This is a genomic window from Micromonospora echinaurantiaca (assembly GCF_900090235.1).
Lineage (GTDB): Bacteria > Actinomycetota > Actinomycetes > Mycobacteriales > Micromonosporaceae > Micromonospora > Micromonospora echinaurantiaca.
Genome location: NZ_LT607750.1, coordinates 4,229,593 through 4,344,935 on the forward strand (window position 1 = coordinate 4,229,593; position 115,343 = coordinate 4,344,935).

General features: G+C 73.8%; 98 protein-coding genes, 2 pseudogenes and 1 riboswitch (1 of these 101 running past the window's edge). Of the genes and pseudogenes, 50 read left to right on the top strand and 50 right to left on the bottom strand.

Translation table 11 applies throughout. The features are described from left to right. The 6 genes from GA0070609_RS19015 to GA0070609_RS19040 all read right to left on the bottom strand — a co-directional run. On the bottom strand, positions 1–212 hold the start of the coding sequence (locus tag GA0070609_RS19015; RefSeq protein WP_088995035.1) for a DegT/DnrJ/EryC1/StrS family aminotransferase. 901 nt of this gene lie to the left of the window's left edge; the window shows 212 of its 1,113 coding nt (coding positions 1–212); the start codon lies at positions 210–212; the stop codon falls past the left edge of the window. 240 nt (positions 213–452) lie between these two features. Beyond that, positions 453–1,199, bottom strand: a complete 747-nt coding sequence (locus GA0070609_RS19020; protein WP_088995036.1) for an alpha/beta fold hydrolase — start codon at positions 1,197–1,199, stop codon at positions 453–455. Positions 1,200–1,317: 118 nt separating this feature from the next. After that, positions 1,318–2,145, bottom strand: a complete 828-nt coding sequence (locus GA0070609_RS19025) for a C39 family peptidase (protein WP_088995037.1) — start codon at positions 2,143–2,145, stop codon at positions 1,318–1,320. A 237-nt stretch (positions 2,146–2,382) separates the two neighbouring features. Continuing rightward, positions 2,383–2,524, bottom strand: a riboswitch (cyclic di-AMP (ydaO/yuaA leader). Between the two features lie 287 nt (positions 2,525–2,811). Next, complete coding sequence (locus GA0070609_RS19030) at positions 2,812–3,576, bottom strand: hypothetical protein (RefSeq protein ID WP_172899367.1); 765 nt, start codon at positions 3,574–3,576, stop codon at positions 2,812–2,814. Between the two features lie 118 nt (positions 3,577–3,694). Further along, positions 3,695–4,042: a hypothetical protein gene (locus tag GA0070609_RS19035; RefSeq protein WP_088995039.1), complete on the bottom strand. Its 348-nt coding sequence runs from the start codon at positions 4,040–4,042 to the stop codon at positions 3,695–3,697. A 93-nt stretch (positions 4,043–4,135) separates the two neighbouring features. Beyond that, positions 4,136–5,347, bottom strand: coding sequence for an acyltransferase family protein (locus GA0070609_RS19040; protein WP_088995040.1), 1,212 nt, complete (start codon positions 5,345–5,347; stop codon positions 4,136–4,138). Positions 5,348–5,665: 318 nt separating this feature from the next. Between GA0070609_RS19040 and GA0070609_RS19045 the strand changes: the two genes are divergently transcribed. The 3 genes from GA0070609_RS19045 (at position 5,666) to pseI (ending at position 9,385) form a co-directional block, all read left to right on the top strand. After that, positions 5,666–6,991, top strand: coding sequence for a polysaccharide pyruvyl transferase family protein (locus GA0070609_RS19045; protein WP_088995041.1), 1,326 nt, complete (start codon positions 5,666–5,668; stop codon positions 6,989–6,991). Between the two features lie 89 nt (positions 6,992–7,080). Next, positions 7,081–8,202 carry a glycosyltransferase family 2 protein gene (locus GA0070609_RS19050; RefSeq protein WP_088995042.1) on the top strand — a complete coding sequence of 374 codons (1,122 nt, stop codon included), beginning with the start codon at positions 7,081–7,083 and terminating at the stop codon, positions 8,200–8,202. Between the two features lie 130 nt (positions 8,203–8,332). Beyond that, a complete protein-coding gene (pseI, locus tag GA0070609_RS19055) occupies positions 8,333–9,385 on the top strand; it encodes a pseudaminic acid synthase (protein WP_088995043.1) in 1,053 nt (350 codons plus the stop codon). A 125-nt stretch (positions 9,386–9,510) separates the two neighbouring features. On the opposite strand, the gene GA0070609_RS19060 is transcribed toward pseI, so the two are convergent. The 4 genes from GA0070609_RS19060 to GA0070609_RS19075 are packed head-to-tail and all read right to left on the bottom strand — an operon-like array spanning position 9,511 to position 12,397. Further along, positions 9,511–9,987, bottom strand: a complete 477-nt coding sequence (locus GA0070609_RS19060) for a hypothetical protein (protein ID WP_231928336.1) — start codon at positions 9,985–9,987, stop codon at positions 9,511–9,513. After that, on the bottom strand, positions 9,971–10,726 hold the full coding sequence (locus tag GA0070609_RS19065) for an SDR family NAD(P)-dependent oxidoreductase (RefSeq protein WP_088995044.1): 756 nt from the start codon (positions 10,724–10,726) through the stop codon (positions 9,971–9,973). Before GA0070609_RS19065 ends, GA0070609_RS19060 begins: the two co-directional genes overlap by 17 nt. After that, on the bottom strand, positions 10,719–12,149 hold the full coding sequence (locus tag GA0070609_RS19070) for an AMP-binding protein (protein ID WP_231928337.1): 1,431 nt from the start codon (positions 12,147–12,149) through the stop codon (positions 10,719–10,721). The genes GA0070609_RS19065 and GA0070609_RS19070 overlap by 8 nt, the downstream gene beginning before the upstream one ends. Beyond that, complete coding sequence (locus GA0070609_RS19075) at positions 12,146–12,397, bottom strand: acyl carrier protein (protein WP_088995045.1); 252 nt, start codon at positions 12,395–12,397, stop codon at positions 12,146–12,148. Before GA0070609_RS19075 ends, GA0070609_RS19070 begins: the two co-directional genes overlap by 4 nt. A gap of 100 nt (positions 12,398–12,497) precedes the next feature. Between GA0070609_RS19075 and GA0070609_RS19080 the strand changes: the two genes are divergently transcribed. Then, a complete protein-coding gene (locus tag GA0070609_RS19080) occupies positions 12,498–13,007 on the top strand; it encodes a GNAT family N-acetyltransferase (RefSeq protein WP_088995046.1) in 510 nt (169 codons plus the stop codon). A 124-nt stretch (positions 13,008–13,131) separates the two neighbouring features. Here GA0070609_RS19080 and GA0070609_RS19085 read toward each other — a convergent pair whose 3' ends face one another. Further along, positions 13,132–14,904, bottom strand: a complete 1,773-nt coding sequence (locus tag GA0070609_RS19085) for a hypothetical protein (protein WP_088995047.1) — start codon at positions 14,902–14,904, stop codon at positions 13,132–13,134. Positions 14,905–15,271: 367 nt separating this feature from the next. On the opposite strand from GA0070609_RS19085, the gene pseB reads away from it, so the two are divergent. From pseB to GA0070609_RS19120, 7 genes are all read left to right on the top strand, one after another. Then, the gene (gene pseB / locus GA0070609_RS19090; protein ID WP_088995048.1) at positions 15,272–16,255 is read left to right on the top strand and encodes a UDP-N-acetylglucosamine 4,6-dehydratase (inverting); all 984 of its coding nucleotides are present in this window, start codon (positions 15,272–15,274) and stop codon (positions 16,253–16,255) included. Positions 16,256–16,260: 5 nt separating this feature from the next. Next, on the top strand, positions 16,261–17,409 hold the full coding sequence (locus tag GA0070609_RS19095) for a DegT/DnrJ/EryC1/StrS family aminotransferase (RefSeq protein WP_088997828.1): 1,149 nt from the start codon (positions 16,261–16,263) through the stop codon (positions 17,407–17,409). A 10-nt stretch (positions 17,410–17,419) separates the two neighbouring features. Continuing rightward, positions 17,420–18,256: a hypothetical protein gene (locus GA0070609_RS19100; RefSeq protein ID WP_088995049.1), complete on the top strand. Its 837-nt coding sequence runs from the start codon at positions 17,420–17,422 to the stop codon at positions 18,254–18,256. Beyond that, positions 18,253–20,067, top strand: a complete 1,815-nt coding sequence (locus GA0070609_RS19105; protein WP_408630604.1) for a class I SAM-dependent methyltransferase — start codon at positions 18,253–18,255, stop codon at positions 20,065–20,067. The genes GA0070609_RS19100 and GA0070609_RS19105 overlap by 4 nt, the downstream gene beginning before the upstream one ends. A 152-nt stretch (positions 20,068–20,219) precedes the next feature. After that, positions 20,220–20,942 carry a glycosyltransferase family protein gene (locus GA0070609_RS19110; protein WP_269459299.1) on the top strand — a complete coding sequence of 241 codons (723 nt, stop codon included), beginning with the start codon at positions 20,220–20,222 and terminating at the stop codon, positions 20,940–20,942. Beyond that, complete coding sequence (locus GA0070609_RS19115; RefSeq protein WP_088995050.1) at positions 20,939–22,000, top strand: PseG/SpsG family protein; 1,062 nt, start codon at positions 20,939–20,941, stop codon at positions 21,998–22,000. Before GA0070609_RS19110 ends, GA0070609_RS19115 begins: the two co-directional genes overlap by 4 nt. 37 nt (positions 22,001–22,037) lie before the next feature. Further along, on the top strand, positions 22,038–22,673 hold the full coding sequence (locus GA0070609_RS19120) for an alpha-ketoglutarate-dependent dioxygenase AlkB (protein WP_088995051.1): 636 nt from the start codon (positions 22,038–22,040) through the stop codon (positions 22,671–22,673). Between the two features lie 36 nt (positions 22,674–22,709). Here the strand turns inward: GA0070609_RS19120 and GA0070609_RS19125 are convergent, their stop codons facing one another. Then, positions 22,710–23,228 (bottom strand): TrmH family RNA methyltransferase, encoded by a 519-nt coding sequence (locus tag GA0070609_RS19125; protein ID WP_088995052.1) that lies wholly within the window; start codon positions 23,226–23,228, stop codon positions 22,710–22,712. Positions 23,229–23,472: 244 nt separating this feature from the next. On the opposite strand from GA0070609_RS19125, the gene GA0070609_RS19130 reads away from it, so the two are divergent. Then, positions 23,473–24,819: a uracil-xanthine permease family protein gene (locus GA0070609_RS19130; protein WP_088995053.1), complete on the top strand. Its 1,347-nt coding sequence runs from the start codon at positions 23,473–23,475 to the stop codon at positions 24,817–24,819. Positions 24,820–24,946: 127 nt separating this feature from the next. Here the strand turns inward: GA0070609_RS19130 and GA0070609_RS19135 are convergent, their stop codons facing one another. The 3 genes from GA0070609_RS19135 to GA0070609_RS19145 all read right to left on the bottom strand — a co-directional run bounded on the left by GA0070609_RS19135 (position 24,947) and on the right by GA0070609_RS19145 (position 30,722). Then, positions 24,947–27,436, bottom strand: coding sequence for a DNA gyrase/topoisomerase IV subunit A (locus tag GA0070609_RS19135; protein ID WP_088995054.1), 2,490 nt, complete (start codon positions 27,434–27,436; stop codon positions 24,947–24,949). 32 nt (positions 27,437–27,468) lie between these two features. Beyond that, the gene (locus GA0070609_RS19140; protein WP_088997831.1) at positions 27,469–29,526 is read right to left on the bottom strand and encodes a DNA gyrase/topoisomerase IV subunit B; all 2,058 of its coding nucleotides are present in this window, start codon (positions 29,524–29,526) and stop codon (positions 27,469–27,471) included. Positions 29,527–29,993: 467 nt separating this feature from the next. Then, the gene (locus GA0070609_RS19145) at positions 29,994–30,722 is read right to left on the bottom strand and encodes a nucleoside/nucleotide kinase family protein (RefSeq protein WP_088995055.1); all 729 of its coding nucleotides are present in this window, start codon (positions 30,720–30,722) and stop codon (positions 29,994–29,996) included. A 99-nt stretch (positions 30,723–30,821) separates the two neighbouring features. Here GA0070609_RS19145 and GA0070609_RS19150 point away from each other — a divergent pair, with 99 nt between their 5' ends. After that, the gene (locus GA0070609_RS19150) at positions 30,822–32,081 is read left to right on the top strand and encodes an SGNH/GDSL hydrolase family protein (RefSeq protein WP_088995056.1); all 1,260 of its coding nucleotides are present in this window, start codon (positions 30,822–30,824) and stop codon (positions 32,079–32,081) included. A 215-nt stretch (positions 32,082–32,296) separates the two neighbouring features. Here the strand turns inward: GA0070609_RS19150 and GA0070609_RS19155 are convergent, their stop codons facing one another. Beyond that, positions 32,297–32,830: an RrF2 family transcriptional regulator gene (locus GA0070609_RS19155; RefSeq protein ID WP_088995057.1), complete on the bottom strand. Its 534-nt coding sequence runs from the start codon at positions 32,828–32,830 to the stop codon at positions 32,297–32,299. Between the two features lie 102 nt (positions 32,831–32,932). Between GA0070609_RS19155 and GA0070609_RS19160 the strand changes: the two genes are divergently transcribed. The 11 genes from GA0070609_RS19160 (at position 32,933) to GA0070609_RS19210 (ending at position 45,729) form a co-directional block, all read left to right on the top strand. Beyond that, positions 32,933–34,213: a globin domain-containing protein gene (locus GA0070609_RS19160; RefSeq protein ID WP_408630673.1), complete on the top strand. Its 1,281-nt coding sequence runs from the start codon at positions 32,933–32,935 to the stop codon at positions 34,211–34,213. Between the two features lie 160 nt (positions 34,214–34,373). Next, positions 34,374–36,026: a carbamoyltransferase family protein gene (locus tag GA0070609_RS19165; RefSeq protein WP_088995059.1), complete on the top strand. Its 1,653-nt coding sequence runs from the start codon at positions 34,374–34,376 to the stop codon at positions 36,024–36,026. Beyond that, on the top strand, positions 36,023–37,024 hold the full coding sequence (locus GA0070609_RS19170) for a glycosyltransferase family 2 protein (protein ID WP_088995060.1): 1,002 nt from the start codon (positions 36,023–36,025) through the stop codon (positions 37,022–37,024). The genes GA0070609_RS19165 and GA0070609_RS19170 overlap by 4 nt, the downstream gene beginning before the upstream one ends. 35 nt (positions 37,025–37,059) lie before the next feature. After that, on the top strand, positions 37,060–38,715 hold the full coding sequence (locus GA0070609_RS19175) for an HAD-IIIA family hydrolase (protein ID WP_231928895.1): 1,656 nt from the start codon (positions 37,060–37,062) through the stop codon (positions 38,713–38,715). Between the two features lie 56 nt (positions 38,716–38,771). Further along, positions 38,772–39,758, top strand: coding sequence for a glycosyltransferase (locus tag GA0070609_RS19180; protein ID WP_088995062.1), 987 nt, complete (start codon positions 38,772–38,774; stop codon positions 39,756–39,758). After that, positions 39,743–40,960, top strand: a complete 1,218-nt coding sequence (locus tag GA0070609_RS19185; protein WP_088995063.1) for a glycosyltransferase — start codon at positions 39,743–39,745, stop codon at positions 40,958–40,960. The genes GA0070609_RS19180 and GA0070609_RS19185 overlap by 16 nt, the downstream gene beginning before the upstream one ends. Beyond that, positions 40,960–41,757 carry a D-sedoheptulose-7-phosphate isomerase gene (locus GA0070609_RS19190; RefSeq protein ID WP_088995064.1) on the top strand — a complete coding sequence of 266 codons (798 nt, stop codon included), beginning with the start codon at positions 40,960–40,962 and terminating at the stop codon, positions 41,755–41,757. Before GA0070609_RS19185 ends, GA0070609_RS19190 begins: the two co-directional genes overlap by 1 nt. Continuing rightward, positions 41,754–43,163: a PfkB family carbohydrate kinase gene (locus GA0070609_RS19195; protein ID WP_088995065.1), complete on the top strand. Its 1,410-nt coding sequence runs from the start codon at positions 41,754–41,756 to the stop codon at positions 43,161–43,163. The genes GA0070609_RS19190 and GA0070609_RS19195 overlap by 4 nt, the downstream gene beginning before the upstream one ends. After that, positions 43,160–43,855, top strand: a complete 696-nt coding sequence (locus GA0070609_RS19200; RefSeq protein WP_408630605.1) for an SDR family oxidoreductase — start codon at positions 43,160–43,162, stop codon at positions 43,853–43,855. The genes GA0070609_RS19195 and GA0070609_RS19200 overlap by 4 nt, the downstream gene beginning before the upstream one ends. Continuing rightward, positions 43,852–44,856, top strand: a complete 1,005-nt coding sequence (locus GA0070609_RS19205) for a glycosyltransferase family 9 protein (RefSeq protein ID WP_088995067.1) — start codon at positions 43,852–43,854, stop codon at positions 44,854–44,856. The genes GA0070609_RS19200 and GA0070609_RS19205 overlap by 4 nt, the downstream gene beginning before the upstream one ends. Positions 44,857–44,865: 9 nt before the next feature. Further along, positions 44,866–45,729 (top strand): alpha/beta hydrolase family protein, encoded by an 864-nt coding sequence (locus tag GA0070609_RS19210; RefSeq protein ID WP_088995068.1) that lies wholly within the window; start codon positions 44,866–44,868, stop codon positions 45,727–45,729. A 106-nt stretch (positions 45,730–45,835) separates the two neighbouring features. Here GA0070609_RS19210 and GA0070609_RS33655 read toward each other — a convergent pair whose 3' ends face one another. Then, positions 45,836–46,006 (bottom strand): hypothetical protein, encoded by a 171-nt coding sequence (locus GA0070609_RS33655; protein WP_172899368.1) that lies wholly within the window; start codon positions 46,004–46,006, stop codon positions 45,836–45,838. Between the two features lie 243 nt (positions 46,007–46,249). On the opposite strand from GA0070609_RS33655, the gene GA0070609_RS19215 reads away from it, so the two are divergent. Then, positions 46,250–46,879, top strand: coding sequence for a hypothetical protein (locus tag GA0070609_RS19215; protein WP_088995069.1), 630 nt, complete (start codon positions 46,250–46,252; stop codon positions 46,877–46,879). 168 nt (positions 46,880–47,047) lie between these two features. Continuing rightward, on the top strand, positions 47,048–47,410 hold the full coding sequence (locus tag GA0070609_RS19220; protein ID WP_088997832.1) for a hypothetical protein: 363 nt from the start codon (positions 47,048–47,050) through the stop codon (positions 47,408–47,410). Between the two features lie 43 nt (positions 47,411–47,453). On the opposite strand, the gene GA0070609_RS19225 is transcribed toward GA0070609_RS19220, so the two are convergent. Both GA0070609_RS19225 and GA0070609_RS19230 read right to left on the bottom strand, forming a co-directional pair. Continuing rightward, positions 47,454–47,645: a hypothetical protein gene (locus tag GA0070609_RS19225; RefSeq protein ID WP_157748243.1), complete on the bottom strand. Its 192-nt coding sequence runs from the start codon at positions 47,643–47,645 to the stop codon at positions 47,454–47,456. 111 nt (positions 47,646–47,756) lie between these two features. Further along, a complete protein-coding gene (locus GA0070609_RS19230; protein ID WP_088997834.1) occupies positions 47,757–48,668 on the bottom strand; it encodes a DUF72 domain-containing protein in 912 nt (303 codons plus the stop codon). 119 nt (positions 48,669–48,787) lie between these two features. On the opposite strand from GA0070609_RS19230, the gene GA0070609_RS19235 reads away from it, so the two are divergent. The 3 genes from GA0070609_RS19235 to GA0070609_RS19245 all read left to right on the top strand — a co-directional run bounded on the left by GA0070609_RS19235 (position 48,788) and on the right by GA0070609_RS19245 (position 51,161). Beyond that, a complete protein-coding gene (locus tag GA0070609_RS19235; protein ID WP_088995070.1) occupies positions 48,788–49,294 on the top strand; it encodes a DinB family protein in 507 nt (168 codons plus the stop codon). Positions 49,295–49,584: 290 nt separating this feature from the next. Continuing rightward, positions 49,585–50,367 carry a hypothetical protein gene (locus GA0070609_RS19240; RefSeq protein ID WP_157748244.1) on the top strand — a complete coding sequence of 261 codons (783 nt, stop codon included), beginning with the start codon at positions 49,585–49,587 and terminating at the stop codon, positions 50,365–50,367. 77 nt (positions 50,368–50,444) lie between these two features. Further along, positions 50,445–51,161, top strand: coding sequence for a Pr6Pr family membrane protein (locus GA0070609_RS19245; RefSeq protein WP_172899369.1), 717 nt, complete (start codon positions 50,445–50,447; stop codon positions 51,159–51,161). Here the strand turns inward: GA0070609_RS19245 and GA0070609_RS19250 are convergent. Together GA0070609_RS19250 and GA0070609_RS19255 are read right to left on the bottom strand one after the other, a co-directional pair. Next, entirely contained in the window at positions 51,133–53,190 is a 2,058-nt protein-coding gene (locus tag GA0070609_RS19250; protein WP_088995072.1) for an amylo-alpha-1,6-glucosidase, read from the bottom strand. The genes GA0070609_RS19245 and GA0070609_RS19250 overlap by 29 nt on opposite strands. Continuing rightward, positions 53,187–53,564 carry an SCP2 sterol-binding domain-containing protein gene (locus GA0070609_RS19255; RefSeq protein WP_088995073.1) on the bottom strand — a complete coding sequence of 126 codons (378 nt, stop codon included), beginning with the start codon at positions 53,562–53,564 and terminating at the stop codon, positions 53,187–53,189. The genes GA0070609_RS19250 and GA0070609_RS19255 overlap by 4 nt, the downstream gene beginning before the upstream one ends. Positions 53,565–53,744: 180 nt before the next feature. On the opposite strand from GA0070609_RS19255, the gene GA0070609_RS19260 reads away from it, so the two are divergent. Beyond that, entirely contained in the window at positions 53,745–54,791 is a 1,047-nt protein-coding gene (locus GA0070609_RS19260) for an NAD(P)-dependent alcohol dehydrogenase (RefSeq protein WP_088995074.1), read from the top strand. A 1-nt stretch (position 54,792) separates the two neighbouring features. Here the strand turns inward: GA0070609_RS19260 and GA0070609_RS19265 are convergent, their stop codons facing one another. Continuing rightward, positions 54,793–55,311, bottom strand: a complete 519-nt coding sequence (locus GA0070609_RS19265; protein ID WP_088995075.1) for a mycothiol transferase — start codon at positions 55,309–55,311, stop codon at positions 54,793–54,795. A 78-nt stretch (positions 55,312–55,389) separates the two neighbouring features. On the opposite strand from GA0070609_RS19265, the gene GA0070609_RS19270 reads away from it, so the two are divergent. Beyond that, on the top strand, positions 55,390–55,905 hold the full coding sequence (locus GA0070609_RS19270; protein ID WP_088995076.1) for a 2'-5' RNA ligase family protein: 516 nt from the start codon (positions 55,390–55,392) through the stop codon (positions 55,903–55,905). 120 nt (positions 55,906–56,025) lie between these two features. On the opposite strand, the gene GA0070609_RS19275 is transcribed toward GA0070609_RS19270, so the two are convergent. The 3 genes from GA0070609_RS19275 to GA0070609_RS19285 all read right to left on the bottom strand — a co-directional run bounded on the left by GA0070609_RS19275 (position 56,026) and on the right by GA0070609_RS19285 (position 57,857). Then, positions 56,026–56,931 (bottom strand): siderophore-interacting protein, encoded by a 906-nt coding sequence (locus GA0070609_RS19275; protein ID WP_088995077.1) that lies wholly within the window; start codon positions 56,929–56,931, stop codon positions 56,026–56,028. Between the two features lie 78 nt (positions 56,932–57,009). After that, the gene (locus GA0070609_RS19280; protein WP_393350303.1) at positions 57,010–57,360 is read right to left on the bottom strand and encodes a hypothetical protein; all 351 of its coding nucleotides are present in this window, start codon (positions 57,358–57,360) and stop codon (positions 57,010–57,012) included. Between the two features lie 44 nt (positions 57,361–57,404). Then, on the bottom strand, positions 57,405–57,857 hold the full coding sequence (locus GA0070609_RS19285) for a hypothetical protein (protein WP_088995079.1): 453 nt from the start codon (positions 57,855–57,857) through the stop codon (positions 57,405–57,407). 397 nt (positions 57,858–58,254) lie between these two features. Between GA0070609_RS19285 and GA0070609_RS19290 the strand changes: the two genes are divergently transcribed. Together GA0070609_RS19290 and GA0070609_RS19295 are read left to right on the top strand one after the other, a co-directional pair. Beyond that, a complete protein-coding gene (locus GA0070609_RS19290; RefSeq protein WP_088995080.1) occupies positions 58,255–58,869 on the top strand; it encodes a TetR/AcrR family transcriptional regulator in 615 nt (204 codons plus the stop codon). A gap of 69 nt (positions 58,870–58,938) precedes the next feature. Continuing rightward, complete coding sequence (locus tag GA0070609_RS19295; protein WP_088995081.1) at positions 58,939–60,519, top strand: MDR family MFS transporter; 1,581 nt, start codon at positions 58,939–58,941, stop codon at positions 60,517–60,519. 45 nt (positions 60,520–60,564) lie between these two features. Here the strand turns inward: GA0070609_RS19295 and GA0070609_RS19300 are convergent, their stop codons facing one another. Continuing rightward, positions 60,565–62,844: an LLM class flavin-dependent oxidoreductase gene (locus GA0070609_RS19300; RefSeq protein ID WP_088995082.1), complete on the bottom strand. Its 2,280-nt coding sequence runs from the start codon at positions 62,842–62,844 to the stop codon at positions 60,565–60,567. 111 nt (positions 62,845–62,955) lie between these two features. On the opposite strand from GA0070609_RS19300, the gene GA0070609_RS19305 reads away from it, so the two are divergent. Continuing rightward, complete coding sequence (locus GA0070609_RS19305; RefSeq protein WP_088995083.1) at positions 62,956–63,483, top strand: MarR family winged helix-turn-helix transcriptional regulator; 528 nt, start codon at positions 62,956–62,958, stop codon at positions 63,481–63,483. 49 nt (positions 63,484–63,532) lie between these two features. Here the strand turns inward: GA0070609_RS19305 and GA0070609_RS19310 are convergent, their stop codons facing one another. After that, on the bottom strand, positions 63,533–64,177 hold the full coding sequence (locus GA0070609_RS19310) for a LuxR C-terminal-related transcriptional regulator (RefSeq protein ID WP_088995084.1): 645 nt from the start codon (positions 64,175–64,177) through the stop codon (positions 63,533–63,535). Beyond that, entirely contained in the window at positions 64,129–65,433 is a 1,305-nt protein-coding gene (locus GA0070609_RS19315) for a sensor histidine kinase (protein WP_231928338.1), read from the bottom strand. Before GA0070609_RS19315 ends, GA0070609_RS19310 begins: the two co-directional genes overlap by 49 nt. Positions 65,434–65,574: 141 nt before the next feature. Between GA0070609_RS19315 and GA0070609_RS19320 the strand changes: the two genes are divergently transcribed. The 4 genes from GA0070609_RS19320 (at position 65,575) to rpsD (ending at position 70,639) form a co-directional block, all read left to right on the top strand. Further along, a complete protein-coding gene (locus GA0070609_RS19320) occupies positions 65,575–67,692 on the top strand; it encodes an MMPL family transporter (protein WP_088995085.1) in 2,118 nt (705 codons plus the stop codon). A 139-nt stretch (positions 67,693–67,831) separates the two neighbouring features. Beyond that, on the top strand, positions 67,832–69,463 hold the full coding sequence (locus tag GA0070609_RS19325) for an FAD-binding oxidoreductase (protein ID WP_088995086.1): 1,632 nt from the start codon (positions 67,832–67,834) through the stop codon (positions 69,461–69,463). Beyond that, positions 69,460–69,903: a WYL domain-containing protein gene (locus GA0070609_RS19330; protein WP_172899258.1), complete on the top strand. Its 444-nt coding sequence runs from the start codon at positions 69,460–69,462 to the stop codon at positions 69,901–69,903. Before GA0070609_RS19325 ends, GA0070609_RS19330 begins: the two co-directional genes overlap by 4 nt. Positions 69,904–70,045: 142 nt before the next feature. Then, the gene (gene rpsD / locus GA0070609_RS19335; RefSeq protein WP_088995087.1) at positions 70,046–70,639 is read left to right on the top strand and encodes a 30S ribosomal protein S4; all 594 of its coding nucleotides are present in this window, start codon (positions 70,046–70,048) and stop codon (positions 70,637–70,639) included. Between the two features lie 89 nt (positions 70,640–70,728). Here the strand turns inward: rpsD and GA0070609_RS19340 are convergent, their stop codons facing one another. Then, positions 70,729–71,202, bottom strand: a complete 474-nt coding sequence (locus tag GA0070609_RS19340; RefSeq protein ID WP_088995088.1) for a molybdenum cofactor biosysynthesis protein — start codon at positions 71,200–71,202, stop codon at positions 70,729–70,731. A 477-nt stretch (positions 71,203–71,679) separates the two neighbouring features. Between GA0070609_RS19340 and GA0070609_RS19345 the strand changes: the two genes are divergently transcribed. Both GA0070609_RS19345 and GA0070609_RS19350 read left to right on the top strand, forming a co-directional pair. Next, positions 71,680–73,056, top strand: coding sequence for an endo-1,4-beta-xylanase (locus GA0070609_RS19345; protein WP_088995089.1), 1,377 nt, complete (start codon positions 71,680–71,682; stop codon positions 73,054–73,056). Positions 73,057–73,369: 313 nt separating this feature from the next. Next, the gene (locus GA0070609_RS19350; protein ID WP_088995090.1) at positions 73,370–75,250 is read left to right on the top strand and encodes a pectate lyase family protein; all 1,881 of its coding nucleotides are present in this window, start codon (positions 73,370–73,372) and stop codon (positions 75,248–75,250) included. A gap of 60 nt (positions 75,251–75,310) precedes the next feature. Here the strand turns inward: GA0070609_RS19350 and GA0070609_RS19355 are convergent, their stop codons facing one another. Then, positions 75,311–75,634, bottom strand: a complete 324-nt coding sequence (locus GA0070609_RS19355) for a nuclear transport factor 2 family protein (RefSeq protein ID WP_088995091.1) — start codon at positions 75,632–75,634, stop codon at positions 75,311–75,313. Between the two features lie 159 nt (positions 75,635–75,793). Here GA0070609_RS19355 and GA0070609_RS19360 point away from each other — a divergent pair, with 159 nt between their 5' ends. Next, entirely contained in the window at positions 75,794–76,321 is a 528-nt protein-coding gene (locus GA0070609_RS19360; protein ID WP_088995092.1) for a winged helix-turn-helix transcriptional regulator, read from the top strand. Positions 76,322–76,426: 105 nt separating this feature from the next. Further along, positions 76,427–76,603, top strand: a complete 177-nt coding sequence (locus GA0070609_RS33350; RefSeq protein ID WP_157748245.1) for a hypothetical protein — start codon at positions 76,427–76,429, stop codon at positions 76,601–76,603. Here the strand turns inward: GA0070609_RS33350 and abc-f are convergent. After that, positions 76,596–78,239 carry a ribosomal protection-like ABC-F family protein gene (gene abc-f, locus GA0070609_RS19365; protein WP_088995093.1) on the bottom strand — a complete coding sequence of 548 codons (1,644 nt, stop codon included), beginning with the start codon at positions 78,237–78,239 and terminating at the stop codon, positions 76,596–76,598. The two genes, GA0070609_RS33350 and abc-f, sit on opposite strands and share 8 nt — an antisense overlap. A gap of 328 nt (positions 78,240–78,567) precedes the next feature. On the opposite strand from abc-f, the gene GA0070609_RS19370 reads away from it, so the two are divergent. Continuing rightward, complete coding sequence (locus GA0070609_RS19370; RefSeq protein WP_088995094.1) at positions 78,568–79,140, top strand: hypothetical protein; 573 nt, start codon at positions 78,568–78,570, stop codon at positions 79,138–79,140. Positions 79,141–79,273: 133 nt separating this feature from the next. Here the strand turns inward: GA0070609_RS19370 and GA0070609_RS19375 are convergent, their stop codons facing one another. After that, positions 79,274–80,032, bottom strand: coding sequence for an SRPBCC family protein (locus GA0070609_RS19375; protein ID WP_088995095.1), 759 nt, complete (start codon positions 80,030–80,032; stop codon positions 79,274–79,276). A gap of 202 nt (positions 80,033–80,234) precedes the next feature. Next, positions 80,235–80,843: a winged helix-turn-helix domain-containing protein gene (locus GA0070609_RS19380; protein WP_172899370.1), complete on the bottom strand. Its 609-nt coding sequence runs from the start codon at positions 80,841–80,843 to the stop codon at positions 80,235–80,237. 168 nt (positions 80,844–81,011) lie between these two features. Here GA0070609_RS19380 and GA0070609_RS19385 point away from each other — a divergent pair. From GA0070609_RS19385 to fxsT, 5 genes and pseudogenes are all read left to right on the top strand, one after another. Then, positions 81,012–81,440 (top strand): annotated as a pseudogene (locus GA0070609_RS19385) (cellulose binding domain-containing protein); the annotation flags it as partial. 270 nt (positions 81,441–81,710) lie between these two features. Beyond that, positions 81,711–82,733: a GGDEF domain-containing protein gene (locus tag GA0070609_RS19390; RefSeq protein ID WP_088995096.1), complete on the top strand. Its 1,023-nt coding sequence runs from the start codon at positions 81,711–81,713 to the stop codon at positions 82,731–82,733. A 478-nt stretch (positions 82,734–83,211) separates the two neighbouring features. Beyond that, positions 83,212–84,417: an FxsC protein gene (fsxC, locus tag GA0070609_RS19395; RefSeq protein WP_172899371.1), complete on the top strand. Its 1,206-nt coding sequence runs from the start codon at positions 83,212–83,214 to the stop codon at positions 84,415–84,417. After that, the gene (locus GA0070609_RS19400) at positions 84,414–85,193 is read left to right on the top strand and encodes a TIR-like protein FxsC (protein ID WP_157748247.1); all 780 of its coding nucleotides are present in this window, start codon (positions 84,414–84,416) and stop codon (positions 85,191–85,193) included. The genes fsxC and GA0070609_RS19400 overlap by 4 nt, the downstream gene beginning before the upstream one ends. A gap of 31 nt (positions 85,194–85,224) precedes the next feature. Then, positions 85,225–89,118 carry an FxSxx-COOH system tetratricopeptide repeat protein gene (fxsT, locus tag GA0070609_RS19405; RefSeq protein WP_088995099.1) on the top strand — a complete coding sequence of 1,298 codons (3,894 nt, stop codon included), beginning with the start codon at positions 85,225–85,227 and terminating at the stop codon, positions 89,116–89,118. Here fxsT and GA0070609_RS19410 read toward each other — a convergent pair. The 9 genes and pseudogenes from GA0070609_RS19410 to GA0070609_RS19450 all read right to left on the bottom strand — a co-directional run. Further along, on the bottom strand, positions 89,111–90,295 hold the full coding sequence (locus GA0070609_RS19410) for an FxsB family cyclophane-forming radical SAM/SPASM peptide maturase (protein ID WP_231928339.1): 1,185 nt from the start codon (positions 90,293–90,295) through the stop codon (positions 89,111–89,113). The genes fxsT and GA0070609_RS19410 overlap by 8 nt on opposite strands. 268 nt (positions 90,296–90,563) lie before the next feature. Continuing rightward, entirely contained in the window at positions 90,564–91,019 is a 456-nt protein-coding gene (locus tag GA0070609_RS19415; RefSeq protein ID WP_157748248.1) for a DUF4231 domain-containing protein, read from the bottom strand. Positions 91,020–91,127: 108 nt separating this feature from the next. Continuing rightward, positions 91,128–91,808: a response regulator gene (locus tag GA0070609_RS19420; protein ID WP_088995101.1), complete on the bottom strand. Its 681-nt coding sequence runs from the start codon at positions 91,806–91,808 to the stop codon at positions 91,128–91,130. Next, a complete protein-coding gene (locus GA0070609_RS19425) occupies positions 91,805–94,357 on the bottom strand; it encodes a DUF4118 domain-containing protein (RefSeq protein ID WP_088995102.1) in 2,553 nt (850 codons plus the stop codon). The genes GA0070609_RS19420 and GA0070609_RS19425 overlap by 4 nt, the downstream gene beginning before the upstream one ends. Before the next feature lie 75 nt (positions 94,358–94,432). Beyond that, on the bottom strand, positions 94,433–95,314 hold the full coding sequence (locus GA0070609_RS19430) for a potassium-transporting ATPase subunit C (RefSeq protein WP_088995103.1): 882 nt from the start codon (positions 95,312–95,314) through the stop codon (positions 94,433–94,435). Then, complete coding sequence (gene kdpB / locus GA0070609_RS19435) at positions 95,314–97,500, bottom strand: potassium-transporting ATPase subunit KdpB (RefSeq protein WP_088995104.1); 2,187 nt, start codon at positions 97,498–97,500, stop codon at positions 95,314–95,316. The genes GA0070609_RS19430 and kdpB overlap by 1 nt, the downstream gene beginning before the upstream one ends. Positions 97,501–97,520: 20 nt before the next feature. Then, on the bottom strand, positions 97,521–99,176 hold the full coding sequence (kdpA, locus tag GA0070609_RS19440; protein WP_088995105.1) for a potassium-transporting ATPase subunit KdpA: 1,656 nt from the start codon (positions 99,174–99,176) through the stop codon (positions 97,521–97,523). Then, the gene (gene kdpF / locus GA0070609_RS19445) at positions 99,176–99,265 is read right to left on the bottom strand and encodes a K(+)-transporting ATPase subunit F (protein ID WP_073839165.1); all 90 of its coding nucleotides are present in this window, start codon (positions 99,263–99,265) and stop codon (positions 99,176–99,178) included. Before kdpF ends, kdpA begins: the two co-directional genes overlap by 1 nt. 360 nt (positions 99,266–99,625) lie before the next feature. After that, positions 99,626–100,006, bottom strand: a pseudogene (locus tag GA0070609_RS19450) (YwiC-like family protein); the annotation flags it as partial. Between the two features lie 246 nt (positions 100,007–100,252). Here GA0070609_RS19450 and helR point away from each other — a divergent pair. Next, on the top strand, positions 100,253–102,493 hold the full coding sequence (helR, locus tag GA0070609_RS19455; protein WP_231928340.1) for an RNA polymerase recycling motor ATPase HelR: 2,241 nt from the start codon (positions 100,253–100,255) through the stop codon (positions 102,491–102,493). Between the two features lie 62 nt (positions 102,494–102,555). Here helR and GA0070609_RS19460 read toward each other — a convergent pair whose 3' ends face one another. From GA0070609_RS19460 to GA0070609_RS19475, 4 genes are all read right to left on the bottom strand, one after another. Continuing rightward, positions 102,556–103,221, bottom strand: a complete 666-nt coding sequence (locus GA0070609_RS19460) for a M23 family metallopeptidase (protein ID WP_088995106.1) — start codon at positions 103,219–103,221, stop codon at positions 102,556–102,558. Positions 103,222–103,264: 43 nt separating this feature from the next. Next, positions 103,265–104,818: an OFA family MFS transporter gene (locus GA0070609_RS19465; protein ID WP_088995107.1), complete on the bottom strand. Its 1,554-nt coding sequence runs from the start codon at positions 104,816–104,818 to the stop codon at positions 103,265–103,267. 237 nt (positions 104,819–105,055) lie between these two features. Continuing rightward, positions 105,056–105,448, bottom strand: a complete 393-nt coding sequence (locus GA0070609_RS19470) for a hypothetical protein (RefSeq protein ID WP_088995108.1) — start codon at positions 105,446–105,448, stop codon at positions 105,056–105,058. 438 nt (positions 105,449–105,886) lie between these two features. Continuing rightward, positions 105,887–106,570, bottom strand: a complete 684-nt coding sequence (locus GA0070609_RS19475) for a TetR/AcrR family transcriptional regulator (protein WP_088995109.1) — start codon at positions 106,568–106,570, stop codon at positions 105,887–105,889. Positions 106,571–106,642: 72 nt separating this feature from the next. On the opposite strand from GA0070609_RS19475, the gene GA0070609_RS19480 reads away from it, so the two are divergent. Beyond that, positions 106,643–107,455, top strand: coding sequence for an alpha/beta fold hydrolase (locus tag GA0070609_RS19480; protein WP_088995110.1), 813 nt, complete (start codon positions 106,643–106,645; stop codon positions 107,453–107,455). 58 nt (positions 107,456–107,513) lie between these two features. On the opposite strand, the gene GA0070609_RS19485 is transcribed toward GA0070609_RS19480, so the two are convergent. The 4 genes from GA0070609_RS19485 to GA0070609_RS19500 all read right to left on the bottom strand — a co-directional run bounded on the left by GA0070609_RS19485 (position 107,514) and on the right by GA0070609_RS19500 (position 115,106). Continuing rightward, positions 107,514–109,652, bottom strand: a complete 2,139-nt coding sequence (locus GA0070609_RS19485; protein WP_157748249.1) for a choice-of-anchor D domain-containing protein — start codon at positions 109,650–109,652, stop codon at positions 107,514–107,516. A gap of 353 nt (positions 109,653–110,005) precedes the next feature. Next, the gene (locus GA0070609_RS19490; RefSeq protein ID WP_088995112.1) at positions 110,006–111,883 is read right to left on the bottom strand and encodes a Xaa-Pro dipeptidyl-peptidase; all 1,878 of its coding nucleotides are present in this window, start codon (positions 111,881–111,883) and stop codon (positions 110,006–110,008) included. A 147-nt stretch (positions 111,884–112,030) separates the two neighbouring features. Next, positions 112,031–112,471, bottom strand: a complete 441-nt coding sequence (locus GA0070609_RS19495) for a hypothetical protein (RefSeq protein WP_088995113.1) — start codon at positions 112,469–112,471, stop codon at positions 112,031–112,033. 106 nt (positions 112,472–112,577) lie between these two features. Next, positions 112,578–115,106 carry a NucA/NucB deoxyribonuclease domain-containing protein gene (locus GA0070609_RS19500; RefSeq protein ID WP_157748250.1) on the bottom strand — a complete coding sequence of 843 codons (2,529 nt, stop codon included), beginning with the start codon at positions 115,104–115,106 and terminating at the stop codon, positions 112,578–112,580. Between the last annotated feature and the right edge of the window lie 237 nt (positions 115,107–115,343).

A 115,343-nucleotide genomic window follows, 5' to 3' on the forward strand; every position in this document is an offset into this window, starting at 1 on the left:
GCCATCAGGGTCAGCTGCAGGGCGGAGGTGCCCGAGTTCACCGCGACACAGTGCCGGCCGGCGACCAGCTCGCCGAACTCCTCCTCGAACGCGGCGACCTCCGGCCCCTGCGCGACGCGGCCGCTGCGCAGCACCCGTACCGCCGCCGCGATCTCGGCCTCGCCGATGACCGGCCTCGCCGGTGGAATCTCTTCTGTGGTCAGCCCGACCATGGGGCTTCCTCCCGTCGAACAGCGACCGCGTCCGGGTCCGGACGCGGCGCCATGTCGTTCAGATGTGGACAGGAGGGGTGGTGGGGTTACCGCCGGACGATCCGCTGGGGTTGGTGCGGAAGGATCACCCGGACAAACAGGACGCCCGGCGCACTCCGGGACGTACGGGCATGTTATCCCGAGTGCTCCGGGCATGGCGGCACAACACCCTCATCCCGCCGGGAACCGCAGCGGCGGGGATCAGCGGTACGGGTCGACCAGGGCGAGCACCGCCTCCGGGTCCTCCACGTGCGCGTTGTGCCCGAGTCCGGGCAGCGTCACCACCGGCACGCCGAACTCCTTGAGCTGCTCGTCGGAGACCATCGGGTCGCGCTCGCCCCGGGCCAGCACCACCGGCGCGTCGGTCGCCGCCAGCAGGGCCGGCAGGCGCGGCTCCCCCACCGCGAACGCGGCCGGGTCCATCGCCAGCCGCCAGCGGCCGTCGACCTGCCGCAGTCCGGCCTCCACGGCCGGATGCTCGGGGGCGAACAGTCCGGTCAGCCCGGCCACCTTCAGGTAGCGGCGGGCCGCCTCGTCGCGGGTCGCGAACCAGGTGACCGGGCGGGCGGCCAGCTCCGCGGCCCGGTCCAGTTCGGCCGGTGACCAGACGGCCTTGATGCCGAGCCCGACCACCGCGTCCACCGTCAGCCCGGCGGTACGCGCGGCCAGCGCCAGCCCCACCACGCCGCCGAGGGAGTGCCCCAGCACGACCAGCCGGTCACCCGGCTTGAGCCCGCCGGCGACCTGCCCGGCCAGCCCGGCGAAGGAGTACCGCGGCAGCGGCGGGGACCAGCCGTGCCCGGCCAGGTCCGGGGCCAGCCACCGGCCGGCCCACCGGCGCTCCAGCAGCGGCGCCCAGGGCAGCCACACCTCGCCGGTGGCGCCCATGCCGTGCAGCAGCAGCAGGAGCGGCCGCCGGCCGTCCCGGGTACCCGATTCGTCGACCATAGGGCGCAGTGTGCCACCGGTCGGACGGCCGGGGCGAGAGCCGGCCGCCGCTACACGTCGGGCGCCGGCCCCCCGGATGGGGAGCCGGCGCCCGACGGCAGTGGCGCGGAGGTGCGGATCAGGCGGAGTAGCCGCGGGTAGCCGCCCAGTTCGCCAGGTCGATGGTGGTCATCCAGTACGAGGCGGTCGCCGGGTTCGCCGAGTCGGCGATCTTCACCAGCCGGCCGTCGTCGTCGTAGCCCACCACCGCGATGTAGTGCCCACCGGGGAAGGAGTGCCAGCCGCCGTTGGTGTCGGTCGCGCTGCCGGCGACGTTCACCACGACACCCCGCTTGTCGGTGATGGCCCGGACCACGTCGGCCTGGAGCTGGTCCATCTGGGCCGGGGTGGCCGCCCCGCCGGAGATCATCCGGGTCCGGTACGGGTCGCCCTTCACCATGGCGTTGAGCACGCGGGTGGTGTCGTTGGCGGAGTTGGTGCCCATCTCGGTGGTGCCCAGCTGGGCGCCGAGGGCGTCCTGGGTACGGTCGATGCCGGCGGCGCTGAGCGCGTTCCGCACGGCGGCCGGGCCGCAGTTGTAGAAGGTCGTCTGGGCCTGGTAGTCGTAGTTGAGGATCTTGCGCGACGGCGGCTTCGGCGCCGCCTTGCGGGTCAGGTCCGGGTTCGGCGCGGCCGACGAGGCGGCGGCCGAGGGGGCGGCGCTGGACGGCGCGGCGCCGGACGGGGCGGTGCCCAGCCGGGCCTCGCCACGCGAGGCGGCGGCTGGCGCGTCACGCAGTTCGGCCACCGTGGCCTGGGCCGGCGCCGAGGTCGGGGCCTCCTCGGTGCCGGCGGCGAGCGCGCCGGCGCCGGAGGCGAGGACCAGGGCCGCGGCGGAGGCGGCGGCCACCTGGTAGGGGCGTTCGGTGGCGATGCGCCGCAACTGGCGCTTCAGGTGGTGCTTCACGGTTCCTCCACGGGGACTCGGGGGGCGAGCGGCGCACGGGCGGTGCCGGCGGGCAGGCCGGCTCGACCACGCGGACCCCTGGTCCGCGGGTGGGTGGGCCGCTCAGGAAGACGCCCGGATGTCGGGCGGGGCGGTTGCCGGTCGGTCAGCTCGCGATCGGGGCGAGCGGTACGGACACCGCGGGGCCGTGGAGGCGGGGGGACAACCGAAGGGTGGGATCGTGCTGCACGAGGATGGAACTCCTTCCGACGCCGCCGACCGGGTTAGCTGACGGATTCGGGCGGGAAGTACGCCCTACCACGGGCCGCAGCCCGCAGATTCACCCCAAAGGAGCATTGGTTCCCCGGTTCGTATGATCACGATTAGGCGGGTCGGCGCGGCGTCGCCTCTTGCGATCGGTAACCGCACCAGACGGGCCGACATTACTGGTCGGTCAGAAGCCTGCCAACCCCTGTCCACCTGCGTAAACCTGTCTCCGCCCGACAATTTTGCGGTCAGTTACGCACTGGCGTGACTCGATGGGACAGGCCTCTCCGACGCCGTTACCGGGCGACAACCGGACAATGGTGCGGTGCGGTCCAGGAATTGTCGACCCGCCTCGACCCGTCCGTGCCGAATGACCGATTTCTCGCCGGCTGTGACCGGCGTCACCGGAATATTTCCCGATCAACCAACCCGAGCGGGACGCCAGCGGGCCGGGGCGACCGGACGGGCCGGCACCGACACGCGGCCCGGCTCCGGCCGGCCCGGCCGGAGCCGGGCCGCGGCGGCGTACGCCTCGGCGGCCAGGGCTCGGGCCGCCTCGGCGGCCAGCTCGGCGTCCCGCCACGCCGACCGCTCCCGCTCGGCGGCCAGCCGGTAGCCGGCCCGGCGCTGCTCGCGTACCGCCCGGGCGAGCACGATCTCCTGCTGCACCGGGTGCCGCCGCGGGTCCCAGCCAGCCCGGTGGCAGAACACGTCGGACAACTGCCGAGCCGACAGCTCCCCCCGCCAATGGGCGGCCATCGCCGCGTGGTGCAGCCACCGCTCCCGGGCGGCGTACTCGGCCGGCGTGCGCGGGGTGCGCGGGGCGGGCAGGGCAGCGGCCCCGACGAACCGGCGAGCGGCGGTCTCCGCCTCGTCGTACGCCTGCCAGGCGCGCTCCACCTCCGCCTGCGCGGCGAGCCAGTCGGCGCGCCGCCGCCGGGCGGTCTGCGCCGCCCGGGTCGCGGCGACGGCCACCTCCTCGGCGTACCGGCGCAGGTCGGCGAGGTCGGGTTCGGCCGGCTCGGCGGCCGCCGGGGCGGGCTCCTCGTCGGTGGCGCGCTCGGGGCGGGCGACCAGCACGGTGAGCACGGTCAGCGCCAGCACGAGCAGGCCGGACCAGATGGCCGCGGCGCGCGGCACGTCGATCAGAAACTGGTGGTAGAGGACGGTCTCCAAGGTCGGCACCTCACGGGGGAAGCGGATGCGGAAGCGGGAGCCGCGTCCGGGCGTCGTGGGGACACGCCGAGGCCGGACGGGTGCGGAACCGGGGATCGCGGGCGGGGGCGTCAGCCGCCGCGGCGGATCAGACGCGCGGCGGGGCGCGCGGGGCCCGGACGGCCGGGACCGACCCGGCCGGCGCCGGCGCGGCGTCGTGGCGCGGTGCTGGCGAGGCATCGACCGGTGTCGGCTCGGTGACCGGACCAGCCGGCTCGGCGCGCTGCTCGGCGCCGACGGCCGTCGACGCGGACCCGGCGCGCGCGTCGGCGTGCACGGACGCGGCGGAGCACGCCGCCGGCTCCGGCTCGGCCGGGGCGGCAACCGCGCCGGGTGTGCCGAGGGCGATCGCGACGGCGACGGCGAGGCCGGCCGTCAGCCGCGCGGCCCAGCGCGCCACCCACCACAGCGGACAGGCGAGCGCGACCGGAAGCACGACGACAACGCTACCGTCCGGTCCGGTCCCCCGCACCGCCGCCGGGCGTGTCGCGGCTTCGCCGCGCCGAGGGCGCCGACCAGGGTGGACGGCTCAGCGCGAGTCGACGTACGCCGATGGCCGGTCGAGCGTGCGCGGACCCGGCACGGCAACCTGCGCGACCGTCGGGCCGGCCGGGGCCGGCAGCGGGTCCGGCGCCGCGACCGCCGCCGGGCCGCCGATCGTCCGCTTCGGACGGCGCGGAGCCAGCCGGCGCATCATCGGCGTCTCGACGTACCGATGCAGCAACGCGGCCAGACCCAGGTTCAGCAGCAGGAAGCCGAGCACCACGGCCACTCCCCACCAGCCGGTGAAGCCGGTCCCCCAGTCCCCGGTGAGCCGGAGCACGGTGATCATCACGAAGACGTGCACCAGGTAGAAGGCGAACGAGACCTCACCGAGCCAGACCATCGGCCGGGACCGCCACGGTGAGCGCCGGCCCCGCACGTCGGCGTCCGCCGCCGCGGTGATGACCAGGATGTACGCCACCGAGAGCAGCGCCGCCCACAGCTCGGCCCGGACCCACTGAGCGGCGACCACCCAGGTGACCGCGAAGATCAGGCTGGCCAGCGGCAGGCCCGGCCCCCGCCAACGGCCACGACGCATCAGCTCGGCCGCGGCCACTCCCATCCAGAACTCGAGCGACCGCACCGGCGGGAAGACCTGGGTGAACCACCAGCGGTCGGCCTCGGGCACCAGGGCCTGACCGGGCCAGAGCGCGAGGATGAGCAGCGGCACCCCGACCACCACCGCCCACAGTGCCCACGGCCGGGCCCGGCGCACCAGCGGCAGCACCAGCGGCAGGCAGAAGTAGAAGAAGAACTCGCAGGACAGCGACCAGCTGACCGTGTTGACGCTGTAGAAGTGGCCGGGTCGAGGGTCCCAGGCCTGCAGAAGGAAGAGGTTCTCCAGCGCGGCGCCGACGTTGACCGGGTCGGCGAACCAGAGCCCCACCAGCAGCACCAGCGCCCAGAGCAACAGGTGGTTGGGGTAGATCTTGGCGAACCGGCGCCGCCAGAAGGCCCGCCGGGAGTCGCCCGGCCGGGCCGACCAGACCAGCACGAACCCGCTCAGGATGAAGAAGAACTGCACGCCGGACAGACCCAGGGTGAAGAACCAGTTCACCACGGCCTGGTGGTCGGGCTCGGCGATGATCCGCATCGTGCCGGCGTGGAAACCGAAGACCAGCAGCGCGGCGATCCAGCGCAGCCCGGTCAGCGACGGCAGCCGGCTTGCGGACGGCGCGGCGGGGGCGGCGGCCGTCATGCCCCACTCCCGGCCGTCGGCGAGGTGACCAGCACGTACGTCTCCTTCTCGGCGGCGGCGCGGGCGACCCGCGGCCGGAGCGCCGCAGGTGGCGCCCGGGGCGGAGTCCCGCCCGGGCACCCTACCCGGCGGCGCCGACCGGCTGACCGGGCCGGGGCACGGCGGTGACGGGCGTCTGTGCACAGGGCGGCCGGTGGCCTAATATTCCCCGAACCCTCAGGTGCGAGCCGCCCGGCCTTGGTGGCCGGCCGGAGTCGAGCGGTGACGCGGTGTGCGCCCGGAACGCTCCCGAGGGCGGACGAGAGGCGGAGCGGCGAGATGCACCAGCGGATCCTGATGCGGGCCAAGAAGGGCCCGTTCGACGTCTACTCCGCGGAGGAGGCGTTCGAGGGCAACTGGATCGGCGAGAACAACGGCAACCTCGTCTTCAGCCACGCCGCCCACAAGCTGCTCAAGACCCGCAGCACCGAGATCACCTCGAACCAGTTCAAGATCGACCTGCGCGAGGCCGACCTGGTCAACGAGCGGTACGACGTGTTCGTCATCCCGCTCGCGAACGCCTTCCGGCGCAGCTACGCGCACCGGCTCGTCACGATGACCAAGTTCATCGAGCGGCTGAAGATCCCGGTGGTGGTGCTCGGCGTCGGCGTGCAGACCGACGTCAACGGCGACCGGGAGTACCTGCGGCCGATCGACGACGTGGTCACCCGGTTCGTCCGGGCGGTGCTCGACCGGTCGCACAGCATCGGCGTACGGGGCGAGATCACCGAGGGCTACCTGCGCACCCTGGGCTTCTCCGCGGTCGACGTGATCGGCTGTCCGTCGATGTTCCTGCACGGCGACAGCCTGCGGGTGGAGAAGAAGAAGGCCGCCCTCGACCGGGACGACCGGGTGGCGCTGACCATCTCCCCGTACGTCAAGTCGATGGCGAAGATCATCGCCGCGCACCACGAGCGTTACCCCAACCTGCGCTACCTGCCGCAGGACCTGAAGACCCTGGGCACCCTGCTCTACGGCGACGCGCCGGAGGACCGGGGCAAGACCGCGGCGATCCCGATCCACACCTCGCACCCGCTGTTCGTCGAGGACAAGGTGCGGATGTTCCTCGACCCGTGGACCTGGATGGACTACCTCTCCGGGTTCGAGTTCGCCTTCGGCACCCGGATCCACGGCACCATCACCGCGCTGGTCTCCGGCACCCCCGGCTACCTGTTCGCGCACGACTCGCGCACCCTGGAACTCGCCCGCTACTTCGACATCCCGCACCGGGTGATGAAGGACGTGCCGGCCGACGTCGACGCCGCGCAGCTCTACGACGAGGCCGACTACACGGCGCTGAACGACGGCCACAAGGCGCGGTACGAGACCATGCTGTCCTTCCTGGCCAAGCACGACCTGGGCAACTCGTTCGCCGACGGCGACAGCGCCGCCCGCTTCGACGCCGAGGTGCGGGCGACCACCTTCCCGCCCGCCGTGCGGCCGGCCGCCGCCACCGACCGGGACGCCCTGCTGGCCCGGGTGCAGTGGCTGCGCGACCGCAACGCCGGGCTCCAGCAGGAGGTGGAGACGCTGCGGGAGCAGCAGTTGCGGGCCCGGGTCCGGCGGGCGGTCGGCGGCCCGGTGCGGCGCATCCTGAACCGTTAACCCGCCGCTCGGCGGACGTTCGATGACTCCACCTCCGCCGGCCACGTGAGGTTCCGGCGCCGGCCACCCTCGGGGTCGAGGGTGGCGGCGTGGTCACTGAGCCGACGCAACCGCCGCTGCTGAGCATCGTCGTCCCGGTGTACGGCGTCGAGGCGTATCTGTACCAGTGCCTCGAGTCGGTCCGGGCCGACATCCCGGCCGGCGAGGCGGGCACGGTGGAGATCGTCGCCGTGGACGACGCCTCGCCGGACCGTTGCGGGGAGATGCTGCGTTCGTACGCCGCCGGCCGCGCCGGCGTCCGTACCGTGCACCTGACCAGCAACGTCGGGCTGGGGCTCGCCCGCAACGCCGGGCTCGACGTGGCCACCGGCCGGTACGTCTGGTTCGTCGACAGCGACGACTGGCTGCCGCCGGGGACGATCCCGGCGGTGCTGGACCGGTTGCGGGCGCACCAGCCCGACGTGCTGATGCTGGACCACCTGCGGGTGCACGAGAACGGCCGGCGGGAGGTCGACGCGAGCAGCCACCTGCTGCGCGGCATACCGGGCGTGGTGCGCCTGGCCGACCAGCCGCGGCTGCTGCGGGTGCAGCACACCGCGTGGAACAAGGTGGTCCGCCGGGACTTCCTGACCGATCTGGAGCTGCGCTTCCACCCCGGCTGGTACGAGGACATCCCGTTCAGCCACCCGCTGCTGATCGGCGCGGAGAAGATCTCGGTGCTGGACCGGGTCTGCTACCTGTACCGGCAGGGCCGGCTCGGCGCGATCACCTCCACCCGCAGCGGCCGGCACTTCGACGCGTTCGACCAGTACGAGCGGCTGCTGGACTGGGTGCGCCGGCGCCACCCGGACGAGCGACTGCACGCCGAGCTGTTCCAGCTGATGGTCAACCACTACCTGGTGGTGGCCGGCAACGACGACCGGCTGCACCCGCACCTGCGGCGCGCCTTCTTCCGCCGGGTCGCCGAGCACTACCGCCGCTACCTGCCCGCCGCTGGCTACCCCCGGCCGGGCGGGGTGGCCGGGCTCAAGCACCGGCTGGTGGGCCGGAACAACTACCTCGCGTACGCGGCGCTGCGCCGGGCCCACCGGCTGACCGGCCGGCTGCGCCGCGCTCCCGAGCCCGCGCGGCCTGACCCGGCCGCCGCGGCCGACCCGACGGCGCCGGAGACCGCGCGGGCGGAGGCGCTGATCGGGCGCGGGCAGCCGTGAGGGGCGCCGCGCCCGGCGGCCCGTCGGGAGCCGGGCGGCACCCGGCGTCCGCGTTTCCAGGTCGGCCGCGCGAGCAGCGGCCGGCGACGCCAGGACCGCACCCGGTGCGGACGGACGGACAGAGGTCGGCATGACGACGACAGTGAAGATCGGACCGCACGTGGTCGGGGCCGGGGAGCGACCCTTCGTGGTCGCCGAGATGTCCGGGAACCACAACGGTGACCTGGATCGGGCGCTGGCCATCGTGGACGCGGTCGCGGCCAGCGGGGCGCACGCGCTCAAGCTCCAGACGTACCGGCCGGACACCATCACCATCGACGTCGACACGCCCGACTTCCGCATCTCCGGCGAGCACGAGCTGTGGGGCGGGGAGAACCTCTACCGGCTCTACGAGCGGGCGCACACCCCGTACGAGTGGCACGAGCCGATCTTCGCGCGGGCCCGGCGGCACGGGCTGACCGTCTTCTCCTCGCCGTTCGACGCCTCCGCCGTGCGGCTGCTGGAGGAGCTGGACGCCCCGGCGTACAAGATCGCGTCGTCGGAGCTGGTGGACCTGCCGCTGATCCAGCTGGTCGCGAGCACCGGCAAGCCCCTGGTCATCTCCACCGGGATGGCCACCGTCGCGGAGATCGACGCCGCCGTGCGCACCGCCCGGGATGGCGGCGCCGCCGGCATCGTGCTGCTGGCCTGCACCGCGTCCTACCCGGCGCCGCCCGCCGACAGCAACCTGCGCCGGCTGCCGGTGCTGGCGGACGCGTTCGGCGCGCCGGTCGGGCTCTCCGACCACACCCCGGGGATCGGCGTGGCGGTGGCCTCGGTGGCGCTGGGCGCCTGCTTCATCGAGAAGCACGTGACCCTCGACCGGGCCGACGGCGGGGTCGACGCGGACTTCTCGCTCGACCCGGGCGAGCTGGCGGCCCTGGTGGTCGAGTCCGAGCGGGCGTACGCCGCCCTCGGCGGCACCGCGATCGGCCCGACCCCGGCCGAGCGGGAGGGGCTGCGCTTCCGCCGCTCGCTCTTCGTGGTCGAGGACGTCCGCGCCGGCGACCCGGTGACGGCGGCCAACGTCCGCTCCATCCGGCCCGCGGGCGGCCTGCCGCCGGTGGAGATCGACCGGGTGCTCGGCCGCACCTTCACCGTCGACGTCCCGCGCGGCACTCCGCTGAGCTGGGACCTGATCTGACCCACCCGGCCACCCGGCCACCCGGTCCCGCTGCCCCGGCACGGCGCCACGCGCCGGCTGGGGCAGCTCGACAGTTCCCGCGCCGGTGGTCGAAACCCGGCGCGTTCATCAAGGTAAGCGCCGGTTCAGCCGGCGGTCGGTGGCGGGGCGAAGGCGACGGTGACCACCAGGTCGCCCAGGCGCAGGGTGCGCCAGAGCGCACCGGTACCCGGCGGGACGACCAGGCCGTGCCGGCGCCACCAGGCGGCCATCGGCACGTCGGCGAGCTTGCAGAGGCACTCCGCGCGGGTCCACCGGGCCCAGAAGTCGGCCGTGCCGAAGCGGCCAGCCAGCGCCGGCGGGACGGCCGCCGCGACCCGCTCCGCGTCGACGGCCACCCGCCAGCCGGCGGTCGGGCCGTACCAGCCGACGCACCGGCCGTCGTCGAGGTGGCTACGGGTGACCGCCGTGGCCAGCTCGGCGGGGGTACCGACCCGCAGGTGCCGGTCAGCGGCGCCGAGCAGCGCCGGCACCGGGCGCGGCCCGGCCGCCGACGCCAACCGAGTCACCGGCGCGGGCGGCGCGGGCCGGACGACCCCGGCCGGCTCAGACGGACGCGGCACCGTCGACCACGATGACCTGGCCGTTGATGTTGGTCTGCTCGCGGAGCAGCATCCGCACCACCGGCACCACCTCCGCCGGCTCGGTGAGGTGACCGGTCGGGGTACGGCGCACGATCTGGTCGAGCTGGGTGGGCCCGAGCACGGCGGACATCTCCGAGGCGAAGAAACCCGGGGCGACCGCGTTGACCAGCATCCGGCCGCCGAGTTCCCGGGCCAGCGACCGGGTGGCGGCGTCCATCCCGCCCTTGGTGGCCGAGTACGCGACCAGGCCGGGGAAGCCGCGCTGCGCGCAGATCGAGGTGACGTTGACGATCCGCCCGCGCCGCCCCCGGGCCAGCAGCCGGCGGACCACCAGCCGGGTGAGCCGCAACGGTGCGGTCAGGTTGGTCTCGACGATCCGGCCGATGTCCTCGGCGGCGGTGTGGGCGTGCAGCGAGTCCTGCCCCACCGCCGCGTTGTTCACCAGGCCGTCGACCGGGCCGAGTCGCTGCTCCGCCGCCCGCAGGAAGGCACTCGTGGCGGCGTGGTCGGTGACGTCCACCGCGTCGACGTGCGTCCGGTCCGAGTGCTCGGCGGCGAGCTTCGCCAGCTCCGGGGTGACGGTACGGGCGAAGGCGGCCACCCGTACCCCCCGCTCGACCAGGTCGGTGACGATGGCCAGGCCCAGTCCGCGGGAGCCGCCCGAGACGAGCACCACCGAGGCGGGCGGGACGGGTTGGGGGTCGGCGTGCTCAGACATCGCTCTTCAGGGTCTCCTTGACGGGGATCTCGGTCAGCACCCGGATCCGGCGGGGCACGGCGTGGTCGGGCAGTCGGTCCGCGCACCAGCGGACCAGGGCGGCCTCGTCGGGCGGCTCGGGGGCGTCCGGCGCCGGGACCACCTCGGCGACCACCATCCGGCCGAGCAGCGGCGCCCGGCGACCGGTGACCCGGGCCCACGCCAGCCCCGGGTGCGCGGTGAGCACGTCGCGGACCAGGCCGGCCGACACCTTGCTGCCCCCGACGTTGATCTCGTCGGAGTCGAGCCGCCCGGTGATCAGCACCCGGCCGTCCGCCACCCGCACCCGGTCGCCGGTGCGGACCGGGCCGGCCAGCCCGACCCCGTGGTACGGCGAGGTGATCACCAGCTCGTCGCCACGTACGGAGAGGGTGGGCCGGCCGGGGACGTCCCGGTCCAGCCAGTCGACCGGGAAGCCGGCCCGGCCGTCGTGCACCACGATCGAGGCGCCGACCTCCGACGAGGCGTAGATCCAGGAGATCCGGGCAGCCGGGAACAGCTCCCGCAGCTGGTCCAGGATCGCCTGGTCGACCGGCTCCCCGCCGAGGGTGAGCTGGCGCAGCGGCACCCGGGCCAGCGCGGCGGCGTCCCGGTACAGGGTGCGCCGCCAGAAGGTCGGGGTGCCGGACACCGCGTCGACGCCGTGCGCCGCGGCGAGCACCGGCCACTCGTCCAGCTCGTCCGGCTCGACCACCACCAGGTGCTGCCCGGGCTGGGTCAGGGACAGCGTCACCACCTGCCACCAGGCGTAGCTGCCCGGCGCGTACGGGCAGAGCCAGGTGCGCTCCGGCTGGGGGCCGCGGACGGTGGTCAGCGAGTCGAGGGTGTGCCCGACCCGCTTGGGCCGGCCGGTGGACCCGGAGGTCAACAGCCAGAGCCGCCCCGGCTCGGGCGGGCGCGACCGGCCGGAGCCGTCGCCGGCGGCCCGGACCCCGGCGTCGCCGCCGTCCTGACCACCCCCGTCGCCCGGGGCGCCCCCGCCGGCCGGGCCCCGGTCGGCCCGGGCGCCGTCGTCGGTCGGGACGCCGCCGTCGGTCCGGGCGCCCTCGCCGATCCGGGCGCCACCATCGAACCCGGCGCCGTCGTCGGGCCGGGTGCCGTTGTCGCCGAGGGTGGTGACGGTGAAGCCGGCGGCGCGCAGCTCGGCCCGCATCGCCTGGTCGACCCGGCCGGGCGTGCCGAGCAGCAGCTCGGTGCCGTACACCGCGTGGTGGCGGGCCGCGGCGAGGGCGGCCCGGGCCGACCGGGCGAGCACCGCGGCCGGGTCGGGCAGGGCCAGCTCGGGCAGCGCCCGCCAGTCGATCGCGACGCCACCGACGACCAGCCGGTTGTCGGCGCCCGCCGGCTCTCCGGTCGCGGGCGGGCGGGCGGCGGAGACGGTCACTGCCGCTGCAGCTCGACGAGGAAGTCGAGCACGTCGCCGACGGTGGCGATGCGGCGCAGGCCGGGCGCGTCGAAGTTCAGCTCCTCGCCCGTCTCGTCCTCCACCCGCAGGGCCAGTTCGGAGAAGTCCAGCGACCGGAAGCCGATCTCCCGCAGCTGCGCGGCGTCGTCGTCGGGCAGCGCCCGGCCCTGGTTCCGCAACACCTGCGCCATGAGGTCGCGAATCTGCGCGCGACTCAATTCTTCCATGCGCCGGAGTGTACCGCCCGAAGAATGGATATCTGATTTACCGGGGGTTGCCGGTAGGGTGCGACGCGACCCGAACAATGGTGCGGAAAGCGAGAGTCACGTGCTGCGCGAAGCGACCGGGGACGACGTTAACCTGATGTTGTCCTGGCGTAATCAGGAAATCAACCGGCAGGTCAGCCGGAACAGCCACGAGATCACCCCGGCCGAGCACGCCCGGTGGTGGTCGGGGGTGCGGGCCGATGAGTCGCGGCGGGTGCTGGTGTACGTCCGCGACGGCCGGCCGTGCGGCGTGGTGACCTTCTTCGACCTGCGCCTGACCGGCCCCAGGACCGCTTCCTGGGGCTTCTACCTGGACGCTGAAGGGCTGGCGGAGCGCGGTGAGACGCTGCCGGCCTGGTTGGAGATCATGCGGGAGGCGGTCGACCACGCCTTCGACGAACTCGGGCTGGACCGGCTCGACGGCGAGGTGCTCGCCCACAACACCGTGGTGCGGCAGATGAACCGCCGGTTCCGGTTCGTCGAGGGCACCCCCCGCGACGAGTTTTCCGACGGCCGGGAAATCACCGTCATCCCGATCGCCCTGGACCGGGCGGACCGCCGTCGCCGCTGACATTCCAGCCGCCGCACGACAATTATGCGCTCCGTTTTCACCACCCGGCTCCCGGCCCGCCATCCGCCGTTAACCCGGCCGGAGAAGTAGCGCCGGAAATTGCCGGAACGCAACCGGACCGGGGTCAGCCGCGCCGCCAGGCGGCCCAGTGCTGCGCCGGGTTGCCGCCGAGCCGGACGAACCCGTGGCGGGCGCCGTCCCAGTCGTCCGGCTGGCCCGGTGCCCAGCGGGCGAGGACGACGTCGGCGGCCGCCGGCGGCCGGTCGTCGAACCACCGCACGTCGGTCCAGGTGACCTGGTGACTGAGGTTGAACCGCAGGATGTAGTGCACCCCGACGGAGGCGTAGACCCGCTCCCCCGGGCGCACGCCGAGGTCGGCCACCCGGGGGGTCGGTTCGGTCGCCGCCACCATCGGCCGGACCAGCCGCTGCGTGATCACCTGCATGGTGCCGACATTGACCACGACGAGCGCGACCAGCACCGGCACCCGCAGCCGGGGCGCCCGCAGCGCCGTGACCAGCAGCAGACAGCCGGCCACGCCCACCAGCGCCCCGGCGACCGGGCGCAGTTCCCGCCAGCCGCCGGTGAGCGCCATCAGGTCCGGGGCGCTGAACCCGCCGTAGCGCAGGGAGTGGCCCCGACTGTCCACGTACGCCAGCCGGGCGGCGATCAGCGCGGCGCCCACCACCAGCAGGCCCACCGCGACGGCGGCCCGGCGCGCCGCCGCCCGGCGCCCGGCGGCGAGCAGCACGCCCACCCCGACCAGCAGCCAGAACGGGGCGAGCATCTGCACGTACCGGCCGTAGATCGCGTCGAGCGGCTTGCCGGTGATGCCGGCCAGGATCACCGACGCGCCGCCGGCCACCCCGACGGTGGTGACCAGCGCGACGCCCAGGGTCCACCGGTACGCGTCGTCGCGGCCCGGGCGGCGCAGTTCCCGTACGGCGGCGGCCCAGGCCACCCCGGCCAGCCCGAACGTGATCACCACCAGGTACCACAGCTGGGTGCCGATCGCGGCGCCGAGCCGCAGCAGCCCGTGGCCGGAGGCGACCGCCCGGAGCGTGCCGCCGCCGGGCGGGTCGCCGAGCAGGTAGACCCGGTCGCCGAGCAACCGGATGCCGGCCTCGTTGACCAGCGCCAGGGCCAGCACCGGCAGCACCGCGGCCAGCACCGCGCCGGGCCAGATCCGGCGGCGGGCCAGCAGCAGCAGGACCAACCCGGCGTGCACGGCCACGATGACCAGCCCGCGCGAGTGCAGCAGGTGGAACGCGCCGGCCAGCGCCCCCACGGTGGCGGCGGCGAGCGGGCCGGGCCGGCGTACCCAGTGGTGCACGGCGAGCAGCCAGGCGACCAGCAGCGGAGCCAGCACCGCGTCGATCATCGCGACGCCGGCGTAGAAGGCCGCCGCCGGCAGGGTGGCCGCGGCAGCGGCAGCGGCCAGGGCGTACCGCCGGCGCAGCCCGAGCAGCCGCCGGCCCAGCAGGTACGACAGCGGGAGGAGGGTGGCGTTGACCAGCGCGTTGACCAGCTGCACCAGCCGGTAGCTGGCGGTGAAGTCGCGGTCGCCGAGGAACGCCGGGCTGATCAGCATCGGGTAGCCGACCCGACGCAGCGGCCCGTTCTCGCTGCTGAACCCGCCGGGACCGCCGGCCAGCGCGCGGGCGGTGTTGAGGTAGCTGTCCTCGTCGGTGTGCGCGATCGGCAGCTCGATGTGCCGGGCGAGCCACATCCGCCAGCCGACGCCGAGCAGCCATCCGACGACCAGCAGCACCGGCACCACCCAGCGCCGGCCGGCTGACGCTCCGCCCGCGACCGCACCGGCCGCGGCCGGCGTACGGTCCGCGGTCGACCCCGCGGCGGGCGCGGGCCGCCGGGTCAGCTCGCTGCCGGTCGCCATCGCCGCCTCCTGCTCTGTTCGCCGACGGCCGCGTGGTGCCCACGGCGGTCCCGCCGGACGACGTGTGGATGGGGGCCGCGAGCACCGGGCGACCCGGCACAGCGGCGTGGAAGGCGCGTGCGACCCGGCCGGTACGGCCGTCGCATCGCCCCGCGCGCCGCCACTGTAACGGCCGCACCAGCCCCGGTCAGCCCGCCGCTGAGCTGGGCGGAAGTGTTCGCCTGCCCGCTGTCCGGCATTCACGACGGCAGCCCGAGCGGTTCATCCGCGGGCGTCGGTGCGTTAACCCGCCGGGTCTAGCGTTCCGATCCGGTCGGCCGCCCGAGGGGAGCCGCCGGATCATCCACGGACACGGGAGCACACCACTGTGAGCGAGTTGAATGGTTCGTCCATTCTGGTCACCGGAGGCACGGGATCCTTCGGCCGGACCTTCCTCCGGCACGTCCTGGCCGAGGCCGACCCGGCCCGGGTGGTGGTCTTCTCCCGCGACGAGCTCAAACAGTACGAGCTGCGCCAGCAACTCGGTGACGACCCGCGGCTGCGCTGGTTCATCGGCGACGTGCGGGACCGACACCGGCTGACCCGGGCGATGCACGGGGTGGACCACGTGGTGCACGCCGCCGCCCTGAAGCAGGTGGACACCGCCGAGTACAACCCGTCGGAGTTCATCGCCACCAACATCACCGGCTCGCAGCACGTGGTGGACGCCGCGATCGAGGCCGGCGTCAAGAAGGTCATCGCGCTCTCCACCGACAAGGCGTCCAGCCCGATCAACCTGTACGGGGCCACCAAGCTGGTCGGCGACAAGCTCTTCGTCTCCGCCAACCACTACGCCGCGCACCACCCCACCCGGTTCGCGGTGGTCCGCTACGGCAACGTGGTGGGCAGCCGCGGCTCGGTGGTGCCGCTGTTCCGCCGGCTGGCCGCCGAGGGCAAGAGCCTGCCGATCACCGACAAGCGGATGACCCGCTTCTGGATCACCCTCGACCAGGCGGTCCGGTTCGTCCTGGACTCGTTCGACCAGATGCAGGGCGGCGAGCTGTTCGTGCCGCGGATCCCCAGCATGCGGATCCTCGACCTGGTCGAGGCGGTCGCCCCGGACGCCACCACGCACGAGATCGGCATCCGGCCGGGCGAGAAGCTGCACGAGGAGATGATCGCGCCGGACGACAGCCGGCGGACGCTGCGCGCCAGGGACCGGTTCATCGTGCAGCCGACCATCGCGACCTGGGGCTACCAGCCGCCGGTCGACTGCGAGCCGGTGCCGGACGGGTTCGCGTACCAGTCGGACGGCAACGACGAGTGGCTCAGCGTGGCACAGCTGCGCGCCATGCTCGGCGTCGCGGCGTGACCGGGATGCTCCCGTACGGCCGGCAGTCGATCACCGACGACGACGTCGCCGCGGTGGTCGCCGCCCTGCGCAGCGACTGGCTGACCACCGGCCCGCAGGTCGAGGCGTTAGAGACCGACCTGGCGACGTGGACCGGCGGCGCCGGCTGCGCCGCCGTGGCCAACGGCACCGCGGCGCTGCACGTCGCCTACGCGGCGGCCGGCGTCGGCCCCGGCGACGAGGTGGTGGTGCCGCCGATGACCTTCGTGGCGACCGCCAGCAGCGCCGCTCTGCTCGGCGCGAAGATCGTGTTCGCGGACGTCGAGGAGGAGACGTACACCCTCGACCCGGCCGCGGTGGCGGCCGCGACGACGGCGCGCACCCGGGTGGTGTCCGCGGTCGACTACGCCGGTCACCCCGCCGACTACGACGCGCTGCGCGCCGCGCTGGCCGGCTCGGACGCGCTGCTGCTGGCCGACGCCGCGCACTCGATCGGGGCCAGCTACCGGGACCGGCCGGTCGGATCGCTGGCCGACCTGACCACCTTCTCCTTCTTCCCCACCAAGAACCTGACCACCGCCGAGGGCGGCGCGGTCGCCAGCACCAACCCGGAACTGCTCAAGCGGGCCCGCCGGTTCCGCAACATCGGACTGGTCCGCGAGCGCGCCGAGCAGCGCTGGCCGGACGAGGGCGGCTGGCACCAGGAGGTGCACGAGTTCGGGCTGAACCACCGGTTGCCGGACGTGCTCTGCGCGCTCGGCCGCAGCCAGCTGCGCCGGCTCGACGCGTTCCTCGCCCGCCGGGCCCGGCTGGTCGCCCGCTACGACGCGGCGCTGGCCGAGCTGCCCGGGGTGCGTACCCCCGGCCGGCGGCCGTGGGCCCGGCCGGCCTGGCACCTCTACCCGATCCGGGTGCTCGACGGTCGCCGCCGCGAGGTGTACGAGCGGATGCGCGCCGCCGGCATCGGCGTGCAGGTCAACTACATCCCGGTGCACTGGCACCCGGTCTTCGCCGACCTCGGCTACCGGCGCGGTTCCTGCCCGGTGGCCGAGTCGTTCTACGCCGAGCAGCTGTCCCTGCCGCTCTTCCCCGACCTCACCGACAGCGACCAGGACCGGGTCATCGACGCGCTGGACGCGGCCCTGCGCGGCGTCCCGGCGCGGACCGCCGCCTGAGGGACGACCGATGCACCACGCCAACCATTTCTACGGCCACGCCCACGTGCTGGCCCGCTACGCCGGCCTGGCCGACGGGCACCCACCGCGGATCAACGGGTACGTCCAGCACGGCTGGAACATCGGCGACGGCCTCGCCCCCGGCCACCCGTACGCCGAGCGCACCCCGAGCCTGCTCTGGTCCGAGCAGACCCGGCGCCGGGCCTGGTCGGTGGGGCGGCGCAACGTCACCGTGATCGGGGCACCGTTCGCGTACCTGCTGGCGCTGCGGCCGGAGGACCCGCCGGAGCAGGAGCGGGAGGGGACGATCTGGTACCCGTTCCACGGCTGGGAGGGCCAGCACGTCAAGGGCGACCACCGGGAACTCATCGCGCTGATCCGGGCCACCGAACCCGGCCCGGTCACCGTCTGCCTGTACTGGCACGAGCACCGGATGCGGCGGGTACGGCGGCTGTACGAGAACGCCGGCTTCCGGGTCATCTGCCACGGCTACCGCGGCCACTGGTGGCGCGACACCGACCCGCTCTTCCTGGACAAGCAGCTCACCGAGCTGCGCCGGCACCGCCGGGTGGCGTCGAACCGGCTGACCAGCGCCATCTTCTACGGCATCGCGGCCGGCTGCGAACCGGCGGTCTACGGCGACCCGATGGTGCTGGCCGACGAGGATCCCACCTTCGGCGGGACCGCCCGGATCCGCCGCCAGTGGCCGGAGCTGCACGGCGCGTCGGTGCACCTGCCGACCGCCGTCGAGATCGCCCGCGCCGAACTGGGCACCGACCACCGCTTGCCGCCGGCCGCGCTGCGCGAACTGCTCGGCTGGGCGCACCCGCAGGAGGAGACGAGTTGACCATCGAGACCGCACCCCCGGTCGCGCTGCCCGGCGGGGAGATGCTGGCCTGGTCCGACCTGCCGGCGGTCCGCCTCGCCGCCGGCGGTCCGCTGGCCGCGCTGGCCGCCCGGGTGGTGCCCGCCGGGGCCCGGGTGCTGCTCGCCGGCCCGCACGACCCCGCGCTGCTGGACCGGCTGGCCCACGCCGAGGTGACCTGCCTGCTGCGCGGTTATCCGGACGGGGTGGCGCTGGCCGACCGGGCGGCCCGGGTGGTGGTGGGCGGGCCGGCCGGGCTGCCCGACGACGGCCGGTACGACGTCATCGTCGCGGCGGCCGGGCTGGACGCGGTGGAGTCGGTCGAGGGCGACCGGCTGGGCTGGACCGGGGTGCTGGCGCGCCTGGTGGCCGCGCTGCGCCCCGGGGGCGACCTGCTGCTGCGGCTGGACAACCCGCTCGGCCTGCACCGGCTGGTCGCCGCCGCCCCCTGGTACGCCGCCCGGGAGGACTCCGCCTGGACGGTGGACGGGGTGCTCGACGCCGCGTACCCGGCCAACCTCGACCGGCTCCGCGAGCGGCTGGCCGGGGCCGGGCTGCACGCCGACGCCTGCTTCGCCGCGTACCCGCGCCCGGACGCGGCCACTGCGCTGGTGGACGCCGCCGCGCTGGCCCGGCGCACCGACTCGGGACTGTTCGACGCGATGCTGCACGGCGCCTGCGCCGGCGGTTTCGCCGGCCGCGAGGTGCTGCGGGATCCGGCCCGGCTGGCGGTCGACGCGCTGCACGCCGGCCGGGCCACCGACCTGGCGCCGGGCTGGCTGGTGCTCGCCCGCAAGGCCACCGGCCCCGAGCGGCCGGCCGCCGGGGACCGGGCCGGCCTGCCGGTGGCGCTGGTGCAGACCGGCCCGCCCGGGGTGGGCGTGGTCGAGGTGGTGGACGCGCCCGAGGGATGGCGCTGGCGGGCCGACCGGCCGACCGAGCGCGGTGGGCCGGCGGCGCCGTACGCCACCCGGGAGGCCGCGTACCGGGACCCGGCGGCGCTGACCGGGCCGGTTCCGGACGGCCGCCTGCTGCGTACCCTGCTGCTCGACGGCTGCCTGCGCCGTGACCTGGACGGGCTGCGCCGGCTGCTGCGCGGGTACGCGACCTGGCTCGCCGGCCAGGCCGGACCCGACGGTCGGCTCGCCGGCGCGGTGGCGTTGGCCGGGGTGGACAACGTCGTGGTCGCTGGCGACCGGTACGCCGTGCTCGACCCGAGCTGGCGGGCCGCCGAGCCGCTGCCCGGCCAGGTGGTGCTGGCCCGGGCCCTGTGGCGGTTCGCCGCCGAGCTGCTCACCGGCGGGTACGCCCACCCGTGGCCGTCCACCCTGGACGTGCCGGGGCTGACCATCGTGCTCGGTGGGCTGGCCGGGCACGACCTGAGCCGGGCTACCGTCGACGCGGCGGTGGAGACGGAGGCGGCGGTCACCGCCGCGTTGCACGGGCTGGACACCGACCGGCGGGTGGCCCTCGCCGGCGAACTGCGTGCCGTCGAGCCCACCGACCCGCCGCCGGGGCCGCGCAGCTACCAGCAGCTTCGCGAGGCGTGGCTGCGCCAGCGCGAGGAGCTGACCCGGCTCGGCGCGCTGCTGAAGTGGACCGAGGAGCTGCTCACCTCACGGGAGCGGGCGCTACGCCGGGCCGACGCGACGATCCAGCTGCTCAGCGGCTCGCTCAGCTACCGGGTGGGCCGGCTGGCCATCACCCCGGCCCGGTTGGCCAAGCGGGGCGCCCGGGCCGCGAAACGCCGGGCCCGCGCGGCGCTGGGCACCCGGCGGGAGGAGCAGCAGTGACCGGCCCGGAGCGGACATCACCGCCAGCCGCCACGGGGGCGCCGGCCGGCGGCTCGGCAGCCCGGGCCGGCACGGCACCCCCGCACGCAGCGGCGGCGCGGGCCGGGGCGGCGGCGCAGGCCGACGCGGCGCGGGCCGGGGCGGGGCCGCGGATCGTCGGCGTCGTGCAGGCCCGGATGGGCTCCTCCCGGCTGCCCGGCAAGGTGCTCCGGCCGCTCGCCGGGCGCAGCGTGCTCGGCCGCGTGGTCCGGGCCGCCACGGACAGCGGCGTCCTCGCCGACCTGGTGGTTGCCACCAGCACCGACCCGGCCGACGACGCCGTGGTCGCCGAGTGCGACCGGCTCGGCGTGCCCTGGCACCGGGGGCCGGTCGACGACGTGCTGACCCGGTTCGTCGGCGCGCTCCGGGCGCACCCGGCGGACGCGGTCATGCGGTTCACCGCCGACTGCCCGCTGCTCGACCCGGAGATCGTCGCGCTGGTGGCCGGGGTCTACCGGGCGGTGCCCGGGCTGGACTACGCCAGCACCGCGATCGCCCGTACGCTCCCCCGCGGGCTGGACGTCGAGATCATCCGGGCCGGCGCGCTGGACGCCCTGGACCGGCTCGCCACCGGCCACCACCGCGTGCACGTCACCTCCTACGCGTACACCCACCCGGAGCTGTTCCGGGTGCTCGGGGTGACCCTCACACCGGATCGCTCGGGGCTGCGGCTCACCCTCGACACCGAGCAGGACTGGCGGCTGGTGCGGGCGGTGATCGACCATTTCGGTGACGTCAGCGTGCCGCTGGCGAAGCTCGCCGACTGGCTCGACGGGCAGCCGGCGCTGCGCGTGCTCAACGCCGCAGTGCGGCAGAAGCGGCTGGAGGAGTCCTGAGCACGCTACGAGTCGGGTTGCGCTGCGACGCCGGGCCGAGCCGCGGCGTCGGTCACCTGGTGCGCTGCCTGGCGCTCGGCGAGGAGTTCCTGGCCCGGGGCGCCACCGTGGAGCTGTTCGGGTCGGTCGAGCGGGTCGGCTGGGCGGCCGCCCAGCTCGCCGCCCGGGGCATCCCGCTGCGTCCCGGCCCGGAGACGCCCGCCGACCTGGTCGCCGCCGCGCGCCGGCACCGGCTGGACGTGATGGTGCTCGACTCCTACGAGCTGGACCCGGCCGGGACGGGCGCGCTGCGCGCGGCGGGCGTGCTGACCGTGGCCGTCGTCGACGGCGACACCCGGGGGCAGGACGCCGACCTCTACCTCGACCAGAACTTCGGCGCGTCGACCAGCGCGCCGGCCGGGCGGCTGCTCGCCGGCAGCGCGTACGCCCTGCTGCGGGACTCGGTGCTGGCCGCGCGGCCGGCGACGCCCCGGCCGGCCACGGCGGTGGGCCGGGCCCGGGTGCTGGCCTTCTTCGGCGGCACCGACGCGGTCGGCGCCGCCCCGGTGCTGACCCGGGTGCTCGTCGCCACCGGGCATCCGATGGACCTCACCGTCGTGGTCGGTCGCCCCGAGGTGGCGGCGGACCTCGCGGCGGTGACGCCGGGACGCGGGCAGGCGCTGCACCCGGTGCCGCCCACCGACGAGCTGCCCGCCCTGATCGGCGCGGCCGACCTGGTGGTCAGCGCCGCCGGCACCTCCACCTGGGAGCTGTGCTGCCTGGGCGCGCCGGCCGCGCTGGTGTGCGTCGTGGACAACCAGCGCGAGTCGTACCGCCGGGTGGTGGCCCACCGGCTCGCCGCCGGCCTCGGCGAGCTGCCGGCGCTGACCGGCCCCGGGGTGGCCGGCCGCGCGGCCCGCACCGCGGCGGCCCGGATCCTGCGCGGGCTGCTCACCTCGCCGGCGCACCGCGCCGCGCTCTCCGCCCGGGCCTGGGCCGCCGTCGACGGGCGCGGCCGCGCCCGGGTCGCCGACGCGGTGCTCGCCGCGGTCGCCGCCGCCCCGGCCACCCCTCGGTAGTCGTACGCCTGTACGAAGAGGCTGGTAGGGTGCGGACATGACGCAGGCCGCCTACCAGCCGTCGATGCTCGACCTCACCGACGCCGGGCCGGCGCTCGGGCCGCTCGCCGGCGAGCTGCGCCGGCACGTGCTCAGCCGGGGCGTCTGGGTCGACCACCTGCCCGGCTGGGTGCGCGGCTCCGACCAGGTGCTCGAGACGCTGCTGCGGGACGTGCCGTGGCGGGCCGAGCGGCGCACCATGTACGACGCCGAGGTGGACGTGCCCCGCCTGCTCTGCTGGTACGCGGGCGGCCGGGAGCTGCCCCACCCGGTGCTCACCGAGGCGCGCGAGACGCTGACCCGGCACTACGCGCCGGAGCTGGGCGAGCCGTTCGTCACGGCCGGCATGTGCCTCTACCGCAGCGGCCGCGACAGCGTGGCCTGGCACGGCGACACGCTGGGCCGGTCGGCGCACAGCGACACGATGGTCGCCATCGTGTCGTTCGGCTCGCCCCGGCCGCTGCTGCTCCGCCCGCGCGGCGGCGGCGGCAGCCTGCGGTTCCCGCTCGGGCACGGCGACCTCATCGTGATGGGTGGCTCCTGCCAGCGCACCTGGGAACACGCCATCCCGAAGACCGCCCGGCCGGTCGGCCCCCGGGTCAGTGTGCAGTTCCGCCCCGCCGGCGTCGCCTGAGCCCGCCGGCTCCGCTCACCAGCAGGCCGGCTCCGCTCAGAGCAGGCCGGCCAGCTTGTAGAGCACCAGGGAGCCGGCGACCGCGACGTTCAGACACTGCCCGCCGCCGACCATCGGGATCTCCACCGCCGCGTCCAGGGCATCGAGCGCCTCCGGCGGGATGCCGGTGGCCTCGTGGCCCAGCACCACGACGGTACGGCCGCGCGCGGCGGGCAGGTCGCCGAGGCGGATCGCCTCGTCGGCCAGCTCCACCCCGAGGATCCGGCTGCCGGCGGCCCGCTCGGCGGCCAGCCAGCGCAGCGGGCTGCCGACCCGGTGCACGCAGCCCGGCCGGCGCAGCGTGTTGCCCCGGGCGATCGCCTCGTCCACCCAGCGGAACGGCGGCACCGCCAGGCAGGCGCCGACGGCGTCACAGGTGCGCAACAGGGTGCCCAGGTTGGCGCCGTGCATCGGCCAGAGCGGGGCGGCGACCAGGTGCCCCCAGCAGCGGTGCGGACGGGGACGGCGGGCGGCCCGCAGCTCGCGGCGCGGCCGGACCCGGATGGCGGCGCTCACGCCGCTACGGCGACTCCGCCGTGGTGCAGATCGAGCATCGGAAGGTGTGCTTCGCGGCGCACACGAGCCATCGACGGTGACAGGCCGCTCGATTGTAGACCCCGCCGTCGCCGGCGGACCCGCCCCGTTGCGCGCCCGCCGCCGGACGGCGGACACCCTTGCCGGGTGTCGCCGCGGTCGTGCCAGAATCAACGCCCAGGGTCCCTCACGCCCCCGCCGCCACTGCCGACGCGAAGGGCGCTCCATGACCCAGTCCCCCACCGAACCGCGATCCCGCTGGTCCCCCTGGTCCCTGCACGGCGACGGGCGGTCCATCCGCCCCGGCGACGTGGTCCACCCCGACGAACGACTCTCCTGGCCACGCACCCTCGGCGTCGGCGTGCAGCACGTGGTGGCGATGTTCGGCGCCACCTTCACCGTGCCGCTGATCACCGGCTTCCCGCCGGCCACCACGCTCTTCTTCTCCGGGCTGGGCACGCTGCTGTTCCTGCTGATCACCGGCAACCGGCTGCCCTCGTACCTCGGCTCGTCGTTCGCCTTCATCGCGCCGGTGCTCGCCGCCAAGGCCGGCGGGGACATCGGGCCGGCGCTCGGCGGCATCCTGGTGGCCGGCGCCGCGCTGGCCGTGGTCGGGCTGGTGGTGCAACTGGCCGGCTCACGCTGGATCGACGCGCTGATGCCGCCCGTGGTCACCGGCGCGATCGTCGCGCTGATCGGCCTGAACCTCGCCCCGGTCGCCTGGGACGGCGGCGGCAGCGGCACCGGCGTCAAGGCCCAGCCGCTGATCGCGGTGGTCACCCTGGTCGCGATCCTGCTCGCCACGGTGGCCTTCCGGGGTTTCCTGGCCCGACTGTCCATCCTGCTCGGTGTGGTGGTCGGCTGGGTGCTCGCGGCCGCCCTCGGCGACCTCGACCCGAAGGCGGTCGACGGGCTGCGCGACGCCGCCTGGGTCGGCCTGCCCGATTTCCACGCGCCGAGCTTCAGCCTGCGCGCCGTCGTCCTGGTGATCCCGGTGATCCTGGTGCTGATCGCGGAGAACGCCGGCCACGTCAAGGCGGTCGCCGCGATGACCGGCCGCAACCTGGACAAGGACATGGGCCGGGCGTTCCTGGGTGACGGGCTGGCCACCGTGCTGGCCGGCTCCGGCGGCGGCTCCGGCACCACCACGTACGCGGAAAACATCGGCGTGATGGCGGCGACCCGGGTCTACTCGACCGCCGCGTACTGGGTGGCCGGGGTGGCGGCGGTGCTGCTCGGACTGAGCCCGAAATTCGGCGCGCTGATCCTCACCGTGCCGGCCGGAGTGCTGGGCGGCGCCACCACCGCGCTGTACGGCCTGATCGCCATCCTCGGCGCGCGGATCTGGATCGAGAACCGGGTGGACTTCCACGACCCGGTGAACCTGCTGACCGCGGCGGTCGCGGTGATCGTCGGCGCGGCGAACTACACGCTGACCGCCGGCGACCTGTCGTTCAACGGCATCGCCCTCGGCACCGCCGCCGCCCTGGTCAGCTACCACGGCATGCGCCTGATCGCCCGCCTCCGCGGCACCACCCCCGAAACCCGCCCCGCCCCCGCCCCCGAACTCTAACCGCCCCCGACCCTCCCGTTGATCATGAGGTTGGCGGCGGGAATCCGGCATTTCGCACCGCTAACCTCATGATCAACGCGACAAGGTGGGGGTGGGGGCGGTGTGGGTGGGCCCACCCCCGGCGGGGTCAGTCGCGCTCGATCTGGTGGCCGATGACGGTGGGGCCGAGCATGACGGCGAAGCCGGAGCCGTCACGGCGCGGGTCGGCCGCCGGCAACTCGACCGGCTCGCCGTTGACGGTGGCGCCCACCGGGCGCGGGCCGACCCAGGCGACCACCACGTCGGTCTCGCCCTTGAGGAACCGCTGGGCGCGCACCCCGCCGGTCGCCCGCCCCTTCGCCGGGTACGCCTTGAACGGCGTCACCTTCACCGTGGCGCCGGTGGAGGTGACCACCATCGGCTCACCGTGCTTCGGGTCGTCGGTGCGGACCGCGCCGAAGAACACCACCCGAGCGCCGGCCGGCAGGTTGATGCCGGCCATGCCGCCACCCTTGAGGCCCTGCGGGCGCACCAGCCCGGCGGAGAAGCGCAGCAGCGACGCCTCCGAGGTGACGAAGGTGAGCGTCTCGGCCCCGTCGGTGAGCCAGGTCGCGCCCACCACCTCGTCGCCCTCGCGCAGCCCGATCACCTCGAACTCGTCCGAGCGGACCGGCCAGTCCGGCGCGCAGACCTTCACCACGCCCTGCCGGGTGCCCAGTGCCAGCCCCGGCGAGCCCTCGGCGGTCGGGCCGAGCGGCGCCAGGCCGACCACCGTCTCGCCGGCCGCCAGCGGCACCAGCTCGGCGGCCGACATGCCGCCGCGCAGCGACACCGTGCCGGCCTGCTCGGGCAGCACCGGCAGCGGCAGCACATCGATCTTGAACGCCCGGCCGGCGCTGGTCACCAGCAGCACCCGGCCTCGGGCCGTGGTATGCACGACGGCGCGTACCGCGTCGTGCTTGACCCGGCCGTGCCGCCGCCGCCCCTCGGCGGCCTCCTCCGACTCGGCAGCGGTCCGGGCGACCAGCCCGGTCGCGGAGAGGATCACCTGGCACGGATCGTCGGCCACCTCCAGCGGACCCGCCGGCGCGGACGCGGCCAGCACCTCCTTGAGGTCGCCGTCGACCAGGGTGGTACGCCGGGCGGTGCCGAACTGTTTCACCACCGCGGCCAACTCGTCGGAGACGAGCTTCCTGAGCACCTTCGGGTCGTCGAGGATCCGGGACAGCTCGGCGATCTCGGCGCGCAGCTTCTCCTGCTCGGCCTCCAGCTCGATCCGGTCGTACTTGGTCAGCCGGCGCAGCGGAGTGTCCAGGATGTAGGTCGCCTGGATCTCGGAGAGCTTGAACTTCTGCATCAGCCCGTCCTTGGCCGCCTGCGCGTCCTCGCTGGCCCGGATCAGCTTGACCACCTTGTCGATGTCGAGCAGCGCGATCAGCAGCCCGTCGACCAGGTGCAGCCGCTCCTCGCGCTTGCGCCGCCGGTACGAGCTGCGCCGGGTCACCACCTCGTAGCGGTGCGCCAGGAAGACCTCCAGCAGCGCCTTCAGCCCGAGGGTCCGCGGCTGCCCGTCGACCAGCACCAGGTTGTTGACGCCGAAGGACTGCTCCAACGGGGTGAGCCGGTAGAGGTCGGCGAGCAGGGCCTGCGGGTTCACGCCGACCTTGCACTCGATGACCAGCCGGGTGCCGCTCTCCCGGTCGGTGAGGTCCTTGACGTCGGCGATGCCGGTGAGCCGCTTGGTCTTGGTGACCTCGTTGGTGATCGCCGCGATGACCTTCTCGGCGCCCACGCCGTACGGCAGCTCGACCACGGTGATCGCCTGCCGGCCCCGGCTGCCCTCCAGCGGGCCGATCTCCACCTTGCCGCGCATCCGCACCACGCCGCGCCCGGTCTCGTACGCCCGGCGCACCTCGTCCAGGCCGAGCAGCAGGCCGCCGGTGGGCAGGTCGGGGCCGGGCACGAACTCCATCAGCTTGTCGAGCGTGGCGTCCGGGTGGTTGATCAGCCAGCGGGCGGCCTGGACCACCTCGCCGAGGTTGTGCGGGATCATGTTCGTCGCCATCCCGACCGCGATCCCGGACGCGCCGTTGACCAGCAGGTTGGGGAAGGCGGCGGGCAGCACGGTGGGCTGGGTCAGCGAGCCGTCGTAGTTCGGCTCGACGTCGACGGTGTCCTCGCCCAGCTCGCCGACGAGCAGCATCGCCTCGCGGGACAACCGACACTCGGTGTAACGCGCCGCGGCCGGTCCGTCGTCTGGAGATCCAAAGTTGCCGTGCCCGTCGATGAGCGGCACGTTCAGGGAGAAGTCCTGGGCCAGCCGGACCATCGCGTCGTAGATTGCCGTATCCCCGTGCGGGTGGTAGCGACCCATCACGTCGCCGACCACCCGAGCGGACTTGACATGCGCCCGGTCCGGGCGGAACCCGGAGTCGTACATCGACCAGAGGATGCGCCGGTGCACCGGCTTGAGGCCGTCGCGGGCGTCCGGCAGGGCGCGGGAGTGGATCACCGAGAAGGCGTACTCCAGGTAGGAGTCGGAGACCTCGGCGACCAGCGAGTTGTCGATGACCCGAGCGCCGGCCTGGTCGAAGGCGGACAGGTCCACCTTGGCGCGGTCTTCCTTGCGGCGTGCCATGAGTCAGCTTTCCCCTCGAACGAACCCGGTGCTCATGCGTCGATCGCCTCTCGGTCGACCAGGTCGGCCGAGTCGATCAGCCAGTTGCGGCGCGGCTCGACCTTCTCCCCCATCAGCAGCTCAAGGATCCGCTCGGCGGCGTCCACGTCGTCGAGGGTGATCCGGCGGACCGACCGGGTGGCCGGGTTCATGGTGGTCTCCCACAACTCGTCGGCGTCCATCTCGCCGAGACCCTTGAACCGCGGGATCGGGGTGACGATCTGCTTGCCGGCCTTCTCCAGCCGGCGGACCGTCGCCGCCATCTCGGCCTGGGTGTAGGTGTAGAACGTCTCCGGGTTGCGCCCCTTGGTGGTGATCTTGTGCAGGGGCGGCATCGCGGCGTAGAGCCGGCCGGCCTCGATCAGCGGCCGCATGTAGCGGGCGAAGAGCGTGATCAGCAGCGTCCGGATGTGCGCGCCGTCCACGTCGGCGTCCGCCATGATCAGCACGCGGCCGTAGCGCATGGCGGGCAGGTCGAAGGTACGCCCGGAGCCGGCGCCGAGCACCTGCACGATGGCAGCGCACTCGGCGTTGTCGAGCACCTGCTGGAGGTTGGCCTTCTGCACGTTGAGGATCTTGCCCCGGATGGGCAGCAGGGCCTGGTACTCGGCGGACCGGGCGAGGCGGCCGGTGCCCAGCGCGCTGTCACCCTCCACGATGAACAGCTCGCTGCGCTCGATCCCCGCGGCGCGGCAGTCGACCAGCTTGGCCGGCATCGACGCGCCCTCCAGGGCGGTCTTGCGCCGCGCGGCGTCCTTCTGCTGCTTCTGGGTCAGCCGCACCCGGGCCGCGTCGACGATCTTCTGCAGGACCGTACGCGCCTCGGTCTTCGTCTTCCGGTCTTCCAGCCAGGCCTTCAGGTGCTGCTCGACCAGCGACTGGATCACCTTGGTGATGCCGGCGGTGGAGAGTTCGTCCTTGGTCTGCGAGGTGAACTGCGGCTCGGGGATCCGCACGTGCACCACCGCGGTCATCCCCTCCAGGACGTCGTCCAGGGTGGGCGGATCCTCCTTGGCCTTGAGCAGGCCCCGGGCGTTGCGGACGGCGTCGGCGAGGGTACGCGCCAGGGCGCGCTCGAAGCCCTTGCGGTGGGTGCCGCCGTGCGCGTTGCGGATGGTGTTGGTGAAGCACTCGACGGTGCGCTCGTAGCCGGTGCCCCAGCGGAAGGCCACCTCGATCTCGGCCCGGCGCTGGACGTTGGACTGCATCACGCCGTTGGCGTCGGCGGCGTTCTCCCGGTAGCTGCCCTCGCCGGTGACCAGCAGGGTGCCGGAGACCGGGCGGTCGCCGGCCGGGGCGAGGAACTCCACCATGTCGGTCAGCCCGTTGGGGAAGTGGAAGCGCTCCTCGGTCGACTCCGCGCCGGTGTGGTCGCGCAGCAGGTAGCTCACCCCGGGGACCAGGAAGGCGGTGTTGCGCAGCTTCATCCGCACGGCCTCGGCGTCCAGGGCCGCGCCGGTCTCGAAGTAGCGGGGGTCGTGCCAGTAGCGGATGGAGGTGCCGGTGCGCTGGCCGCGCTTCATCGCGCCGACGACCTGGAGCCCCGGGCCGGCGGTGAACGGCGCGTCCGGCCCATCGCCGTCGAAGATCCCCGGCACGCCGTGCCGGAACGACATCGCGTGGACCTTGCCGCCCCGGCGGACCGTGACGTCGAACCGGCGGGAGAGCGCGTTGACCGCCGAGGCGCCCACGCCGTGCAGGCCGCCGGAGGTCTTGTAGCCGGAGCCGCCGAACTTGCCGCCGGCGTGCAGTCGGGTGAGTACCAGCTCGACGCCGGAGAGGCCGGAGCGGGCGTGCACGTCGGTGGGGATGCCCCGGCCGTCGTCGTCGACCTGCACCGAGCCGTCGGCGTGCAGCGTCACCTCGACCTTGCGGGCGTGACCGGCGACACCCTCGTCGGTGGCGTTGTCGAGAATCTCGTTGACGAGGTGACCCACGCCACGGCTGTCGGTGGAGCCGATGTACATGCCGGGCCGCTTGCGGACGGCGTCCAGCCCCTCGAGGTGCGTGAGGTCGTCGGCCCCGTACAGGGTCTCAGGCTCTGCGGTCAACTGGTCGTACTCCCAGGTCTCGGCGGTGTGGTGCCGCTCACCGGCGAACGTCGCCCCCGTCGCGTCGCGCCGGAGCGAGCCTAGCCCGCTGCTCCGACAACGCCGTGGCACCCCGCGCGACCCGCCGGCAGGCGGGGGCGCGGTCCGGCCGGAACGCCCGGAAACGTCGTCCGGGGCGGGGCCGCAACGCATCGGTGCTCCGGCGGGTGCAACACCGGCGGCCCCGACCGGATTCCGCCCCGGCCGGCGGCCAGCCGCGAAACGCCCCGGACCGGACGCACCGGATGGCCGGGACGGCCGGCACAGGTCGACCGCGACGCCCGACGGGCGGCCCAGGCGGCACGGACCGGCCGCGGCACCCGGCCGGGGACGCCGGAGACAGGCGGCACCCGACCGACCACCGGGCGCGTGCCGCGCCGCGTTCCACCCGATGCCCCGGTGCCACCCCCGATCGGCTGGGGCGGCGGTCAGCCGCGCCGCAGCCGGGGGCGGTCGACGTCGGCGTTGTCGACGATCACGTCCACCCGGGGCAACGGGTCCGCATCGGCCAGGTAGTGCCGGTGCGCGGCGAGGTAGCGGTCGCGGTGCAGCGCCTCCGCCTCCGCCGCGCCGGTCCGCCCGGCGTCCCGGTCCACCCCCCGTCGCACCGACAGCTCGGCCGGCACGTCCAGCCAGATCCGGTGCTCCCACAGGTCGTCCAGCTCGGGCCGGAACGCGAACACGCCGTCGACGATCGTCACCGCGTCCGGCCCGGCGGTGGTGACCAGCGAGGAGTGGTCGAGCTGGGTGAGCGGGTCGATCAGGCACAGCACGCAGCGACCCGAGCCGGACGCCCCGGCCGGTTCCAGCAGCAGCCGGCGGATCGCCGCGCAGTCGAAGGCGTTGCGGTAGTACCCCGGCCCCGACTCGCGGTCGTAGCGGTGCCGCTCCCGCCAGGGGCGCTTGAAGTCGTCCAGGCTGGCCCGGAGCACCGGCCGGCCGGCCGCGCTGATCCGTACCGCCAGCTCGTGGGCGAAGGTCGTCTTCCCGGCGGCGGTCAGGCCGTCCACGCCGACCCGCAGCCGCCCGGGCCCGAGGGCGAGGATCCGGCCGGCGATCCGGTCGAGCAGGGCGGCCCGCTCGGCGGTGGTCGACGCCGGTACGGGCTGCTGCCAGGTCGAGACCGAACGGTGCACCGGGGCTGACGGAACGCTCATCGAATGATCATGCTACCGCCATTGACGGCTGTCACACCGAGGTGATCTGATCGCGCCCTCGGAGAATCTTTCATATTTCGATCGTTGGATGGGGGACCCATGTCCAGGTTCCGTCGTACCGTCGTCGCGGTCGCGCTGGCCGCCGCCACGGCGGCGCTCGCCACCGCCGTGGCGCCGCCCGCGCCCGCCTCGGCGGCCCTGCCCACCGCGGCCGTCGCGCTCGGCGACAGCTTCATCAGCGGCGAGGGCGCCGGCGCGTACGCCCCCGTGGTCGACGTCAACGGCGTCGCGCAGGGCTTCCCCGGCTGGACCGCGCCGAACAGCAACGCGTTCTTCTGCCACCGCTCGGCGAACGCCTCGCTGCACCGGGCCACCCTGCCGGGCATCCAGGACCGGTTCAACCTCGCCTGCTCCGGCGGCCAGCCGCACGACATCGCCACCACCTCCTCGGCCCGGGCGAACGGCCGGCAGGTGGCCGCGCAGCTCGACCAGCTCCGCGCGGTCGGGCGTACCCACGACATCGACCTGGTGCTGCTCGGGCTCGGTTCCAACAACAGCTCGTTCACCTTCGGTGACGTCGCCGAGAAGTGCGCCAACCGGTTCATCGCGGACGCCTGGACCGGCTGGTGGGAGTTCTGGGCGTACCTGGGCGGGCCGGTCGAGCAGGAGCCGTGCACGGACGCCGACCTGGCCACCGCCGCGCAGTGGAGCGCCGCGACCGCGGAGACCACCACGGCCGTACGCCAGCTGCTGGCCACCCTGCGCGAGATCGACGCCGACGGGCAGCACCGGGTGGTGTTCCAGGACTACACCAACCCGTTGCCGTTCGACCTCGACCCGACGTTCCACTCGGAGGACAGCCGGGACGACACCCGGGACAAGTTCCGCGCCCTCGGCGCCGAGCGGTACGCGGCCGGCTGCCCGATCCACCGGGCCAGCCTGCTGCCCGGCCACCGCTTCTCGCAGGGCCTCGGCACCCTGGTGCGGTCCACCCGGGACACCCTGGCCGCCGAGTTCCCCGGCGCCGACCTGGTCTACCTCAACGTGCAGCGGGCCTTCGACGGCGCCCGGCTCTGCGAGTCGGCGGCCAGCCCGACCGGCGCGCTGGCCACCCCGATCCGGCTCCAGGACTCCCCGCCGAACGGCGTCTTCGTCACCAGCCTGGCCGGCAAGGACAAGATCGCCATCCAGCGGATCGCCAACACCTGCGTGTCGTACTTCCAGACCTGTCAGGAGTCGTGGCACCCGAACGCGGCCGGGCACCAGGTGCTCGGGCAGTGCCTGGGCGGCGCCGCCGCCACCAGCGCCCGCGCGGTGGCCTGCGTCCGCGCGAGCAACGGGTCGATCACCGTCTCCTGACCCCCGCCGCGCCTGGGCCCGCAGGCGCGGCAACGACGAGGCCCCGCCGCTCGGCGGGGCCTCGTCCGTGCGGGCGTCCGCCGGGTGGAGCGGCGGACCGCGCGCGGTTGGCGGCTCGACCGGGCGCCCGGCCGAGGGGCGGCGCCACCTGTGCGGTCCGCCGGGACGCCGGCCCCGCCGGCGCTGCCGGTCGGGAGATCGCTTGCCGGGACGACCTACCGCTCGGCTGCCTCGGCCGCGGCGCACGCCGCCGGGACGGTGCCGGCCGACCGCGGGGCGACCGGCGCGACCGGCGCGGCCGGTGCCGGGTCGACGGGCGCGGCCGGTGGCGCGCCGAGGGCGAGCAGGATCGGGCCGGCCGGCCCGGTGACGAGGTCGTCGAGGCGTACGCCGTCGAGCACGGCGAGGAAGGCCTGCTGGGCGCGGCGCAGCTCGGCGCGCAGCTGGCAGGCCGCCCGCAGCGGGCAGGGCGGCGCGTCGCAGCCGACCACCTCGTCCTCGCCCTCGAACGCCCGGACGACCTGCCCCACGGTGAGCTGCCCGCCGCCCTCGGCGAACGCCACCCCGCCGGACCGGCCCCGGATGGTGACCAGCACGCCGAGCCGCTGCAACCGCTGGACCAGCTTCGCCACGTGGTTGCGCGGCAGCGCCAACTGCCCGGCCAGCTCGTCCACCGTCGTTCGGCGCCCCGCCGCGGCGGCGGCCATGGCGATCCGCAGCGCCATGTCGGTCGACCGGTTGAGCCTCACCCACCCGACCCTAGCCAGCGCCGCCGACGCCGGCCACGGCCGGCCGGGCCGGGAGTGTGATCCGGGCGACCAGCGACCCGGGACCTTCGGCCCTGAAGAGGTATCTCAACTGCTTGTTTAGCTGGCCGGGCCCGAACGGCTCATCGGAGAAGGAGACAACTCGTGCTCACCGAGTCCTCAGCAGCAGTGGTGACGGCGACCCTGCCCGCCGTCCAGGCGCACGGGGAGGCGATCACCCACCGGTTCTACCGGCGGATGTTCGACGCGCACCCGGAACTGCTGGACCTGTTCAACCGGGGCAACCAGGCCACCGGGGCGCAGCAGGCGGCGCTGGCCGGCGCGGTGGTGGCGTACGCCGGGCACCTGACCGGCGGTTCCAAGGTGCCGTGGGGGCCGATCCTGGACCGGATCGCGCACAAGCACGCCTCGCTGGGCATCACCGCCACCCAGTACACGATCGTCGGTCGGCACCTGCTCGCCGCCGTCGGCGAGGTGCTGGGCGACGCGGTCACCCCGGCGGTCGCGGCGGCCTGGGACGAGGTCTACTGGCTGCTGGCCTGCGAGCTGATCGCCCGGGAGGCGCGTCTCTACACCCTCGCCGGCCTGGCCGAGGGTGAGTCGGTGTGGCGCGACTGGCGGGTGGCCGACAAGGTCCGGGAGACCCCCGACGTCGTCTCGTTCGCCGTGGTGCCGGTCGACGGCGGCGCGGTGCCCACCTTCACCCCCGGCCAGTACACGTCGGTCGCGGTCGACCTGGACGGTGGGCGTGGCCAGCAGATCCGGCAGTACAGCCTCTCCGGCCGTCCTGGCGCCGACCACTGGCGGATCACCGTCAAGCGGGTACGCGGCACCGACGGCGTCCCCGACGGCATGGTCTCCACCTTCCTGCACCAGCAGGTGACCGTCGGCGACACCCTCCGGCTCAGCCCGCCGTTCGGCGAGGTCAGCGCGGTCGCCGGGTCCGGACCGCTGCTGCTGGTCAGCGCGGGCATCGGGCTCACCCCGGCGATGGCCGCGCTGGAGCACCTGGCGGCCACCGAGCCGCAGCGCCCAGTGACGCTGGTGCACGCCGACCGGGCCGGCACCGCGCACGCCTTCCGCGGCGAGCTGCCGCGGCTGCACGCCGCGCTGCCCAACCTGCGCACCACCCTGTGGTACGAGGAGGTCAGCGACGCCGACCTGGCCGGGCCGACCGCCGAGGTGGCCGGTGGCCTGGTCGACCCGGAGCTGATCCCGGTCTCCCCCGACGCGCACGTGCACCTGTGTGGGCCGCTGCCGTTCATGAACGTGGTCCGCGGTGGCCTGCTGCGCCGCGGCGTCCCGGTCGAGCGGATCGCCTACGAGGTGTTCGGCCCGGGCATGCTCCGCGACGAGCGGGCCTGACCACCCGATCCGTCCACGAGGGACGGAGCGGCCCAGGGGTGCCGGGGCGACGCACCGCCCCGGCGCCCCGCCCGGCCTCCGCCTCCGAACTGAGCGGCGCGTCAGGAGAAGTCGATGATCTAGAGGTTAGGGGGAGAAGCCGAGGGTAGGGACCTTCTCCATGCGGGTCCTTGGCATCAACGCGATCTTCCACGATCCGGCGGCCGCCCTGGTGGTCGACGGCAGGGTGGTGGCTGCCGCCGAAGAGGAACGGTTCAGCCGCCGCAAGCACGGCAAGCGTCCGGTCGCCTTCTCGGCGTGGGAGCTGCCGGAACTCGCCGCCGCCTGGTGCCTGGCCAGCGCCGGTCTGGCCGTCGACGACCTCGACGCCGTGGCCTACTCGTTCGACCCCGGGCTGTGCCGCCCGGCCGAGAGCCTGGGACGGGCCGACCCGTGGGACTGGCTGCGCGTCGAGTACGCCCAGCGCGCACCGCAGTTCCTGGCCGCCGCCCTGCCCGGTCTCGACCCGGCCAGGGTGCGGTTCGTCCCGCACCACGTGGCGCACGCCGCCTCGGCCGGGTTGGCCGCCCCGGCGGCCGGCGACGACACCGCCGTGCTCGTCCTCGACGGGCGCGGCGAGGTGGCCAGCCACCTCGCCGGCGTCTACACCGACGGGCTGCTGCGCCCGCTGTACGCCCAGCAGCTGCCGCACTCCCTCGGCCTGCTCTACGAGGACCTCACCCGGCACCTGGGCTTCCTGCACTCCAGCGACGAGTACAAGGTGATGGCGCTGGCCTCGTACGGCGAGCCGCGACACCTCGGCGCGCTGCGCGAGCTGGTGCGGGCCACCCCGGAGGGCGGCTTCACCATCGAGCCGATCGACTGGGGCAGCCTGGCCAAGGCCCGCACCGCCGACGGGGAGATGACCGGCGACCACGCCGACCTGGCCGCCAGCGTGCAGGCCCGGCTGGAGGAGGTGATCCTCGACCTGGTCCGCTGGCTGCACGACGCCTCGGGCGGGGCGTCCACCCTGGCCATGGCCGGCGGGGTGGCGCTGAACTGCGTGGCCAACGCCCGGATCGCCGCCGAGGGGCCGTACCGGGACGTGTGGGTGCAGCCGGCCGCCGGCGACGCGGGCACCGCGTTGGGCGCCGCCCTGCACGTCGCCCGCGACCTCGGCGACCGGACCACCCCGATGGCTGGCGCCGGCCTCGGTCGGGGCTGGTCGGACGGCGAACTGGAGGCGGAGCTGCGGCGCGCCGCGCTGCCGTACACCCGGCCGGACTCGATCGCCGCCGAGGCGGCCCGGGTGCTGGCCGGCAACGGGGTGGTCGCCTGGTTCCAGGGGCGCAGCGAGTACGGCCCCCGCGCCCTCGGGCACCGGTCGCTGCTGGCCCACCCCGGTGACCCGGCCACCACCGCCCGGCTCAACGACGTCAAGGGCCGCGAGCAGTTCCGCCCGGTCGCCCCGATGGTCCGCGCGGAACGCTTCGCGGAGATCTTCGAGGGCGTCTACCCCAGCCCGTACATGCTCTTCGTGCATCGGGTGCGGCCCGACTGGCGGGACCGCATCCCGGCGGTCACCCACGTCGACGGCACCGCCCGGGTGCAGACCGTGCACGCCGACACCGAACCGCTGGTCGCCGAGCTGCTCGCCGAGTTCGACCGGCTGACCGGCCTGCCGGTGGTGGTGAACACCTCGCTGAACACCGCCGGCCGCCCGATGGTCGACACTCCCCGCGAGGCGATGGAGCTGTTCGGTTCCGCACCGGTGGAGCTGCTGGCCATCGGCCCGTTCGCGGTCCGCCGCGGCAGCCTCGGCGGTGGCCGGTGATCAGCATCGTGGTGCCGACGCTCGGCCGGCCCAGCCTCGCCGTGCTGCTCGACACGCTCGCCGGCCAGGTGGGCGAGCTGCCCGACCCGGAGATCCTGCTGGTCGACGACCGCCGCGAGAGCACCGGCGAGCTGTCGGTGCCGGGGGCGCTGGCCACGTACACCAAGGTGCTGACCGGGCCCGGCACCGGGCCGGCGGCGGCCCGCAACCTCGGCTGGCGCGCCGCCCGCTCCCCCTGGATCGTCTTCCTCGACGACGACGTCGTGCCGGCCGCCGACTGGTGCCGGCGGCTGCTCGCCGACCTGGTCGTCGGTGACCTGGTCGGTGGGGTGCAGGGCGGGGTCCGGGTGCCGCTGCCGGCGCACCGCCGGCCGACCGACTGGGAACGGGTCACCGCCGGCCTGGCCGAGGGGGACTGGATCACCGCCGACATGGCGTACCGCCGGGCGGCGCTGGCCGACGCCGGCGGGTTCGACGAACGGTTCCCGCGCGCCTACCGGGAGGACGCCGAGCTGGCCCACCGGGTGCGCCGCGCCGGCTGGGAGCTGGTCCGCGGTGGGCGGTCGGTGACCCATCCGGTACGCCCGGAGAGCCGCTGGGTGAGCCTGCGGACCCAGCGGGGCAACGCCGACGACGCCCTGCTGCGCCGGCTCTACGGCCCCTACTGGCGTACCGACCTGCGACTGCCGCCCGGGCGGCGGCACCGGCACGTGACGGTCACCGCGTCGGGCGCGCTCGCCCTGGTGGCGACCGGACTGCGTGTCGCGACCGGCGGAGCACCCCGGACCGCGCTCGGTGCGCTCGCCACCGCCGGCGCCCTCGGCTGGCTGGCCGGCACCGCCGAGTTCGCCCGGGCCCGGATCGCCCCCGGACCGCGTACCCCCGGCGAGGTCGCCACCATGCTGGCGACCAGTGCGGTGATCCCGCCACTGGCCGTGATCCACTGGCTACGCGGGTGGTGGCACAGCCGTGGTGAGTGTCCCGGAGCGGGCAGTTGATGTTTACCTCTCCCGCCCCGGGCAACTGCTCCGACATGGACACCGCGATCAGTGCAGGTCACCGCCTCTTCGACGCGGTGTTGCTGGATCGGGACGGCACGTTGGTGGAGGACGTGCCGTTCAACGGTGATCCGGAGAAGGTGCGGCCGGTGCCGGGGGCGCGGGTGGCGTTGGATCGGTTGCGGGCGGCGGGTTTGCGGTTGGCGGTGGTGACGAACCAGTCGGGGTTGGCGCGGGGGTTCTTCACCGAGGCGCAGATGCGGGCGGTGCATGCGCGGGTCGAGGCGTTGGTGGGGTCGTTCGACGCGTGGTTGGTGTGTCCGCATGATGATGGTGACGGGTGTGGGTGTCGCAAGCCGTTGCCGGGGTTGGTGTGGGCGGCGGCGCGGGAGTTGGGGACGACGCCGGCGCGGTGTGTGGTGGTCGGGGACATCGGGCGGGACATCTCGGCGGCGTTGGCGGCGGGGGCGTCGGGCATTCTCGTGCCGACGCCGGTGACGCGGCCGGAGGAGGTGGCGGCGGCGCCGCAGGTGGCGGTGGATCTGCCGGCGGCGGTGGAGTTGATCCTGTCCCGGCAGGCCGCGGTCGACCCGGCCGGGTATCGGGAGTCGTCCTCCGTGGTGAGCGTGGGTGGGGCGGGTCGGTCGGGGCGTGGGCGGACGGTGCTGGTGGTGCGGTCGGATTCCGCTGGTGATGTGCTGGTCACCGGGCCGGGGATCCGGGCGGTCGCGGCCGGCGCGGACCGGGTGGTGCTGCTGTGCGGGCCCCGCGGACGCGCGGCGGCGGACCTGCTGCCCGGGGTCGACGAGATCATCGAGCATCCGCTGCCCTGGATCGAGGCCACTCCCGACCCGGTCGACCCCACCGCCATGCGGGAGTTGGTCGGTCGGCTGGCGGCCGTCGGCGCGGACGAGGCGGTGATCTTCACCAGTTTCCATCAGTCCCCGCTGCCCCTGGCCCTGCTGCTACGCATGGCCGGCGTGCCACGGATCGCCGCGATCAGCGACGACTACCCCGGCAGCCTCCTCGACATCCGACACCGGGTCCCGGTCGGGATACCCGAACCGGAACGCGCGCTCTCCCTCGCCGCCGCCGCGGGTTACGCCCTCACCGACGACGAACCCACCCTCCGCCTCCGCCCGGAGGTCCTCGCCGCCGCCGCGGACCCGGTGCCCGCCGGGCACCCGGCGCTGGCCGAACCGGGCTACGTGGTGGTGCATCCCGGCGCGTCGGTGCCGGCCCGCGCCGCCGACCCGGAGCGCCACACCGAGATCGTGGCCGCGCTGCTCGCGGCGGGTCACCGGGTGGTGGTCACCGGCGGGCCGGACGAGAGCGACCTGACCGCCCGGGTCGCCGCCGCCGGCGCCGTGGACCTCGGCGGGCGGTTCGACCTCGCCGGCCTGGCCCGGGTGCTCGCCGGGGCCCGCTGCCTGGTGGTCGGCAACACCGGGCCGGCCCACCTCGCGGCAGCCGTCGGCACGCCGGTGGTGAGCCTCTTCGCACCGACCGTCCCGTTCGGACAGTGGGGCCCGTGGCGGGTGCCCACCGTCCGGCTCGGCGACGCCACCGCCGCCTGCCGGGACACCCGGGCCGCCCGCTGCCCGGTCCCCGGCCACCCCTGCCTCGGCGACGTCGACCCGACCGAGGTGGTCGCCGCCGTCCGCGTCCTCGGTCCCCCGGTTCCCACCTGAGCGCCGCCGCACGGTCCCCGTCCGCCCACCGCCGCGACGCCCGTTTGAGGAGTGGCATGAACGTCCTGCTCTGGCACGTGCACGGCTCCTGGACCACCTCCTTCGTGCACGGCAAGCACCACTACCTGATCCCGGTCACCCCCGACCGCGGCCCCTACGGCCTCGGCCGCGCCCGCACCTACCCCTGGCCCGACACCGCCGTCGAGGTCACCCCCGACCACCTCGCCACCACCGACGTCGACCTGGTCATCCTGCAACGCCCCGAGGAACTCGACCTCGCCACCCAATGGCTCGGCCGCCGCCCCGGCCACGACCTGCCCGCCATCTACGTCGAACACAACACCCCCAAGGGGGACGTGCCGAACACCCGCCATCCCATGGCCGGCCGGGACGACCTGCTCATCGCCCACGTCACGCACTTCAACGAGCTGTTCTGGGACACCGCTGGGACGCGCACCGCGGTGGTGGAGCACGGCATCCTGCCGCCCCGGTACGAGTGGAGCGGCGAGTTGGACCGGCTGGCGGTGGTGACCAACGAGCCGGTGCGCCGCTGGCGGGTCACCGGCACCGACCTGATGCCCCGGTTCGCGCGGGTGGCGCCGTTGGACGTCTTCGGGATGGGGGTCGCCGGCCTGCCCGAGGCGCTGGCCCGCGCCGGCGCGCCGGACGGGCTGCCGGTGACCGGGCACGACGACCTGCCGCAGGACCGGATGCACGCCGAGGTCGCCCGGCGGCGCGCGTACCTGCACCTGTGCCGGTGGACCTCGCTCGGGCTGAGCCTGATCGAGGCGATGGCGATCGGCATGCCGGTCGTCGCGCTGGCCACCACCGAGGCGGTGGACGCCGTTCCAACCGACGCGGGGGTGCTCTCCACCCGGGTGGACACGCTCGTCGAGGCGGCCCGGTGGCTGACGACGGACCGCGACGCGGCCGCCCGGTTGGGCGCACGGGGTCGCGAGGTGGCGAAGGAACGCTTCGGGCTGGATCGGTTCCTGGCTGACTGGGACCGGCTGATGGAGGAGGAAACATGCGGATCGCGATGATCTCGGAGCACGCCAGCCCACTCGCCGTTCTCGGGGAGGAGGACGCCGGTGGCCAGAACACGCACGTCGCGGAGCTGGCCGCCGCGCTGGTCGGCGAGGGCCATGACGTCCGCGTGTACACCCGCCGGGACTCCCCCAGCCTGCCGGACACCGTCTCCACGTTGGACGGGTACCGGGTCTGCCACGTGCCGGCCGGCCCGGCCCTGAGGGTGCCGAAGGACGAGCTGCTGCCGCACATGGGCGAGTTCGGCCGCTGGCTGGCCGGGCAGTGGCGGGACGGGGACTGGAGCCCCGACGTCGCGCACGCGCACTTCTGGATGAGTGGCCTGGCCACCCTGCACGCCGCCCGGCGGACCGGGGTGCCGGTGGTGCTGACGTACCACGCGCTCGGCACGGTGAAGCGGCGGCACCAGGGCGCGCGGGACACCAGCCCACCAGGGCGGATCGGCTTCGAGCGGGCGCTCGGCCGGGCCGCTGACCGGGTGATCGTGCAGTGCCAGGACGAGGTCGGCGAGCTGGTCCGGCTGGGAGTGCCGCGGTCCCGGATGGCCCTGGTGCCGTCCGGGGTCAACCAGGAGGTGTTCCGCCCCGACGGGCCGGTGGCCCCGCGCGACCCGGCCCGGCCGCGGATCCTCACCGTCGGCCGGATGGTGGAGCGCAAGGGCTTCCAGGAGGTGGTCCGGGCGCTGCCCGCGGCGCCCGACGCGGAGTGCGTGGTGGTCGGCGGTCCGCCCGCCGACCTGCTGCCCGCCGACGCGTTCGCCCGCCGGCTGGGCGCGTTGGCCGAGTCCTGCGGGGTGGCCGACCGGGTCCGCCTGGTCGGCGCGGTGCCCCGGGAGGAGATGGGCCGCTGGTACCGGTCGGCCGACGTGCTGGTGGCCGCCCCCTGGTACGAGCCGTTCGGGCTCACCCCGCTGGAGGGAATGGCCTGCGGGGTGCCGGTGATCGGCACCCGGGTGGGCGGCATCGCCGACACGGTGGTCGACGGGCTCACCGGCGACCTGGTGCCACCCCGCGACCCACGGGCGCTGGGCGCCGCGATCCGCCGGCTCCTCGCCGACCAGGTCCGCCGCTTCGCGTACACCACGGCGGCGCTGGACCGGATCCGCAGCCGCTACTCCTGGAAGCGCTGCGCCGAGCAGTTGAGCGCGGTCTACGCCGCGGTCAGCTCGGTCGGCCGGGCCACTCCGGCGGTGGCCTGATGACGCGGCCGCTCTCCACCCTGGACAGTCACCTGGCCCACCTGGCGGCCGCCCTGCTGCCGTACCGGCAGGCGGCCGAGCGGCTCGCCGGCTGGGGCACCGAGCTGGCCTGGACGCTCGGGCGCGGCGGTCGGCTGCTGGTGGCCGGCAACGGCGGCAGCGCCGCCGAAGCCCAACACCTCACCGCCGAACTCGTCGGCAAACTCCACGACGACCGCCAACCCCTGTCCGCCATCGCCCTGCACGCCGAAACCAGCGCCCTCACCGCCATCGGCAACGACTACGGCTACGACGAAATCTTCGCCCGCCAAGTCCGCGCCCACGGCCGACCCGACGACATCCTCCTCCTGCTGACCACCAGCGGCACCAGCACCAACCTCCTCACCGCCGCCCACGCCGCCCACGACACCGGCCTACGCTGCTGGGCCTTCACCGGCCCCACCCCCAACCCCCTCGCCGACCTCTGCGACGACGTCCTCGCCGTCCCCTCACCCGACAGCCAGGTCGTCCAGGAACTCCACCTCGTCTCCACCCACCTGCTCTGCGAGTACGTCGAGCAGGCGCTGCCCCTGGTCCGGGACCTGCCGCGGGTGTCCACCGGCGGGCGGACGGTCGGGCTCGGCGGCCCGTTCGGCACGGACGGGCCGGCGCTCACCGCCAGCGGCACCCACGCGCCCGGCGGCCCGAAGGGCCACGGCCCGAACGGGCACGGACCCAACGGCCACGGCCCGAACGGGCACGCCGCCAATGGGCACGGGCCGAACGGGCGCGCCCGCCGCGACGGGGCGACGTCGTGAGCGGCCCGCTGGTGGTGGTCGGCGACAGCCTGCTCGACCGGGACGTGGCCGGCGCCGTCACCCGGGTCTGCCCGGACGCGCCGGTGCCGGTGCTGGACGAGCGGTCGGCCGTCGACCGGCCCGGCGGCGCCGGTCTCGCGGCGCTGCTCGCCGCCGCCCAGGGCACCGAGGTGGCGCTGGTCACCGCGCTCGCCGACGACCCGGCGGGCGCCCGCCTCGCCGAACTGCTCACCGCCGCCGGGGTCCGGCTCTACCCGCTCCGGACGCCGGGCGCGACGCCGGAGAAGATCCGGCTGCGCGCCGGTGACCAGACGCTGCTGCGCCTGGACCGGGGCGGCGAGCCGGGGCCCTGCGCCGAACCGCCCGAGGCGGCCCGCGCGGTGATCGCCACCGCCGGCGCCATCCTGGCCAGCGACTACGGGCGCGGGCTGCTGCGGCAACCGACTCTGCGCGCCGCGCTCGCCGAGGCGTCCGCGCCGGTGGTCTGGGACCCGCACCCGCGCGGCACGGCGGCGGTCGCCGGCACCCGGCTGGCCACCCCGAACCTGGCCGAGCTGCGCCAGCTCACCGGTGACGCCGGCGCCGGCGATCCGCTCTCCACCGCCACCCGCGCCGGCCACGAGCTGCGCCGGCGGTGGCGGGTTGGCGCGGTCGCGGTGACCATGGGCGCGGACGGGGCGGTGCTCTGCCACTCCGGCAGCAGCCCGCTGGTGGTGCCGGCGCCGTCCGGGGCGGACGACGTCGAGGACACCTGCGGCGCCGGGGACCGGTTCGCCGCCGCCGCGGCCACCGCGCTGGCCGGCGGGGCGGTGATCTCCGAAGCGGTCACCGAGGCGGTCGCCGCCGCGTCGGCGTACGTGGCGGCCGGCGGCGCGGCCGGACTGCACCGGGACGCCCCGCCGGCCCGGCCCCACCGGTCGGGACCGGCCGAGGAGTTGGCCGCGCGGGTACGCGCCGACGGGGGCACGCTGGTGGCCACCGGCGGCTGCTTCGACATCCTGCACGCCGGGCACGTGGCCACCCTCCAGGCGGCCCGCCGGCTCGGCGACGCGTTGGTGGTCTGCCTCAACTCGGACGCCGGTGTCCGCCGGTTGAAGGGACCGGAGCGGCCGGTCAACCCCGAGGCCGACCGGGCGCGGATCCTGGCCGCGCTGGACTGCGTCGACGCGGTGGTGGTCTTCGACGAGTCCACCCCGCACGCGGCGCTGTCCCGGCTACGCCCGGACGTCTGGGTCAAGGGCGGCGACTACGCCGGCGACGGGGCGCCCGAACTGCCCGAGGCGGAACTGGTCAGCAGCTGGGGCGGCCGGGTCGTCACGGTGCCCTACCTGGCCGGCCGGTCCACCACGGCGACGATCGCCGCCGCGCGTCGGCGCGGCGGGAACCTCATCAAGGGAGCGGCATGAGCAGGGACATGAACGGAGCGGCGATCCTGGTCACCGGCGGGTCGAGCGGACTCGGCGCGGCGGTGGTGACGGCCGTGGCCAAGGCCGGCGGCCGGCCGTACGTGCTGGACCGGCGGCCGCCGGCGGACGGGGTGCCGTGGGTGGAGTGCGACCTGGCCGACACCCGGGCCGCCGAGGCCGCCACCCGCCAGTTGGCCGAACGCTCCGGTGGCCTGGACGCGGTGGTCACCGCGGCCGGTATCGACGTCCCCGGCAAACTCGCCGACGTCCCCGGCGAGACCTGGGACCGGATCGTCACCGTCGACCTGCTCGCCACCGCCGCAGTGGTCCGCGCCGCGCTGCCGTTCCTGCAGGCCTCCCGCGGCACCATCGTCACCGTCGCCTCCACCCTCGGCATCAAGGCCGTCAGCGACGCCACCGCCTACTGCGCCGCCAAGTTCGGCGTCGTCGGCTTCACCCGCGCCCTCGCCGCCGAACTCGCCGGCACCATCAGCGTCACCCTGCTCATCCCCGGCGGCATGCGCACCGCCTTCTTCGACGACCGCGACCCCACCTACCAACCCGGCCCCGACGCCCACCTCAACGACCCCGCCGACACCGCCAACGCCATCATGTTCGCCCTCACCCAACCCGCCGGCTGCGCCATCCGCGAAATGATCGTCTGCGCCGACCAAGAAACCAGCTACCCGTGATCCTCACCCTCCGCGCCCTCGGCGTCGGCGACCTCGCCACCGCCACACCCGCCCTCCGCGCCCTGCGCACCCACCACCCCGACCACGAGGTGACCCTCGCCGCACCGGGCTGGCTGGCCCCACTGGTCGAGCTGATCGGCGGCATCGACCACCACCTCCACACCCCCGGCCTCGACCCCCTCACCTGGACCGGCCCACCCCCCGACATCGCCGTCAACCTGCACGGCCGCGGACCCCAGTCCCACCGCATGCTCGCCACCACCCGACCACGCCGACTGCTCGCCTACACCAACCCCGACGCCGGACACCACGACGGCCCCGCCTGGCGCGACCACGACCACGAAATCGACCGCTGGTGCCACCTCCTGACCTGGTACGACATCCCCACCGACCGCACCAACCTCGAACTGCGCCGCCCCACCCCGGACGGAATCCCGACCGGGGTGAGCATCGTGCATCCCGGGGCGAAGGCGGCGCAGCGCCGCTGGCCACCGGCCCGCTTCGCCCGGGTGGCCCGGGAACTGACCGGACGGGGGCACCGGGTGGTGGTCACCGGCAGCCGCGCGGAACGCCCGATCGCCGCGGCGGTGGCCCGGCTCGCCGGGCTGCCCGACGACGCGGTGCTCGCCGGCGAGACCGACCTCGGCGACCTCGCCGCCCTGGTCGCGTACGCCCGGCTGGTGGTCAGCGGTGACACCGGCATCGGACATCTCGCCACCGCCTACCGCACCCCGTCTGTCCTGCTGTTCGGCCCGGTGGCCCCGGCGCAGTGGGGGCCACCGGCGGACCGGCCCTGGCACCAGGCGCTCTGGGCCGGGCCGCAGGCCCGGACGGCGGCGGACGACGCCGCGCCGCACCCCGCGCTGGCCGCACTCGACGTGCCACAGGTCCTCGCCGCGGTGGACCGGGTGCAGCGGCACCGGCCCGCCCTGCTGCCGCACGGTAGGAGGATCCGGCCTGGCGAGGCGGTGGTGAACGGCCCACTAGCTACCGGCAGGTAACCTGAGCCGGTGAACGCGACGGCGGAGTACGCGCAGGAGTTCGTCGAGGTCGACGGCGCCCGGATCGGCATCCAGGTCTACCCGGAGCCGGCGGGCGTGCCGGCGGCGCCGGTGGTGGTGATCTGGCCGGCCATGGGAGTACGGGCCCGCTACTACCGCCCGTTCGCCGTCGCGCTGCGCGCCGCCGGCCTGGCGGTGGTGGTGGCCGACCTGCGCGGCACCGGGGAGAGCACGCCCCGACCCAGCCGCGCCTGCCGCTACGGCTACGCCGAGCTGGCCACCGACGTGGGCGCGGTGCTGGCGGCCCTCAAACCCCGGCTGGACGGCCGCCGGACGGTGCTGCTCGGGCACTCGCTCGGCGGGCAGGTGAGCCTGCTGCACCTTGCCCTGCACGGCACGGACGCCGTCGACGGCCTGGCCCTGGTCGCGGTCGGCATCCCGTACTGGCGGTCCTACCCCGGCAGGCGGCGGTTCGGGGTGCTGCCGTACACCCAGGGCATCGCCGCGACGGCCCGGCTGCTCGGCGTCTGGCCGGGCTGGGGCTTCGGCGGCCGGCAGGCGCGCGGGGTGATCCGGGACTGGGCGCACACCGCGCGGACCGGCCGTTTCCCCCGGCTGGACGGGGCGGACGCCGAGACGGCGGTGCGGGCGGTGCGCACCCCGGTGCTCGCGGTCAGCGTGGACGACGACCAGTACACCCCGCACGGGACGATGGACGCGCTCTGCGCCAAGCTGGTCGCCGCACCCGTGACGCGGGAGCGCTACACGGTGGCCGAGGCGGGTGCCCCGCTGGACCACTTCACCTGGGTCCGCGCCGCGACCCCGCTGGCCGCCCGGGTGGCCGCCTTCACCGCCGGCCTGCCGGCCCGCTGACCGGCGCGCGCCTGGTCACCGCCCTGGCCGGCACGGCCTCCGGGCGTGCGCCGCCCCCGGGGCTGCCCACTCGGCTACCGGCTCTGCCGCGGGTGCTGCCGCCGGGTCACTCCTCCTGGTCGACCGGCACCATCCGGCCGTCGCGCTCCACCCGGGTCTCGCCGTGCTCGGCCGGCGGCGGGACCTGCGCGGTGGTTTTGCGCGGGTCGTTGTCCGGATGCATCAGGACCGCATCGGTCTTCGGGGTCTTCTCCCGGCTCTCGTCCGGCTGCGACATCCGCTTCCCCTCTCCCTCGGCTGCGTCGGTCAAGAACTACCCGCCGCCGCCCGGCCGACTCCTCCGGCCGCCGGTGGACCGCCCCCCGGGGCGTCCGGGCGGGCCGGACCCGACGCGGTCGTCCCTGCGGCTCCCCGATGTCCGCCCGGCTCCGCTTCCGGTGCGTCCCGTCTGATGACGCTCGGGATTAGCGGCCCTGGTGGTGGGTATGCCGCGACGCCCGACACGGTGGAAGGGGATCAGATGTCCGAACGGCACACCGCACTGCGCTCGATGCACGATCTGGGCTTGGCGGCCTGGTTCGGGGGCTCCCTGATGGGAGCGTTCGGCGTCAACGGCGGAGCGGCACAGATCAGTGACTCGACCCAGCGGCTTCCGGTGGCCTCGGCGGGCTGGTCCCGGTGGACCCCGGTCAACGCCGCCGCGATCGGCGCCCACCTCGCGGGCGCCGTCGGCGAGCTGGTGACGGAAAGCCCCCGGGTGATGGCCCAGACGGGGGTCGGCCGGGCCAGCACGCTCAAGACCGCGCTGACGGTGAGCGCCCTCGCGGTCACCGGCTACAGCCGGTTGCTCGGCATGAAGCTCGAGAAGGCCGGCAGCCCGCCGGTGGACGGGATCACCGAGCCGAACCACCAGACGCCGGCGAACGTGGCGTCCGCCCAGCGCCAGATGAAGGCGCTCCAGTGGGCGGTACCGGCACTGACCGGCGCGCTGATCGTGGTCACGGCGTACATGAGCGAGCAGCAGAAGCCCGGCGAGGTGTTCCGCGGGATGCTGAACCGGGTCGGCGCGATGGGCTCGCCCAGGGCGATGGGCAAGATGGCGGCGTTGACCGCGCTCGGCAAGCGGATGCCGATGTCCTCCCGCCGCTGACGCCGGTGACACGAACGCACGGCGTCCCGCCGACTCCTCGACGGCGGGGCGCCGGCCGGCGTGTCCGGACGCCGGTCCGCGCCGGCGAGCCATCCGGAACGCGGGGCATGACCGGGGCCGGGACGGGCAATCCGCGCCGGTAGCGGCGGAGCGACCAGCGAGGTGAGCATGGCACCAGCAGACGGACGGGGCGGCGACGGACGGGACGTGACCACCCCGTGGAAGACCACCGACGGGTTCGACGCGGAACCACCCTGGGGCGCCGGCGAGCACGACCCGATGGACGAGGGCAGCGAGGAGACCGCCGTACCGGAGGGACGGCGCGGCGAGCGCCGCGCGGGCCAGCCGGCCGGGCCGTCCGGCACCCGCGGCCGGCACGGGTTCGGCCCGGTCGAGCCGACCCGGACGGCCGAGGCGGGGCCGGGCGCCCCACCGGATCCGGCGCCGTCGCGCCGCTCCTTCCCCGACGACGCGGACATCGGGGAGCGGACCGAGGACGCCTTCCGGACGCAGGGCCGGCGCCACTCGTAGGCAGCGGTCACCCTGCCCTGCCCGCCGCGGCGCGGCGACGCGGTCAGGAACCGGTGCGGTCCTCACCGGCCACGGTGGTGGGTGGCGGCTCCGTGACCGGGTGCCCGGTGTCGTCCACCAGGCCGGGCGCCATGCTGCCGCCGTGCGCCTCCTGCGCCTCGCGGGTCCGGCGGGCCGCCGCGTCGTCCGGCACCGCCGGCGTCCGGTCCGCGGGCCGGTCCTGTTGCTGGCTCATCGTGTGCTGTCCCTCCGTCGGTCCTCGTCCCGGCCGGTACCCGGCCGACCCACCGGGAAACCCGCCGTCGGATCCGCGCCGAACGGTTGCGGCGGCGCGGATGCCGGTTCCTCAGCCGGTCGCGGCGGCGCGGACCGTCTGGTCGCCGACGGGCGCGACGCCGAGCAGCCCGGCCAGCCGGGCGGCGTCCCGCTGCGCCTGGTCACCGCAGCAGTTGTTGAACAGCACGTGCAGCTCGTCGCTCTGTCCGGCCAGCTCGACCAGCAGCTCGGCCCACCGGCGCAGCTCCTGCGCGCCGTAGGCGTAGCGGAACTTCTCCTGCTTGTCGCCGTCCACCCAGTCGCCGCTGTGGCCGTGGAACCGGACGAGCGCGAGACCGGCGGTGGCGTACAGGATCGGCGGGACCGACGACGGATGGCCCTGCGGCATGTCGACGCAGGCGAAGGTGAGGCCGCGCTTCCGCAGGAAGGTCAGGGTCTCCGCCGCGGCCGGACCGTCGAACCAGGACCCGTGGCGCAGCTCCACGGCCACCCGCCACGGCCGGCACCGCTCGGCCAGGTCGGCGACCCGCCGCCGGGCGGCCTCGCCGCGGGCGAACCACGGCGGGAACTGCAACAGCACCGCGCCGAGCCGGTCGGCCGCCGCGAGCGGCTCCAGCGCCGCGTGGAACCGGGCCCACAGCTCGTCGTACGCCGCCGGCGGCAGGTCGCGGCGACGGATCCGGGCCGGTCCACCGGTCGGGCGCAGGTCCCGTGGCAGCGCGGCGACCGGGGTGGGGTGGCCGGTGAAGAGGCTGAACGCCTTGACGTCGAAGGTGAACCCGTCGGGCGTGGCGGCCACCCAGCCCTGGGTCGTCTCCGGGACGGGCACCGCGTAGTACGAGGTGTCCACCTCGACCAGCGGGAACCGGCCGGCGTACCAGCCGAGCCGGCCGGCCGGGGTGTTCGCGGACCGGGGATACCAGCCCGAGCGGAGCAGCATCCGGTCGGCCCAGCCCGACGTACCCACCTTAATCACACCCATGTAGTTCAGTGCACCGCCGATCGGGCGGATCGGCAACCGGAGGCGCGGGCGGGACGAACCCGTCGGTGGTGCGGCATATCCTGGCCCTCGCCACGACGTCGGGTTGAAGGGTGACATCGATGACCATCTCGGAGCAGGTGACCACCGGCGAGCGGACCGATCTGCTGCAGACGCTGCGCCGGCACCGCGGGTTCCTCCGGCAGACCGTCGACGGGCTCACCGACGAGCAGGCGGCCCAGCGCACCACGGTCAGCGAGCTCTGCCTCGGCGGGCTGATCAAGCACGTGGCGGGCACCGAGCACCGGTGGATGCTCTTCGCGGTCGGCGGCGCCGAGGCGATGGAGAGCGAGCCGGTGGACTGGGCCGGCCAGTTCCGGATGACCGAGGCCGACACGCTGGCCGCCCTGCTCGACGACTACGCGCGGGTCGCCGACCGGACGGACGAGCTGGTCCTGACGCTCGACCTGGACGCCGCCCACCCGCTGCCGCAGGCGCCGTGGTTCGAGCCGGGGGTGAGCTGGTCGGTGCGCCGGGTCCTGCTGCACCTGATCGCCGAGACGGCCCAGCACGCCGGGCACGCCGACATCCTCCGCGAGGCGGTCGACGGCGCGAAGACCATGGGCTGACCCGCTGATGCCCGGTGCCCGGGTCGGTCGCCGCCGCAGCGAGGCCCCGGCCATTCCCGCGGCCCGGCCGCTCCCGCGCGCTCCGGCCAGTCCGCGGCGGCCCAGCCATCTTCGCGGTGCTCCGGCCGCGGCGGTCCGGCCGCCGCCGGCCCTGGCTCCGGCGACGCCGGTCGCGCCACCGGTCGGGTCGGGCTGATCGCCGGTCGACCCGCGGCGTGGACCGCGCTTGTCCCACGTCACACCGGCTTCGATGTGACACCACCGGAGCCGGTGGCGCTGAGGGACACGAGATGAACGCACACCGGATGGACCAGGAGACCGTCGAGCGGTTGCTCGACGGTCCGGTCGTCGACCCGCAGGACGCCCACCGGCCGTTGGTCCTGCTGCTGACCGCGGTCCGCGCCACGGCGCGCGACGGTGAACTGGCCGGGGAGGGCGCGGCGGTGCACGCGTACCGGCGGGCGCTGGCCGGGGCGCCGCTCGACCTGCCGGCCGGGCCGCGGCAGCGCTTCACCCTCACCGCGTTCGGCGTCCGGGCCCTGGTGGCCGGCATCACCCTCGCCGCCACCGGAGGGGTGGCGTTCGCGGCCGCGAACGGAAGCCTGCCGAACCCGTTGCGCGCGCCCGCGCCGGCCAGTGCGCCACCGTCGGCGCCGTCGCCGCCGTCCACCTCCCCCGGCCAACCGGCGGGCCCGTCGGCGTCGCCGTCCGGTGCGGGCGACCACGGCACCACGCCGACCGCCTCGCTGACCGGCCTGTGCCGGGCCTACCGCGAGGTGACCGACAACCCGGGCCGCGCGTTGGAGAACCCCGCCTTCGCCCCCCTTGTCGACGCCGCCGGCGGCAGGAACCGCGTGGACGACTACTGCGACCGAGCGTTGGGCGACCCCCCGGACCGGTCGAAGTCGCCCGGCGCCCCGACCGACCGGCCGGACGGTGGACCGGGTACCCGGGCGACCGACCGTCCGACGCCCGCGGCCTCCCCGGACGAGCGGCCCACCGTGACCGGTGGCGACCGCGTCCCCTCCACCGGCCCGGATCGCAGCCGCCAGCCCCGACACACCGCGAGCTGACCGGTCGCCCGCCGGTGATCCACGTCTGCTGGTGATCGACGTCTGCTGGCCGGGAGGCGGGCTGATAGCGTGCGCCGATGACTCTGCGGCGTCGGGGCGTGGCGGTGGTTCTCCGGCTGACGATCGTGATCAGCGTGCTGGCCGGGATCGTGCTCACCGCGCTCGGGCCGGCCACCGTCACCGGCCTGCTGCCGTACTTCACCATCCAGAGCAACGTCGCGGTCGGCCTCCTCGCCGGGTGTGCCGCGCTGCTCGCCTGGCGCGACCGGCCCGGCCCGCCGCCCGCGGTCAAGGGCGCGGTCACCCTCTACATCACCATCACCGGAGTGGTGTACCACCTGCTGCTGGCGAACCCGGCCAGCCCGTTCGCCATGGCGCAACCCGACCGCGCCCCCGGTGAGGCGCTGGGCAACCAGTTGCTGCACACGGTCGTGCCGCTGCTGGCGCTGGCCGACTGGGCGCTGCTCGACCGGCGGGGGCGGCTCCGCCTCCGGCACCCGCTGTACTGGCTGGCCTTCCCCCTCGGCTATCTCGGGTTCGCGCTGCTGCGCGGCTTGGTCGTGCACCGCTACCCGTACCCGTTCCTGGACGCGGCGACGTCGGGCTACCCGGGGGTGGCGGTGAACGCGGTCGGCTTCGCCGTCGCGTTCTGGCTGCTCGGCCTCCTCCTCGTCGGCGTCGACCGGGGGCTGGCCCGGCGGGCCACCCCGCCCCCGTCGCCGACGACGGCTGAAGCGCCGGCGGCGCCGGCGGCGGACGACCCGGTCACCGCAGCCGGGCCCCGGACCTCCTGACCCGGTCCCGGGCGTACGCGTCGGCGTGGCCCCAGCGGCCCGGGACGTCCAACAGCTCGATCCGTCCGAACCCCTTCGGCAGCGCGGGGTTGACCAGCATGTTCTCCCCGCACGGGCACAGACCGAGCATCGTGGTGAGCAGCAGCAGCACCGCCCCTGAGGACCAGGACTGGGGCCGGCCGGCGCTCGGCAACTGCACCGGATACATCGTGAGGCTGCGCGGGTAGCCGGCGATCACCTCGGGCACCGCACCGCCGAGGGTGTGCGCCATGTCCATGATCCCGGCGGCGATCCGGGCCGCCTGCTCGTCGTAGCCGTAGCGGCGCAGGCCGGCGGCGATCAGCGAGTTGTCCGACGGCCAGACCGCGCCGACGTGCGAGCCGACCGGGTTGTACGGGCGCTGCCCGGCGGCCAGGGTGCGGATCCCCCAGCCGCTGAACATCGCCGGGCCGAGCAGGTGCTCGGCCACCGCGCCGGCCCGCGCCTCGTCGACGATCCCGCTCCACAGCAGGTGCCCGATGTTGGACGACAGCACGTCGACCGACTCGCCGGCCGGCCCCAGCGCCAACGCGTAGTATCCCCGGTCCGGCAGCCAGAAGTCCCGGTTGAACCGCTCCTTGAGCTCCGCCGCCTCGCGCTCCAGCCGGTCGGCGTACCCCGGGTCGTCCCAGAACTCGCGGGCCAGTCGCGCGCCGCGCAGCTTGGCGTCGTAGGCGTAGCCCTGCAGCTCACAGGTCGCCCGCGGGAAGGCGGGCTGGCGGCAGTCCCGGTCCACGATCGCGTCGGCGGAGTCCTTCCAGGTCTGGTTGACCGTGCCGGTACGCGGGTTGCGGGTCTGGTACCGCAGGTAGCCGTCGCCGGTGAGATCGCCGTACTCGTCGATCCAGTCCAGCGCCATCCGCGCCGGGTGCCGCAGCTGCCGCACCAGCTCGCCGTCGCCCGACCAGCGCTCGTACTCGTCGAGCAGGACGACGAAGAGCGGCGTGGTGTCGGCCGCGCCGTAGTAGAGCGCGGTCGGCCGGTCACCGAAGGCGGCGGTCTCGCCGTAGCGCAGCTCGGTCAGGATCTTGCCCGGTTCCTCGTCGTGCTCGTCGTCGAGCTGCCCGCCCTGCAGCAGTGCGAGCAGGCGCAGCGTCGCCGGGGTCAGCTCCGGCACGAACGCCAGGGTCTGCAGGCAGGTGATGAGGCTGTCCCGGCCGTAGAGCGACATCGCCCAGGGCAGGCCACCCACCGGGACCCGGTCGACGGACGACAGCGGCTCGTAGCGCAGCGCGGCCAGGTCGGTGAGGCAGCGCCGGTACAGCCCGGACAGGCCGTCGTGCTCGGCGGTCAGCTGCGGCGCCCGGTCCAGCCAGGCCTGCAGGTCCTCGCGCATGCCGCGGCGGATGTGCTGCCGGTGGGTGGTCAGGTCGGCGCGCATGTCCCGCCCGGCCTCGCCCTTGAAGGTCATCGCGATGTGCAGGTCGGTGGCCCACTGCCCGTTCGGCTCCACCCGGATCCGGAACGTCATCCCGCCCCGGTCGACGTCCACCGGGGCGGTGCTGGAGACGACCGTCTCCCGACCGAACCGACCGCGGTTGTACCGCAGCCGCAGCTGCCCCCGCTCGGGGTCGGTGGTGACCGCCACCTCGCGGTGCCGCGGCTGGCCGAGCTCGGCGATGTCCGCGAAGTCGGCCCCGATCTCCATCCGTACGGTGAGGTCGGCCGGCTCGGCGGCGTGGTTGAGCACAATGAGCCGCTCGTTGAAGCTGTCGTCCAGCGAACGGTGCCGGATCACCGAGACGTCGGCGTCGACGTAGTGGCTGGCCGCGCCGGGCACCAGGACGAACCGGGTCTCGAAGTACGTCAGGTCGTCGCGGGAGAGGGCGTCGAGCCGCTCGCCGCCCACGGTGAGCACCCAGCGGGACAGGAACCGCGTGTCGAACGAGAAGAGCCCGACCGGTGAGTGCGGGTCGACCTCGATGTCGCCCTGGGCGTCGCCGATGGCGAAGGCGTTGCCGGAGATGACGTGCAGCCGTTCCTGCCTCATCGGCGGTCACCCGCCGTCGAGGGCAGCTTCCGGGGGTGCCGGGCGTCTGGCGGCCCGGGGAAGACCCGCCGCAGCAGCACGAACAGCCGGATGTCGCCCTGCACGGTCACCTCGTTGCGCATCAGCGCCTCGGCCGGATGGAGCCGCCCGCGGGCGAGCTGGTCGAACACCTCGCGGTCGGCGCGGACCACCAGCTCGGCGTCGTCGGACGAACGGCTCACCCGGATCTGCTGGTCGGCGATGGCGAGGTACCAGTGTTCGGTCCGCCCGTCCTCCCGCATGTCCAACCGCACCGTGCCGGCGACGGCGTCGGGCAGGTCGGCCCGGCGACCGGGTTTCAGCCGCCGCAGGTACTCCACCGCGGACACGGTCATCGGCTCCCTCCGTCGCGCCTCGCAGGCTCAGGGTCACCCGGACGAGGGTGACGGGCGTTCACCCGGATGGGGTGATTCCCGGTCGCGCCGCGCGCCGATCCGGTTCCGGCCGCTGTTTGCGTCGCCGGTCAGCGGGCAGACCCGCCGTGGACGGTGGAACGGACGGACGGGAGTCAGGTCATGCGCGCACTGCGGTTGCCGGGCTGGAAGTCGGAACCGGAACTGATCGAGGTCGACGAACCCACCCCGGGTCCGGGCCAGGTGGTCGTCAAGATCGGCGGGGCCGGCGCCTGCCACTCCGACCTGCACCTGATGCACGACTTCGAGCCCGGCGCGGTGCCCTGGAACCCGCCGTTCACCCTCGGCCACGAGAACGCCGGCTGGGTGCACGCCCTCGGCGCCGGGGTGACCGGGCTGGAGGTCGGCCAGCCGGTGGCCGTCTACGGGCCGTGGGGCTGCGGCACCTGCGCCCGCTGCCGGGTCGGCGTCGACCCGTACTGCGAGAACACCGCCGCGGCGCCGGCGCCCGGTGGCGGTGGCGGGCTGGGCGCGGACGGCGGGATGGCCGACTACCAGTTGGTGCCGGACGCCCGACACCTCGTGCCGCTGCCCGACGGGCTGGACCCGGTGCGGGCGGCGCCGCTGACCGACGCCGGCCTCACCCCGTACCACGCGATCCGGCGGTCCTGGCCGAAGCTCGTGCCCGGCAGCACGGCGGTGGTGATCGGCGTCGGCGGGCTCGGGCACGTCGGCATCCAGATCCTCAAGGCGACCACCGCCGCCCGGGTGGTGGCCGTCGACACCCGGGACGCGGCCCTGCGGCTGGCCGAGGAGTGCGGCGCCGACCTGGCCCTGACCTCCGGCGCAGGGACCGCCGACGAGATCCGGCGGTTCACCGGCGGCCGGGGCGCGGACGTGATCCTCGACTTCGTCGGCGCCGATGCCACCCTGGCGCTGGGCGTGGCCGCCGCGCGGACCGTCGGCGACCTCACCATCATCGGGATCGGCGGCGGCACCCTGCCGGTCGGCTTCTTCAGCGTGCCGTACGAGCTGAGCATCCAGACCACCTACTGGGGCAGCCGGCCGGAGCTGGTGGAGGTGCTCGACCTGGGCGCGCGGGGCCTGGTGCGGCCGAAGGAGACGACCTACCCGCTGGAGGAGGCGGTCACGGCGTACCGGCAGATGCGGGACGGCACGCTGGACGGGCGAGCGGTCATCGTGCCCTGAGCTACGGCCGCCAGCCCCGCTCGATCAGCCCGCGCACGTAGGCGGCCTGGCCGAGGTGCTGCAGGTCGTCCTCGACCACGGAGACCAGCCGGACGCCGAGGGTCACCGGCGGGTCCCAGGACTCGTCGACCACCCGGTCCAGGTCGGGCGGACGTAGTCCGGCCAGGAACGTGCGGGTGCGCGCCGCCACCGCCTCGTGGTAGTCCACCAGCGCTCCCGCGCTCTCCGGACGCACCGCGGCGACCTGTTCCGGGGTGTGCGCGTAGCCCGTGTCGTCGGGATCCGGGCTGAGCCCGAAGCGCTCCGCCCAGTCGCCGGTGGCCCAGAGCTGCTTCACGCCGAACGCGTCGGACACGTGGTGGTCCTGGAGCCGGGTCAGGTGCCAGACCAGCCAGCCGACCGGGTTCGCGCCCGGCCCAGGCGGGTGCCGCAGCTGTTCCGGGGTGAGGCCGTCGACCGCTGCGCGGACGAGTGCGGGCAGCCGGTCGTACGTCTCGGTCAGCAGGTCGTTCACGTCCATCCGGCGCCTCCTGGTTGTGCGGACCTCTCCGGGTACCGCCGGGGGCCACCGTCAAACCCCGCCGCCTAAGGTGATCGCGTGGTCGCGGCGCTGGAGCTCTACCTGGACACCGACGCCACCCGGCGGATCCGGGTGCTCTGGGAGGCGCTGGAGTCCGAGGGCGTGCAGAGCATGCGCTCCCTGCTGGAGCAGCGCCACCGGCCGCACGTCTCGCTCGCGGTGGCGCCGCGCTTCGACCCGGAACGGGTGGCCGCCGCGCTGGCCGGGACGGTGGTGGCCGCGCCGCTGCGGCTGTCCTTCCAGCACGCCGGCCAGTTCGTCGGCCGGGTGCTCTGGCTCGGGCCGACCCCCACCGCCGAACTGCTGGACCACCACCGGCGGGTGCACGACCAGCTCACCGCGGCCGGGATCACGCTGGTCGAGCACTACCGGCCGGGCCGCTGGGTGCCGCACTGCACGCTCTCCATGCGGGTGCCGAACGTGCTGATGGCCGCGGCCGTCCGGCGGTGCCTGGAGGTGTTGCCGCTGGAGGCCACCGTGGTCGGCGCGGCCCTCACCGACCACGCCCGCGGCATCTCCCGGCCACTGCCCTGAGTCGCTCACCTCGGGCGCTCCGGCCGCGCCGTCCCGGCGGACCGCTCCGCGCGGCGGCCTCCGCCGCCAGGGCCTGGGAACCGACAACCGGAGCGGCCACCGTCCGGGGCGGTCGGCGCCTCAGGCGGTGTCGGCCCGGCCGAGCCGCCAGTACCCCATGAACGCCACCGCGCGCCGGTCGAGCCCCCGCTCGCCGACCAGGTGCCGGCGCAGGGTACGGATGACCGCCGCCTCGCCGGCCAGCCAGGCGTAGAGCGGCACCGGAGCGGCCGGGGTGGGCACCTCCCAGAGGATGTCCCGGTCGACGTCCACGTCGGCGATCACCTGGTCGGCACCGGTGCCGGTGTCGTCGAGCAGTGCGCCCGCCGTCGCCGCGACGGCCGGGACGAGCCGGCTGCCGTGCGCGCCGTCGCCCCGGGGCAGCCACTCGACCTCGACCCCGGGCGGCGCGGCGACCGGCAGCGCGTCGGCCGGCTCGGGCACCTCCAGCAGCGCCCGCCCCCGGGTGTCGACCGGCAGCCGTTCCAGGATGGCGCAGATTGCCGGGGCGGCGGTCTCGTCGCCGGCCAGCAGCAGGTGGCTGGTCGACGGCGGGCGGAACTCCACCCCGCCGTGGTCGCCCGGGTAACCGGCGTCCGGGCCGAGGATGGCGATCTCGTCGCCGGGGCGGGCTCGGCGGGCCCACCGGGTGGCCGGGCCGCCGTCACCGTGCAGCACCAGGTCGACGTCCACCTCGCTGAGCAGCGGGCGGACGGCCCGGACGGTGTAGGTGCGGATCGGGTTGCGCCGCTCCTCCGGCAGCGCCCGCCACTGCGCGTACCAGTCCTCGCCGTCGGGCAGCCGCACGCCGTTCTCCCCGGCCAGCGGGAACGCCAGTTTGATCCGCTGGTCGTAGCCGTTGTCGGCGAAGCGGTCGAGGTCCGGGCCGGTGAAGGTGACCCGCAGGAACGACGGGCTGATCCGGCGTACCGCGCGGACCTCGACGGTGAAGACGCGCCACGGCGCGACGGGCAGGGCCTGGGTCATGGTGGTTAGGCTAGGCTAACCGAATATCGGGGTGATCGGCGGCCCCCGCCCCGACACCCGGTCGGTGGAACGGACCGGCTACGGACGCTCCGGCCGCCGGTCGCTCTCGGCCACCAACGCACGGATCTTGCGCAACGTGGCGTCGGGCGCGAGGATCGCCGCCCGCCACCGGTCCAGCCGGCCGCGGAGATCCCAGACCGTCGCCCGCAGCTGCTGCACCTGCTCGCGCGAGTTCGCCAGCTGCGACCGGGCGACCAGCGCCTCCTCCTCCAGCTCGGTCACCCGGGTACGCAACGGCTGCACCAGGGTGAGGGCCGCGTCGGTGAGGGTGTCGGCGGCGTCCGCCTTGAACTTCCCGCGCTGCACCACGACGGTCGCGATGACGGCGAGGCCACCGGCTCCGCCGAGCACGCCGAGGACGGAGAGCAGGACCTGGAGCCACTGCGGGGCGGTGGGGGACGGAGCCGGAGTGCTCACCTGCCACCCCCGGCGGCGAGCGGGTCGGCACGGGCGAGCTGGCTGGCCCGCACCATCCGGCGCAGGTCGAGCAGGATCTCCAGCGAACGCCACCCCGAACCGGCGGCCACGGCGGCGATGAACGACGCGGCGGCGACCGCCTGCCGGCCCGAGACCACGGTCAGCGCCACGGCGTACATGCCGGTGAGGGTGGCCAGCACCAGCACCGCCGCCAGCTCGATGCCGAGGGCGGTGGAGAGCCGCCCCGGCCAGAGCACGCCGAGCAGGCCGGTGATCCCGACGAGGATCAGGCCCGACTCCCAGCCGACCTGGATCGGGGCGGGCATGGCCAGCTCCACCGACTGCGGCCGGACGTCGAGGACGATCAGGAGCAGGCCGCAGACCGGAGCGGTCACCAGGACGGCGATCTCGAACGGTTGGTGCCGCGAACGGATTCGGATGTGGGGCACGGCGGCTCCTTGAGGTGATGGTCCACCGCCGCCGGCGGACGGCGTTGCCGGACGGCGACGGACCCCGCGTCGACTGCCGGCGGGACGCCCGTTCCCGCCGTCCGGCTGCCTGGCGGGCCCGCACCAGGGAGCCGGGCACCGCACCGACGCCGGTGACCACGAGCGACGACAGGCCACCGTTGGCCGGGTCGACGTACCCCAGTCGTACCACTGTCCGGGAACCTCCGTCCACCCGGGATTTGACACATAACCGCAGGTCAGCGGCGGTGGTCGAAGGCATCGGACCGACGGTGGCGCGACGGCGGCCCGGCGGGTGGCGGGCGCCGCCGGAGTCGCCAACATCACTTCATTCGATAAAAACTTGCAGAGCGTGCAAGTTTCCTCGTAGCGTCCCCGCGTGACGGTTGCCGAGCAGACCACGCCGGGGCGCCGGGACCGCAAGAAGCGGCTCACCAGGGACGCCCTGACCACCGCCGCGCTGCGGCTGGTCGCCGAGCACGGCTTGGAGAACGTCACCGTCGAGCAGATCAGCGAGGCGGCCGACGTCTCGGCGCGCACCTTCTTCAACTACTTCTCGTCCAAGGACGAGGCGCTCATCGGCAACCCGGCGGCCGACCGGGAAGTGCTGCTGGCGCGGTTGGTCGCGACCCCGGCCGGGGTGCCGGCGCTGGAGGCGATCCGGCTGGCGCTGACCGAGACGGTCGAGACGATGCAGGCCGACCGGGAGCTGTGGCGGCTGCGGCTGGCGGTCATCGACCGCAACCCGGCGCTGCTGACCCGGCTGATCGCCGGCAACGCCGAGGCCGAGCGGGCGATCGTCGAGGCCCTCGCCAGCCGACTCGGTGTGCCGCCCGACCACAACCACCCGGCCCTGGTCGCCGCGGTGGCCGGCGCCGCGTTCCGCATCGCCCTGCTGCGCTGGGCCGCCGAGGCCGACACCCGGCCGCTGCGGGACCTGGTCGACGAGGCGTTCGCCGCGGTCGCCGCCGGCCTGCCGGATCCCCGGCCCTGAGCCCCACCCGCACCCCGGGCGCCGCCGCCCCGGGTCCGCCTGTCCGGAACACCCCACGAGGGAGCGTCAATGACCGCTACCGCCCCACCCGCCGGGCCCGCCGAGGCCGGCGCGCGAATGTCGCGCCGGGAGGTCCTCCAGGCCCTCTCCGGCCTGATGGTCGGCATGTTCGTGTCGATCCTCGCCTCCACCGTGGTGGCGAACGCGCTGCCGCGGATCATCGCCGATCTCAACGGCAGCCAGACCATCTACACCTGGATCGTCACCAGTGAACTGCTCGCCATGACGGCAACGGTGCCGCTGTGGGGCAAGATGGCCGACCTGTACAGCAAGAAGCTGCTGATCCAGCTGTCGCTGGGGCTGTTCGTGGTGGGTTCGCTGATCGCGGGCTTCACCCCGAACGTCGAGGTGCTGCTGGCCAGCCGGGTGGTGCAGGGCATCGGCGCGGGTGGCATGACCGCGCTGGCCACCATCGTCATGGCGGCGATGATCCCGCCGCGCGAACTCGGCCGCTACGCCGGCATCTTCGGCGCGGTCTTCGGCGTGGGCACCATCGCCGGACCGCTGATCGGCGGCGTGCTGGTGGACACCTCGTGGCTGGGTTGGCGGTGGTGCTTCCTGATCGGCGTCCCGTTCACCCTGCTCTCCATCGTGCTGCTGCAGCGCACCCTGCACCTGCCGGTCGTCCGGCGGCAGGTCACCATCGACTGGCTCGGTGCCGTACTGATCACCGCGGGCGTCAGCACGCTGCTGATCTGGTCGTCGCTGGCCGGGAACACGTTCGCCTGGGCCTCGGGCTGGACCGCGCTGATGGTGGTCGGCGGGATCCTGCTGCTGGCGCTGGCCGTACGGGTCGAGGCGCGGGCGACCGACCCGATCGTCCCGCTGGACATCTTCCGCAACCGGACCGTCTCGCTGGCCACCATCGCCAGCGTGCTGGTCGGCGTCGCGATGTTCGGCGGCACCGTCTTCCTGTCCCAGTACTTCCAGATCTCACTGGGCAAGTCGCCGACCGTGGCGGGCCTGATGAGCCTGCCGATGATCTTCGGTCTGCTGGTCTCGTCGACGGTCGCCGGCCAGCTCATCACCAAGTACGGCCGGTGGAAGGCGTACCTGGTGGCCGGGGCGGCCGTGATGACCGTCGGGATGCTGCTGCTGGGCACCATCGACGCCGGCACCAGCGTGCTCGTGCTCTCGGTCTACATGGCCGTGCTCGGCGTCGGCGTCGGCATGCTCATGCAGAACCTGGTGCTCGCCGCGCAGAACGACGTGCCGGCGCACGAACTCGGTGCGGCCACCTCCGTGCTCACCTTCTTCCGCAGCATGGGTGGTGCGATCGGGGTCAGCGCCCTGGGCGCCCTGCTGGCCAACCGGGTCACCTCGCTGATGACCGAGAAGCTCGGGCCGGCCGCGACCGGCGGCAGCGGCTCGGCCGAGGTGCCCGACCTGTCCGCGCTGCCCGAGCCGGTGCTGCGCATCGTGCAGGAGGTCTACGGCGTCGCCACCGCCGACCTGTTCTTGGTCGGCACGCCGTTCGCGGTGCTCGCCCTCATCGTGGTGCTGTTCATCAAGGAGAAGCCGCTGCACACGCTCAGCGGCGACGAGCGGCGGGCGCAGGAGGAGGCCGCCGCGCAGGCGGCCGGGCACTGACCCGTACGGCGGCGGGGTGGGCGGCCGGCCCACCCCGCCGCCGCGTCAGTCCGTGGCCGGCGGGACCGGGAAGTTGGTGTTGAACACCGCGTCCGGGTCGTAGGCCCGCTTGACCTGCCGCAGCCGGCTCAGCGTGGGCTCCGGGAAGGCGTCGCGCAGCCGCTCGGGGCGCGGGTCGGTCTCGAAGCTCAGGTAGAGACCCTCGGCGTGCGGGTAGACCCAGCGGTCCCACGGCTCGTCCAGGGCGGCTCGCCGCACCCCGCCGCCGAAGGCCACCGCCGAGAAGTTCTGGTGCCGGTGCGGGTACGCGGTGTCGCCGGCCGGCACGTCGTTGACCGCACCGCCCACCGCGCGCAGTTGCAGGAAGTACGAGACGCCCTCGGTGACCAGCCGGGCCAGCCCGCCGGACACCTCCGGGGTGAGGTGGGTGAACAGCCCCGAGCGGGTGATCGGGCCCAGCCCGCCGGTGGCGTGGTGCGGCTGGGTGGGAAAGACGACCCCGGAGTAGGGCGTCAGCCGGGCCTCGTGGTCGAGCACCGGGGCGATGTCGGCGAGCCGTTGCAGCGCGGCGACCGCGGCGTCGGTGTCGTCGCTGGCGTAGACGCTCATCACCCGCGCCACCACGGACGGCGCGCCCCGGTTCGGGGACAGGATGATGAAGCTGGTCAGCTCGCGCGGCGAGGTCTCCACCACCTGCCCCCAGCGTGCCAGCACCCCGGCGGTGTCCGAGGCGTCGAGCAGCATGACGGAGTGGACGATGTCGCCCACCCGGTCGGCGGCCAGATCCAGTGCGGTGACCGCGCCGACGTTGGCGCCGGCGCCGCGCAGCGCCCAGAACAGGTCGGGGTGGTGCTCGGCGTCGGCGCGGACGATCCGGCCGTCGGCGAGGACCACCTCGGCGGCCCGGACGTGGTCGATGGTCAGCCCGTGCAGCCGGCCCATGAAGCCGATGCCGCCGGTGGTGGCCAGCCCGCCGACGCCGACGCCGCCGTAGTCGCCGGAGCTGATCGCCAGGCCGTGCGGGACGAGCTGCTCGGCGACCTGCCCCCAGCGGGCGCCGGCGCCCAGCCGGACCAGCCCGGTGCGCTCGTCGATCAGCTCGATGCCGTCGAGGGCGCCCAGGTCGACCACGATGCCGCCGTCGTTGGTGGAGCGCCCGCTGATGCCGTGGCCGCCGGAGCGGACGGCGATCGGCACCTCCTGCTTGCGGGCGTAGGCGAGCGCCTCGGCGACCTCCTCGGCGCTGCGCGGGCGCAGCACCAGGCCGGGCCGGCCGGCGCGCAGGTAGCCGGAGCGCACCGACGCGTACTCCCGGTCGCCCGGCTCGACCGCCCGGGCGGCCAGCGCGGCCGGCACGTCGTCGTAGGCGATGCCGGCCCGGCGGGCCGCCAGCGCGGCGCTGCCCCGGCGCCGGGCGACCGGCGCGGTGCCGGCGGCCGCCCGCTCCGCGGCGACGAGTTCCCGCAGCGCCGGGGCGACCTCCTGGCCGAAGGTCTGGATGGCGCGCGGGTCGTCGCCGATCAGGATGAAGGTGCCGATGCCGCGCTCCAGGGCGTACGGGGCGAGCTGCTCGACCCACTGCGCGGGCGGCCCCTGCAGGAAGCCCCTGCCGTGCGGGGTGAACGCGCCGCCGATGTTGAGCACCCGGCGGATCTCGGCGGGATGGCGGCCGGCCCGGGTGGCCGCCTCGTCGATGGTGGCGTTGCCCTCGACCAGGCCGTCGTCGCCGACGTACTGGAGGGTGACCGCCCAGCCGTCCGCGACCCGGCCGGTCAGCCGCAGCATCCGCGGCTTGAGCGCGCCCAGCCAGATCGGGATGTCGTGGGCCGGCGCCGGGCCGCGCTTGACGCCGGCGACCCGGTGGTACGTGCCGTCCACGGTGAGCGCGGTCGGGTCGGCGGTGTCCCAGATCCCCCGGATGATCTCGATCCCCTCGGCCAGCGCCTGGACGCCCTGGCCCGGGGTGAGCCGCCGGCCGCCCATCGCCTCGATCGCCTCCCAGAAGGCGCCCGCACCGAGGCCGAGGGTGAACCGGCCGGCGGAGAGCCGGTCCAGGCTGGCGGCCGAGCGGGCCAGCACCGCCGGCGGGCGCAGCGCCAGGTTGAGCACGTTGCCGGCGACCGAGATCCGCTCGGTGGCCGCCGCGACCCAGGTCAGCAGGGTCCAGGTGTCCAGGAAGCCCGGCTGGTAGGGGTGGTCCTGGAAGGTGGCGAGGTCCAGCCCGGCCGCCTCGGTGAGCTGGGCGAGCTGGACCGGTACCTGGGGGTTCTCGTTCTGGGGCGTGATGAACGTGCCGAAGGTCAGCTCGTGCCCGTAGTCGGTCATGGGTCCGCTCCGTCGTACTGCCAATTGTTTGCGCGACAAACGATACACTAACTAACTCATTTGTCGAACAGATGATGTGTCGCTTCAATCACTGCTGGTAGCATCGTCGGCATGACCACCGCTGGCGTCCCCACCCCGGCCCGCACCAACCCCGAACCGGAGTTCGTCGGCGAGTTCGGCTGGGCGCTCACCGTGCTGCTGCGGGAGTGGAGCGCCCGGGTGGCGGCGGCGGTCGGCGACCTGCCGTCCGGCACCCGGGGCTACCAGGTGCTCTCGGCCGTGGTCCGGGACGAGCCGCCAAGCCAGGCCTCGCTGGCCACCCGGCTGGGCATCGACCGCAGCGTGATGACCTACCTGATCGACCGCTGCGTCGAATCCGGCCTGGTCGAGCGTCAGCAGGACCCGACCGACCGGCGTGCCCGCCGGATCGTCCCCACCGGGCACGGGCGCCGCCGGCTCGACGAACTGGACGCGCGGGTGCGCCAGGTGGAGGAGGAACTGCTGGGCGCGCTCCCCGAGGCGGAGCGCGCGCTGCTGCACCGGCTGCTACGGCAGGCCGCCGACGGCGTCGCGCACGACCCCGACCGCTGCGCGGTCACCGCCGACGCGATGCGCGGCGGCACCGGCTCGCCGGCCTGACCCGGCTCGCCTGCCCGACCCGGTCGCCGCGCCAGCCCGCGGAGCAGACTCAGCCGTTCAGGTACGCCAGCACGGCCAGCACCCGCCGGTTGTCGTCGTCCGACGGCGGCATGCCGAGCTTGCTGAAGATGTTGTTGATGTGCTTGCTGACCGCCTTCTCGGTGACGAACAGCCGGCCGGCGATCGCCGCGTTCGACCGGCCCTCCGCCATCAGGCCCAGCACCTCGCGCTCGCGGGCGGTCAGCTCGGCCAGCCGCCGCCCGCCGGTGTTGCGGGCCAGCAGTTGGGACACCACGTCCGGGTCCATCACCATGCCACCGGCCGCCACCCGGCGCACCGCGTCGACAAACTGGTCCACGTTGGACACCCGGTCCTTGAGCAGGTAGCCCACTCCCCCACCGCGGTCGGAGAGCAGCTCCCGGGCGTACAGCTGCTCGACGTGCTGGGACAGCACCAGGATCGGCAGGCCGGGCAGCCGGGTGCGGGCCTGCAACGCCGCCTGCAGGCCCTCGTCGGTGAAGGTCGGCGGCAGGCGGACGTCGACCACCGCGACGTCAGGGCGGTGCCGGCTCAACGCCGGCAGCACGGACGGCCCGTCCGCGACCGCCTCGACCACCTGGAAGCCGAAGGCGTCGAGGATGCGGGTCAGCCCGTCCCGGAGGAGGGCGAGATCCTCGGCGATGACAACTCGCACGGCAGCTCCATGGTCACGACGGTCGGTCCGCCGGGCGGACTGGTCACCGTCATCGTTCCATCGAAGGCTGCCAGACGGCGGCGCACACCCGCCAGGCCGGTCCCCGCGTCCGGCTGCGCCCCGCCCCGGCCGTCGTCGCCGACCACCACGGCCAGCCGGCCCTCCCGGTGCGTCATCCGGATCCAGGCGCGCGCCGCGCCACTGTGCTTGGCGACGTTGGCCAGCGCCTCCGCCACCGCGAAGTACGCCGCCGACTCGACCGCCGCCGGCGGGCTGCCCGGCAGCTGCACCTCCACCGTCACGGGCAGCGGAACCGCCAGCGCGAGCGCCTCGACCGCGCCGCCGAGGCCGCGTTCGGCGAGCACCGGCGGGTAGATGCCGCGAACCAGGTCGCGCAACTCGACCAGGGCCTGCCCACTGGCCTCCTGGGCCTCGGCCAGCAGCCGCCGGGCCGCCACCGGGTCGTCCGCCATCAGCTTCCCGGCCAGCCCGATGCTCATGCTCAGCGCCACCAACCGGGCCTGCGCGCCGTCGTGCAGATCGCGCTCGATCCGGCGCAGCTCGGCCGCCTGGGTGTCGACCGTGTCGGCCCGGGTGACGGTCAGCTGCCGCACCCGCAGCGCCAGTTCCTGCGCCTTCGTCGGGGTCAGGAAGAGGCCGGCGAAGCGCAGGTGCAGCCAGACCAGCCAGGGCGCCACCGCCAGCCCGCCGATCAGGAAGAACCACCCCTGCGGTACGGAGAGCCAGGCCTTGACGATGTTGTCCATCGGCCAGAACACGCCGTAGCCGTACCAGTCGATGGTCAGGTAGAGCACCAGCGGCACCAGCAGCACGCCCTCCAGCCCATACGCCGGCAGCACGAACGCCAGCAGGCAGGCCGCGCCGGTGACCACGCCCGGCACCAGCCAGGCGAAGTCCCGCCAGGTGGCCGGGTCGCCGACCACCCACCGGAACCGCCGCCAGGTGCCGATCCTGGCGTCGGCGGGCATCGGCCGGTACGGGGTGGCCATCGGCATCCCACCCCAGCGGGCGAGCCGGCGCTGCGCCCCCAGGCAGAGCCGGACCAGCGCGGTCACCACCGGGAACAGCGCGAACCCGATGCCGAAGACCGGGATCAACGCGAGCGACACCACCGAGAGCACGAACAGCGCGACGTTGGTGGTCAGGCAGAGCAGGGCCAGCGCCAGGCCCTGCACGGCGGCGATCGCGCCCGGCCGCAGCCACTGCCGGACGAACAGACGTACGGAGCTGTCCACGGCCCCATTCTGGGCCACGCCGGCCGCCGGATCGGTGGTGCCAGCACCACCACGGTTCGGGACGTGACACCCCTGCCCTCGCCGACCCAGGGCCGAAGGATCGAAGGCGTGAGAACACCCAACCCGCGGAGGGAACCCACCATGTTCCGGCACCGCCTGGCCGGCCTGCCGTCCGGTCGACGATCCAAGTACGCCCTGCTCGTCTTCTGGCTCATCGTCATCGCGGCGGCCGGGCCGCTGGCGCTGAAGCTGACCGAGGTGCAGGACAACGACACCCTCGGCGCGCTGCCCGCCGGCGCCGAGCACAGCCGGGCGGCGCAGCGGGCGGAGGCGGCGTTCCCCGACTCGCGGGCCCCGCTGGCGATCGCGGTCTACGTCCGGGACGGCGGTCTCACCGACGCCGACCGGGCGAAGGTCGACGCCGACCGCGCCGCCTTCACGCCGTACGCCGACGGCGGGCAGGTGCCCGCGGCGGTGCCGAGTGAGGACGGCCAGGCGCTGCTGCTGTCCTTCCCGGTCGCCGGGGACGACGAGCGGCGCGGCACGGCGGTCACCGAGCTGAAGGACCGGCTGACCGCCGGCGCCCCCACCGGCCTGCGGACCGCGCTGACCGGCCCGGCCGCGGCCGAGAACGACGTGTTCGACGCGTTCGGCGGCATGGACACCGCGTTGCTGCTGGCCACCGCGGCCACCGTCGCCCTGCTGCTGCTGATCACCTACCGCAGCCCGGTGCTCTGGCTGATCCCGCTGCTCACCGCGGCATTCGCCAACCAGCTCGCCAGCGCGGTCGTCTACCTGCTGGCCCGGTACGCCGGGCTGGCGGTCGACTTCCAGAGCCAGAGCATCCTCACCGTGCTGGTGTTCGGCGTCGGCGTGGACTACGCGCTGCTGCTCATCGCCCGCTACCGCGAGGAGCTGCGCCGGCACGCCGACCGGCACGCCGCGATGGCGGTGGCCCTGCGCCGCTCGCTCGGTGCGATCGGCGCCTCCGCGGCGACCGTGGCGATCGGCCTGCTCTGCCTGCTGGCCGCGCAACTGCCGTCGACCCGGGGGCTCGGCCCGGTCGGCGCGATCGGCATCGTCGCCGCCCTGCTCGCCATGACCACCCTGCTGCCGGCCGTGCTGGTGCTGTTCGGCCGGTGGCTGTTCTGGCCGTTCGTGCCGCGCTACGCACCGGACGTGGCCGGGGCGGACGTGGCCGCCGACCACCGGGTGTGGCGGGGGATCGCCGGGCTGGTCGGCCGCCGCCCCCGGACGGTCTGGATCGGCACCGCCGCGGCGCTGGTCGCGCTCAGCTTCGGCATCGGCAACCTCAGCGTCGGCCTGCCCGGCGAGGAGACGTTCACCCGGGAGGTCGGCTCGATCACCGGCCAGCGGATGATCGCGGCGCACTACCCGAGCGGCACGGTCGCCCCGGCCGACATCCTGGCCACCGCGGACCGCGCCGACCAGGTGGTCGCCGCCGCCCGGGCCGTGCCCGGGGTGGCCGAGGTGGGCGCGCCGGAACGCTCGCCGGACGGCCGATGGGTGCGGATCGGCGCGGTGCTGGCCGACACCCCGGACAGCGACGCCGCCCTGGAGACCGTGGACCGGCTGCGGACCGCGGTGCACGCGGTGCCCGGCGCCCAGGCGCTGGTCGGTGGGGACAGCGCCTACCTGCTGGACGAGGAGCGCACGGTCGACCGGGACAACCGGCGGGTGGTCCCGCTGGTCCTGGCGGTGGTGTTCGTCATCCTGACCGTGCTGCTGCGGGCGCTGGTCGCGCCGTTGCTGCTGCTGGCCAGCGTGGTGCTGTCGTACCTGGCGGCGCTGGGGGCAGCCGGGCTGATCCTGGACGCGATGGGGCACGCCAAGCTGTTCGTCGGGATCCCGTTGCAGACCTTCCTGTTCCTGGTCGCCCTCGGCGTGGACTACACCATCTTCCTCACCACCCGGGCGCGGGAGGAGGCGGTCCTGCTCGGCCACCGGCAGGGCGTGCTGCACGCGCTGACCGTGACCGGCGGGGTGATCACCAGCGCCGGTGTGGTGCTGGCGGCCACCTTCGGCGCGCTCAGCGTGCTGCCGCTGGTGCCGTCGGTGCAGTCCGCCGTGATCGTGGGCGTCGGGGTGCTGCTCGACACGTTCCTGGTGCGCAGCCTGCTCGTCCCGGCGCTCGCCCTGGAGGTCGGCCGGCGCACCTGGTGGCCGAGCGCGCTGGCCCGCCCGGCGTCCCTGGCCGGCCGGCGCCGCCCGGCCGAACCGGTCCCGGCCAACTCCTGATCCGGGGGTACGCGCGGGGGCGGCCACAGGACGGTGGCCGCCCCCGCGATCAGGGGCCACCCGAGCACGGGGATACCCGGCACCGCCACCGGTCGAGTACGTTACGGCGGGTCGGGCTGGATGACGGCGGGGAGGCCGGATGGCCGGGAAGCACCGTTCGTGGTGGGGCTGGGGCCACGTCGAGGAGGCGGTGACCGGCGCGGAGGCCGCGGCGCTGACCGACCGGGTGCGGGCGCTGCTGCCCGACGCCGACCTGACCGCGCACGTCCCGCCGCCGGTGGCCGAGCTTGGCCTGCGGCCGCCGCGGGTCGCCCCGCCGGCGTCGCTGGCCCAGCTCTGCTCCACCGAGGACACCGACCGGGCCGCGCACGCGCACGGCAAGGCGTTCCGGGACGTCGTCCGGAACCTGCACGGCGACATCCGGCACCCGCCGGACCTGGTCGTCCGGCCGGCGTCCGAACAGGACGTCGTCGACGTGCTGGACTGGTGTGCCGGGGCCGGCATCGCGGTGATCCCGTACGGCGGCGGTTCGTCGGTGGTCGGCGGCGTGGAGCCACGGGTGGCCGACGGCTACCCCGGCGCGGTCAGTCTCGACCTCGGCCGGTTCGACCGGGTGCTGGAGGTCGACCGGACCAGCCGGGCGGCGCGGATCCAGGCCGGCGTGTTCGGCCCGGCGCTGGCCGACCAGCTCCGCGGGCACGACCTCACGCTGCGGCACTTCCCGCAGTCGTTCGAGTTCTCCACGCTGGGCGGCTGGCTGGCCACCCGGGCCGGTGGTCACTACGCGACGGTGCTCACCCACATCGACGACCTGGTGGAGTCGCTGCGGGTGGTCACCCCGGCCGGCACCAGCGAGTCCCGCCGGTTGCCCGCCTCCGGCGCGGGGCCCTCGCCGGACCGGCTCTTCCTCGGCTCCGAGGGCGCGCTCGGCGTCATCACCGAGGCGTGGCTGCGCCTGCAGGAGAGGCCGCGCTGGCGGGCGGACGCGGCGGTGGCCGCCACCCGGGCGATCGCCCAGTCCGGGCTGCACCCGAGCAACTGCCGACTGCTCGACCCGGCGGAGGCGCTGCTCAACGCCGGCGTGGCCAGCACCGGCGGGGTGCTGGTGCTGGGCTTCGAGTCCGCCGACCATCCGGTCGGGCCGGCGCTGGACCGCGCCGTCGAGCTGTGCCGCGACCACGGCGGATCGCTGCCCGACCCGCCGCGGTACGGCCCGGCGTCCGCCGCGCGGGGCGGCGCCGTGGACACCTGGCGCTCGGCGTTCCTGCGGATGCCGTACCAGCGCGACGCCCTCGCCGCGCGGTCGATGATCGTGGAGACCTTCGAGACCGCCTGCACCTGGGACCGCTACCCCGGGCTGCGCGCCGCGGTGCTCGACGCGGCCGAGGCGGCGCTGCGCGCGGTCGGCGCGACCGGCGTGGTCACCTGCCGGTTCACCCACGTCTACCCGGACGGGCCGGCCCCCTACTTCGGCGTCTACGCCACCGGTCGGTGGGGCGGCACCCTCGCCCAGTGGGACGAGATCAAGCACGCCGTCTCGGAGGCGCTGCTCGCCGCCGGCGGCACCATCACCCACCACCACGCGGTCGGCCGCGACCACCGCCCCTGGTACGACCGGCAGCGCCCGGAGCCGGTCGGGCTCGCGCTGCGCGCCGCGAAGGCCGCGCTCGACCCGTCCTGGGTGCTCAACCCCGGCGTCCTGCTCGACGCCCCGCCGGGCGGCGACGGCCCGACCGGACGGCGGGCCGAGGCCGGCGCCGGCGGCCGGTGAGGTGCGGCGACCCGCCATCGAGGTGGACGAGCCGGCGGGTCCGGGCCCGCACCCCGTCCCTCGGCCTCGAGGTCGACCGGCGCGGGCGGCTGTTCGTCGCGGGCGGCACGGCCGGCGACGCCCGGGTCGTCGACACCCGCACCGGCGAGGTGCTGGCCCGCTACCAGTTCGCCACCGTGCGGGCCACGGTCACCGTGCACCAGCCGGCCGCCGTGGTCGCCGAGCGGCTCTGGCCCGGCATGGGCGCCGTCGAGCCGGTCGACGCGGGCAGCTGCCTGGTCCACCTCGGCGCCGAGACGGCCGCCGACCTGGCCTGGATGGTGGCGGTGATCGGCGTCGACTTCACCGTCACCGAGCCGCCGGAACTCGTCGAGGCGGTACGCGCCCTCGGCGAGCGCTGCCGCCGGGCGCTGGCACCACCGGCCGACCGGTCGGGCTGATCCGGCGGCGCTCGCGGAGAGCGCCGGGCTGATCCGGGGGCGCTGGCCGCGAGCCGGCCGGCACCGGTCACCCGGATCGGGTGAGGACGGCTCACCCGGGTCAAGGGCACGGTGAGGGACCACGGCAGTCGAGGGAGGCATCATGCTGCGCTCCAAGGTCAACGTCGCGCCCACCGACGACGTACCGCTCAAGCCGGCGTGGGGTTACCGGCTGCGCCGGCAGCGGCACCCGATCGGGCGCCGGGGTGGGCCGCGGCGCGCCCCACGCGGCTACCGGCTGCCCGACGCCGAGCGGCACCGCCTCCGGGCCGCGTACGACCTGCGCGAGCGGCAGTTGGTCCGGGCCCTGGTGATGGCCGCCGGGCAGCCCGGCGACGCGGCGGAGAACCTGGCCGGGCAGTTGGAGCAGCGGCTGGACGCGCTGGTGCACCGGGCCGGCTTCGCCCGCAGCGTGAGCGAGGCCCGCCACCTGGTCACGAACAACACGTTCACCCTCGACGGCGGCAAGGTCAACCAGCCGTCCTACCTGGTCCGGCCGGGGCAGATCATCCAGGTGCGGCCGGAGAAGCAGTGCCCCACCCCGAGCGGGGTGGCCGGCGGCGGCTTGCCCACCACCGAGACCCCGCCCTACCTGGAGGTACGGCCGGCGGAGTTCACCGCCACGCTGACCCGGGAGCCGCGCCGGGAGGAGGTGCCGGACCTGCGGGACGTCCCGCTCACCGTCCGACCCGGCTAGGTCAACGAGCGCCGGCCGGGGGCGGTTGGCCGGGCCGCCTCCCCGACCATCCCGAAGGTCTCGGGCGAATCCGCGTTGGTGCCGGCGCGTCAGCGGCTGATCGTCACCTCGACCGGGCCGACGCGCAGGGTCCCGTCGTCCAGTGGGGTGCAACGGATGCCGCCCCGGCGGCGCAGCGCCTTCCACGCGCCGGGGCCGATGGCGACCTCCATCCAGGCGCACGGGTTCGCCGGGCGGTTGACCCGCAGCCGGACCGGGCCCGCGCCGGAGTCCAGGGTGAGCACCGCGCCGATCAGCTCGTCCACGGCGATCCCGGTGGTGAGCACGTTGCGCCGCACCTGCACCAGGTCGACCCCGGGTGGCAACGACTCCTGCGCGATCACCGTGACGCTCGCCTCGCGGTGAGCCGGCTTGCCGAAGTACCGGTCGCCGACGATGCCGAGGCCCGCCCGGAGCTGGACCTGGTCGACCAGTTCGCCGGGTGGCGCCGGTGCCGGACCGTCGGCGGGCCGGCCCAGGTAGCGGTGCACGGGCGAGGCCAGCAACTGCACGATCTGCGGCACCCAGCGATTCTACGGAGTGCCGGGCTCGCGGCCGGCCGTCCCGGGCGAATCGTCGCCCACGGGTTCGGCCCGGCGGCACCGGTGCCGCGGCCGGCCCCGAGGCGGGTTCCACGGCCGCCCGCGAACTGCCGACACGGTGTGGCGCGCGACGCAGCTTCGTTACGGAACATCCCCGGAATATCCGGGATCAGGCACCGCCCACGTCCTCCCTCTGATGTCCACAGGTGACCTTCGTCGCCTGACCCAACATGGATGGCTGCCTGCTATTTCGTCCCATGACAAACGATCAAGCTCCGGCTGAACTGTCGTTAGCTTTCCGGAAATTCTTGCCGCACCGATCGACCGCTGTAATACTCCACATCTATTAGGGTCGATGCCAAGTCGGCGTTCCACCGGCGGCCGGCGACGACCCGGCACACCCCCACCACACCAGGCCGGCGCCCCCACCAGCCCGGTCCCCCACCAGAAGGGGCAGAGATGATCGACAGCTGCCAGCGGAACAACCGTCCGAGATCGACAGCACGACGGCGGACGGCCCTCGCCCTCGCCGCCGTGGGCCTGCTCGCCGCGGCCGGTGCCGTGGTGCTGCCCGTCGCGGCCAGCGCCGGCACCACCCTGGGCGCCTCCGCGGCGGAGCGGGGCCGGTACTTCGGCGCCGCCGTGGCCGCCAACAAGCTCAGCGACAGCGCGTACACCACGATCCTGAACCGCGAGTTCAACTCGGTGACGCCCGAGAACGAGATGAAGATCGACGCCACCGAGCCGCAGCAGGGGCAGTTCACCTTCACCAACGCGGACCGGATCGTCAGCCACGCCCGCAGCCGCGGGATGAGCGTGCGCGGCCACACCCTGGCCTGGCACTCCCAGCAGCCCGGCTGGATGCAGAACATGAGCGGCAGCGCGCTGCGCCAGGCGATGCTCAACCACGTCACCCAGGTGGCCACCCACTTCCGGGGCCAGGTCGTGGCGTGGGACGTGGTGAACGAGGCGTTCGCCGACGGCGGCAGCGGCGCCCGGCGCGACTCCAACCTGCAACGCACCGGCAACGACTGGATCGAGGCCGCGTTCCGGGCCGCCCGGGCCGCGGACCCGGGCGCGAAGCTCTGCTACAACGACTACAACACCGACGACTGGACGCACGCCAAGACCCAGGCCGTCTACAACCTGGTCCGCGACTTCAAGCAGCGGGGCGTGCCGATCGACTGCGTCGGCCTCCAGTCGCACTTCAACAGCGGCTCGCCGTACCCGGGCAACTACCGCACCACGTTGTCCAGCTTCGCCGCGCTCGGGGTCGACGTGCAGATCACCGAGCTCGACATCCAGAACGCGCCGGCCGACACGTACCGCAACGTGGTCAACGACTGCCTCGCCGTCGCCCGCTGCACCGGCATCACCGTCTGGGGCATCCGGGACAGCGACTCCTGGCGGGCCGAGCAGAACCCGCTGCTGTTCACCAGCAGCGGCGCCAAGAAGCCGGCGTACGACGCGGTCCTCGCCGCCCTCAACGGCGGCACCACCCCGCCGACCACTCCCCCGACCACCCCGCCGACCACCGGGCCGACCACCCCGCCGCCCGGCGGTGGCAGCTGCACCGCGACCCTGCGCGACGGCACCCGCTGGGGCGACCGGTTCAACAGCGAGGTCACCGTCACCGGGGCCAGCAACTGGACGGTGGTCGTCGCGGTGACCCCGCCACAGAAGGTCTCGGCGACCTGGAACGGCACCCCGAGCTGGGACAGCAGCGGCAATGTGATGACCATGCGGTCGAACGGCAGCGGCAACGTCTTCGGCTTCACCACCATGGCCAACGGCAACTGGACCCGACCCCAGGTCCGGTCCTGCACCGCCTCCTGACCCGACGACACCCGACCCGGGGGGTGGCGACGCGCCGCGTCGCCACCCCCCGGGGCATTTCCCGGCCGGCCGTCCGCGGCCAGCGTCTGTCGTGGACCCCGCCGGACGGAAAATCGATGCTCGCGCCGGTAGCGGGCGGCCCGGTTCACAGGGTAGAAACAAGCCACCCCTTCCTTCACGACGTGATACAAGTCGAACGGTCGAGAGAGCGCTCTCACAGAGGCGGTCCGACCGCCGGCTGTGGCAGGTCTCCTTCCCCACCGACGTCGCTGCGCCCGGGAGCAGGTGCCGGCCAGCGGAGAGGACGAACCGCATGACGACGCATCCCCGCGGCGGGCGGCGGCGGACCGGCGGCCGGGCGCTCGCGCTCGGACTCGTGCTGGCCACCACCGCCGCCGGCCTGACCGGCACCGCCGCCACCGCCGGTCCACCCCGGCACGGCACGCCGGACTTCGGGCCCAACGTCACGATCTTCGACCCGAGCATGCCGGTCACCGAGATCCAGGCGACGCTGGACGCGGCGCACGCCCGCCAGGTCGACGCCGAGATGGGCACCGCCCGGCACGCCTACCTGTTCAAGCCGGGCAGCTACGGCACCGCGGAGCAGCCGTTGCAGGTCAAGGTCGGCTACTACACCGAGGTCGCCGGGCTGGGCGCCGCCCCGACCGACGTCGACGTCAACGGCAAGATCGAGGTCTACAACCGCTGCCTGGCCGACGGTGGCGCCGGCAACTGCATCGCGCTGGTCAACTTCTGGCGCACGCTGTCCAACCTGTCGATCGACATCGACGCCGCCGGCCAGGACGGCTGCCGGTCGTCGGCGAACTTCTGGGCCGTCTCCCAGGCGGTGTCGATGCGCCGGCTGGACATCGCCGGCGGCAACCTGTCGCTGATGGACTACTGCACCGCCGGCCCGCAGTACGCCAGCGGCGGCTTCATCGCCGACTCCCGGCTGCCCGCCACCACCAACGGCTCCCAGCAGCAGTGGCTGACCCGCAACAGCGAGATCGCCGGCTGGTCCAACGCGGTGTGGAACCAGGTCTTCGCCGGCGTGGTGGGCGCACCGGACGACGCCGGCTTCCCCGACCCGCCGTACACCACGCTGGACACCACCCCGCTCAGCCGGGAGAAGCCCTACCTGTTCGTCGACGCCAAGGGCCGCTACCAGGTCCGGGTGCCCGCGGTGCGGCGCGACAGCCGCGGCATCACCTGGGCCGACGGCCTGACGCCCGGCCGGACCATCCCGATCGGCGACTTCTTCATCGCCAAGCCGTCCGATTCGGTCCGGGTCATCAACAGCCAGCTCGCCCGCGGCAAGCACCTGCTGCTCACCCCCGGCGTGTACGACATCGCCCGCAGCATCCAGGTCAACCGGCCGAACACGGTGGTCCTCGGCCTGGGGCACGCCACCCTCACCGCCGTTGGCGGCTCCGTTCCGCTGGACGTGGCGGGCGTTCCGGGCGTGGTGATCGCCGGCGTCACGATCGACGCCGGCCCGACCGAGTCGCCGGTGCTGCTCCGGGTGGGTGACCGGCACGGCCGCAACCGCAGCACCCCGTGGAATCCGACGACCCTGTCCGACGTCTACTTCCGGGTGGGCGGGCCGCACATCGGCCGGACGAACATCGCCCTCGAGGTCAACAGCGACCACGTCCTCATCGACCACACCTGGGTGTGGCGCGGCGACCACGGCGTCGAGGGCTTCACCGAGGGCGTCAACGGCGACACCGAGCGGTGGCGGACCAACACCGGCCGGTACGGCGCGGTCATCAACGGCGACCACGTGACCGCGACCGGGCTCTTCGTCGAGCACTTCCAGCGCTACAACACGGTCTGGAACGGCGAGCACGGCACCACGATCCTCTACCAGAACGAGCTGCCGTACGACCCGCCGACGCAGGCCGACTGGATGAACGGCGAGGTCGAGGGCTGGGCCGGGTACAAGGTCGGCGACCGGGTAAAGCACCACACCTTGTACGGCGGCGGCGTCTACGTGTTCAACCAGAACAACCCGTCGATCCACACCGAGAACGGCTTCGAGGTGCCGGTGACCCCGGGCGTACGGCTGCACCATGTGATGACGGTCAACCTCAGCGCCGGCACGATCGACCACGTGGTCAACGGCGTGGGCGAGGCGGCCGACATGACCCGGGTCGGCGCGCCGGTCTATGTCACGCAGTACCCCGCCCCGTAACGACGACCGACGGCACGGGCCGGAGCCGAGCGCGGCTCCGGCCCGTGCGAGTCACGCCGGTCAGGGGGCGATGCGCAGCCGACGGATGTGCGCCTCGTCGTACTCCTCGAAGCGGAACCGCAGCCCGGCGAACGGGCTGCCGGGGAAGTCACCGGTGATGGTGGCGGTCACCACCGTGCCCTCGGCCGTGTCGGCGACGTCCGTGATGTCGTACGACACCAGCGGCGTCTCCCGCCGCCACGCGCGGATGGCCTCGATGCCCCGGTGTTCCCGGCCCTCGTCCTGCACCACCGCGTCGTCGGCGAAGAGCGCGAAGTAGGCCTCCCGGTCCGGCTGGCCGGCCAGCTCGAAGTACCGGCGGATGATCTCGGGTGCTCCCGTCACGAGGACTCCTTATCAGCTGGGCGCGGGATCGGCCGCGGCTCGCGCCGCGTGATCAGCGAGGCGGGCACGCTCCCGCCCCACGGCCCGCGCGGGTACCCTTACTGCTGAATTAGAAGTTAGTGACTTCGACTTTAGCACCTACTCTCCGAGGAGCCACCGATGGCAGGGAAGATTCGACTCGAGGACCGGGAGTGTCCGCTCTCAGCGACGCTCGGCGTGGTCGGCGAGTGGTGGACCCTGCTGATCCTCCACGACGCGTTCGACGGCTACACCCGATTCGACCAGTTCCAGGAGAACCTCAAGATCTCCTCCAGCATGCTGACCAGCCGGCTGCGCACGCTCACCACCAACGGGCTGCTGGAACGCCGCCGCTACCAGACCCACCCGGACCGCTACGAGTACGTCCTCACCGAGCTGGGCCGCAGCCTGCGGCCGGTGATCGTGACCCTCGCCGCCTGGGGCAACTCCCGGCTGCGGCCCGAGGACCGCAGCATGATCCTGATCGACCGCCAGACCGGCGCCGAGGTCGAGCCGGTCGTCGTGGACCGGGCCACCGGCCGCCCGCTGGACCCGGAGACCTTCGTCTTCGCCGCCGGCCCGGCCGCCAGCGAGGCCATGCGCGACCGGTACGCCGCGGTCGCGCCGGCGAGTCGCCGTTCCGCCGCCGGACGCGGCACCTCGGCCTAGGCTGCCGGTGAGGCGGTCGCGGGTCGACCGGGCCGCGGAACGGCCGGCATCGGCGACCGGTGCGGGGCGGCACCCGGCGGCCAGCGTGAGCGGGGAGGCACGGCGATGGATCCGACCACCGAGGTCCTGCTGGACGCGCTGAAGCGCGCCGTCGAGGCGCACGGCGTGCACGAGCGGCAGCTGGGCCGACCCGACCCGGACTGGCCCCAGTGTTACGCCGAGCACATGACCCGCACCCTGGCCGAGGACGGCTACCGGCTCACCGGTCCGAAGATCACATAGTTCCGCCGTCGGGCGCCGCGGTCTCCAGCAGCCGGCCCGCGGCGAGCCGCAGCCAGCGCTGCACCCGGATGTTCTCCAGGAACCGCTCGTCGTGGCTGACCACCACGAACGCGCCCTGGTACGCGTTGAGCGCGCTCTCCAACTGGCCCACGCTGACCAGGTCCAGGTTGTTCGTCGGCTCGTCGAGCAGCAGCAGTTGCGGCGCTGGTTCGGCGAACAGGACGCAGGCCAGCGTGGCCCGCAGCCGCTCCCCGCCGGAGAGCACGCCGACCGGAAGGTGCGGGCGGGCGCCCCGGAACAGGAAGCGGGCCAGCAGGTTCATCCGCTGCGCCTCGGGCAGGTCCGGCGCGAACGCGGCCAGGTTCTCGGCCACCGTACGGTCGAGATTCAGCAGGTCCAGGCGCTGGGACAGGTAGGCGACCCGCCCCTCGGCCCGGCGAGCCACCCCGCTACCCGGCGTCAGGTCACCGTTGAGCAGGCGCAGCAGGCTGGACTTGCCGGCGCCGTTCGGCCCGGTCAGGGCGATCCGCTCGGGCCCGCGGATGGTCAGGTCGAGCCCGTCGCCGGCGAAGAGCGCACGGTCGCCGTAGCGCACCTGCAACCGCTCGCCGAGGAAGACCGTACGGCCGGCCGGGACGTTGGTCCCGGGCAGCTCCAGCGTGATCTTCTCCTCCTCGCGAACGGCGCGGCCGGCCTCGTCGAGGCGGGCCTTGGCCTCGCTGACCCGGGCGGCGTGCGTCTCGCGCGCCCGGCCCGCCGACTCCTGGGCGCCGCGCTTCATCGTGCCGGCGAAGATCTTCGGCAGCCCGGCGTTCTTCAGGTTCCGGGACGCGTTGCTGGCCCGGCGCTCGGCCCGCTCGCGGGCCTGCTGCATCTCCCGCTTCTCCCGCTTGACCTCCTGCGCGGCGTTGCGGAGGTTCTTCTCGGCCACCTCCCGCGCGGCCCGCACCGCCTCGGCGTACGCGGTGTAGTTGCCGCCGTAGGAGCGGACCTCGCCCCGGTCGAGTTCGAGGATCCGCTCCACCCGGTCGAGCAGCGCCCGGTCGTGGCTGACCAGCAGCAGGCAGCCGGTCCAGTTCTCCAGCACCCCGTAGAGCCGGTGCCGGGCGTCGACGTCCAGGTTGTTGGTCGGTTCGTCGAGCAGCAGCACGTCCGGTCGCTTCACCAGCTGCGCGGCCAGGCCGAGGGAGACCACCTGGCCGCCGCTGAGGGTCCGCAGCCGTTGGGTGAGCGTGACCTCGGTGAGGCCGAGCCGGTCCAGCTCGGCGCGGGTGCGCTCCTCGATGTCCCAGTCGTTGCCGATGGTGGTGAAGTGCTCCTCGCTGGCGTCGCCGGACTCGATGGCGGTCAGCGCCCGGAGCACCGGGTCGATCCCGAGGACCTCGGCCACCGTCAGGTCACCGACGAGGGACAGGTTCTGCGGAAGGTAGCCAAGCACCCCGTTGACGGTCACCGTGCCGCCGGTCGGGCGCAGCTCGCCGGCGATCAGCCTGAGCAGGGTGGTCTTGCCGGCGCCGTTCGGCGCGACCAGGCCGGTGCGGCCGGCGCCGACGGAGAAGGACAGGTCCTGGAAGACGGGGGTGTCGTCCGGCCAGGAGAAGGACAGGTTCGAGCAGACGATGAACGCATCGGACATCGGGAGACCTCGGATGTGACGTGGGCGCGGCGGCGCCGGCCCTGAGGAGACATGGGCTGGTGGAACGACGGCATGGCCACGTCGGCGGCGCTGGTCACTGCGCCGGCCGGTGGCCGGACCTCCCGGTATCACCCGGAGATGTCGTCGTCACCCGCCATGTCTGATCTCCCTCACTCGATCACTCCCCTCGACCCTAGCACCGCCGGCGCCGGTCCCGACCGGGTCCGCCACCCGGTGCCCGGGGGCCTACTAAGATCCACTATCTCGGCGTACGAGCGCGGGCCCGCCCACGAGACGGGGCGCCGGCCATCGGGACGAGGAGGGCCGGATGCCGGACGAGGAACCCGGACCGTACGCCGTCCGCCGGCCGCTGCTCCTGGGCGCCAATCCCTTCGCCACTCTCTACGCCGCTGGGGAGCCGAGCGCGTACGCCTCCGTCTGGCGCGTCGACTGGTCGATCTGGGGCAGTGGCAACATGCTGATCCTCTGGTACGACGGCCGGCTCCACGTCGTCGGGGACGACGGGCGGCTGGCCGGCCGGATCGAGGAGTACTTCGTCCGCAACTTCGACGAGGCGACCGCGCTGCCCGGCTGGCCGGCGGCCACGGTGACCGTCGCCGACACCGCCGTCCAGGTCGACCCGGCGAGCGGGACCACCGCGCACGGCGGCGACATCACCGTACGGCTGTCCGGCATCCTCGACGCCCGCCCGTTCGCGGCGCCGGAGTTTCCCCTCCACGGGCGCGGCCACGGCCTGTCGATGCAGGTGCTGCCCTGCGCCGAGGCCACCGTGACGCTGGCTGGCCGGCGCCTACCGGGCGCGCCCCGGGTGACCCGGGACGACCGCGGCCGGCCGCTCTCGTCGGCGGTCTGCACCCTGCACGAGGCGTGGAGCGGATAGGTCGCGGGCCGGCTGCTCGTCGACCACGCGGAGGATCCGCCGTGGCCGGTGCGCGACGAGCGCGACCCCGGCGATCGACAGGCGGCGACCCCGCCGCCCGTCGTGGGTTGGCGGGGCCGCGGCCGGCCGGTGGTCAGCCGATCGGGAGGGCGGCGACCCAGTTCTGCCAGGCCGGGCCGGTGCGCTCCGGGTCCTGCTGCCGGCCGAACAGGTGGTGGCCGAGCACCAGCGCGTTGCCGCGGTCGGTGCCGGAGTGCAGGAACCGGTAGAGCGCGTCATCGGTGCGGACGCCGAGGTAGGTGGGCAGCCCGGCAAGGTCGACCACCCCCTCGACCGGCGGCAGTCCGTCGACGGTGAACCGGACCGGCGCCCCCTCGGTGACCGGGCCGGTGATGCCGAGGGCGCGGGCGACCGCCGCCCAGACCTCGTCCGGGGTGCCGGCCTGGGGCCGGAAGGCGGTGACCGGGGCACCGGTGCGGCCGGCGAAGTGGGCGACGTACGCGGCCAGGGTGCCGAGGTACATGTCCCAGCCAACCTTCATCGCCTCGTACTCGGTCTCCCAGTTGTCGCCGAGGACGCCGCTCTGCACCAGCCGCAGCGTGGTGCTGCCCTGCTCCCGGCCCTCGATGAGGTATTCGATGGCCATGAAGGTGCCGTCCGGGCCGGCGTCGCCGCGGTACGCGAACCGCTTGCCGGGCTCCCAGCCGGTGACCGTCGCCTCGCTGACGAAGCCGGCCATGTCGTGGCGGGTGCGGCTGCCCTCGCCCGGGTTCACCTCGCTGCGGCCCATGAACCAGGAGTCGATCCCCGGCCCGGTGGCGATCGCCTCCCACACCTGCTCGGGCGTGGCGGCCAGCTCGATGTCCTTCGTCAGCTCGAATGCGTGTCCCATGGTCGGCACCTCTCAGTCAGCGTTCGGTCGTGGTCGGTCGGAGGTCGGTCGGGGTGTGGTGACGGTGGCGCGGAGCGCCGCCGACGGTGTGGTGACGGTGGCGCGGAGCGCCGCCGACGGTGTGGTGGCGGTTGGCGGCAGCGGCGTTCGGCATGCGCCGGCCGGGTGGTGCGGCAGCGACGGCCGGGCCGCAGCGGTCGGCTCAGGGGTTCCCGGTCTCGTCGCCGCCGGCCGGGGTGACGCTGGGATGCAGGGCGAGCACCACCCGGTGGGCACGCCCGCCGGGGGCCGACTCGTCGTGGTACCTGCTCACCAGGTCGGTGAGCGTGGACGCCAGTTCCTCGGCGAATGCGGCCCGCTCGCCCGCCGAGGCGAACCGCACCTCGGCGTCCATCGCGAAGGTCGCCACCCGCTTCTTCGCCCGGTCGGCGCCGGTGATGAGGGCGCCGACGTCCTGCACGAGCCGGGCGGCGACGGCGAGCAGCCACCGCGCCGAGAGCCGGTCAGGCTGCTCGGACGGCTTGGGCCGCACGGCGGCGAGGGCGGCTGGCGAGATGACGTACGACGCCGCGGTGGCCCGCATGACCCGTTCGGTGACGTTGCCCTTGCGGCGCTCCTCGACCAGCTCGATCAGGCCGTGCTGCTCGAGCGCGCGAAGGTGGTAGTTGACCTTCTGCCGGGGAAGGCCGACCCGCGCCGCGAGCATGGTCGCCGAGGCCGGCTCGGCGAGCTCGGCCAGCAGCCGGGCCCGCATCGGGTCCAGCGACGCCTCGGCTGCCGCCGGGTCCTCGATCACTGCGATGTCGTGCATGCTCTGAGCCTCTCACCGACAGCTTTTCCTGTCAAGACAAGATTTATGGTCGGTGAGCGCCGGTTGTCGGCCCGCCCCACTTATCCATACTTGTGGATGTTTTCGAGCCGGACATGATCGGGCATCGGGCAGCCTCGATCGGAACCCCCGCCCATCGGCACTTCCGGAGGCGTCCCGCACAACCTGCCGGTCGACGCCGGCCAGGCGATCCGCTTCTTCGACCTGGACAGCACGGCGACGCCCACCAGCCCGCCGCCCAGCACTCCCCCGCCGCCCACCGGAGCCTGCCGGGTGGCGTAGGCGGTGAACGCCTGGAACACCGGCCTGACCACCTCGCTGACCATCACCAACACCGGAACCACCCCGGTCGACGGCTGGAGCCTGGCCTTCACCCTGCGCGCCGGGCAGACCATCACCGGCGGCAGGAACGCCTCGTACGCACCGGCCAGCGGCGCGGTGACCGCAAGGAACGTCTCCTACAACGCCACCACCGCGCCGAACGCCTCGGTCAGCATCGGCTTCCAGGCCACCCACACCGGGAACACCGGGCGGCCGACCTCGTTCACGCTCAACGGATCGCCCTGCGCGGTCGCCTGAGCGTCATCGGCGAGCGGGAGTGGGCGGCAAACGTCCGCCGGCCGTCCACTCCCGACCCGCGGTACCGCGCGACGCCGCGTATCCGGACGCGTACCCGCTGGTGAGAGCGGTGGTGCGGCTATTGACTGTGAGCTGAGGCACACCATTCAATGGCGGGGTGGTAGGACGCGCCACCGCAGCGGCCTCGACACCGACCAACGACCCGGCCGCCTCGACCGGTCGCCCTACCACGTCCGTCGTCGGGATGGCGTGGATACGGTGGACAGTCGGGTGAACGAGCGACGCCGCAGGATCCTCCTCGGCGCGGCGTTGCACGTCGTCTCGCACGCGGTGGCCGTCATCTACTGTCTGCTGACGCTCGACCAGCCCAACCGGTCCCTCATGCTCGCCGCCTACCTGTGCGGAATGGCGTCCGGGCTGGTGGGGGTGTGGGCGGCGCGGCGGGTGACGACGCAGGTGGCGGGATACCGTCTCTCGTTCACCATCCTGCTGGTCACACTCCTGGCGGCGGCGCTCGGCGCGCACTGGGACGGCGGCGTCACCTCGCCGGCCGCGCTGGGTTTCGTGACCACCACCGTGTTCGTCGCCAACTACACGCCGCACCTGCGGCTGATGATCGCGCTCGAGGTGCTCGTCGTCGGGTCCTACCTCGCCGTCGCCGTCACCGGCGGACCGGCGCACTCCGGTCACGTCTTCATCTATCTCGCGGGCATGCTGGTGCTGGCCTCGGTCTGCTCGACGCAGGCCCGGATCCTGGCGCGGCAGCGGTCCCAACTGCGGGCGCTCGCAGCGCTGGATCCGCTCACCGGCGCCCTGAACCGGCGCGGTCTGGCGGAGTTCGCCAGCCACCTCTTCCACGGCGGCTGCCGGCCCGGCCCGTCCCTGCTCTGCCTGGACCTGGACGACTTCAAGCTGGTCAACGACCGCCTCGGGCACGCCGCCGGCGACGAGTTGCTGCGGCGGACCGTGTCGGCGGCCCGGGACGTCCTGCGCGTCGAGGACGCCATCGCCCGGGTCGGCGGCGACGAGTTCGTCGTCGTGCTGGTCGACGCCGACGCATCCACCGCCCGGGCGATCGCCACCCGGATCGGCGCGGCGGTGGGCCAGCACACCAGCGTCAGCGTCGGCTCGGCCACCGCGCCGTACGACGGGGACTCCCTCGAAGCGCTGATGCTCGCCGCCGACCAGCGGCTCTACCGGGTGAAACAGGAACGCCACCGGGTCGCTGCCCGGCCGCCCGCGGACGGCAACGGCCTGCTGCCCCGGGGCGCGGGCGCCTTCGGCGCCCCGTGACCGGCGCCGCCCGGCCGCAACCGACGCTCACCCGGCCCGGGACGTGCTGCCCGTCCGTCTGTGATCACGGCTCCGCGAACTTTCCGACACACGAGGACAGCTCGGCCCGACGGTGCGGAACACTCACCGGCATGGCGAGATGGCGCACGGTCGATCACCCGTGGTGCGCCCCGCGGCGGGATCGGGAACCCGTCCGGACGGGCCGTGACTGTCGTCGACGAGGCCGGCGACGTCGACCCGCCGCAGGCCGGCCACGGTCGGATCGCGCCATGCCGGCATCGAGCAGGTTCGGGACGGTACGACCGTCGAGCCGCACCGTCGACGGGCCGGTTATCGTCCGATTTGCACCAGCGCTTATCCGACTGTACACCCGATTGCGTTCTCAACACCCTTGCGTGTATGTATGTAGCTCTGGAGGATCCTGCGACCTGCGCCGAGACCGCGCCTCCGCGTCCAATCGAGCGTGTCCGGAGGGGTTGTGGCATCCATTTTTCTGAGTTACAGACCCGACGACGACGGCGCCTACGCCGAAGCGTTCCTCGGCGAACTCTGCGACGCCGTCCGGCTGCTGAGCGGCGGCGATACGTCGTTGACAGTCTTCACATTCGGGGACGACGCCGTCGTCGACGGTGAATGGACGCGAGCGGCCGCGCAGGCTTTGGCGGAATGCACGGTGTTCCTCGCGATCTGTTCGCAGCGGTATTTCCTCACCGAGCGGTGTGGCCGCGAATGGTCGGCCTTTCAGGACCGGCTGCACCACCACGAGACGATCACCGGACGCCGGCCGAAGGCCGTCGTACCGGTCGCCTGGGGCGACAACGGGCTCTACGGCGACCTCCCGGCCGGCGAGTTCACCACGGACCTGGCGCGGCGGGCGGACGTCCGGGCGCTGGTTCGGCTCACGAGCAACCGGTCCCGCTACCGCGACCTGCTGGGCGGGCTCGCCCGTCACATCGTCGAGGTCAGCCGCACCGATCCGGTACGCCCGGCGGTCACCCTGCTGCCCTACGCGGCCACGCCGAACGCCTTCCGGACGGTGGGCAACCAGGCCGCCCGGCCGGCCGGGGCCGCCGCCGGGTTTCCGTCGCAGTCGGTGCGCTTCGTCGTCGCAGCGGGACGTCGCGACGAGATGGCCCCGGTCCGCGACGACCTCGACTTCTACGGTCCCCGGCGGGCCGACTGGCGGCCGTACCGTCCACTGCGGCCGGAGGCCCTCGCCACCCAGGCGCAGGCGGTCGCCGCCGACCATCTGTTCGACTCCGATGTCGTCGACGACATCGAGGACATCGTCGGTGTGCTGGAGCGGGCGGACACCGACGACGAACTGCTCGTCATGCTGATCGACGCCTGGGTGGTGCGGATCGCCGCGCACCGGGAGGCGCTGGCGGAGGTCGACCGGCGCGCCGACCCGGTCACCGGGTTCGTGGTGCCGATCAGTGCCACCGACCCGGAGACGAGCCAGGCGCGGGAGCAGCTGACCGAGGCGTTGTCGCGGTTGCTCGTCCTGCGCTCCGGGCGATGCAACCCCATGCTGCGGATCGGCCCCGACTCTGCCGAGGAGTTCGAGCAGGAGTTGGGCGGCATCCTGGAGGCGTCGCGCAACCTCACCTTCCGCTCCGCGGATGTCCGCAGAGTCGCCCCGGGCGCCCCTGCCGGCAGCCGCCCGTTGCTCGACGCCCCTTGAGCGGGGCAACCGGTCGGCGCGGTCCGGCGGGCGCGGAGGCCGACCCCGACATCTTCTTCTTCCTGAGCTTCGCCGAGTCCAGCGACACCGACGACGAGTTGGTGGCGATCTTCTTCAAGGACCTGCGCAACGAGGTGCGGGCGGTGAGCGGCACTCGGAAGAGCGACCCGGCCGCCACCGGGTTTCTCAGCATCGCCAACCTGCGACTCGGCGCCGACTGGTCGGAGGAGATCAGGACAGCACTCGGCACCTGTCGGGTCTTTGTCGCGCTCAGCTCACCGACCTACTTCGCCAGCGAATCCTGCGGTCGGGAATGGCAGGCCTTCGCCGACCGACTGGTGGCATACCGCACGGCCACCGGTCGGGACGCACCCTCGTTGCTGCCTGTTTCGTGGCGGGCAACCGAGATTCCGGAACATCTCGGCACGATCCAGTACGCCGACCGGTCATTGTCGACTGTCGTGTTCGACGAGGGCCTGCTCCACGTCATGCGGTTGACCCGGCATCGTGATGCCTACCATGAATTCGTGGGCAAGCTCGCGGCTCTGATCGTTCGGACGGCGCGGAGTCATCCGATTCCGCCATCGCGGCCGGGTCCGGATTTCTACCGCCTGCCCGCCGCGTTTCCGGCCGTTCCGCCCACGGGGGGCGGCGCCGGGGCGGTTCCCCGGCAACGGGACGCCGAGGTGACCGCTCGGCAACACCCTGACGGCAGACCCCGCACGCCGCCCGACCTGGGCGGCAGAGGTGAGCTTCCGCGACTGCACGGCAACTGACCGGTGACAGCGATCCAGAGGGAGGTCCACGGTGTCCGGTAGCGTCCCCGAGCCCGCCGCCGGTGAGCCGCGGCAGGGGCGGATCATCACCTTCTACTCGTACAAGGGCGGCAGCGGCCGGACGATGGCGCTGGCCAACACCGCGTGGATCCTGGCCAGCAACGGCTACAAGGTGCTGGCGATCGACTGGGACCTCGAGTCGCCCGGCCTGCACCGCTACTTCCACCCGTTCCTGGTCGACGACGAGCTGCGCCGGACCGAGGGCCTGATTGAGCTGCTCCAGCGCTACAGCGCGGCCACGGTCACCCAGGAGAGTTCGCCCTCGTGGTTCGAGGAGGTGAGCCGCCTCGACAGCGCCACGATGTCGCTGAACTGGATGTTCCCGCGCGGCGGCGTGCTGGACTTCCTCCCGTCCGGCAAGCAGGACGGCCGGTACTCGGTGAAGGTCTCGAAGTTCGACTGGGACAACTTCTGGCAGCGCCTCAACGGCAAGGGCTTCATCGACGCGCTCGCGGCGGGTATGCGTCGCGACTACGACTTCGTGCTGGTCGACAGCCGGACCGGGCTGAGCGACAGCGCCGGGGTGTGCACCATCAGCCTCCCGGACACGGTCGTCGACTGCTTCGCCCTCAACACCCAGGGCGTCGATGGCGCCGTCAGCGTCGCCCGGTCGATCGTACGCGCCGACCCGTCGATCAGGATCTACCCGGTGCCGGGCCGGGTCGAGCCGGGCGAGCAGGCCAAACTCCAGCGGGGCCGGGACTACGCGCAGCGCAAGTTCCGGCCCTACACCGACGCGCTCGAACTCGACGGCGACCGTTACTGGCGCAGCGTCGAGGTGCCGTACAAGCCGTACTACGCGTACGAGGAGATCCTGGCGATCTTCGGCGACCGCCCGAGCGAGCCGAACTCGCCGCTGTCGGCGTTCGTGGCCCTCGCCGAGCTGCTGGCCGACCGGCCGTTGGAAACCCCGGACACCCCGGAGAAGCAGCGATTGTCGGTGCTGGCCCGGTTCGAGCGGACGGCCACCTCGGCGCCGATCCAGGTGATCGTGCAGTACGCCGCGATCGACCGGATCTGGGCGGAGTGGATCAGCCAGGAACTGATCCGGATCGGCCACGACTGCCTGCTGGTCGGGCCGGGCCGGGAGGAGGCCCCGGCGCTGGAGGGCATCGACCGGGTCGTCGTGCTGCTCTCGCACGACGGGCTGACCTACGAGGGCATCGAACGGTACTGGCGGCGCGAGGTCGACCGGGCCGATCTGCGTCCGGCCGACTTCCTCGTGCCGATGCGCGTCAACGGCCCGGTCCTGCCGGTGCCAGCGTCGGTGGCCGGCACCGTGGACTTCCCCAACCTGCGGGCGGACGAGGCGGTGCAGGCCGTCTTCACAGCCCTCGGGATCCGCTACACGCCGCCCGGATCGGCCGCCGGCGACCTCTCGCGTATCCGCTTTCCCGCCCAGCACACCCGGCACTGGCGGGTGCCGAGCCGGCGCAACCCGGCGTTCGTCGGGCGGGAGGCGACGATCGAGGAGTTGCGCGACCGGCTGCTCGACCTCAATGGGTCGACCGCGGTCTCGCTGATCGGCATGAGCGGCGTCGGCAAGACGCAGATCGCCCTGGAGTACGTCTACCGGTTCGCTGCCGCGTACGACATCGTGTGGTGGATCTCGGCCGACAGCGTCGAACAGGTGACCGCCGGCTTCGAGGCGTTGGGCGAGGTGCTGGGGCTGCCGCCCAACCGGGAGGGCACCGGGCGGGTCGACGCGGTGCTGCGCGCCCTGCGCGAGCGGGACGGCGCCACCCGCTGGCTCGTCGTGCTCGACAACGCCGAGGATCCCGGCGAGCTGGCCGACCTGGTGCCGACCGGCCCGGGTGACGCCATCATCACCACCCGGGACCAGGCGTGGTCCCGCTCCACAGGAGAGATGCAGGTCGACGTGTTCGAGCGGGCCGAGAGCGTCGCCCTGCTCGCCCGGCGCGGCGCGAAACTGGCCACCAGCGAGTCCGCGGTCCTGGCGGAGCGGCTCGGTGACCTTCCGGCAGCGGTCGAGACGGCGGGCTACTGGCTGGCGAGCACGGCCGGCACCCTGCCGGAGTACCTGCGGCTGCTGGAGGGGCACGTCGCCGAGGCGCTCCAGGTGCCCGGCTACGACGCGCCGATCACCGCGACGTTCTCGGTGGCGATGGAGTCGCTACGCGGCCGGAGCCCGGCCGCCGCCCGGCTGGTCGAGCTGCTCACGTTCTTCGCACCCAACCCGATCCCCACGGCCATCCTGAAGTCCGAGCGCATCGGTTCGCTGCTCGCCGAGCATGACGCTGCGCTGCGCGACCCGCTCCTGCTCAGCCGGCTGATCCAGCACATCGGACGGTTTGGTCTGATCAAGTCCGATCCGGCCAGCCGCAGCATCAGCATGCACGTGCTCACCCAGCAGGCGATCCGGCACGGCCTCAGCCCGGACGAGCGGGTGGTCAACCGGGGCATCGCCCAGGAGGCGTTGGCGGACATCAACCCGGGGGACGCCGACAACGCCGACAACTGGCCGCTCTACGAGGGGCTCCGGCCGCACGTCGACGCGCTCGAGGCGGTCACCTCGAACTCGCCGAACGTTCGCAAGCTGATCATCGACCTGGTGCGCTACCTGCGGCTGCGGGGCTACTACGCCGGCGGTGAGCAGCTCGCCGACCGGGCCACCGCCGCCTGGGCGGAGCTGTTCCCGGATCCCGATGACGTGATGACGCTGCTCCTGCGGTTCCAGTACGCCAACATCATCCGCGACCTGGGGCGGATGGCCGAGGCGTACGGGATCGACAACGACCTGATGGAGCGGTTCACCCGGGTGGCCGGGGAGGACCACCCGTACACCCTGATGGTCGCCGGCAGCTACGCCCAGGACCTGCGCGAGCAGGGCCGGTGGGCCGAGGCCGAGGAGCGGGAGGCAAAGACGTTCGGGCTCATCCCGGTCGTGCTCGGAGAGGACCATCCACGGACGTTGATGGCGGCGCTCAACTACGCGCTGACCATGCGGTTGGCCGGCAACTACGCGGAAGCGCTGCGGCTGGACCGGCAGACGCTGGACAAGCGGCGCCGGCTGCTGGGCGAGCGGCACCCGTTCACCCTCTCCTCGGCCGACGCCTACGGCACCGACCAGCGCGACAACGGGGACCTGCAAGGTTCGCGTAAGACGCTCGAGGCGGCGTGGAAGGCCTGCGAGGAGGTGCTCGGCGAAGAGCATCCCGACACCCTGCGGACGCTGCGCAACTTCGCGACGACGCTGCGCTGGCTCGGCGAGACCCGGCTGGCGGCCAGCCTGCTCGACGTCGCACTGCCGCGCTACGAGCGTGTCCTCGGCGCCGGTCACCCGGCTACCGTCGGGTGCCGCCTGGAACGCGCGAACGTGGCGTCCGACCTCGGCGAGGACGATGTGGCCCGGCGGCTCGCCGCGGACGCCGAACGGGCGTACCGGGAGCTGTTCGAACCCGCGCACCCGCTGTACCTGGTCGCCCTCAACAACCTCGGGGTCTTCACCCGCCGGTGCGGTGACCTGTCGGCCGGTCGCGCCATGGCCGAGCGGGCGGCTGCGGGTTTCGAGGAGGTGCTCGGCGCCACGCACACCATCACCGCGTTGGCCCTGGTCAACGTCGCGAACGCCGCGCACGCCGCCGGGGACGCCGAGTACGGCCGGCACACCGACGAGCGCGCGTACGACATCCTCCGGGAGACACTGCGACCGGAGAACATCGCACTGATCGGCGCGATGCTGAACGTCGCGGTGGGTCGGCTCGCCAGCGGCGACTACGACCAGTCGGGCTGGAACGACGCGGTGGCCTACTCGGCTCAGGTGCTGGGCAACGATCATCCGATCACGGAGCTGGGGCGGCAGAAGCGCCGGGTCGACCTCGACATCGAGCCGTTCGTCATGTGAGCGGCGCCGACCCGGAGGGCGGTCGCCGGGCGGCCAGGTCCGCCGAGACGCGTCGCCGAACGTGTCGGATGAGCCGCAACAGGTCGAGACAGTAGACGGAGCGGAAGTCGAACCCGGCGGTGGGGTGGAAGCGGTGCGCGTACAGCCCGCCGCCGCAGACGTCGACCACGTCACAGCCACCGCAGGCCCGGGGGACGGCGTACGCCGACCGTTGCTCGGCGCGGATCGACGGCACGGCGAGGGCGTCGTCGAACGAGTGGGAGAACACGGTGAGCCCGGTCTCCGGTGCGCCGGGGACGGTGGTCTTCAGCACGTCGCTGCCCTGAATGCTGCCGTCGGTGTCGATGACCACCGCGCCGGTCCGGGTGGTGCCGATGTCCTCCGTGCCGCTCGCGCCGCCCAGCAGGAGCTGGATGATCGAGTCGAAGAGCCGGATCGCGACGGGGCGGCGCGGGGCGTCATACCACTCGTCGAAGACCGCGACGAGCCAGTCGCCGTACGGCGTCGCGGTGCGGGCCCGGTGCCGCCCGGGCGGTGGATGGACCCAGTTGCCGTGCGGCAGCCGGAGGTCGATCATCGGTGGTTCGAACGCCAGGAGGCTGCGGTACGCCTCCAGCGGGTCGTTCGCGAGGTCGATGGTGCAGAGGATGCCGCCGTAGATCGGCCGGTAGGGCTCGCTGGCCAGCAACGCCAGAGCCCGCGCGACCCGGGGGAAGCTCTCCGCGCCGGCCGCCGAGCGGCGGTGCCGGTTGTGCGCGGCGAGTCCACCGTCGAGGCTCACCCCCACCCGGACGTGCTGCTCCCGGAAGAGCCGGAGGAACTCGTGCCCGAGCCGGACGCCGTTGGTCTGGACGGTGAAGCCGATGTCGGTGTCCGCGGGCGCCGCGGCGCGGACGGCGGTCACGGTCCTCGCCAGGTGGGCCGGGCCGGCCAGCAACGGCTCACCGCCGTGCAGGATGACCCGGGCTTGCCGGACCTCGTGCCGCCGCAGGTGTTCGCCGATCCGCACCGCCGTCGCGTCGACCACGGCGGCGGCCATGGCCCGGGGGCGACGGCGCCAACTCTGGTCGACGTGCTCGTACACGTAGCAGTAGTCACACGCCAGGTCGCACCAGCCGTGGATCTTCACCACGAACTGCCGGAACGGAAGCCAGGGCGTCAGACCGCGGAGTTCCACGGCGCGACCTGCTCCGTCGACTCCGGATCGCGCTGCCGGCGGCGGGCCGCGCGCAGGTGATGGGACAGGACATCGAAGCCTTCGTCCTCATCGGACGCGACGGTGGCACTCGCGCTGTCGGGACCGGCGCTGCTCGGGCGGGTCGGCTGGACTGACACGTCAGCTAGTGGCATACCCGCCCCCTGGCCGGCGAAATTGCCTCACTTCCCTGCATTAAAACAAACCGCAGATGCGAAAACGACTACAAATATCCGACTCAACGACACGTCTAGTTCGGCAGCGACCGACCCGGCTCCGCGCGTTCCTGGGCGATTTGCGCCCATCGCTGCATTTCATCGCCTTCGATCCGGGTCACCGCCTTCACGAGTTCGACGTCGCGCAGGGCCGGATCGTCGTACGGGTGCGCGCCCACCCGATAGAGCCGACGCTGTTCCTCCACCGCTTCCCGCGCCTGGCTGAACCGCAGGTAGTTCTCCTGCCACTGGAACACCGCGCGGCACCCTGCGATGACCACCAGGAGCGAACCCAGAATCGCGGGAATCTGCGGCCAATTCGGCACGAGCAGAGCGGCGAGCGGGATCGCCGCGGAGAGCACCACGGTGGTGAGTTCGGAGATCCGGTGTGACCGGCGGGAGCGCTTCGCGGCCACCAGATACCACCGGTACGAACCGTCGGCGACCTCCACCGCGTAGGAACGCTCGGTGCGAGCCTCGTTCGGTTCCACGACCATGGCACACCCCATCGCTCGGAACTCCCGACCATTCGATGATCCCCGTTCGGTCAACTGCGGACCATCACCCGCGCGCCGGGTTCTCGCCGGCATCGGCCGGTGTCACGGGCGGAAGCGGTAGCCCATCCCGGGTTCGGTGATCAGGTGCCGGGGGCGGGACGGGTCGTCCTCGAGCTTGCGGCGCAGCTGGGCCATGTACTGGCGCAGGTAGTTCGTCTCGTTCTGGTACTCCGGCCCCCACACGTCGTGCAGCAACTGCCGCTGGCTGACCAGCTTGCCGGGGTGGCGCAGCAGCTTCTCCAGCACCGCCCACTGGGTCGGGGTGAGTCTGACCTCGGTGCCGTCGTCGCGGCTGACCGTACGATCGGCGAGGTCGACGGTGTGCCGTCCCACCCGCAACGTCGCGCTCGCGTCGGTCGAGGGCCCGAGCCGCCGGGTGACCGCCCGGATGCGGGCGAGCAGTTCCTCGACCCCGAACGGCTTGGTCACGTAGTCGTCCGCGCCCGCGTCGAGCGCCTTCACCTTGTCCTCGCTGCCGGCCCGCCCGGAGAGCACGATGATCGGCACACCGGTCCAGCCGCGCAGCCCGCGGATCACCTCGACGCCGTCCATGTCCGGCAGGCCGAGGTCGAGGACGACCAGGTCGGGCGGGTGGCTGGCGGCCGCCTTCAACGCGCCGGCGCCGGTCTCGGCTACCTCGACGTCGTAGCGGCGGGCGCGCAGGTTGATCCGCAGCGCCCGCAGGATCTGCGGCTCGTCGTCGACGACCAGGACCCGGGTCATTCCTGTGGTCCCTCCACCATGCCCTGGCTGGCGGCCGGCAGCCGCAGCACCATGGTCAGTCCACCACCCGGCGTGGTCTCCGGGGTGAGACTGCCTCCCATCGCCTCGGCGAGCCCGCGGGAGAGCGCCAGCCCGAGGCCGACCCCGGTCTGGTTGTCCCGGTCGCCGAGGCGTTGGAAAGGTAGGAACACGTGCTCCCACTGGTCCTCCGGGATGCCCGGGCCGGTGTCGATGACCCGCAGCTCGACCTGGCCGGCGTGGGCGCTCGCGGTCACCGTCGGCGGCTGGCCGGGCGGGCTGTACCGCAGGGCGTTCGCGATGAGGTTGACCAGCACCCGTTCCAGCAGGCCCGGGTCGGCGGTGGCGGCGGGCAGGTCGGCCGGGATGTCGGCGGTGACGCCCGCGGCCGGCGGCCCGAGTTCGTCCAGGGCGCGCGGCACCGCGTCCTCGAGGCCGATGGCGGCCGGGGTGAGCCCGAGGGCGCCCGCCTGGAGCCGGCTCATGTCGAGCAGATTGGCCACCAGCCGGGCCAGCCGGTCCAGCGACTCCTCGGCGGTCGCCAGCAGCTCCGCCCGGTCCTCCTCGTCGAACTCGACGTCCGGGCTGCGCAGGCTGGTCACCGCCGCCTTCGCCGAGGCGAGCGGGGTCCGCAGGTCGTGGCTGACCGCGGCCAGTAGCGCGGTCCGCATCCGGTCGGCCTCGGCCAGCGGCCGGGCCGTCGCCGCCTCCTCGGCCAGCCGCTCCTGGCGCAGCGCCACCGCGGCCTGGGCGGCGAACGCCTCGACCAGCCGCCGGTCGGCGGCCGCCAACCGCCGGCCGCGGAGCACGATGGTGATCCGCTCGTCGACCGGCACCGTCGTCTCCCCCGCGTCCGGGGTGGTGGCCGGGTGGTCGCCGACGCTCGCCACCACCCGCCACGCCCGCTCCTCCCGGGTCCGGGCCGGCCGGCCGGTGGCCTCCGCGGCGAGTTCCAGCATGCTGACCGCGCGCAGCCCGAACGTCTCGCGGAGCTGGTCGAGCAACGCGATCAGCGGGCGCCCACCGCGCAGCACCCCACCCGCCACCGCGGCGAGCGTCTGGGCGTCGGCGGCGGCGCGGGCGGCCTCCCGGGTACGCCGCGCCGCGACGTCCACGACCCAGCTGACCGAAACCGCCACCCCGACGAAGACGGCCAGGGCGAGCAGGTTGTCCGGCTCTGCGATGGTCAGCGTGTGGAAGGGCGGGGTGAAGAACCAGTTGAGGATCAGCGATCCGCCGAACGCGGCGACCAGCGCCGGCCAGAGCCCGCCGACCAGCGCGACGGCGACCACGCCGGCGAGGAAGAGCAGGATGTCGCTGGCCAGGGTGAGGTCCGGCAGCACCGTCAGCAGCAGGGTGAGCACGGGTAGGCCGAGCGCGGCCAGGGCGAAACCCAGCAGCCGCCGGCGCCGGGACAGCGCCGCCGGCACCCCGGCGGCCCGGCGCCCCCGGCCGGCCTCGGTGTGGGTGACCAGGTGCACGTCGATCGCGCCGGACTGCGCGATGGTGGTCACCCCGACCCCGCGGGAGAAGAGTTGGGCGAACCGACCACGACGGCTGGCGCCGAGGACGAGCTGGGTGGCGTTGACGCCGCGGGCGAAGTCCAGCAGGGCGGCCGGCACGTCGGTGCCGAGCACCTGGTGGTACGTGCCGCCGAGGCTCTCCACGAGCACCCGTTGCCGGGCCAGCCGCGCCGGGTCGGCGCCGACCAGGCCGTCGCTGCGGGCCACGTGCACGGCGAGCAGGTCCGCGCCCTTGCCGCGGGCGGCGATCCGCGCGGCCCGGCGGATCAGCGTCTCCCCCTCCGGCCCGCCGGTCAGCGCCACCACCACCCGCTCCCGGGCCTCCCAGGTCTCGGCGATGCCCTGCTGGTCCCGGTAGCGGCCGAGCTGCTCGTCCACCTTGTCGGCCAGCCAGAGCAGCGCCAGCTCGCGCAGCGCGGTGAGGTTGCCGACCCGGAAGTAGTTGCCGAGCGCCGCGTCGATCTTGTCGGGCCGGTAGATGTTGCCGTGCGCCATCCGCCGGCGCAGCGCCTCCGGGGTCATGTCGACCAGCTCGACCTGCTCGGCGGCCCGGACCACCTCGTCGGGCACCGTCTCCCGCTGGACGGTCCCGGTGATCTGCGCGACCACGTCGTTGACCGACTCGAGGTGCTGGATGTTGACCGTGGAGAGCACGTGGATGCCGGCGTCGAGCAGTTCCTGCACGTCCTGCCAGCGCTTGCCGTTGCGGGAGCTGGGCACGTTGGTGTGCGCCAGCTCGTCGACCACGGCGACCTGCGGCCGGCGGGCCAGCACCGCGTCAACGTCCATCTCGGTGAACTCGGCGCCGCGGTACTCGACCGCCCGGCGGGGCACCTGCTCCAGGTCGCCGATCATCGCCGCGGTGTGCGTGCGGCCGTGCGTCTCCACCAGCCCGATCACCACGTCGGTGCCCCGCTCGGCCCGCCGGTGAGCCTCCTCCAGCATGGCGTACGTCTTGCCGACGCCCGGGGCGGCGCCCAGGTAGATGCGGAGTTCACCTCGTGGCACGCGACCTTCCTCTCCCTGCGATGACGGTACGGGGCGGGGCCACCCGGGTGGCCCCGCCCCGCGCGATCGGGGGCATCAGCGGGCCGGGAATTCCCGGTCCAGGGCCAGGTTGAGGGCCAGCACGTTCACCCCGGGTTCGCCCATGAATCCGAGGGCCCGGCCGGTGGTGTGCGACTCGACCAGGCGGCGGACCGCGTCCGGGTCCGTGCCGCGCTCGCGCGCGACCCGGTTGACCTGCAACTCCGCGTACGCCGGGGAGATGTGCGGGTCGAGACCGCTGCCGCTGGCGGTGACCGCGTCAGCGGGCACCGTTGGCTCCGCGGGCGCGTCGCCCCGGATCGGTGTGACGATCCCACCCTCGGCCACGTAGTCCCGGCCGGGCTGGGCCAGCTCGACCGGCACCCCCTGGTAGCTGGTGAGGAACGGGGTGGCGTGAGCGGTCTGGTTGACGCTCACCACCCGGGTCACCGCGCCGGTGAGCCCGTCGGCGCGGAACACCGCGAGCACCGCGCCCACCCCGCCCGGGGTGCAGAACGGGCGACTGCCGTCCACCCCGTTGAATTCGCCGACCGCCCTGCTGCGCGAGCAGACCTGGGTGAGCAGGCTCGGCGTGGACTCCTCGGGGTCGGTGGCGATGGTGTCCACCACGCTTTCCGGGCCGAGGTTGCTGGCCGCGGTGGCGGTGGGATCGTATCCGTCGCCGGCGGCGGACGGGCGGCTCTGGAAGTAGCGCGGCACCGGTTTGCCGTCGGCGTCGGTGAACGACTGCCCGATCAGCCTGCTGCCGACGGTCCGCCCGTCGACGCTGACCAGGGAGCCGTCCGCCTTGCCGTCGAGACCGGGGATCCGGCCCACGGCAACCAGGACGAGCGGATAGAGCAGGCCGAGCAGGACGGTGAGGACGAGCAGGGCCCGCAGGGCGGCGAGGTGCTGGGCGAGCCAGCTGGGAAGGCGCATCAGGAGATCCCCGGAATGAGCTGGATGAGCAGGTCGATGAGCTTGATGCCGATGAACGGCACGACGAGGCCGCCCAGGCCGTAGCGCCAGAGGTTGCGGCTGAGCAGCTTCGACGCGCTCGCCGGCCGGTACCGCACGCCGCGCAGCGCGAGCGGGATCAGCGCGACGATGACGATCGCGTTGAAGATGACGGCGGACAGGATCGCCGACTCCGGGCTGGCCAGCCGCATGACGTTCAGCGCGTCCAGGCTCGGGTAGAGGCCGGCGAACATGGCCGGGATGATGGCGAAGTACTTCGCCACGTCGTTGGCGACGGAGAAGGTGGTCAGCGCGCCCCGGGTGATCAGCAACTGCTTGCCGATCTCGACGATCTCGATCAGCTTCGTCGGGTCCGAGTCGAGGTCGACCATGTTGCCGGCCTCCTTCGCGGCCGACGTGCCGGTGTTCATCGCCACCCCGACGTCGGCCTGGGCCAGCGCCGGTGCGTCGTTGGTGCCGTCGCCGGTCATCGCGACCAGCCGGCCGCCCTGCTGCTCCGTGCGGATCAGGGCGAGCTTGTCCTCCGGGGTGGCCTCGGCGAGGAAGTCGTCCACCCCGGCCTCGTCGGCGATTGCCTTCGCGGTCCGCGGGTTGTCGCCGGTGATCATCACGGTCCGGATGCCCATCCGGCGCATCTCGTCGAACCGCTCGCGCATCCCGGACTTGACCACGTCCTTCAGATGGATGACCCCGAGCGCGCGGGCAGGCTGGCCGTCGAGGTGCTCCGCGACGACCAGCGGGGTGCCGCCGTTGCCGCTGATCCCGTCGACCAGTTCGCCGACCTGGCCGGTCGGGTGCCCGCCGTTGTCGCGTACCCACGTCAGCACCGCCGCCGCGGCGCCCTTGCGGATCCGGCGTACGCCGCCGTCGACGCGCTCCGCGCCGAGGTCGACGCCGCTCATCCGGGTCTGGGCGGTGAACGGCACGAAGGTGGCGTGCGGCATCACGCCGGGCTCGCGTTCGCGCAGCCCGTACCCGTTCTTCGCGAGCACCACCACAGAGCGCCCCTCCGGGGTCTCGTCGGCCAGGCTGGCGAGCTGCGCCGCGTCGGCCACGTCGGCCGCCGCGACCCCGTCGACCGGCAGGAACTCGGCGGCCTGCCGGTTGCCCAGGGTGATCGTGCCGGTCTTGTCCAGCAGCAGGGTGTTCACGTCGCCGGCGGCCTCGACCGCCCGGCCGCTGACCGCTAGCACGTTGCGCTGCACCAGGCGGTCCATGCCGGCGATGCCGATCGCCGACAGCAGGGCGCCGATGGTGGTTGGGATCAGGCAGACCAGCAGGGAAACCAGGACCACGCCGCTGACGCCGGCGTCGGTGATCGCGCCGGTGTCCGGCGCGGCCGCCTGGTAGCCCTTCGAGAAGATCGCCAGCGGCTGGAGGGTGACCACCGCGAGCAGGAAGATGATCGTGAGCGCGGCGAGCAGGATGTTCAGCGCGATCTCGTTCGGCGTCTTCTGCCGGTTTGCCCCCTCGACCAGGGCGATCATCCGGTCGATGAAGCTCTCGCCGGGCTTCTGGGTGATCCGTACGACGATCCGGTCGGAGAGCACCCGGGTGCCGCCGGTGACCGCGCTACGGTCGCCGCCCGATTCGCGGATCACCGGCGCGGACTCGCCGGTGATGGCCGACTCGTCGACGCTGGCGATGCCCTCGACCACGTCACCGTCGCCGGGGATCACGCCGCCCGCCTCGACCAGGACGATGTCGCCCTGCTTCAGCTCCGGCCCCGGCACGGACTCGTCCCGGTACCGGTTCGCCGGCATGCCGGGCGCCCAGCCGATCAGGCGGGTGCCGATGGTGTCCCGCTTCGCCTGGCGCAGGGTGGCCGCCTGAGCCTTGCCCCGGCCCTCCGCCACCGCCTCCGCCAGGTTGGCGAAGAGCACGGTGAGCCAGAGCCAGCCGGTGATCGCCCAGGCGAACACCGACGGGTCCGCGACCGCGAGCACGGTGGTGAAGACGGCGCCGACCTCGACGATCAGCATCACCGGGTTGCGCCACAGCGTGCCCGGGTCGAGCTTGCGCAGCGCGTCCGGCAGGGACCGGACCAGCTGCCGTGGGTCGAGCAGCCCTCCGCCGGCACGGTTGCCCTGGCGGGCGGGGGTGCCGGCGGTCGGCGCTTCGCCCGATGTCACCGACGTGACGGACATGTTCTCGTTCCTCATGGGGATCAGAGCCCTTCGGCCAGCGGGCCGAGCGCGAGAGCGGGCAGGAAGGTCAGCGCGACGAGGATGACCGTGACGCCGACGACCATCCCGACGAACAGGGGACGGTGGGTCGGCAGGGTCCCCTCGGACGCCGGGGTGGGCTGCTGCCGGGCCAGCGAACCAGCCAGGGCGAGCACGAAGATGATCGGCAGGAACCGGCCGAGCAGCATGCACAGTCCGAGTGCGGTGTTCCACCAGGTGGTGTTCACGGTGATGCCGGCGAACGCGGACCCGTTGTTGTTGCTGGCCGAGGTGAACGCGTAGAGCACCTCCGACAGCCCGTGCGGGCCGGCGTTCAGCGCGGTCGCCGCGTTGCCGGTGGCGAACGCCGCGGCCGTGCCGATCAGCACCAGGGCGGGCGTGACCAGGAAGTACAACGCGGCGAACTTGATCTCCCGGGCGCCGATCTTCTTGCCCAGGTACTCCGGCGTCCGGCCGACCATCAGCCCGGCCACGAAAACCGTGACCACCGCGAGGATCAGCAGGCCGTAGAGGCCGGCGCCGACGCCGCCCGGGGCGACCTCGCCGAGCATCATGTTGACCAGCGGCATCATCCCGCCCAGCGCGGTGTACGAGTCGTGGAACGAGTTGACCGCGCCGGTGGAGGTGAGCGTGGTCGCCGCGGCGAAGGTCGCCGAGTTCGACACGTCGAAGCGGACCTCTTTGCCCTCCAGCGCCGCACCGACCGCCTGCGGCACGGTGCCGTGCCCGGCCAGTTCGAAGACGTTGGTCAGCGTGACGCTGGCCAGCGCGAGGATCGCCATCACGGCGGCGATCGCGTACCCCTGGCGGTGCTGGCCGACCATCCGGCCGAACACCCGGGGCAGGCTGAACGGGATCAGCAGGATCAGGAAGATCTCCAGCCAGTTGGTCCAGGCCGTCGGGTTCTCGAACGGGTGGGCGCTGTTGACGTTGTAGAAGCCGCCGCCGTTGGTGCCCAGTTCCTTGATCACTTCCTGGCTGGCCACCGGGCCGCCGGTGATGGTCTGGCTGCCACCGGTGAGCGTGCTGACGTCGGTGCCGGCGGAGAGGTTCTGCACCACCCCGCCGAGCATCAGCACGATCGCGCCGAGCACCGCGATCGGCAGCAGGATGCGCAGCGTGATCCGGGTCAGGTCGACCCAGAAGTTGCCGAGCTGGCCCGTCCGGTGCCGGGCGAAGCCGCGGACCAGGGCGACCGCGACCGCGATGCCGACCGCCGCGGAGACGAAGTTCTGGACCGCCAGGCCGGCCATCTGCACCAGGTGGCCCATGGTCGACTCACCCGAGTACCACTGCCAGTTGGTGTTGGTCACGAACGACACCGCGGTGTTCCAGGCTCCGTGCGGCACCACCGGGCCGAAGCCGAGGGACAACCACAGGTGGTTCTGCAACCGCTGGAATCCGTACAGGAACAGGATCGAGACGGCCGAGAACGCCAGCACGCCGCGGGCGTAGACAACCCAGCCCTGCTCGGCGGCCGGGTCGACCCCGACCAGCCGGTAGATCCCCCGCTCGACGCGGGAATGCCGGGTGCCGGACACCACCCGGTACATGTGGTCGCCGAACGGCTTGTGTACGGCGACCAGCGCCACCACCAGCGACAGGACGAAGACGACGCCGGCCGTTGTCATGGTCATCAGAAGCGCTCCGGAAACAGCAGCGCGACCACCATGAAGACACCCAGCCCGATCGCCAGCACCAGGCCGACGGCATTGACCGCGCTCACAGCTTCTCCACCGCCCGCACCAGCAGGGCGAGGGCGAGGAACAACCCCACCGTCAGCCCCACGAACAGCACGTCAGACACGTCTGACTCCCCTTACCGGACGAGTTCCCGCGGCCGATTCCCGGCCGCGCCGGGCAATCAAAGCGCCGTGCGATCCGGGCCGACAGGGGTCTTGACGCGACCATGACGGCGACGACGCGGTTATTGACGCGGTTTTCACGCGCACGCCGAGGAACCGGCGCTCTGGCGGGGGTGCCGGGGGTGGCGACAGGGCGGAGCGGCCAGCCCGGATCGACCGCCGGCGGCACGGACCCCGGCGATCAGTCAGCCGGGAGCCACCGTTGGCGGCGGGGGCCGGCGGTCAGAACGCGAGCAGCACGACGGCGAGGACGAGCAGGGAGCAGCCGATCTCGATCATCCCGACCCGCGCCGGCCGGAGCCCCCGGCCCGGCAGGGCCGCCGCCCGGATCAGCAGCAGCAGGAAGACCGGCGCGAGCAGCGGGTCGAGCCAGGCCGCCGCAAGCAGCGCGACCGCGTGGAAGCCGATGGACAGGCGCAGGTAGCCGACATCTCCACGCTCCCGGATCATGGTCTTGACGTAGCAGACCGTGCCGACCAGGTACAGCAGCAGGGCCAGGAACGCGGGAGCCACCTCGGTGAGGGGCACCCCGGCGATGGTGGCCAGCACGAAGACCAGCAGGCAGCTCTGCGTTTCGTGAAGCTGCGGGAGGAGGGCAGCCTGACCGACGCGGTGGCCAAGCTCTGCGCCGAGCACGACGTCCCGCCGCTGGTGATGGGCTGGGGGTACGGGGTGCAGGGCTCGTACGGACGGCACCGGGCCCCCGAGGGGGCGGGCAAGAAAAAAGGGGGGAATCGCTTCCCTCCATTTTCAAGGTATAGCGGACCCGGGGGCTTGTGGCAAGACCCGGGTCGTGCCGCAGAATCGCTGGCCGAGGCCAGGATCTGGCGGAAATGGGGGGGTTGCGACATGCGTACGTTCTTGTCGACGTATGGGGCGGGTGGGACCGGCGAGCCGCCGGCGGGTGGCGCGGCCGGTGGCAACGGCGGCCGGGCGCCCCTGACCGGCGCCAGCGTGTTCGACCTGCCCGACCAGCTCGCCGGCAAGGCCGACCCGGCACTGATCGCCCAGGACGAGCAGCACTTCGCGGCCATGGCGGAGAGCCTCGAGCAGCTGTCCGCCGACCTGTCCGACCGCCTCGACGCCGCGCGCAAGGCGCCCGGCGGCAAGGGCCGGCAGGCGGTCGACCGGGACCAGGAGATCCGCCGGTTGTCCGCGCGCCTGCGCGCGTTGGGTCGCTACGGTCTGGACCTCTGCCTCGGGCACATGGTCAGCGCGGACGACCCGGAGCCGGTGTACATCGGGCGGCGCGGCCTCACCGACAGCGCCGGTCGTCGGCTGCTGCTCGACTGGCGCTCCCCCGCGGCCGAGCCGTTCTTCGGCGCCACCCACGCCAACCCGATGGGGCTGGCGAGCCGCCGCCGGTACCGCTGGACGAAGGGCCGGATCACCGACTACTGGGACGAGGTGTTCAGCCCGGACGGGTTCGCGGGGCACGCCGCCGCCCTCGACGACCAGTCCGCCTTCATCGCCAGTCTGGGCGGCAGCCGGTCGGACCGGATGCGGGACGTGCTCGGCACCATCCAGGCCGACCAGGACGCCATCATCCGGGCGGGATCGACCGGCGCGCTGGTGGTGGACGGCGGTCCGGGTACCGGGAAGACCGTCGTCGCGCTGCACCGCACCGCCTACCTGCTCTACGCCGACCCTCGCCTCGGCCACCGCCGGGGCGGCGTGCTGTTCGTCGGTCCGCACCAGCCCTACCTGGCCTACGTCTCCGACGTCCTGCCCAGCCTCGGCGAGGAGGACGTGCAGATCTGCACCCTGCGGGACCTCGTCCCCGAGGGCGCCGCGGCGCGCGTGGAGACTGACCCGGACGTGGCCCGGCTGAAGTCGTCCGCCGACCTGGTGCGGGCGATCGAGGCGGCCGTCCGGTTCTACGAGGAGCCGCCCAGCAAGGGGATGACGGTCACCACCGACGACGCCGAGCTCAGGCTGAGCGTCGCCGACTGGGCCGACGCGTTCGACGCCCCAGATCCCGGCACCCCGCACAACGAGGCGCGGGACGAGATCTGGGCGGAACTGCTCACGATCCTGATCGACAAGTACGACGGCGACGAGCCGGACGAGCTGGTCCGCCGGTCGCTGCTGCGGAACCCGGAGCTGCGCACGGCCGTCAACCGGGCGTGGCCGGTGCTCGACCCGGCCGAACTCGTCGCGGATCTCTGGTCGGTCCCCGCCTACCTGCGCAAATGCGCCCCCTGGCTGAGCACGGACGACATCCGGAAGCTCCAGCGCGACGACGCCCGGGCGTGGACGCTGTCGGACCTGCCGCTGCTGGACGCGGCCCGGCAGCGGATCGGTGACCCGGGGGCGTCCGGACGCCGGAGCCGGTCCGACACCGCGGCCGCCGTCGAACGCGAGCAGATGACCAGGGTCGTCGACGACCTGATCGAGGCCAACGCCTACGACGACGGCGAAGGTCTGCTGACGATGCTGCGCCAGCAGGACCTACGGGACGCCCTGGTCGAGGGGAGCACGTCGGCCGACACCGAGCCGGACCGGCTCGCCGGCCCGTTCGCGCACATCGTGGTGGACGAGGCGCAGGAGCTGACCGACGCGGAGTGGCAGATGCTGCTGCTCCGCTGCCCGTCCCGGAGCTTCACCATCGTCGGGGACCGCGCCCAGGCCCGGCACGGGTTCACCGAGTCGTGGCGGGAGCGGCTCGAACGGATCGGGCTCGACCGGATCGACCTGGCGTCCCTGACCATCAACTACCGGACGCCGAAGGAGATCATGACGGCGGCCGAGCCGGTCATCCGCGCCGCGCTCCCGGACGCCAACGTGCCGACCTCCGTCCGCAGCGGCGGCGTCCCCGTCGAGCGCGGAGCCGTTTCGGAGCTGCGCCCGATCCTCGACGCCTGGCTCGCCACGCACGCCGACGGGATCGCCTGCGTCATCGGCGACCCCACCTTCGAGGCCACGTCCCGGGTCCGGTCGCTGACCCCCGAACTGGCGAAGGGGCTCGAGTTCGACCTGGTCGTCCTGGTCGACCCCGAGAAGTTCGGCGACGGCATCGAGGGGGCCGTCGACCGCTACGTCGCGATGACCCGGGCGACCCAACGGCTGGTGATCCTCACCAGCTCCTGACGCCGACCGGTCGGCACGGTGCCTCGTCGTCCACGCCTGGCGGGGCACCGCGCCGACGGCCGCTAAGGCCGCCCGGCGGAGCAGTTGTTGCTCTTCCGCTCGACGGTGTACTCGGTGTCGTCGTTAGTGATGCCCGACGGCTGGCCGTCGAAGTAGGTCTCCACCTTCTCCCAGCCGCGGCGCTGCTCGTAGTGCAGATGCGGGGCGCCGGAGTTGCCGGTGCTGCCGACCCGTCCGATCTGCTCGCCCTGGGCGACCCGCTGGCCCTCCCTGACCAGCGGCGGTTCGAGCAGGTGGAGGTACTGGGTCTCCCACCTGCCGCCGTGGTCGATCTTCACCCAGTAACCCCCGCCCCGGCCGCGCGGGCCGTTCGGGTTGTCCGGGGTGCGCCCGCCCAGCGAGCCGTTGATCCCGGCCACGGTGACCGTGCCGGCGTAGGACGCGAGCACCGGCCTGCCCCACGCCTCACCCGTGGTGGGGAACAGGTCGACATCGAAGTCGTCGTGGCCGGGGTAGGTGCCGAGCTGCCAGGTCTCGCCGCAGGCGACCGGGAGCTGGAAGAGCGGACGTGGGCCCGGCGGCCGCAGCAGTGGCACCACCACCAGGGCGGCAGCGACGATCGCCGCGGCCGCGCCGAGCGCGAGGATCCACCGGATGGTACGTCTGCGGGTGTGGCGGCGGGCGCGGTGTCGGGCTGAGGGATGGCCGGTCGTCACCGCCCGAAGCATGGCAGACGCGGGCAAGGCTCCGGCTGCGGGGTGGCGCGGTCGGTCACTCCGTGAAGAGCTTCGCCGCGGTGGTCAGGGTCTGCACGACGCCGTAGCCGAGCAGCACGGTGACCAGCGCCCAGGAGATCCAGAGTCGGGCCTGTTGCGTCCCGACGGCCGGCGCCGCGGGGCGGCTGTCCGGCCCCAGCGCGACCGGGTCGGTCTTCTCCGCCGGCGCCACCGGCACGGCTCCGCCGGTGTCCGGTTCGTGGAAGCGTTCCGGGACCGGGCGGACCAGCAGGTTGGCGATGAAGCCGACGGCCAGCACGCCAACCATGGTGAACAGGGCCGGTCGGTACGCCGAGGCGGTGAGCGTGCCCGGTTTGCCCTGCGTGTCGAGGATCCCGTTGACGATCAGCGGCCCGGCCACCCCCGCGGCGGACCAGGCGGTCAGCAGCCGGCCGTGGATGGCGCCCACCTGGTGGGTGCCGAACAGGTCCCGCAGGTAGGCGGGGACGGTGGAGAACCCGCCGCCGTAGAAGGAGATGATGACGCCGGCCAGGAGCACGAACAGCACGGTGGCGTTCTGCCCGACCACCGCCAGCAGGACGTACAGCACCATGCCGAGACCGAGGTAGAGCACGTAAATCGGCTTGCGGCCGATGAGGTCGGACGTCGACGACCAGACGAAGCGCCCGGCCATGTTGAACAGCGACAGCACGCCGACGAAGCCCCCCGCCGCGGCGACCGAGACGGCCGACACCCCGTTGTCCCGGAAGAAGTCCTGGATCATCGGCGCGGCCTGCTCGAGGATGCCGATGCCGGCCGTCACGTTGGTGAAGAGCACGATCCAGAGCAGCCAGAACGAGCGCGTGCGGATGGCGTTCGCGGCGGACACGCTGGCCCTTGTGACCATGGGCTTTTGCGCCACCGAGGCGGGGTCGAAGCCGGGCGGGCGCCAACCGGGCGGGGGCACCCGCACGTTGAACACGCCGAACATCATGATCACGAAGTAGCCGATGCCGAGCGTGAGGAAGAGCCCCACCAGCGCGCCGCTGGATGCCACCGCTCCCGCCCTGGCGGGGTCGAAGCCGGGGTCGTAGAGGGAGAGCAACTGGCGCGACAGCGGGCTGGCGAGCAGCGCGCCGCCGCCGAACCCCATGATCGCCAGGCCGGTGGCGAGCCCGGGACGGTCCGGGAACCACTTGATCAGCGTGGAGACGGGCGAGATGTAGCCGATGCCCAGCCCGATGCCGCCGATCACGCCGTAGCCGAGGTAGAGCAGCCAGAGCTGCCGGGTGGCGATGCCGATCGCGCCGATCAGGAAGCCGGCCGCCCAGAAGCAGGCGGACGTGAACATGGTCTTGCGAGGCCCGCTGCGCTCGGCCCAGGTGCCGCCGACCGCCGCCGAGAGACCGAGCATCACGATCGCGATACTGAAGATCACCCCGATGGCGGTCTGGCTGACGTCGAACCGGGCGATCAGCGAGTTCTTGTAGACGCTGGTGGCGTAGACCTGTCCGATGCACAGATGAACCGCGAGCGCCGCCGGCGGGATCAGCCACCGGCTGTATCCGGGAGGCGCGACGGTGTGCCGAGGGTCGAGCGCGGCCAACACGGGCACTTCCGCACCTCCTGCGCGCGAACGGGCGGTCCGCGGTGGAACGGCCGTGGCGGGTCCCACCGCGTCAGGACACGGCGGGGTACCCGGACAGCGCCGGTTAATCCCCACCGTCGGGCGGTAGGACCACCGGGTGCGGTATGCGTGCGATGGTTGGCCGGTGGCAAGCATCCGGCGGATCCCCGCCCGCTCGCGAGGAGGCGCGAGCGGCGAGGTCCGTGGGCCGGAGGGCCGTCAGGTGACGCGGCTCAGGCCGCGCCGGTCGTTGCCTCGGCGTACGTTCTCCGTCCGGCCGCCGGGGCCGAGCATCCGGCGAGCGGCCTCGATCCCGGTCAGCGCCGCCCCGTACGCGGTGACCTCGCGCTGGAAGTGCTCGACCTTGGCGTACCAGTACTTGAGCTCGGGGTTCATCGACTTGGAGTTGATGTAGTTGACGATGTCCGTGTCCGGGTCGATGCCCCGGCGCGCGCAGCAGCGGTCGAAGCGGGCCTTGGTGCGGTCGTACTTCTCGGTCATCGCCGCCAGGCTGGCCTCGGCCTCCAGGAGCCTGGACTGCAGGTACGCCACGTATCCACGGGGAATCGCCGGGCTGGCGAACTCCAGCCGGGTGGTGGACAGCGCAGACATGGCCATCACCGCCCCGGACAGCTGGCGGGACCGTGCCGCCGGCGCGAGGTGACCAGCGCGTACGGCCGCCGGGCCGGCACACCGCCGCCCGGCGTCCCGGGTAGCGCCGCCCGCCGGGCTACGGATCCATTCAGGAAGATCATGTTGACCACGCTCCACTCGCTCCTCGTCCGGTGCGCCGCCAGCGGGGGTCGAGGGGATTGAGCCCTGGTGCGGGGCCGGCCACGTTGCCGCCAGCCGCTGCCGGCGCAGTGACGTACTTCTACCCCTCGGGGCGGCCGACTATGCCGGCCGGGGACGGAAGGCCCGGCGCTCAGCGAGGTTGATAGGTGAGCGTCCTGACCTGGCCGAGGGTGAGCGCGGTCCCGGGATGATCGGCCCCCCGCGCGCCCGGGTCCACTCCGCGTGCCGCCGGGGGCGCGCCTCGGGCGGTGCGGGTCAGGCCGGGTCAGGCGCGAGCAGGCCGCACAGCAGGCTCCGCTGGGCCCGCTCGAAGAGGTCGGTGGCCGGGGGCGCGGTGGGCGGCTGGGTGAGGGCTGCCACCAGATGCGGGTACGGGGTGACGTCGAGGCCGGCGAACGTGAACGCCTCACCGGCCGTCCGCTTCCGGGCGAACAGGATGGAGATCCCGTTCATCACGCCGATCGCCTCGAACTTGGCGACCGGCGTCGCCGGGACCGGCGCCATGATCCGCAGGCAGGCGTCGAAGAACGCCAGCGCCTCCGGGCCGATCGCGGACGCCCGTTGGCTCAGCTCGGACAGCCAGGGATGCCGCTCGTGCACGGCCCGCTGGGCGCGGGCCATCCGCAGCATCGCGTCCAGCCAGTCGCCGTCGGGCTCCGGATACGGCCGCAGCTCGGCGGCCACCCGGTCGGCCATCAGGTCGAGCAGGTCGTCCCGGGAGGAGAGGTACCGGTAGAGCGAGGCCGCCCCGGTCTCCAGTCGGGTGGCGACCGCCCGCATCGACACCGCGGCCAGCCCGTCGGCGTCCGCGATCGCGATCGCCGCCGCCACGATGTCGTCCCGGCTGTGCGCGGGAGCCGGGCCCCGGGTGCCGCGTTCGGGTCGGCGCCAGATCGACTCGCGCTGGGAGTGGCCGGAATTCGGGGCTGCGTCGCTCACCGATCCACTGTAAACTGCAAACGTCGTTCGCAGTTTTTGTCGACGCGGAGACGCGGGGAAGGCGGAACGCCCATGGACCGGATCGTCGCGCCGGACGGCGAGAAGATCGTGCTGCACACCACCGGCACCGGCCCGGACGTCGTCGTGGTGCACGGCGGCGGGGTCACCATCGAGCAGTACCGGCGGCTGGCCACCGCCCTCGCCGAACGCTGCACCGTGCACCTGTACAACCGGCGGGGTCGGGCGGACGCGCCCGCGCGCCGCGAGCCGTACACGCTGACGCAGGAGATCGAAGACCTGGGCGCGGTGCTCGCGCACACCGGCGCCCGTACGGTCGTCGGGCACAGCTCGGGCGGCTTCATCGCGCTCCGCGCCGCGCTCACCCTGCCGATCGCCCGGCTCGCGCTCTACGACCCGGCCGTCTCCGTCGACGGCATCCTCACCGGCGATTTCATCGCCTCGGCGCGGGCGGCGATCCGCGCCGGTGACCCGGCCCGCGCGATGGCGATCGTCGGCGCCGCCGCCAACCCGCACCTCCCGGCGTCCCGACTGCCGCTCGGCGCGCAGACCGCGCTCTGCCGGCTCTTCCTGCGCACCCAGGTCGGGCGGCAGATGAGCGAACTGCTCGACATCACCCTCGACGAGACCGCACTGGTCGCGGCGCACGGCGGCGCGCCCGAGCAGTACACCGGGGTCGAGGCCGAGGTGCTGTTCGCCTACGGACAGGCCGGGCCGCCGTACTACCCGCGCATCGCCGCCGCCCTGGCCACCGCACTGCCGCGGATGCGGGTGCTGCCGGTGCCACGCTGCGGCCACGACGGCATCAACCGGGCGCCGGCCCGACTCGTCGACCCGCTCGCCGCCTTCCTGACCGCGGCGGCGTGACGGTACAGCGCGCGGGGGCGCACCGGTGGCACCGGTGCGCCCCCGTTCGATCGGCGGCTCAGCGGAGGGCGTACTCCGCGTCGCCCACCGCGGCCACCTTCGGCCCGGCCACGCCGACGGCCGTGCCCGCCGCGCTGGCGGTACCCGGATACAGGTAGAAGCTGCCGACCACGTCGACGACCACGTCCGCGCGTCCGGTCAGGTTGTGTACGTGGAAGGCGTCCCGTGGCCCGAGCCCGACGAGCACTCCGTTGGAAACGATCTGACCGGCCTCCGGATTCAGGTTGCTGGAGGCGGGTTTCGCCATGCCGGCATCGGCCGGCCAGACGGTGAGCACCGTGTTCTTCTCGGGAGTCACCGCCGTCACGTTGGTGGCCAGCACCTGGGTGGCGCCGTCGATCAAGCCGGGCGGTGGGTTGCCGGCCAGGTCGACCCGGCCGGTCTCGGCGGAGCTGAGGGTCCGCAACCGCATCCCGATCCGGCTGTCCACGATCCGCACCGGGCCGTTCGCGCGGAAACGGAGCCCGTTGGCGACCAGGCCGTCGTCGATCACGCCGACCAGGTCGACCACCAGGTGCGTGGTGGCGGAGCTGTAGATCATGTAGCGAGCGACGTCCTCCATGCCGCAGTGGATCAGGGGGCAGCGGTGGGTCGTGACGTACGCCAGGTTCGGCACCACCTCGCCCGCCCGGTAGTTGACCGTGGAGATCTCCGGCGCGGCGCCCTCCCCGGACCACGCGGTGAGGAAGCCGTCCTTCAGCGGCTGGACCGCGGTGATGTTGAGGACCAGTGCCTTGACGTGCGAGTTGTAGTCCACCTTGCCGAAAGCGGCGAAGTCCACCCAGTCGTTGAGCGCGGCCCCGGCGGGCAGTGCGCCCCGATGGTCAGTGCGGCTGTCGAAGAGCCGGACGGGCGCCACCGGCCGGTACTGCCCGCCCTGGCCCAGACCGGTCGGCGCGACGCTCGCCCCGTGGTGGAAGCCGACCACGTCGACCACCACGTGAGTGCTTCCGGCCCGGTTGTAGATCGAGATCCGCCCGCTGCTGTCGAGCTGGACGGTGACGTTGTTGGAGCCGAGCCAGTCCTTGGCGAAGTTGACCGACGATGCCGTGGGTCGCGCCTCGCCGGCGGGATAGACCGTGAGGAAGCTGCTGGCGGTCGGACCGGTGACGGTCACGTTCAGCACGGCGGCGGCGACGCCGCTGCCCGGCACCCCGGCGCGTCCCGCCACCTGAAGCACGAGTGACGAGTCCGGCCCGAGCTTGCCCTGGTGTCCACCGAGCCCCGACCGGGTGTCCAACAGCCGGGCCGGGCTGACCGGGTAGTACGTGCCCTTGACGCCGTCCGTGACGGTGGCCTCGATCGGGACCGCCTGGCGGCCGGCCGGACCGTTGTCGGGCAACTGGAGCACGGCGGTCCTGCGGGCCAGTTGGTCGGGCCGGAAGGTCAGCGCCACCCGGCAGCTGGAGCCGGGCGCGATAACCCGACCGGAACAGGTGTCTTCGCTAACCGTGAAGGCACCGGGATCGGCGCCACCGAGACTGGCGGCACCGAACTGGACATCCAAGCTGCCGGCGGAGCTGAACTCGACCGACGTCGACCCGGACTCGCCGACGCGCACCGGCTCGAAGGAGAGGCGGGACCGGTCGGGCACCGCGGCCACGTAGTCCAACGAGGAGTTGTACCGGATCTCGCCGCTGATCGGCACCGGCTGGCCGGCGCAGGTGAACCGGTAAAGGGCGGCGAACACGTCCACCACTCCCGTTGCCGCATCCTGCCGCAGCTCCTGCACGGTGATCGAGCCGGTGCTCTCCGCGCAGCTGTAGCGGGCGGTCGAGGTGAGTTCGAGTCGGGCGTGGCTGGTATCCGCCACCGGAGCGGTCGGGTAGGTCCGGCCCACCTCCCAGCTCCCGCCGAAGGGCGGTGCGGTGGCGAGGTTGGTCCGATATTCCGTGGTGCCGCTGGGCACGACCGCCTCGATGAGGAACGATCCGCCGGGCTCGCTCTCCACCCGCATCGTGGCGGAACTGTCGTCGTAGGCGGCGGACCTGCCCACCGACAGCGGGGCATGCTCGCCGAGGTTGACGGTGAGGGCCGTGTACGGCGCGGTGGGAGCGGCCAGCGCCATCCCCGGTAGCAGGGCCGTGGCACAGGCCCCGGCGGCGAGGACGCCGAGGAAACTGCGAATTCTACGCAACTGGACACCCCGTGAGATCGAAAGCGGACGAAGGAAGCCGATCGGCGAAGCCCACCGGGGCCCGACGCGAGCGAAGAAGGGGCCGCAAGCCTGCGGGATTGCGGCCACAGTAGGGGCTGGCGGCAAGACCGGCAACCCCTGCCGGCATTGGCCGGGAATGGACAATGCGCATATCCGGATCAGTGCCGGACAGTGACCTGCCAGCCCGGCGGGGAACACCCATGGCCAGCTTCGATGGGCCTCGGGCGGATCCCGAGGTGGGGCAGGCCGACGTGTCGAACTGCCCCACCTCGATCGGCGCCGACCGGCCCGTAGGCCTGAGCCACCGGTCGGTCCGCCGGCTCGGGAGCGGCTCAGAACCCGAGGACGGCCCTGCCCCCGACCACCGGCAACCGCAGCTCGCTGTCGACCGGGGCGACCCGCAGCCGGGTGCCGCCGAGCGGCAGCAGGGTGTACTCCTGGTCGGTGGAGAAGACGACCAGGCCGATCCGGTGGCCGGCCGGGAAGACGTAGTCCTTCGGCTCCAGGGTCCACCGGTAGTCGTACAGCTTGCCCTGCTTCACCGGCCGGGTGCGGGCCGGGTCCGTGCGGTTCTGCGGGTCCATCCAGCCCCTGGTCACCACCGTCGGTGCGGCGGTCGATCCGGCCGGGCCGTAGTCCACCAGGTACACGGTGAGGTTGGCGTCCGGCTTGTTGTCGATCGCCATCCGCAGCCGCATCTCCGGCCGGCCGGAGATGCGGACGTCCTGGCTCAGGGCCGGGGAGCGGTAGACGAGCCGGTGCGGGCTCGCCGTGTCCGGGTTGGCCACCAGGGTGTCCGGGTGGATGGTCCGGCCCTCGTCGACGAAGCCCTGCTCGACCTTCCCCTTCGGCCGCTTGCCGGCGGTGAGCGTGCCCGGCCCGGTGGCGTCGGTCGCGGCCAGCTTCAGCCCGACCTCACGGGCGCCCGGGTCGGGCCAGTTGGCGTACGTGGTGTAGACCCGGTTCTCCCGCTGCACCACCGCGGTCGGCTCGTCCATGATCCCGTTGCGTACGCCCCAGAGCCAGTAGTCGAACCAGCGGTTCTCGGTCTGCTTGTAGGTCCAGGTCCGGCCGTCGGGCAGGGTCACCGACGCGTTGCTGCCCGGGCCGCCGTGCCCGCCCTGGTGCAGCCAGATCCTGCGCGGGACGTCACGCCGGGCCAGCTCGTCCCACCAGCCGGCGAAGTGCTCGGTCTTCACGTTCCAGTCGTTGAGGCCGTGCACCACGAAGACGCTCGCCTCGACGCGTCGGGCGTCGAGGTGGTCGCGCTCCCGCCAGAACCTCGTGTAGTCGCCGGTCACCCTGTCCTGCTCCGCGGTGAGCCGGGCGATCTCGTCGGCACAGGGCCCCTCGGCCCGGGCCTGGCCGGCGGTGAACCGGGCCAGGACGTCGGTGTCCTCGCCCTGGAACGTCCCGGGCGCGACGACCAGCCCGTTGGCCCGGTAGTAGTCGTACCAGCTGCTGATCGCGGCGACCGGCACGATCGTGCGGAGACCCTCGACCCCGGTGGTGGCCACCTGGTTGGGCAGCGTGCCGTTGTAGGAGACGCCGGTCATGCCGACCGCGCCGGTGGTCCAGCCGGCGCTGACCGGCGCGCCGTTCGCGTCGTACCCCGGCGCACGACCGTTCAGCCAGTCGACGACCGCCCTGGTGCCGAGCGTCTCGGCCCGGTCGCCGCTGGTCGGACACCCGTCGGAGTCGCCGGTGCCGACGCTCTGGCCGAGCACCACCGCGTAGCCGCGCGGCACGTAGTAGTCGTCCAGCGAGCCGGGCAGGTTGGCCTTCGCCCCGGCCCGCTGGACACCCAGGTCGAGTGCCCGCAGCCCGGAGCCGCGGGTCAGGCCGTTCTGCGGCAGCTCGTCCACCAGCACGCTCGGGTACGGCACGTCGCCCCAGACGTCCTTGCGGTACGGGCTGTGCTCGAAGATGACCGGCACCTTGAGCCCCTGGGTGGCGGTCTCGCGGGGCCGGGAGATGTCGATCGCCACCCGGTCGAGCCGGCCGTCGTGGTCGGTGTCGACGGTGGTCTGCACGTACACCCGCTCCTCGATCGCGTCGGCGAGCGAGAACACCGGCTGGGTCATGCCGTCGACGACCACGATGCCGGGTGGGGTGGTGGCCGCGGGTCGGGCCGCCGCCGGGGCGGCGCTGAGCAGCAACGCGCCGGACACGCCGACGGCGAGTAGGGCCAGGGAGGGGGAACGACGCACGCGCGTCTCCCTTCGGTCGGGCTGATGGCCACGCTCGGCCAGGGGTGTCCCGAACATGTCACAGGTTGGGCGCTGTCGGCAGTCCCGTCGATCGGTCGGACCGACGGTCCATCCACACCAGAGTGAGGCGGACGCGGCCGGCCCCGATCAGCGGGACGGCCCGGCCGGCCAGAACTGGAACAGGAACGACTCCACGCCGCGCAGCTCCTCGATGCCGGCCCGGGGTGTCGCCGCGGCGATGCGGGACCGCCCACTGCTGTACGCCCGCAGCTCGTAGCGGCCGGGCGGGCCGACCCGGAGGACGTGCGTGTCGGTCGGCTGGATCTCCAGGTAGCCGCTGTCCAGCCGGACCTGTCCGGCCTTGCCGCTCTCCCACCCGTCGAGCACGGGCGGTGCCGCGTCCCAGATCTCGACGGTCACGGTCGCGTAGTGGTCGGTGGCGCCGGCGCTGATCGCCACCACGCAGTTCGGGGTGACCGACAACCAGTCCCCGCCGGACAGGCCGTAGTCGCCGGCGTCGTCGAGGAGCACGATCATGCGGCGCGAGACGAGTGTCTCCGTCTCCAGCCGGGCCAGGCATCGGGGCATCGGCGGTCCTTCCCGGCCGCGACCGTGCCCGCCAGCGGCGTGGCGGGCACGGTCGGCGCCGTGACGGTGTCGGTGGGCACCCGGCGTACCGGGCACCCGGCCGACCTTACTGGTGGATCTGCAGGGATCCCCCGCCCAGCGGTTGGGGATCGCTCACGTCCAGGTCGTAGCCGGCCTGGCCGCGGTTGTCGTAGAGCAGTGTCTCCTGGGGGTACGGCCCGGCCGACAGCGGCCAGACCACCAGCCGTACGGCATCCGGCGTGTCGATGCCGTACGCGACGAACCCGTAGCCGGGCACGCCGTTGACGGTGCCGATGCCCTTCACCGCGACCTTCCGGTCGACGGTGACCACGAGCCACTCCAGCGCGGTCGAGTCGAGGTCGAACGCGGCGCCCTGCAACGAGGCGTTCACCTTGCCGCCACCGGGCACCGGCCCCGTCTCACCGGGCAGGTACTTCGGGTTGAAGGTGACGGTCAACTTGCCGGCCGCGTCCGGGTGGTCGACGAGCGCCCCGGCCGGGGAATCGAGGAAGCCACCCTGGGTGCTGAACCCGCCATCAGGGTCGTAGACGATCACCAGGACGCTAGCCGCGCCGGCGATCCCGCCGTCGTCGTCGGTGACGCCGGTGCTGATCGTGTACATCCCCGCCCGGGTGTAGGTGTGCTCGCGTACGCACTGCCGCCCGTACGAGGTGAAGTTCTGGGAGGTGCCGTCGTCCCAGTTCACCGCGCAGACGTGGGTGTCGTTCAGGCCGGGGTCGGTGAAGTCGGCGGTCAGCTTGACCGACGTGCCGACCCGGAACACCTGCCACGGCGTGGGCGTGACTATGCCGCTCGCCGTGGCGGGTGCGGCGGTGACCACCAGCGGGGCGGGCTGCGACCCGGCGACCGCGGGGGCCACGTTGTGCACGGTGACCGTCGCGCTGTCGCTGACCGAGCCGTTGACCCCGTCGTTGGCCGACAGCGTCACCGTGTAGGTGCCGTCGTCGGTGCAGCTGATCCCGGTGGTGGTGCTCCCCTCGGCGGTGAAGCTGCAGGAGGCGCCCGGGTCGGTGTCCGGCCCCGGCGCGTACGTCCAGCCGGTCGTCGGCGTGCTCTCCGCGTCGGACGCGCTGCCGCTGAGCGTGATGACCGAGCCCTCGTCGCCGCTGACGTCCTGCCCCGCGTCGACGGTCGGCGGCAGGTCGGTGACCCCACCGTCGTCCGGCTCGTCCTCGCACGCCTCCGGGCCGCTGGTGTCCGGCACGTCGGTGATGTGCACGAAGAACTCGTCCTCCGCGGCGGTGGGCACGGTCGGCTGCCAGACCAGGACCCGGTCGTCGCGGTAGTACCGCTTCAGCGCCAGTCCGGCGCACCGGTTGTCGGCCGCCGTCACCCCGAGCACGGAGAAGTTCCAGTCACCGACGCCCGCTCCCTCCCGGGTCGAGGCGAACGGGAATTCGTCGCACTGCTGGTCCGGCGGGTTGTACTTCTCCGCCGGCAGACCCAGCTCGTAGTAGGGGAAGCCGCGCTGGCAGGCCTGGTCCTTCTGGTAGCTGTTCCGGCTGTAGTAGGTGCCGCCGGCCGGGTGGCTCGGCACGGTCTCGGTGATCCGGTGCAGACCGGGCGCGTCGCGGTTGTCGACGAACTTGCCGGGGACCTGCTTGCCGTCCTTCAACGGCCACGACGTGCAGCCGGGATCCAGCGCGCACTGGATGTGCCGCGCCACCTCGCCGTGCTTCGGGCTGATCGCCGAGTACTGCAGGTGCGGGATGACGTCGTCGAAGATGCACGCCTTGGACCGGCTGCGGGCGAAACCGACGGACGCCGAGTCGCACCGGATCGTGTGCGACTGCGCGAACTTCTGCGCCGGCACGCCGGGCAGCACGTGGGAGAAGACCCGTGACTTCAGGTGCCACAGGTGCCGCTTGACCTTGTCCGGGCCGTCGCCGCTGTCGGACGACGCCACCGTCCAGGAGTGCCAGCTTCCGTCGGTGTTCCAGTCGTCCATCGTCTTGCCCGCGGTCGCGCCGCCGGCCGAGCATCCGTCGAGCCAGCTGTCGCAGTCCGCCCATACGTGCAGCAGGGCGCTGCGCAGGGCTGCCTGATCCCACGGCCAGCCGCCCTCGTAAACCGCCGAGCCGGGCTCGGAGCGCAGGAAGACCCGCACGTCGCGGTTGCCGTCGTCGCGACCGTACGCGGCGGCCCGGAAGATCACGCTGACCCGGCCCACCTCGTCCTGGTCCTCGTCGAGCACGATGCCACCGATGCGGCCGCGCTGGCACCAGTGGAAGCGGTTGTAGACCCGGCCGTACTCACCGCGGCCGCCGTCGCTGTCCCAGCACGGGGCGAGGTAGCTCTCGTCCGGCGCTGCTGGCGGCCGGCGCGCCCCGCTCGGGGCCGCCAGCGCGGTGCCCTCCCCGGCACCGGAGAAGGACTTGTCGCCCAACCGCTCCGCCAGGGCGCGGGCGTCCTCCGCGGTGGGCTCGCGCTCCTCCGCCGGCGCGAGCGACCGCTGCGCGGCCTGCGGCACCGCGTCGCCGTCGGCCTCGATCGGTGCGAAGAACGGCCGGATCGTGAACGGCTCGGCCGTCGGCAACTCCGTCGTGGATGGTTCGGCCGCCGCGGCTCCCGGCGCCGCCACCAGCGCGGTCATCACGAGAGCCGTCGAGAGGGCCGCAGCCGCCAGTCGGCATCTCAGCCCGTGGTGTATCGCCACGTCACACCCTCCAATTCCGGCCAGGTGCCGGCTCCACCGCGCGACATCCATGGACGGTCATATATGGAGGGCACGCTAGCCCGGCCGGCACCGAGCCGTCCGCCCCGTGCTGACCGAATTGCTCGATTGCAACCCTTAGCGGATGGAACTTTCTTCACCTGATTGCGCAGTACC

Excerpts from the sequence above, each read along its gene's own strand:
- GA0070609_RS19020 (WP_088995036.1), bottom strand. The coding sequence starts at position 1,199 with ATGGTCGACGAATCGGGTACCCGGGACGGCCGGCGGCCGCTCCTGCTG.
- GA0070609_RS19040 (WP_088995040.1), bottom strand. The coding sequence starts at position 5,347 with ATGACGGCCGCCGCCCCCGCCGCGCCGTCCGCAAGCCGGCTGCCGTCG.
- GA0070609_RS19045 (WP_088995041.1), top strand. The coding sequence starts at position 5,666 with ATGCACCAGCGGATCCTGATGCGGGCCAAGAAGGGCCCGTTCGACGTC.
- pseI (WP_088995043.1), top strand. The coding sequence starts at position 8,333 with ATGACGACGACAGTGAAGATCGGACCGCACGTGGTCGGGGCCGGGGAG.
- GA0070609_RS19065 (WP_088995044.1), bottom strand. The coding sequence starts at position 10,726 with ATGTCTGAGCACGCCGACCCCCAACCCGTCCCGCCCGCCTCGGTGGTG.
- GA0070609_RS19075 (WP_088995045.1), bottom strand. The coding sequence starts at position 12,397 with ATGGAAGAATTGAGTCGCGCGCAGATTCGCGACCTCATGGCGCAGGTG.
- GA0070609_RS19085 (WP_088995047.1), bottom strand. The coding sequence starts at position 14,904 with ATGGCGACCGGCAGCGAGCTGACCCGGCGGCCCGCGCCCGCCGCGGGG.
- GA0070609_RS19095 (WP_088997828.1), top strand. The coding sequence starts at position 16,261 with ATGCTCCCGTACGGCCGGCAGTCGATCACCGACGACGACGTCGCCGCG.
- GA0070609_RS19100 (WP_088995049.1), top strand. The coding sequence starts at position 17,420 with ATGCACCACGCCAACCATTTCTACGGCCACGCCCACGTGCTGGCCCGC.
- GA0070609_RS19120 (WP_088995051.1), top strand. The coding sequence starts at position 22,038 with ATGACGCAGGCCGCCTACCAGCCGTCGATGCTCGACCTCACCGACGCC.
- GA0070609_RS19130 (WP_088995053.1), top strand. The coding sequence starts at position 23,473 with ATGACCCAGTCCCCCACCGAACCGCGATCCCGCTGGTCCCCCTGGTCC.
- GA0070609_RS19135 (WP_088995054.1), bottom strand. The coding sequence starts at position 27,436 with ATGGCACGCCGCAAGGAAGACCGCGCCAAGGTGGACCTGTCCGCCTTC.
- GA0070609_RS19145 (WP_088995055.1), bottom strand. The coding sequence starts at position 30,722 with ATGAGCGTTCCGTCAGCCCCGGTGCACCGTTCGGTCTCGACCTGGCAG.
- GA0070609_RS19150 (WP_088995056.1), top strand. The coding sequence starts at position 30,822 with ATGTCCAGGTTCCGTCGTACCGTCGTCGCGGTCGCGCTGGCCGCCGCC.
- GA0070609_RS19165 (WP_088995059.1), top strand. The coding sequence starts at position 34,374 with ATGCGGGTCCTTGGCATCAACGCGATCTTCCACGATCCGGCGGCCGCC.
- GA0070609_RS19175 (WP_231928895.1), top strand. The coding sequence starts at position 37,060 with ATGGACACCGCGATCAGTGCAGGTCACCGCCTCTTCGACGCGGTGTTG.
- GA0070609_RS19180 (WP_088995062.1), top strand. The coding sequence starts at position 38,772 with ATGAACGTCCTGCTCTGGCACGTGCACGGCTCCTGGACCACCTCCTTC.
- GA0070609_RS19185 (WP_088995063.1), top strand. The coding sequence starts at position 39,743 with ATGCGGATCGCGATGATCTCGGAGCACGCCAGCCCACTCGCCGTTCTC.
- GA0070609_RS19190 (WP_088995064.1), top strand. The coding sequence starts at position 40,960 with ATGACGCGGCCGCTCTCCACCCTGGACAGTCACCTGGCCCACCTGGCG.
- GA0070609_RS19200 (WP_408630605.1), top strand. The coding sequence starts at position 43,160 with ATGAGCAGGGACATGAACGGAGCGGCGATCCTGGTCACCGGCGGGTCG.
- GA0070609_RS33655 (WP_172899368.1), bottom strand. The coding sequence starts at position 46,006 with ATGTCGCAGCCGGACGAGAGCCGGGAGAAGACCCCGAAGACCGATGCG.
- GA0070609_RS19215 (WP_088995069.1), top strand. The coding sequence starts at position 46,250 with ATGTCCGAACGGCACACCGCACTGCGCTCGATGCACGATCTGGGCTTG.
- GA0070609_RS19220 (WP_088997832.1), top strand. The coding sequence starts at position 47,048 with ATGGCACCAGCAGACGGACGGGGCGGCGACGGACGGGACGTGACCACC.
- GA0070609_RS19225 (WP_157748243.1), bottom strand. The coding sequence starts at position 47,645 with ATGAGCCAGCAACAGGACCGGCCCGCGGACCGGACGCCGGCGGTGCCG.
- GA0070609_RS19230 (WP_088997834.1), bottom strand. The coding sequence starts at position 48,668 with ATGGGTGTGATTAAGGTGGGTACGTCGGGCTGGGCCGACCGGATGCTG.
- GA0070609_RS19235 (WP_088995070.1), top strand. The coding sequence starts at position 48,788 with ATGACCATCTCGGAGCAGGTGACCACCGGCGAGCGGACCGATCTGCTG.
- GA0070609_RS19240 (WP_157748244.1), top strand. The coding sequence starts at position 49,585 with ATGAACGCACACCGGATGGACCAGGAGACCGTCGAGCGGTTGCTCGAC.
- GA0070609_RS19245 (WP_172899369.1), top strand. The coding sequence starts at position 50,445 with ATGACTCTGCGGCGTCGGGGCGTGGCGGTGGTTCTCCGGCTGACGATC.
- GA0070609_RS19250 (WP_088995072.1), bottom strand. The coding sequence starts at position 53,190 with ATGAGGCAGGAACGGCTGCACGTCATCTCCGGCAACGCCTTCGCCATC.
- GA0070609_RS19255 (WP_088995073.1), bottom strand. The coding sequence starts at position 53,564 with ATGACCGTGTCCGCGGTGGAGTACCTGCGGCGGCTGAAACCCGGTCGC.
- GA0070609_RS19260 (WP_088995074.1), top strand. The coding sequence starts at position 53,745 with ATGCGCGCACTGCGGTTGCCGGGCTGGAAGTCGGAACCGGAACTGATC.
- GA0070609_RS19265 (WP_088995075.1), bottom strand. The coding sequence starts at position 55,311 with ATGGACGTGAACGACCTGCTGACCGAGACGTACGACCGGCTGCCCGCA.
- GA0070609_RS19275 (WP_088995077.1), bottom strand. The coding sequence starts at position 56,931 with ATGACCCAGGCCCTGCCCGTCGCGCCGTGGCGCGTCTTCACCGTCGAG.
- GA0070609_RS19295 (WP_088995081.1), top strand. The coding sequence starts at position 58,939 with ATGACCGCTACCGCCCCACCCGCCGGGCCCGCCGAGGCCGGCGCGCGA.
- GA0070609_RS19300 (WP_088995082.1), bottom strand. The coding sequence starts at position 62,844 with ATGACCGACTACGGGCACGAGCTGACCTTCGGCACGTTCATCACGCCC.
- GA0070609_RS19305 (WP_088995083.1), top strand. The coding sequence starts at position 62,956 with ATGACCACCGCTGGCGTCCCCACCCCGGCCCGCACCAACCCCGAACCG.
- GA0070609_RS19320 (WP_088995085.1), top strand. The coding sequence starts at position 65,575 with ATGTTCCGGCACCGCCTGGCCGGCCTGCCGTCCGGTCGACGATCCAAG.
- GA0070609_RS19325 (WP_088995086.1), top strand. The coding sequence starts at position 67,832 with ATGGCCGGGAAGCACCGTTCGTGGTGGGGCTGGGGCCACGTCGAGGAG.
- rpsD (WP_088995087.1), top strand. The coding sequence starts at position 70,046 with ATGCTGCGCTCCAAGGTCAACGTCGCGCCCACCGACGACGTACCGCTC.
- GA0070609_RS19345 (WP_088995089.1), top strand. The coding sequence starts at position 71,680 with ATGATCGACAGCTGCCAGCGGAACAACCGTCCGAGATCGACAGCACGA.
- GA0070609_RS19350 (WP_088995090.1), top strand. The coding sequence starts at position 73,370 with ATGACGACGCATCCCCGCGGCGGGCGGCGGCGGACCGGCGGCCGGGCG.
- GA0070609_RS19360 (WP_088995092.1), top strand. The coding sequence starts at position 75,794 with ATGGCAGGGAAGATTCGACTCGAGGACCGGGAGTGTCCGCTCTCAGCG.
- GA0070609_RS33350 (WP_157748245.1), top strand. The coding sequence starts at position 76,427 with ATGGATCCGACCACCGAGGTCCTGCTGGACGCGCTGAAGCGCGCCGTC.
- abc-f (WP_088995093.1), bottom strand. The coding sequence starts at position 78,239 with ATGTCCGATGCGTTCATCGTCTGCTCGAACCTGTCCTTCTCCTGGCCG.
- GA0070609_RS19370 (WP_088995094.1), top strand. The coding sequence starts at position 78,568 with ATGCCGGACGAGGAACCCGGACCGTACGCCGTCCGCCGGCCGCTGCTC.
- GA0070609_RS19375 (WP_088995095.1), bottom strand. The coding sequence starts at position 80,032 with ATGGGACACGCATTCGAGCTGACGAAGGACATCGAGCTGGCCGCCACG.
- GA0070609_RS19380 (WP_172899370.1), bottom strand. The coding sequence starts at position 80,843 with ATGCACGACATCGCAGTGATCGAGGACCCGGCGGCAGCCGAGGCGTCG.
- GA0070609_RS19420 (WP_088995101.1), bottom strand. The coding sequence starts at position 91,808 with ATGACCCGGGTCCTGGTCGTCGACGACGAGCCGCAGATCCTGCGGGCG.
- GA0070609_RS19430 (WP_088995103.1), bottom strand. The coding sequence starts at position 95,314 with ATGCGCCTTCCCAGCTGGCTCGCCCAGCACCTCGCCGCCCTGCGGGCC.
- kdpB (WP_088995104.1), bottom strand. The coding sequence starts at position 97,500 with ATGTCCGTCACGTCGGTGACATCGGGCGAAGCGCCGACCGCCGGCACC.
- kdpA (WP_088995105.1), bottom strand. The coding sequence starts at position 99,176 with ATGACCATGACAACGGCCGGCGTCGTCTTCGTCCTGTCGCTGGTGGTG.
- helR (WP_231928340.1), top strand. The coding sequence starts at position 100,253 with ATGCGTACGTTCTTGTCGACGTATGGGGCGGGTGGGACCGGCGAGCCG.
- GA0070609_RS19460 (WP_088995106.1), bottom strand. The coding sequence starts at position 103,221 with ATGCTTCGGGCGGTGACGACCGGCCATCCCTCAGCCCGACACCGCGCC.
- GA0070609_RS19470 (WP_088995108.1), bottom strand. The coding sequence starts at position 105,448 with ATGTCTGCGCTGTCCACCACCCGGCTGGAGTTCGCCAGCCCGGCGATT.
- GA0070609_RS19480 (WP_088995110.1), top strand. The coding sequence starts at position 106,643 with ATGGACCGGATCGTCGCGCCGGACGGCGAGAAGATCGTGCTGCACACC.
- GA0070609_RS19495 (WP_088995113.1), bottom strand. The coding sequence starts at position 112,471 with ATGCCCCGATGCCTGGCCCGGCTGGAGACGGAGACACTCGTCTCGCGC.
- GA0070609_RS19500 (WP_157748250.1), bottom strand. The coding sequence starts at position 115,106 with ATGACCGCGCTGGTGGCGGCGCCGGGAGCCGCGGCGGCCGAACCATCC.